The organism is Nostoc sp. DedQUE09, from assembly GCF_034530915.1.
In the GTDB taxonomy this organism is placed as follows: domain Bacteria; phylum Cyanobacteriota; class Cyanobacteriia; order Cyanobacteriales; family Nostocaceae; genus Nostoc.
Genome location: NZ_JAVRCE010000017.1, coordinates 1 through 115343 on the forward strand (window position 1 = coordinate 1; position 115343 = coordinate 115343).

The following is a 115343-nucleotide window of genomic DNA, read 5'->3' on the forward strand; positions in this document are numbered from 1 at the left end:
CTCAGCACTTAGCACTCAGCACTCAGCACTCAGCACTCAGCACTCAGCACTCAGCTATATTATGCAACGCCTTTTCAAACACGCTCTAGCTAAAACTTATCCTAACCACTCAGGATTTTTGGCTGTACTATCAAATTGGTTAGTGGTTTTAAATAGTTCATACTGACCTTTGAGAGCAGCTTGGCGAGTCCGATTCAGTAATGCTCTAACTTGTTCCTTACTCATGGGTGTAAAAGTACGTACTGCCTCGAAAGCCTGGTTTAAGATGGGCATACTTTCAATGCCTGTAATCACCGTTGAAGTTGGCAGATTCATCGCGTAATGCAGACATTCGATCGGTTTGACCACATTGCTTTTGAGAATGTTTTGGTCGCCCATTGATTTCATCCCCAGTACAGCAATTCCGTCTTTAACCAGTCTGGGTAAAACTTGCCTCTCAAAACTGCGGAAATGGGCATCCATAACATTTAACGGCATCTGCACTGCATCAAAACGGAAGTTGTTTTGATTGCCAACTTCCAACATTCTCAGGTGTACTAAAGGGTCTTTATGTCCAGTAAAGCCTATGTAGCGAATCTTGCCAGCTTTTTGTGCTTCTACAACTGCTTCCATCGCACCACCAGGGGCAAAAATCCGGTCTGGGTCTTCCATGCGAATAACTTCATGATGCTGCAATAAATCAATATGGTCTGTTTGCAAACGTTTTAAAGATTCATCAATTTGTTTAGCAGCCGCCGCCTTTGTGCGACCATCGATTTTAGTCATCAGAAAAGCTTTTTGACGATAACCATTTTGGAGAGCTTTACCCATGCGAATTTCGCTATCTCCATTATGGTAATCCCAGCTATTGTCCATAAAATTAATCCCGCGATCAAGAGCAGTACGGATCAGCTCAATACCCTCTTGTTCATCTTTTGGTCTACCAATATGATGACCACCTAGACCAATTACAGATATTTGTTCTTTAGTGCGTCCTAGTTGCCTGTAGAGCATTTCCCCTTTTTTAATCTGGAGTGGGGTAGACTGATTTTGCGCTAAAACTTGTTTGGTTAAACCTTGTAAAGCAAATACCCCAGCTCCACCTAAACCAGAAGCAGAAACTACCTTCAGTAAATTTCGTCTGCTAATATCCACAAATTTATCCTTTTGCCACAGTATGAGAACTTGCCTTCATAGCTTTGCATGGAGCGAAATTCGCTGCTTCTAACTGTTGAAGGATAAAAGCAGTGAGATAGAGATAGATTTTTGATAGAGGGAAGGTAATAGAAAAATATTCCATTGCTGTGTAAGAAGAGGAAGCTTTGGAGACGTTGGCAGCAGAGGAAGAATTTGATAATTGTATTCCTGATATTGTTTCAGTGCTTCAGATGTCAACTCAAACACAATACCTTAGTATGAAAGTCTTCTTTGAGAATTGTTTATAGGGCGTATCATCAATTGAGCCAAATAACATTGGTTTAACAATTCCAATAAATGATGCGATCGCTCTATACTTTGAGGACGGGTTCAGGAGCTTTTTGGCGGATAGGCACTTGAATTATGAAATTAGTGCCTTGCCCAAGGCTAGAAAAACATTGCAATCTACCACCATGCTTTTCCGTAATGATTTGGTAGCTGATTGCCATACCCATGCCTGTTCCTTTACCTACAGGTTTGGTAGTGAAAAATGGATCGAAGATCCGGTTTTGAACCGATTCTGGCATTCCTTGTGCGTTATCAGCGATCGCAATTTCTATTGATTGTGAATCAACTACTGAAGTGCGGATAGTAATTTGACTGGGATTTTCCTCTATCTGTTGAGAGGTACGCTTGATATCTAACTCATCAAGAGCATCCATTGCATTTACCAGAATATTCATCAATACTTGGTTGAGTTGACCAGGATAGCATTCCACTTGCGGCAAGTTGCCATAATTTTTAACAACTTCAATTGCTGGACGGTCTGGTTTATCTTTAAGGCGATGTTGCAGAATTAAAAGTGTACTTTCGATGCCTTCATGAATATCAACTGCCTTAAATTCCGCTTCATCCATACGCGAAAAATTCCGCAGCGATCGCACAATGTTACGAATCCTCTCAGTCCCCATTTTCATTGAAGGCAGTATCTTTTGTAAATCTTCAATGAGAAATTCTAGATCGATTTCCTCTGCTAAGGCTTGAATTTCTGGGTCATGACTAGAATAGCGTTCTTGGTAGAGATAAATCATCTGTAACAAGTTTTGAGTATATTCATCCAAGTGAGTAATATTGCCATGAATAAAGTTAACTGGGTTATTGATTTCATGGGCAATACCTGCTACTAGTTGGCCCAGGCTAGACATTTTTTCACTTTGGAGTACTTGTGCTTGGGTACGCTGCAATTCACTCATGGCTGTTTTGAGTTCAACAGTTCGTTCTTCAACTCGCGCTTCTAGTTCGGCATTACTGTTTTCTAAAGCAATAAAGGATTCGCGCAATTGCCCTGCCATGTGATTAAAAGAGTGAGCAAGAGTGTTAAGTTCATGGATATTCCCCTCTGGAAGTGTCTGTTCTAAATCACCAAATGCTATTGCTTGGGTAGTCTGATTCAAACGCAAGATCGGATCTGCAATCCGACGCGAGGTAAATATGCCAATCGTCGTTGCTACTATCAGTGCCCCAAAACACAGCAGAATACTAATTTGGGTGTTGGCATGGATTTGCGATATGTAAGTTTTTTCCGGAATACCAACTACTACTAACCAGTCCAAACCATTTTGGTCACGCCAAGGTACAACATGCACGTAGAAATTTTCTCCTTGAACATTAACTTTCAGTTTTTGGGTATTGGTAATGGACTGAAAATCTGGAATGTTCTGCTGAAGCTGCTTGGCAATGCTTTGTAGCATCGGATTGGGGCTGTCGATCGCTTTAAGGCGTTTAATTTCGTTATTGACTACGGTAAAAGGCTTTTCTTGAGCAGAATTGGCAACCAACATACCATCACGCTCCATAATAAAAACCTGTCCGAAACTGCTGACATTTAATTTCTGTAAAAATTCACTGAGTTTCAACAGGTGAATTTCAGCCCCTACAACACCAATCAGTTTTTTGCTGGCATCATAAATCGGACGACCTGCCGATGCCACAATATAAGGGGGATAAGCAGGATCGTAATAAGTATAAATGCGAACCCAGATAGGTTTCCCCGCTTTCACAGGTTCAGTATAGGCAAGTTCATTGACGGTATCCCAAGTACTGGTCGTCATCACTTGGGTTGGGTTGCCATCATTATCTGTTAAGTAAGTTTTCGTATTTTTTGGCCGGCTTGGCGTTTTGATTGCATTATCATCGATTGTCACCGTTTTGCCATCGTAACGGCCGGCTCCAGTTCCTTCCCCAGTTGCTAGGTTCAAGCTGATAAAGGTTAGGTCATAGACTTGCATTTGGTGCCAGAAGTACTTGCCAACCTTGAGACGCTCCCGCACATTCAGCAATCCCATGCGAATTGCATCCGCATTTAACTGGATAACTTTATGAGGAATCGACAGGTAAGCATCTAAATGTTGATTTACCTCACCACTGGTTCGTTCCATCAACTGATCCGCTAGATTGTTCACCGCTTTCTGGCCATTTTTATATGACAGATACCCGACTAGCCCCACAATGCCAAAAACTTGCAATACGAAAGGAACGACCAGAACAAGCTGTAATGAAAATGCACGGACTTTGTTAGATGGATGTATCTTCATGAGTGGTAAATCTTGATTGGCACAGGTCTTTGCTTACACCTAGATTACCCATGAGCAACTTCGGACTATCAAAACAATGTTGTGTTTAATTAAGAATGCAATAAATAATAGGTAATCTCCCTGTTTACAGTTACTCAATTAATTGGTATTGAAATTAATTGAGTAAATAGTATATTTACGATTATTTAATCATTGGAATAGTCATAATTTAGAATATTTTTGGTGAAACACTAATAGTAAATAATTTAATTATTTAGTTGTTTTCAGTATGCTTACTCAAGATTTATCAAATTACGGAAGCTATTACCAGGGCTTCATCTTTCCCAATATGATGATTAATACCGCAAAAGACAAAGTTTCAGTTTTTCGGCTGACTCCTTTATCTCCCACAAGAACTAAATTTGAGGTTTTTGTTTATCAAACAAAAGCACAGATTGAAGCATTTCCTTATAAGCAGGATGAATTTCGACCTGAATTTGAGCGGGTGTTAAATGAAGACTTTGGGGTGGTGCGATCGCTACAAGCAAGTGTTCACTCCAAAGCTTATGGTGTACTTCAGCTTGCAGACATTGAATATGGAATTTCTCACTTCCATCAAGTTTTGTCGAAGTACTACCAACCCTAATACACAGAAAGAGCGATGTCTGCAATGGGCTACGCTGACGCAGCATCACGCCTTCAGTAAATAGACTAACATGTATTTATTTACTTACTGATGTTTCTCCCTTTGATTTGTTCGATATTGCTAGCGATCGCTGGGTATGGCAAGAACATTTATAAGCATTCAATACTGTTAGCGTTTACCTCTGTGAAATCTTAGATAAACTTTTACAAAATGCCGTTTTGCAACGCTTCCAATCTGCAACAGAACTTTTACAGATACTGGAGCAACAACCAAAGAAATTGCTAAATATTTCTAATTATCGTACAGTAAATACTATTGATTATACACATTTGCGTGGTTTATTAGCAAAAGGAAAATGGCAATCAGCAGATAAAGAAACTTGGGAACTAATATGTCAAGCACTAGCAAAGCCTAAAGGTAGCTATATATTTAGTAGCGATCTTGAGAAAGTTCCCTGTCAAGATTTGCAGACTATTGACCTTTTATGGGTGAATTACAGTCATAAACGCTTTGGTTTTAGCGTACAGACACTTATCTACAAAAACGTGAATGGAGACTATGGAATTTTTTGTAATCAAGTTGGTTGGCATATATACAATTCTAGTTATGCAAATTCAGAATTCAATTTTAGTCTCAAAGTACCAATCGATCATTTACCCTCACGTATTTGGATTGGTGGTTCTCAACCGTGGCGCTACCCAGATGCTTTAGCTGTAAAACTAGCAGCTTGTGGTATTAGTAGTCTGCCAACCCAAAAATGCTAAGTGAGGACTGGGGAAAGGGGAAAGGGAAAAGGGTAAGGGATTTAAACCTTTTACCCATTCCCCCTGCCCCTTATCCCCAGAGGGGGCCCCACCTTCCCCTTTACCCCGCCAAGTCACGAAAGCGAACTATTAGTTAGTTTTGATAAAAAAATTGTTGAATAGGATTACTAATAAACTCCTAGTTTGTAGTGAGCGATTCATCGCTCAAAGCAACGATAATTAGGACTAAAGTCCTCTCTACGAGACACTATGCGAACACTACAAACTTTAATTGATTTACGTCTAGCTACTTATAACTTAACAGTGAGCTTTGTCGATCGCTCTTCATCTTTATGCCCCAGGTACCGCTCCCCCAATCGCTCTATCCACACTTACCCCTCACCGCTCTTGCGCCCATGCAGGATGTGACAAACCTCTGGTTTATGAAGGTGATTGCCCACTACGGCAGCCCTGACTACTTTTTCACCGAATATTTCCGCGTCAATGATACCTCACGGCTCAATCGTAGCATTCTGGCAGCAATCACCGAAAACGATACAGGTCGCCCCGTTTTTGCGCAAATGATTGGCGAAAGTATTCCAGACTTAGTAAGAACAGCAAAGGAACTCTGCAACTATAATATCGCTGGAGTTGACTTGAACATGGGCTGTCCCGCACCTAGAATCTATCGCAAAAATGTTGGGGGTGGATTGCTGCTCTTACCAGAAAAAGTGGATCGGATTTTGGGAGAATTGCGGCAGGCAGTCAATAATCGACCTTTGACCGTCAAGATGCGTGTAGGCTTTGAAAATACAGATAATTTTTACAAAATTCTAGATATAATCAATCGCCACAGCATTGATTTGCTCTCTTTGCATGGCCGCACGGTGAAAGATATGTACCACGGGGCAGTGAAATATGATTTGATCGCCCAAGCAGTTAGACGAGTCCATTGTCCAGTGCTTGCTAATGGCAATATTAACTCGGCGACAACTGCTGTTGAAGTGCTTTCTCAAACGGGTGCGGCGGGTGTGATGGTAGGACGCTGGGCGATCGGGAATCCTTGGCTTTTTAATCAAATTCGGCAAGCTTTGCGAAGAGAACCGATCGCGCCCGTTCCTTTAGCAGAAGTACGCAACTATATTGATCGTTTATGGCAAACCCCCACAGCAGCATCTATGCCAGAGCGATCGCGCGTAGGCTACCTGAAAATGTTCCTCAACTACATTGCTCTGAGTGTTGACACCGAAGGTGATTTTTTACGGTTGATGCGACACACTTCTACTGAGGCAGAATTGTTTAACCTCTGCGATCGCGTTCTGCTTACCGATTTGACAAAAACTTTAGCCCTAGCACCTTCTTTGAGCGTGTGATATCAGGCGTTGTTGAGTTGGCTGTGATTTATGGTAAATTCAACCGCTTGCGCGCACCAAATCGAAACAAGTTATCTGGCAATATTGCTTTTAAGCGAGGCAACCATTGTGCCTCATTGCCAACACGATAGCGTAATCGTGGCAACCGACTACGAGCAGCAAATAGAATCGCCTGTGCGACTTTTTCAGGTTCGTCGCCTTGTGCAATTGCCTGACTAACAGTTGAGCGAATCACATCGCGTACATTGTCGTAATCAGCATAATTCAATGTGGATGATAACATGGCGTGGTTGAAGTTGGTCTTAAAGTAACCAGGCTCAATTAAAGATATTTTAATATTGAAAGGGTCTAGTTCCACACTCAATGCTTCACTATAACCTTCGAGTGCAAACTTACTTGCACTGTAAAAACCTTGGCCTGGTGCGCCAATCAATCCCGCCACTGAACTGATATTAATAATATGCCCACTACGCTGCTGTCTCATAACTGGCAAAACAGCATTGCTAACCCGGACAACACCCCAAAAGTTGGTTTCAAAAACCTCCTTAGCTTGTTCTAAAGAAGTTTCTTCAATCATGCTGGCATGAATTTGTCCAGCATTGTTAATCAGTAAATCAATGCGATCAGTCTGTGCGAGCAACTGTTTGATACAGGATTGCACTGAAGACTCAGAGGTAACATCGAGTGTCAACATTTCTACATCTTGTACAGTTGGATGTTCCTTGCGACTAGTACCGAAGACCCAGTAACCCTCTTGAGCAAGCTTTTGAGCAGTTAACAGCCCAAATCCAGATGATGCTCCTGTTACTAGCACGACCTTTTTATCAGTCATCGGTTCTCCTTTTGTTTGTTAATTATTTGATACTGCGATAGATTACACCCTGCCTAATAGTCGCGTTTTTTCTAAACCTTATTCGTTCTCAATAAAAACCTAATTTTAGCGACAATCCTAATAGCTAATTTGTCAAGTGTGAAACTTCAGTGTTCAAGATACTTATCAAACAAGCGTTTCAAGATTGTTAAGAAAAATGTGACTTATGGATCAATACGGTTCAGTTAAGGCTAAAACCCTTTGTGAAATCAATTTTTTTAACGTAGACGCATTCGCGCAGCGTCTCGTAGAGAAGCGGTTTGCCGCAGGCTACCACAGAGGCGCAAAGAGCCCAAAGAGAAGGAAAAAATGCTTGACTGAACTGTATTGTACTTGAAACGAACAAAAATATCCCCGACTTTTTAAAGAAGTCGGGGATCTCAAGCTCTCAATTAAAATTACCAAAGCTATTTAATCGCACATAATATCACTCAAATTGCACAAGCGATCGCCCCGATACCACAATAAAACCTACAGAATCAAGCCTCAGAAGCGGCTGGCGAATTCCATCTAGAATGGCTGCATTTAAAGCAGTTTCTATCTTCACTTCTTCAGCTAGTGCGCTATCCCAACTTTGCTGATTTAAACGTAGGCGTAATTGTTCTACTCTATTGGCTAATTTCTTTTCGGCAACTTTAGCACAATTTTGACATAAATCAATAAAATCAGGACGATTGGCAAGTAATTCTGAAGAAGTGTTACGCATTTCATAGCAAAAATTTTGCCATTTACTAGGGTCAACAAAATCGTCAATAATTCCTAAGCGCTCTTTTGCTAGGTTGTAATCTCGTCCTTGATTATTGTTTTTATCTTTATATGGACGTTGCAGAATACTTAAAAGAGCTTTATCCTCAACAACCCGGATTGGCTGCTTGCGACCATCAACATAGATAGTTTCTATAATTGGCGGAAATAGAGCATCAACGCGGCGCTGCAAGTTTTTGAATTGAGAATTATCCAGTTTGTTATCTAGTAAAACTTGTTTAGCAGTTCTTAAATTTGCTTCGACTACATAATTGCACTGGAAACCGAACCACTCTTTCCCTTCTTTCGCGTCCCAAGATGCATCAGTGCGCCACAGAGCAAAGGCTTCACCTCGGTCATCCCAATTGATATAGTTTAAGAGTGCTTCGACAAATCCTTCGCCAACTCGAAAGAGTTTAACACCAGCATTTTGGTTTGCTACTCTGCGATTATAAGTACCAAATTGGTCTAGGGAACTCTCAGCAAAACGGTTTTGTAAATCATTTATCGGCACCAATGTCCGCGTTGTTGGTTGATAACGTCGCATCTCTGATGAATCTGGGTTATTCAGTCCTCTGAATCCCAGCGCGTCGCAAATCCAGCCTTCAATTGCTCGTTTCATTTCTAGATGACGAGCATCGTAATTATCTAGCTCTTGAAAATACTCGGTAGCAATTTCATCGTTTGCATCAATTTCATCTAGAGCATTTTGTTCACTAATTTTGGCTATTTCCGCTTCAATTTGCTCTTGAATTGGTGAAACCATCTTTAACAATCCAGGCGCACCTGATTGAAACAAAACTGTTTCTAATTCTGCAAGTTTCTCATCAACATAAAACTGGAGACTGGCAATTGATTGTTGGAAAATACCAAAACCATCTTTTAATACTTTATACCAAGCATTGTGAGGGCTATCTTCCAAGTAAGGGCCAATCAAGGCACTAGATTGGATGCCAATTTTGCTGCCAATGCGGTCAAGTCTACCAATTCTCTGCTCTAATTGATTAGGCGACCAAGGAAGGTCAAAATGAATTAACCAATCGGCAAACTGGAGATTACGTCCTTCTTCTCCAGAGCGATCGCATACTAAAATAAAGCAGTTGGGGTTATTCTTGAACCGATTTAAGCCTTCTTCAACTTTGTCTGGTGATTCTCCAAATTGATGGCTGGCTATTGTATCTGCACCAAAGGTATCAGATAAATACCGGACAATTTCGCCACAAGTTTGCACAAAACTGGTAAATACAATAAATTTGGGCAGAATATCGCCAGTAATTGGTCTCTTGATTCTCTGCTGTATTCTCGTGATGAATTCCTTCTGATTCTTCCGAACGTTTGTGGGAATTTTGAAATAAGTACCTAGCTGATTCAACAGGACTGTTTTCAAATTTTCCGTCCGTTGTCCGTCCTCTTGAGGTTGACGAACAATTTTTAGTAAGGATTGGAGAATCTCTTCTTCCCCTGAGAATTTGGGGGTTGTAGTTAATAGGCGAACATCATCTTCTTTAAACTCCTGGATGAGTTTAGCATGAGGTTTCGCAGTTAAACGCGCCGTAATTACCTGCTCTAAAATGCCTAACCAAGTGCCAGCAGCTAAGAATAACACCAGAAAAACTCGCTGATATTGCTTTTCATCAGGAGCAACACTCCGCCATTGATTGAGAAGTTCGTGGATATCAAGCGATCGCTCGTCTAAATCGTACTCTTCTTTGGGCGTAAAGTTGCGGTCAAATATCACGTCTTCCACGGCAGCGCGACGGTTGCGAAGCATTCGCCGATGTAGTCGATAGATATCGCTGACATGGACGCGAATCGCTTGGACGATTTGCTCTTGCTCAGTAGAATTTGCTTGTAAACAATTTTCTAAATCATCCGCCAGCTTCAGCAAATACTTATCTTCAGCCAAGAGGTTTCGCAATTGCTGCAAGTTGCTTTTGAGAACCTCTGGTTCTACACCTTCTTTAAAAGAAAGCAGAAGTTTACCAATTTGCTGACGACTTTCAACTTTGGCGCGGAACCCTGCGAGATCACCAATTTTATAGGTTGTTGGGTCGAGTAAGTGCAACATGGCCAGAAAATCCTGCTCGTGATTGAGAACAGGAGTGGCAGATAATAAAAGTAAGCGATCGCTTTTATGAGCAAGTTCTTTGCAAGTCTGAAAACGCTGGCGTACTGTTGCATCCTTAGAGGTTGCCATTGCTGCGATGTGATGAGCTTCATCTAAAATTAAGCAGCCTATCCTTGCTTTCAGGTTGATTTTATGAATATCTTCAACCGCCAGCACCGCTACCCGTTTACCAAAATGGGAGATGTAAAACTTGTTTTCTAACTCAGTCCGCCATTGTTTGAGCAAATATTGCGGAACTAATACCACCGCACCTTTTTTCGGTTCATCGAGGAGGAATTGACGGAGAATCGCACCCGCTTCGATGGTTTTTCCGAGTCCCACCTCATCTGCTAGCAAGTAGCGTTGAATTGGGTCTTCCAGTACCCGCCTGACTACTTCAACTTGGTGAGGATAAAGATTAATATTTGCCGAAATCAGTCCCGTCATCCCGCGACTTACAGCGCGTTGCTGAGTCAAGGATTTCACGAAAGCCAATCTTTTGTCGTGGAAGTAAGGCGTTTCGTGACCCTTCATCGCCAGAGTTTGGATGGGGTCTGTATTTGGTAGATTACAACGAACGTAAATGTCTTCAACAGATGCGATCGCAGTTTTCTTATCTGGTAAATCAATTTGATACATTTCTGTATCTTCATCCCAGATAAAAACTCTGCCAACTATCCATTTATCCTGAGTTGGGAACTTGATATAGCATCTAGCTTGGGGTTCAAGCTTGACTTCAGAGAGCGTACTTAAAGGTAAAGTTTTTTGGAGACGTTGGCCTATAGAGCAGAAATACTCAACGATCGCATTGGTATCAGATATTTCCGTAACTTTTCCGATACCCAAAGAGTTATTTTGGGACTGTACCAATAAACCCAGCTTAATCATAGATCCAGTCCCCTGAACACACTAAAAGAACTTTCCAGACTGGTTTTTAACCCATATCTGGCAGCTTTGTAGATCAACATTATAGATAATAACTGGTATTACACTTTTTGTTAGAGCGATATCTACGACTGGCTATGACGCTCTCTACGAGACGCACTCGCGATCGCGGACTCGCTAACGCTTTTCTACCAGACGCACTCGCGTTCGCTATCGGCGTCACTCCACCACAGCCAATTAATAAAATTAGCAATTTTCAGGTAAATGCACCACACAGTAGAGGTAAAGCATTGCTGTCCTTGTACAACATATACAGTTCAATTAAATGAAAACTGCTGTAAATTCACATTTCTCAGTAAAGTTTTGTGTAAAAGCGTGACTTTGTTAAATCTTTGCCAACACAGTGCCATTGCAGAGTATTGCCAAATTAAATTTGCTACGAATTAATGAAATGCGGTACTTAGCTGATTATGTGGTGTAACAGATTTACGCTTTAGCTTAAGAAGGCCACGATACAATTAAAATTATGTACCTTTATTTATTATGAAGAAAATTAGAGACAACACAATTAAGTTAAATCAATTTTTAAAGTTGATGGGTATAGTGCCAACTGGAGGTCAAGCCAAACTGATGATTCAAGGTGGTGATGTCCAAGTAAACGGGATGCTGGAAACTCGACGGGGACGGCGACTAGTACCGGGCGATAAAGTAACAATCCAAGGACAGACTTTAGAGGTGAATTTGAACAACAACGAAGACTCAGATGTAATGATAGATTTAACCGAACAAACCGAGTAAAGAAAGTTTATTCCAAAGTTACAAGTTTTTCTTTTGCCTTGTGAGTAATGCTACAAATTTCCAATAATGTTATTATCCCACAGACTGAGATTGAAATTACTGCAATTCGGTCGCAAGGAGCAGGAGGCCAAAATGTAAATAAGGTTTCTACCGCCATCCACTTGCGCTTCGATATTGCGGCTTCATCATTACCCGATTATTACAAACAACAGCTTTTAAAGCTCAACGATCGACGCATTAACCAAGAAGGAGTAGTGGTAATTAAAGCCCAGGAACACCGAAGCCAAGAGAACAATCGTGAGTCAGCCTTGAAAAGACTTCAAGAACTCATTCAAAGCGCAGTTGTGGTGACAATCAAACGTAAACCCACTAAACCAACTCGCAGTTCTCAAAGAAAGCGCCTTGACCACAAAAGTAAGCGCGCACAGATAAAATCTAACAGAGGGCAGGTGACAGATTGTTGATTTATCGATTATTTGTAGAGAATACACATATTATTCAATATCAAAAAAGATGAATAAGACATTACTAAAGATTTTGATGTTTGGGCTTTTAATCTTGTTTATCATCTCTCCCTTTGCGGGTCTTGCGAGTTTAATGCTTGTAGTATTAGTTTCGGGGTTTTTCTTTTTGCTAGGTGATGTGTTTCAAGCAATTATTGGTGGCGACACCGACGCGAAAAAATCATAAAAGCAAAATTCCAAATGAAGATAGGGATTTACCTAAAAAAGCCGTTTCCAAGGTGCGATCGCTTTAACATAGACAATTTTCAATCTGTCACAGCATAAGTTCACAGATATAATTGCTTTTTCAACCAAAAATTAAATAATTGTAATAACGATTTACTAAAAGCAAAGAGACTTTGAATCTTACTCCTCAACCTAGTAGGGGAGCTAATCCGTTGCGGGATTTGCCCTAGTTAAGCAACCAACTAGTGCTGTCTTGGATTAAACACAGAAGCTTTATATACAGAATTTTTCACATAAATGATTTACACAGGTAAGGGCACAACATTAGACTTCTTGGCATTTGTCGGGGTAAAGGGGAAGGTGGGGTCCCCTCTGGGGATAAGGGGCGGGGGAAAAGGGTAAAGAAACTCAAAATCCTTTCCCTTTAACCTTTTTCCTTTTCCCTCTCTTGCAAAAATATATTTTTGCAAGAGGTCTATTGTTGTGCCCTTACAATAATCTATACCTTACAAAGTTGCAATCTGCTGTATATGTATCTATTTGAATGAAAAATATCCCTTATGTTTTGCATAGTAATATTTGAGCAACTTGCTATTTTACAAATAAAAATACCTAAAGTTCATTTAGCTAAAGAGTAATAATTATATTTGTTAAAGATAAACACACTGAAGGCTAGTAAAGCTAAACTAAAGAAAAAGAAAAATTAAAAATTAGTAGTCACAATATAATAAGTGTTAGGAAAATAAATGGTTAATAACTTTCATCACAGCCTAAACACTTTTTTATAGTAAACATCAAGCAGAATATATAGATGCGAATAATTGGACATATCAACAACGCAAGGTACCACCCATGAGTTCCCGCGCACTGCTGTTAGTAAATCGTCATGCTCGCCAAGGGCAAAAGGGTCTGTCGGAAGCGATTCAATATCTCAAAACACTTGACTTTGATTTAATTGAAGAGTCTACAGAAGATCCTAAACATCTTGCTGAAGTTATACTTCGCTATAAGCATCAAATTGACTTGGTAATTATTGGTGGAGGAGATGGCACTCTCAATGCCGCAGTAGATGCTTTAATTGAGACTCAGTTACCTTTGGGAATTTTACCTCTGGGAACTGCCAACGATCTAGCGAGAACTTTAGGAATCCCAAATTCCTTGAACGAAGCTTGCAAAATTATTGGAAATGGACATTTACAGCGCATCGACTTGGGTTGTGTGAATGGCAAGCACTTTTTTAACGTTGCCAGTATGGGATTGAGTGTAAAAATTACCCAACGGCTTACCAAAGAAGTTAAGCGCCGTTGGGGAGTATTTGCTTATGCTGCTACTGCATTGCAAGTGATTTTGGAAGCTAGACCTTTTACAGCAGAGATTGCCATCAACGGTGAATTGATTCGCGTCAAAACAGTACAAATTGCTGTCGGTAACGGTCGCTATTACGGTGGTGGTATGGCAGTGGCTGACGATGCCACAATAGACGATCAAAGGCTAGACCTTTATAGCTTGGAGATTGAACACTGGTGGCAGGTTATATTATTACTACCCGCAATGCGACGAGGGCGACATATACATTGGCAGAGTGTACGCTCGCTTCAAGGTCAAGAAATAGAGGTACATACTCGCAAACCTCGCCCTATCAATACAGATGGTGAAATTACTACCTACACACCTGCTCATTTTCGGGTTATACCTAAAGCTATAGCTGTTTTTGTACCCCCAGAAAGCAGGAGTTAGGAGCCATTCAATTTTAGATTTTAGATTTTCCTTCAATTCAAAATCTAAAATTGGCAGGGTTTAGAAGTTATTCTCCCTCATCTTCCTTTACTGCAAAGTGGGAACTCGCATCAACTGACGCCAAATGCATCTGAGATTTTCTCAAGATATAAAGTCCCTGTTGCAACGCCTAGCTGAACAACCGCTGACTCTAGGCGATATTCTGACAGAAACCTCAGAACGGGGCTTTAGTCTGGTAATTACATTATTAGTTTTGCCTTTTTTGCTTCCTATGCCACCGGGATTAACTGGCCCATTTGGTGGTGCTTGTCTACTGTTGTCAGTGCAAATGGTTTTAGGAAGGCGATCGCCTTGGCTACCGAAAAGAATCGCTAACTACAAATTTCCTCGTTCCTTCGCCCAGTTACTTTTGCAAAATTTGGGACGGCTCACCAAAGTTTTCCAGAAAATCGCCCGTCCCCGATTAGCAAAAATAGCCCATAATCCTTTAGTTTGGCGAATTAATGGGTTTTGTATCTCTTTATTAACAGTATTGCTAATATTACCAATCCCGTTTACCAATCCTATCCCTACTATCGGTATTTTACTTTTGACTGTTGCCACCATCGAATCTGACGGTTTATTAATTTGCATCAGCTATGGCATTACTGCTCTGATTACCTTGCTGTTTGGATTTATTGGTTATGCAGTGTGGTTAGCTCCTAGTTTACTGCCATCGATATTGAAATAATAAAAGCCTCCAGCTTTTGGCTGAGGGCTGTAATTTCTTAGGGTGCATCTACCATTTATTAATCCGCTTTATTTATTGCCATATCCGGGCAAATTAGACTTTTAATAAAGTTTATTTTTTTTGCAAAAAATTATTAGCAATAAAAAAGCCTTCAACTAAAAGCTGAGGGCTGTAATTTAATTAAGGTGCATCTACCATTTATTAATCCACTTTATTAATTGCTATATCCGGGAAAATTAGACTTTTAAGCAAATTTATTTCATTAATGAATAAAAAAGTATCAGCAATAAAAAAAAGCCCTCAACTAAAAGCTGAAGGCTGTGATTTAATTAAGGTGCATCTACTATTTATATATCCGCTTTAGTTATTGCTGCATCAGGAAGAATTGAAAAAAAATGTATAGCTGTGGAATTGATTTCGTTAGCTAAAACGGTAGTACTAGCCTCAATGAGGATTACCTACGGTATTTGACTAGGTAATCATTGACCAACTTCACATTAATTTTACAATTATCCCAATTTTCCTCTGAATACACAAAGTTTCTGTTAATATCTCTGATTCGATATCCGCAATAGTACGAATTTAGTTTATTAGTTGGGTATATGACTACGAAAGTTAGACACACCCAACTTGATGAAGCGATCGCAATTTCTATTAGCCCTTGCTAGTCTTAGTATTGTCGGGGCAAGCTTTTTTCTGAGAACAACTTTTAGCAGTACTAGTGAGCCTAAAATCATAACTAATACATTACGCTATAAAGAAATTCGTAATCAACTATGGTCTGAAAATGACCAAGTCAAACATTTTCCTAATGAGATTCCCCCTGATGCTAAAGACGTTCGTATTGCTTACTCTCCCAAAGTTTTGCATGGAAGTAGTTTTTTTCAAATTAGACTGAAAGAGCCACCAAAAAAGATAGAAAAATTACTTTCACAATACAGAAATAGTGCCAAGCACAAATATATAGGCGGTAACACAAACGACCACATAAATCAACCTAACGGTGTGCCGACAACTTTCTTTTATACTAGTGACTCTCCTACAGAATCTTTTCCAGCTACTTATGAAATATTGGTATTAAATACAGATAACAAAGGTAGACCTGGCTTTAAGTGGAATCATGGAAATAGCTACGGCGTTGCAATTAATAGTTCCACGTCAGAAATTATCTATTGGTCTGAAAAATGGTAATTAGAATTCAAAATGAATTTGAATCGTCATGAGAAAATCATTATTTGTAATATCTGATATCATGTCCGTTTAATTAGTTATAATTCCTGCATCTGTGCAAAAGCCAGGAAACCCTCTTTCACCCTACCCCCTGCCGTCTTAATGATAAGTCTTTAACCGGACATGATATGACTTAATAAACTTATTACATGAATCAAAAGCCCTCCTACTAAATCCCTCTGCCAAAATTGGGAAAAGAGCTTGGGGGATGTAGCAAGATACCGCAGGTAAACTTTGCATTTGTGCAATAGTCTAATAGAACATAGCTATATGTCATACATAAAATTATCTTACTAGTACAGTTAATAATGCTGTATTATATTAAAACTACATTTAGTAATAGAGGTGTATTAAATGAGAAATATAGTAAGGAATCTCCTTGATGAACGAATCAAATCGATGGTTAGATCATCCAATGTGTATCAAGGTTTATATAATAAAACGCATTCCAGTAAGCTAGCTCTTACAGGCAAAAGGCTTGATATTTGTGCTAATGAAGTTGCTATCTATCTGCTTCAGTCTGGTAAAGAAAAATATGTATTACGTGATAAAGTTTGTCTTGAAATTGGAAGTGGATGGTTACTTACTCATTCGTTAGTATTTTACCTTCTTGGGGCAAAAAAGGTTTATGCAACAGATATTTGCCCGTTATTACAACCCGAAAATATTTTTAAAGCTGTGCGTAATTCTGTAGATTGGAGTATCTTAGATAGTCTATCTACATTTGAAGATCGGGAAATTATCCACTTACGTTTAAAAAAACTGCTTTCCTTAAAAAAATTATCCGTAGAAGTCTTACGAGACTTGGGGATAGAATACATTGCTCCAATTGATTTGTCTGAAAAACCGCCAAGTCAAGAAAAAATAGATTTTATATTCTCCAAATCTGTGTTAGAGCATGTCCCAGTTGATGATGTTGTACCACTTTTAGAAAATCTTGTAAGTAGCCTTTCTGAGAATGGCTTTATGTTTCATCTGATTGATTTACTAGATCACAGAGATAGAAAAGAAAGACCATTTGAGTTCTTTATTTATCAACAGGAAGCCTATTCGAGAGAATTACAATCAAGATGGGGAAATCGAATTCGCCGAAGCCAATGGAAGCAGATATTTTCTAACCTTAAGCATTTGGACTCTAAATTTGTATTTGAATGGTCGCGCAAGGACGCAGAATTACCAGAAAAAATCAACTTGTCTATTCAATATACAGATGAAGAAGATTTAAGAATCTCCCATATCGGTATATTGGGAGAATTAATATAGTTTCAAAAAGTCAAGTTGTAGGGAAGTAAAATTTTGAGTGGAGCAAGCCTTCACTCAGATTTCATAGTACAAAGTGCTGCTTTTACCCTTTTGGATATATCACTTTGGGTAGTTAAAACTTATATTCAGCATAGCTAAAATTTATAAGTGCTTAAAAACTATCTAAATATGTAGAATGCCAACTGCTTTAATTACTGGTGCTTCTAGTGGTATTGGTAAAGCCTTTGCTCAAGAACTAGCTGCACGCAAAACAAATCTTGTACTCGTTGCTCGTTCTGAAGACAAACTAAGCAAATTAGCTAAAGAACTACAAGAACAACACAACATTCAAGTAGACGTTGTAGTAAAAGACCTTACAGAACCTAATGCAGCTGCTAGTGTATTTGATGCCACAAAGGCAAAGGGATTAAACATTGATTTATTAATCAATAATGCTGGTTTTGGTTCCTATGGCGACTTTGCTGAAGGGGATGGAGAAAAACAAGTCAAAATCGTACAATTAAATATTTTAGCATTGGTAGATTTAACCCATAAATTTTTACCCTTGATGCGGCAACGTCGTTCTGGAAGTATTATTAACGTATCCTCTATTACGGCATTTCAACCTATACCATACCTTTCTGTTTATGCTGCTAGTAAAGCTTTTATTCTCAGCTTTAGTGAAGCATTATGGGCAGAAAATTATCAGTATGGTGTCCGGATCTTAGTCACTTGTCCAGGGCCAATAGAAACAAACTTTTTTGCAGAAGCTAATTTTCCTCCAGCGCTGGCAGGCAGTACAGATAAAGTCTATTCTTCCGAAAAAGTGGTTTGGGAATCTTTAGAGGCTTTAGAAAAAGGCTATCCAACTGTTATTAGCTCTGATAGTACCACTCAAATTAGAAGCAAATTATCTCGGCTTGTACCGCGTAAACTTCTACTGAATATGTTAGCAAAACGCTTTAAAGCCTAAGTATTAAGTATCTATTTAGGAGTTTGGAGTTTAAAGTTAAATAAACTGATGTATTTAAAACTCCTCACTCCTAACTTATTACATATACCTTGTTAATTGAACTCGGTAACGCTCTTTTTTTGTAACGGCGATTTCCCCAACTTCTAAACGTCCTTTAGAACGAATGGCGATTAAGTCGCCTGATTTGACTTGAGAACTAGCTTGGGTAACTTCCTTCCAATTGACGCGGACATCACCAGCATCGATGAAATCAACCATTTTGCTGCGGGACATGCCAAAACCAGCAGATGCGATCGCATCTAATCTTAAAGAAGCCTCCACAGTAGTTAATTCTTTTTTCTTGGGTTCCCGAACCTTTAATTCAGTTAGCTCAATCTGTTGAGTTTTCACAGGAACCGATCGCACCTGTTTGAGGCTCATTGACAAAAACTCCACCAACTCTGGTGCAACAATCGCCTGCGCCCCTCGTTCTCCTAAGACAATCACATCTCCTGTCTTTTCACGAACAATTCCCGTCCCCAACATTGCGCCTAAAAAGTCGCGGTGAGAGGCGGTATCAAACAGGAAATTACCAGCAATTTCTACGGCTACAAGGCTGACTTGAGATTGATCTAAGGGAAGTTCCGAACGAGCGATCGCTATTCTTTGGCGTTCAGCTTGCGGATATCCACCCCATGCTACCAATTGCACTTCTGTTAATCGGTTAAATACCCTTTGAATTTCTGCCAATTCTGGGGGAGATAAAAAATCTGTCAAAACCACTTCCCAAGTTTTGATTGCTTGCTCTGCTTGATCGATTGCACGAGCGACACTATCTCGATTTTCAACACCTTTTAAAAGTTCTTCTCGTGGCAACATTCTTAAAAATTATGAGTTATGAATTGAGAATTAATTTGCTATAACTATCCTAATTCTAGCTTTAATTCCTATTTCTACAGTTCTTGTCAGATTGGGTTAGCCTTTCTACTGGGGATTTGTTTGCGATCGCAGCGGCTCAGGCCATCTCCCAAGAATAGGAAAGTAACTCAAGCCGCTGTGTCGTGTTCTGTAAACTATGATTTATTCAATACACAGTATTTGTGTCGGCATAACCTTGGATATTTTCTGGATCAAACTGACGTAATATTTTGGTTGCTTGGCGAGTCAGAGTTTCAGAACCTTGAACGGCGACTAAATATTTACCTGCATCTAAGCGGTTGCGATAAGGTAAAGCATCACCACCACCTACAAGTAAACCGACTCCGCCACCGACAAAGACACCACCCATTGCACCACTAGCAGCACCCAGCAGTCCGCCAACAATGTGATTGCCAACTTCACCCGCCCAAGCAAAAGTATCTAAACCAGTAATCAGGCTGAATGTAAAACCTGCAAAAAAGCCAAATGGTATCAGCCAGGTTGCCATCTGTTTTGCTTGCTTTTTAGCCTGTTCTTTGGGGTCAATTAAGCCAAACTCGTCGGCCGTTTTATACCCCCTCCCTAAAATAGTGCTGTTAATGCCTTCTTTTTCTAAAGCTAAGTAAGCAGCTTCGGCTTGAATGCGGTCTGGTAATACGGCAACAAGGTAATTCATTGATTTTACAATTTGTCTAATAGAAGTTTTGCCTTAATTAACAGCGTATCAGTCCTGGTCTATTCAACCTCGCATGACTAGAAGTGACACATCTGGATTACTCCAAGACTTACATCAGAGTTAGCAGGCTCACATCCAATACTTTTCGGTTAAGGGGGAAAGGGGAAAGGGAAAGGGTTTGATATTTACCTTTACCCGCAAACCCATTAACCTTTACCCAGACCAAAAGAGAGATTGTTGGATTTATCCGAAAAGTATTGGGCTCACATCTTGCACCAAAGCACTAAAAGGACTACCCACTGCGTTTGTGTAGTCCGCCTGCGCGGACTAAGGTTATTAAGGGTTATGAAGCCGTTTTGCATCTATGTTCAGTAGCCGCAGTTTTAATCGTGAGATTAAAATGCGGGTCGATCATTTTAGCAAATCTAGTGGCTCACAAAAATTGTTTACGCCTTGCTTGAGGACATATAGCAAAACTGGCGTTGCCAAAATCTTAGGAAATGTCGGCGTTGTTTTTAGATGTTCCATCATCTTCACAAGAGAAGTATTAAGCAAATCTTCTCGATATTCTTGTTCGCAAATGACCACACGCCATTTTCTAGCCAAGGCATCTAACCACTCGGAATTTGCTCTTTCTGGCTGTTGTCCTGCTCGGATAGCTAGCGTCATCGCTGCATCTTCCAAATCTCCATCACAGTCTTCAATCAAATCCAGCGCTTCCATATCGCTAGGATCGTCTGCCAATTGAGAGCGAAACTGTGCAATTTCTTGAGATGTTACTTTAGTCATGAGTCTTTGACAAGGCAAGCGATCGAACACTCAGTTATGTTAGTCCAAATTTGACTATAGCGCTTCTCTGCTAAGTCCAATACAGACCTCACAAAAACAACTCCTTCTCTACGACTTCTCCCTAACCCAATACTTTTCGGATAAGCCTAACAATCTCTCTTTTTGCCTGGGAAAAGGTTAAAGGGCAAGGGGGAAAGGTGAATTCAAACCTTTTCCCTTTCCCCTTTCCCCGTTAACCGAAAAGTATTGCTCCCTAACCCTCTTTTCAGAGGAGCGGAAAAAGTTTTGTTACCGGAAGAATTAGATAAAACACGTCTACTTTGAAAACCGTAGTTTTTTCTTTTTATCCTTTAGCGATCGCTAAAGAATTTCTAAAAATCACAATTTACAATAGTGCCTTTTGGACTAAAAAGCCTCACTTATTCAGTGTATTTACTGAATAAGTGAGGCTTTTAGCTAGCTTTTTATTAGAAATGCTACTGGACTGTGTAATGTCCTGATAAACACAACAGTAGTCAAAAGTATTCATTCAATGGAGTTTCAGCTAATTAGCGGAATGCTCTGAGGGTAACAGACCGTTGTAAATCAGCTAAAGCGCGGTTGTAATCCAAAATTGCTGTGACTCGATTACCTTCAGCTTGTGTGAGGTCGTTTTCAGAGTTAATGACATCAGTTTGAGTACCTACACCAGCTTGGAATCGCAAACGCGCTAAACGTAGAGCTTCCCTAGCTTGTTCTAAAGCGGTATTAGCGGTTTGAACATTCTCCAAACTAGATTGCTGGGTAGAATAGGCTTGTTCTACCTCAAAGCGAATTTGGTTGCGCTGTTGAGCAAATTGAGTTTCTGCGATCGCAATATTAGCTTGCTGTTGAGCTGCTCTTGCTCTTGCTGCTCCGCCATCAAACAAATTTAGGGTTGCCCTAACTCCGAATGAATAACCATCAGTAACGCTGACATTATCATCGAACTGGTCTAGCAGGTTATAGCTAGCGACCAAACTAACTTGAGGCCCCAGTTCCGCAAGAGCTTGCCTACGCTGTTGCTCGCTAATATTACGTTGTGCTAACTGCTGTTGCAATTCTGGACGATTTTGATAAGCCAACACAATACTTTGTTCTAGGGTTGGGTTCCAAAGACCAGCTAATTGTACAGGGTCAGCGGCACTGATATTTATTGCTTGCGGCAAACTTATCCGAGTTGCTAATTGACGACGGGAAATTGTCTGCTGGGATCTAGCATTAGTTAAATTTTGTTGGGCATTTGCTAAATTCACCTGCGATCGCAACACATCGAACCGCGTACCAACCCCAGCTCGCTCTAAAGCTTCTGCATCACGCAAACTAGCTTCAGAGTTCAGCACAGCCGATTGGGCAATCCGTACTTGTTCATCCGCTTGTTGCAAATTGTAGTAGTCTCTGGCAACATTCAGACGGATTGTCTCAGACTGAGTTTCTACAGCCAACTCGCTAAAACGTACCTGTTCTTCAGCCGCTTTGATGCTAGCTTGCACTCTCCCAGAAGTATAAAGATTATATGAAAGTTGTGCTTCACCAGAAAAAGATGTACTGGGTTGATCTTGGTTAGGGGCAAACGGCCCGCTTAATTCGTTCTGACGTTGGCCATTAGCAGATTGACTACGAGTCAGATCGGTGCTAACTCCCAAAGTGGGCAATAAAGCAGCTTGCGCCTCTCGTAGAGCCGCTCGATTGCGTTCTAGCTCCAATAAAGACACCTGTAGATCGCGATTGTTACGCCGTGCCAACTCCAGAGCCTGTGCCAAAGTAATCGGCTGATTTCCTTGAAGTTGCACCTCCTCCGGTTTGGTGGGAAATTGTAGGGGATTTGAGTTAGGAATCAGGTTCTCCGGAATTTGCACCGGCCCTGGAGGCACAGGAGTTACGGTTCCTGGCACAGTAGAAGGTTGCACCGGCCCTGGCGGCACAGGAGTTACGGTTCCTGGCGCAGTGATAGTTGGCGTTGAACCCTCTGGTACAGGAGTTACGGTTTCTGGCACAGTAGAAGGTTGCACCGAACCCTCTGGTGCAGGAGTTACAGTTCCTGGCACAGTGATTGGCGTCGAATCTGTCGGAATCGTGGTATTACTTTGAGCCAAGCGACCAATAGCGTTTTGTCGTAAGCAGGTGCTTGAGGTTAGTAGCACAGCCAAGGAGTCAGTTTTGCTTTTGCTCAACTCCTGTGGACACCTCTGCGCTGACAACAGTTTTGCTGCTCCTGCACCTGTAGCTGAAGTTTGTAAAAATGTTTGCAACTGAGTAACAGTATTTTTCTTTTGAACCACTGGCTGCTGTGCAGAAGACAGGGACAAAATTTCTTTTTGGACAGAAAGGGGTTTTGAAGTGTAGTTGGGAACTACTCTCTTCTTTAATTTCTGCCTATCAGCGCTTGAATTACTCTGTTTTTGGTTCTTTTGAGCTAGTGAAGGATTAGAGGTAGGTGTCAAACTGAAAAATCTACCTTTATCTTTCTTAAGTAGTTGTTTTATTGGCACAACAGTATCTTCAGCCGTAAATACGGGAATACTGTTATTACTTAAAGGTTTCATACTAAGTTTAGTAAAACCCAAAGTAGGTACTAGGGTTGGAACACTAACATTTGCACTATTAGGCAGTTGCCTATTTATGGTGTCTACAACCAAGCCTTGACCATAAGTAGAAGTCAAAACACTAGGAGAAGACGCCAGTTGTACCCCAGTTAGTTTCGCAGTACCAGCCCAAGCAGGCTGAGTTGTTAAAACTGCTGCCGTTACACCAGGTAAGAAGCTATAAAATAATTGCTGTCCTTTCACCGCATCCCTCACACGAAAATCAATCTAGCGGCAGAAAACCTTTCTTCACCACAGAATATAGCACGATACTAAACTTAGGAAAGAATATACTACGATACTAAATTTAGGGTTCGGAACTCTGTTTGTCTTCAAAACGTCTAACAATGCGAGAAAGTTCCGCCTTTTCATCGATACTAACGCGAGTAGGAGCACCGCTGATAATCCGTTCGTAGTTTCGGAAAGAATCTTTGATTTCGGGCCCGTCAGCAGTAATATTATACTCACGAATCCCCTTATCATGCCAAGACCCGCGCATTTTGAATACGTTAATTGCCCGCGACATTTCTCCGCGAATTTCTACGTACTGTAACATCAGAATTGTATCGGTAATCGTGGAAATATGAGAGTCAGTAATCGAATGCGCTCCTAAAAATTGGTCGGTTGTGTTAGTAAAAAAGCCAGTGATTTCTTCTTGTTTAGCATAACCTGTCACACCAATTACAAACTGCCGAAATGCATTATTGCTCACTCCTCGAGCTAGTGCTGATAGAGAATCAATAGCAATCCGAGCGGGTTTGAAAATAGCAATTTCTGATTTAATAATTTGTAAGTGGTCTTCTAAACCAGTTGATTCAGGATAGGTACAGATTATTTTGAGTAAACCTTTATCTTCTAATTCTTCAAAATCAATTCCCCAAGAGGAAGCATTACGAGATAATTGGGCGCGTGATTCTTCATAAGCAAATAATATCGCCTGTTCTCCATTCAGGCAGCCATCTTGAATAAACTTACTTACTAACAGCGTTTTACCAGTACCTGTGGCTCCTGTTGCCAAAATAATTGAATCTTTAAAGAAACCACCACCACACATTTCATCTAAGGTTTTGACACCAGAAGATACCCTGATATTAGAAGAACGTTGAGTTAAGCGCATTGCTCCCAGTGGGAAGATGTTAACTCCTTCATTAGTAATCGTGAAGGGATACTCGCCTTTCATATGAGTTGTGCCGCGCAATTTGAGAATTTCAATTGTGCGGCGGCGGCGTTCTCCTTCTAAAGCGTTGCGAACAATTACTACATTATCGGAAACAAATTCTTCCACACCAAAAGACGCAACAGGCCCATATTCTTCACTACGTTCAGTAGTAATTAAAGTTGTGACATTCAGTAGTTTGAGACGTGCTACTAAACGAAAAATTTCGCGTCGCACTACTCCCATTGCTTCATACTGCTGAAATACTGCTGTTATTGAGTCGATGGAAACTCGTTTAGCTTTGTATTTGCGGATAGCATATTGTAAACGCTCAATGAGTGCAGAAAGGTCAAAATTTCCAACGATATCTTGGCCTTCTGGATCGGGAGATGCATCAAGAATAAATAACTTGCCTTCTTCGATTAAGCGGGGCAAGTTCCAACCAAAAATATTGGCGTTTTTAATAATATCACTTGGTGATTCTTCAAAGGTTACAAATACTCCTGGTTCATCAAAGTAGGTGATACCGTTATAAAGAAACTGAAGAGAGAATAACGTTTTACCTGTGCCGGATGTACCACTAATCAAGGTCGTTCTACCAATTGGTAAACCACCATGACTAATATCGTCAAACCCTTCGATCATTGTCCGAATTTTTTCGACACCCCTAATTATTGGTGGTTGTTTTGGGTCTACTTGCTCGTTTTGACTCATTGCTTGATAACAAAAGGGTATTAAAACCTGTTTTTTTATTACTAATTTTGGACTAAATTTTTTATGATTAAAAATTTACTCTTCAAAATCTTCTTCACTCAGTTCTTCATAGAGCAAATCCAATCCAATCAATACTCTTTCTCTATCTGAAAGATCCCCAATAATTTTGCGAACGGGTGGAGGCAGAATTTTAGATAATGTTGGCGTTGCCAAGATTTTATCTTCTTCCGCCAGTTGTGGACTTTTCAATACATCGATCACTTTTAAAGCATAAACACCTTCAAACTCCTGCTCTAAAATATCTTTGAGTGTTTTTAATGCCCGGACTGAATTCGGGGTGTTTCCTGCTACGTAAAGCTTGAGAACGTAGGTTTTTCTGGCTTTAATCATATAATATACTTAATAACTATTCATGAGCATAAAAATAACAAATGCGTTCGCGCATTGGGAGTAACTAACAGCAATAGTGTGTTCAAAGTGAAATATACACCGATAAACTTAATTTATTTAGAAATTGAACTCCTATAAACTTCGCACAAGTGAGCCAAGATATCGATTAAAGTTAGCCGATAATCAAGTAACGTTTCATTGCTCCTGCCTTCTAATTTTAGCTGGTTAGAAAATTCTTCAATTACCTCCATATGAATTTCGATGATTTGGGGCACAGGAATATTAGCATAAAATATAGTATTGATAAATTTATCAATTTTCTCTTTGAGTGTTTTGTCTGTGGTAAAATAATCTATAAGAATCAGGGTATAATCTATTTTAAGCTGTCTTAATAGTCCTTGTTTTTCTGCTGGAGTCATCTCCTGAAAATGCTGTTGGCTTTTTTGCATCTGACTGGCAAATACATAAACGTACTTGCTAGTGTATGCCTTACTTGGATTGAGTGGCGGACAATTTGGTAAATAGTTGATTTTTCCAGAGGTCGTTACAGCAACAGGTAAGTAGTAAAATTGGGCAGTAATTGCGTCCATCAATTGCCCCACCCACGTACTCAAACCTTTTAGGTTGGCTAAGTCAACTGGATTATTTAAGCATTTGTTCACATTAAATTGCGGAATCAATATCGGTAATAACATCTATTCTTGAATATATCTCCTCGATCGCCTTGACCAATAAACGCGGGCTGATAAGTTTAGCTAACGCTTTAAGGGGATACTGGGTGTGCAGTCAAATGGTGATTTAACCCCAAAATAACGCTCTATGAGAGCAGATAGTGCTACGCACCTAACAATTTAGTGCAGCAACTAACTGGTAGAACTTAGTAGGTCTTTGATGATAAGGTATCCTTCGGCATAGCAAGACACAATAATTAACTCATGATTTACATATCTATGTATATAAATAGATAGATTTTTTTATTTTGCTCCTTGATAAGATACTTAAACGAACTTAAAGGATTGTCGCATTCCAAATCATTATAATTCCTCAAGGTTCTAAAGCGAATCTTTGGGGCCATAATTGTTTTAGCCGTCGCTATCGATGAGGAGTTTAAATACCAGTAAGACACTGGAGAGGCTAGTTGCTAGAAATGAGAAACGTCGCCTCTTGGAAAAATGCACTCGTTTGCAATTCCCGTGTCCGTTAGGGGAAATTCCGTTGTTTGAAAGGCGTTGAAATAACCAGAGTTGCTTATATGAGTCTTCTTAAAGGATATGACTTCAGGCGAAAAGACCATCAACTGGCAGATGGAAATGCCGGAGGGTTCCACAGGAAGAATGACCCCCAAATCCTTATGTTAATGCTAGATTACCCGCTTTATGACTTTCAGGCAACCGTACCTAGCTGCCCCCAAACAAGTTCTCTGGCAGTGGTGTTGGAGATTTTTGAGCAAGAGCAGTGCGATCGCCTGGTAGTAGTAAATCAACAGCAATGTCCCATTGGATTGCTGTATTCTGCCCGTTTAATCCCAAAATTATTAGCACAAAGTGACGATAAAAATCTAAATTTACAACAATCGCTCTCTACCTGGGGTCAAGGTCTAATTGAGCCAATACAGACAATATCAGCTTCGGAGCGTGTAGAGCGATTAAGCTTGCGCTGGTGCGATTCACAAGCCGAAAAACCCCAAAACTTAGATTGGGCGCTGATTGACTCTGATGGTCGATATTTGGGACTGCTGGATAGTTCACGCCTGTTGCGATCGCTGGCTAAAGCACGCCTGGGTGGGTTACAAAGGTCTAGTGAGCATCGTCATGAGTATGATGGTAGACCAAATGAACCCAAGTCGCTAGGACATCAGCCGCTGGTACACTTGCTAGAAAGACTGCCTTGGCCTTTGATGTTGCAAACGGGTACAGGCGAGGTGGTAGCGCGAAATCCTGCCTGGTGGCAGCAATTAGGAACCTTAAAAGATCCAGAAGGAGTTAGGCAACAGGTGGAGGCAATACTTGCCCCGAACCGCTCCGATATAGCAGAATATGTCACCCAACCAGCCATCAAAGTTCATCCCAATGGTAGGGAGAATGAGTATGGTGGTGAAGATGAACTGACTCAACCAGAAGCATCAGGTGATGCTGCATACAGCCGATGCTATTTGGATAGTCAGGTGGGTACTTGTACCTGCGTTGTTGAAGTACAAAATGGTCAAGAGCGAATCTGGCAGTTTGCCAAAATTCCCTTAGATAGTTCTGAGTTTAAAGTGATGAGTGCGGCAGAGGAGATTGCACTCAGCACTGATTTGTGGTTGGTTTTAGCTACTGATGTCACTGAACAGCAGCAGCTTTGTAAAGAACTAGCAGCGAAGAATGCCGATTTAATTCAACTAAATCGGTTAAAAGACGAATTTTTAGCTTGTATTAGTCATGAACTCAAAACTCCCCTAACTGCCGTGTTGGGATTGTCGCGTTTGCTCGTGGATCAGCAGTTGGGAGAACTTAACGAGCGTCAAGCCCGTTATGCGGGACTGATTCATCAAAGCGGACGCCACCTGATGAGTGTGGTGAATGACATTCTGGATTTGACCCGGATGGAGACGGGACAAATGGATTTGACGCTGACACCGGTGAAAATTCAGGCTGTGTGCGATCGCGCCCTCTCGGAAGCCAAAGCTATCCACACTCAAACTACCAAAGCGACATCTGCCCCGCCACCTGCAAATGCCCGTTCATCTGCTCCGCAATTCTGTCTTTCCATTGAACTAGGTTTAGATCAGATGGTGGCAGACGAATTGCGCTTACGCCAGATGCTAGTGCACCTACTTTCCAACGCCTTTAAATTCACCGAAATATCTGGCGAAATTGGGCTGCGGGTCAGTCGTTGGGAAGGATGGATTGCCTTTACCGTTTGGGATACAGGCATTGGTATTCCCGAACACCAGCAACACTTAATCTTTCAAAAATTCCAACAACTAGAAAATCCCCTTACCCGGCAATTTGAAGGCACTGGTTTGGGGCTAGTATTAACTCGCGCCTTGGCTCGCCTCCACGGAGGAGATGTCAGTTTCTTATCGCGTGAAGGTAAAGGTAGCCAGTTTACCCTACTTCTGCCGCCCAGTCCCCCGAAAACAGGCTTTTCGGAACCAGATATGGGAATCAGAGAAGACGAGGAGACACGATATCAACCGACAAGGGAAAACTCCGCAGCCGCTCGTCAGCAAGTTAGTACGCCCATACAGCATCATCTTGCGAGTTCGCAACGGTTGGTCTTGGTAGTCGAAGCAGTAGCTCGATATATTGAAGACTTGACCGAACAACTCAAAGGTTTAGGATATCGGGTAGTGATTGCGCGATCAGGCACAGAAGCAGTCGAAAAAGCGCGACGCTTGCAACCAATAGCGATATTTTTAAATCCGTTGCTACCCCTGCTTTCAGGTTGGGATGTGCTGACTTTACTAAAATCTGACACTGCAACCCGTCATATATCTGTTATTGTCACGGCCACAGGAGCGGAAAAGGAACAAGCATTTGCTAACCGAGCCGATGGTTTCTTAAGTTTGCCTGTAGAGCATCAGGTCTTAGCACCGGTTCTCGAAAAATTATGTACTGCACAAGCAATTGGGCAGATAGGATTAAATAATAGTGCAATTATCCCAACTAAAACCCCACTGCGAATTCTCAGGTTGGTGAATCCCCAGTTAGAATCGGTCAATCCCCACCCCTCACTTCGAGAACATCGAGTGATTGAAGTAGATGACCTAGATCAGGCAGAACTTTTGGCACGGGTATGGCAGTTTGATGTCATTTTGCTAGATGTCGAAAGTACCACCGCCCAAATTTATTTGCAACAACTAATTGGACATCCACGTTTGGCAGCTATACCACTGGTGACTTGCGATGTTGCAACTACCTTAATCGCCTCTAAAATACCAGGGTTATCTGTATTTCCTTACTTAACACCATTTGCGAAAGACAACAGCAGTCGCACCGAAAAAACAGATGCTTTACTATCAGTACTAGAAATTGCTTCTGGTATTTGCTGCCCTCCCAACATCTTAGTCGTGGATCTAACAATGCTGCGGGATTTTCCCCAGGTAAGACGTAAGCCAGCTAAGGGTTATCGGACAGAAAAAAATTGCTCAATTAGTAGTGAAACTGCTGAACGTGGTTCTGAGTGGTTCCAAGCTTTAATTCAATACCTGCAAACAGCAGGCTTCAAAGCGGCGATGAGTCCTTGTTGGGCAGAAGTGTTGCAACAAATTCGTCACGAAAGCGTTGACTTACTGCTAATTTGTTTAGGAGAAACCTCTATCCACAAAGATGTACTCAAAGCACTGAAAACATTGGGAGATTCGCCTTTAAAGTTACCACCAATTTTGGTACTAAATCAGCGATTAAATCTCTCAGAAACCAGTTTCCAGGATGGAGTAGCTTATAAGGGAATTAACAAGCAGAAAAAGAATGGTTTGGAATCGATAGAAACTGTTGTTGGTGCGATCGCTACCCAAATATTACCGCGATCAATATCAATGGAAGACCTATTAAGCCAGATCAATCAAGCTTTAGCTGTCAATGGTTACAATAGCAAATGTTAACGGGGTCATCAGTTATTGGTCATTAGTTATTCTCAAAGGACAAATGACTAATGACCAATGACAATTTATGATATGTCTATTTTTTCTTTTTTCATTTTCTTAAAAGGAACTCGAACCAAGTTATAAGCACCCTTGGTCGATAAATTCTTGTAATCATCTGGCTGTAAGTCCATTTTCAAAAACTTTTTCTGTTCGGCCAACAGCAGCACTGAAGAAGGTTTTAGTCCTTTAGCAGCCTTATTTTTAATATGCTCTACAGCCTCTTGGGGAAATTTTAAATAATTTACGTGGATGTGGCTGTAAAATACCACACTAGGCTTTTTGAAGCCAAGCATGATCAATTCTTCGTTTGGTTGTTTTGCTTCTAAAATGACCGCAGACAATTCCCTTAAGGGTAATTGACGTTCCCGATCGATAAAGAACGAAGCAGGCGTTAAGACAAAAATTACAAACGCCACAAACCCGATTAAATTAATACTCATAATGTAGTTCCAGCGGCGGCTCAATAATAAACCCGCAACCAAAACAGCAGAAACTAGCCAAATTATACCCGCGATTACTGGTAAACCAGATTGTTCAATTAGTTCATGGAAGTTACTTATCGCTGGATCGGTACCTAATATATGGGTTATGTTCAGCAGTGCTGTTGCCAGAACTGATAAAAATACTACATTCACCCAACCACTTATTCGTAGCAAAGACGCAAAGATGGGGGGAGTGGGAGTGGGGGAAACAGGAATTGTTTGCCGTGTCTCTGTATCTAAAAAAAGGTCGCTCCACAACAAGGCTACGAGGATTGCTGCTGCTGGCATTAAAGGCAATACGTAGCTGGGGAGTTTAGTAACAGCAATGCTAAAAAAGCCAAAGATAATAGCAAACCAGAACCAGGCAAATAAACCAAATTGCTGAAAACGTTCAAGGGATCGCCAATGCGATCGCTGCCAAAATTTTAGTCTGATTATAGAAGCTGGTAAATACACTGAGTATGGTGCAAAACCCAACAGCACGATTAAAAAGTAAAAATACCAAGGTGCTGAGTGACCATTAACTACTTCTGTAAAGCGTTCCAGGTTGTGATAACCAAAAAAGGAGTTAATGTAATTCCAGCCATTGCGCCAAATTACTAAAGCATACCAGGGCACTGACAAAGCGAGAATTATCAGTATACCTACGAGAAGGTGCATTTCCCGCAACACCTCTCGCACTTTACCCACGTAAAACAAAAAGGCGGCAACAATTAGCCCTGGCAAAACAATTCCCACTGGCCCTTTTGTCAAAATTGCGCCAGCAATCAGCACATAAAAAGCTAAGTACCACTTATTAGGGAATAGGGCATGGGACATTGGGGATTGGACATTAGTGATTAATTCTGCTCCCCTGCTCTCCTGCTCCCCTGCTCTTCTGCTCCCTTCCTTCCCTGCGTACCCTAGAAAAAAACAGAACAAAGCCGATGCTATACATCCGGTGAGCAGCATATCAGAGACACCCGTTCTCGCCCAAATAATAGTTTCGGGATTGAGCGCCATCAGTGCTGCTGCTATAAAAGATGTTTTGTAGCGACGAGTAGGACGTGAAACTTGCTCTAATTCCTCTTGTTTAAGCAGATACCACTGGATAGTGTAAAAACCTAAACAAACTAAGCCGAATGCTGCGATCGCGGAAGGAAGGCGTACTGCCCATTCATTCACGCCAATCAGATGATATGCGATCGCCTGACACCAGTAAATTAAAGCAGGTTTATCGAAACGAGTGTCACCATTGAAAAATGGGGTAATCCAATCACCTGTGACGAACATTTGGCGGGAAGCTTCGGCAAAGAGCGGCTCTGTCTCATCAATCAAACCAATATTGCCCAAATTCCACCCAAAAGCTATCCAGCCAATCAATATCAACCACAAAATCGACACAGTTACACCAAGGGCTGGATTCTTTACTATTTTGTTGAACCACTGATCAACAGTGTGCTTAACACTCAATTTCATGCTCATTAGTCAATAGTCAACAATCACTACTCAATAGTCGTTGATTATCTATCTTTTGTTCTTTGGAGTTTTGAATTCAACAATATTACACTTTTTCCTGTTCAGTAACGCCAGTTGTTCTAAGTCGCCAAAGAAACTTCTCCAATACGCTAGTACAGCACGGCGGAAATAAACATACCCTTCGGGTTCACCAGTCGCCTGCGGAGGGAAACCCTCCCGCAGCGCTGGTTCACCATTTCAAATTACTAAATATTGACTATGGACTCAGTACTAGTTGCCATTCTTTGTTTTGGGCATTCCATTTAGGTAATTGAGTTTCGCCGACAATATAGGGGCCCCAGTAACGACGGGAACCATCTTGTGCGAAAGCAACTAAAATATCTCCCTTCTCCAACTTTAAATTATTCTGAGGTAGAGATAAAATCAGCCCTTTTTCACTACCTTCTTGGGGAGCAAAATCCCAATGTGCCGGTACATCATAGTTAGCCTGCTTAGTCCCAGAGCCTTTTGCGAGCGACTGTCGCGCCAGTAGAGCCAACCGTACAGGCTGATTTGTTTGATTGCTCATTCGCAAAGTTCCTTGATCCTTACTTTTACTAGCTGATTTATCACGCTCTGCCAAGACAGGATAAGTATTCTCTTCAATATTATTATGTTCTACTTGATTGGTTGAGGTAGTTGCTGTTGATAGACTAGCAGAAACACCCTTTTCAGGTAAAACGGGTGTAGAGGAAGCCGTCTCCCACTGAGTAGTTTCAGTCGGCGGTTGTGAAGATGTATCTGGGTTTGTGGACTCAAGGGATACGCTTACTCCAAAGCATCCCACCAGAGCAGCAAGCAGTCCCAAGCAAAAAACTGTAATACCGAGGTTACGATATACTGAGGATTTCATATTGATAGTTATTAGAAATAAATATTTTGTTTAGGCTTGACCAAATAGTAGCCTATTATCCCAAAAGGGAATCATAGAAAGTAGTCTGATATAGACTTTCCTAAAATGAATGATACTAATGTATTGTATGTATCATTCTGATTAGACAATATTCGCAGGAAATAATTTCCTGGATGTCCGACAAAAAAGGGGTAAAGATACCCATTGCTTTGTGTCTTGACCGTAGGCTTGCATAAAAACAAGAAAATTAGATACCGAGCCAGCCAATTCATTTGTATAAATAAAAATAAAACTTTCGTGAAACCACTAGTACAGGTAAGCAGAATAAACCTACCGTTTTATTACAGCCAAAAAGCCTAAAATCACAGTCTTTTGACTTTTGACTTCCTCGAACGCGAATTTATGTTGAGCAAAGTCGAAACACAAAGTCTCCAAGAGTTGGGGCGGACTTCCGCTTTGCGGTACTAGCGATCCTAACAAGGCATTTTTTGCCAAACCCTTAGATAAATTTAAGATGCATATTTCATCTTGCGTTAGAATAAGCACCCTTTTAAGGGACTAAACTTCCCTAAAGATGATATGATGTGCAAATTTGAATCAACGCTGGAAGCCCAGCAGATATTTATAATATTAACAAACAAGCTGAGGCTAAAACCAATATCCTCTTTTGAATATAAGATTTTTCAAGATATCTTGACTTTTCGCCAGAAGTCTATGTGATGCAAAACACTCGTCTCAATAACTTATTCGATGCCATTGCTACACGCTTGGGGCAATGGTTTTTTAATCCTTGGCGGCGGCTATCGTTGCTGATCATTAGTTTTTTGTTCGGTTTTTTTCTGGCAAACGTAGCTTCCACTACAGCCGGTCAACGAGCAGAATTAGACATTCTGGTTGCTGCTTTTTTAGTAGTGTTGACGGAAATTACCAGTAGGATATTTTATCATCGCAGCTTTTTGTCAAAGCGATCGCTCTTAGTAGATTCATTAAATCTCCTCAAAGTTGGTTTCATCTACGGACTGTTTCTCGAAGCCTTTAAGCTGGGATCGTAGGGTGGGAGATGAAGGAAATAAAGAAGCAGTCAGCAAGAGAAGCGGCGTTAGCAGATACATTGAGGGCAAAAGCTTTTGGAATCACGCCAGAAAATGTCGATGAAATGATCGAAAGGCGATCGCATTTACTAAAATCTGTTTTCCCAGCTTTTAGCGAATTCTGTCAAGCTACTCTCCAAGTACTACCCCAGAAAATGTTACAGGTATTGTGGGACTTGTGGCTGCCTTTGGGGATCAAACTAGCATCGCAGCGCCAACAGTTGGGACGCCCCCTGATTCAAGGAATATTGGGAGGACAAGGCACTGGTAAAACCACAATGTCCAAAATTCTCATTTTGATTCTCGATCATTTGGGATACAGGACTGTGAGTTTATCTTTGGATGACTTATACAAAACTTACAGCGATCGCTTGCTTTTAACACAGCAAGATCCCCGCTTAATTTGGCGTGGCCCACCAGGAACCCACGATATAGACTTAGGTTTAAATGTACTAGATCAAATTCGCCAGTCGCAAAGTCCAGTGATGCTTCCCCGCTTTGATAAATCAGCTTTTGCAGGTGCTGGCGATCGCACTACTTCCGAAATGGTGACGGATGTAGATATTGTACTATTTGAAGGTTGGTTTGTGGGTGTACGACCAATTAACGCAGATGTATTTGATACTGCACCGCCGCCAATTGTTACAGATGAAGATAAGGCATTTGCCCGCGATCTGAATCTTCGCCTCCATGCTTATCTACCACTGTGGGAGCGATTAGACAATTTAATTTTGCTCTATCCAACCGATTATCGCTGTTCTTTGGAGTGGCGCAAACAAGCGGAACAGCAAATGATCGCTGCGGGTAAATCGGGGATGAGCAATGCAGAGATAGAACAATTTGTCAATTATTTTTGGCGATCGCTTCACCCGGAATTATTTATCACGCCGTTGGTAAAAGATGCGACAGTGGTTGATATGGTGATTGAGATTAATGGCGATCGTAGCTTTGGTGCAGTGTATTGCGATCGGGCTTAGGGCGTTAGTTCTCAAGCAAATCAGCTAAAAACACTATATATTTGCTTAAAGCGTGATTTATCCTACTCTTTAGACCAAAAATTCCAGAGGTATCGTTAAAGTGCTTGTAGCACAATGCTAGCTTTTTGGGTGTCATAGCAATTAGCAAAGATAAATTTGCTCGCTACTTGTTCTATTTCATGGTTACTTGCTTCCCATTCATCCCAAGGTAGTCTCATACTAATTCGTAATTAGACAAGTTGTAAGAAGCTATCTCGATAATTTTAACTACTTGGGAAACCTCCAGCTTGAAAAATCTGTTCGGCGGTTAAATTCAATTCTGGAAAAGTAGGCGAAATGATGCGATCTGTACTTCTAAATTGAGTAACTTGGTATTCACCATCGATTAATTGATAAATAGACATAGTAGGCTGTTTGGGGTTGCCAGTAAACTTTTTAGCGCCTAAACCCAGATAATCTACAACCCAGTATTCAGGAATTCCAATAACCTCATACTTACCTTGTTTTGTGTAGTAGTCATCATCCCAATTGGTACTAACTACCTCAACTACTAAGGGAATTGATGCCGGATATGATACAGTTGATTCTTTTTTCCATAGCGGCTCATTCACTAAATTAGGACGATTTAATATCAACACATCTGGAGAGTAAGCTGATACTGAATTAAAAGGTTTTATCAGCGCAGTTTTGGGAATTGTATAAGGTAAATTTAATCGGTCAAATTCTACTGTTAGTTTTCTAGCTATAAAACCAACAACATCTTCATGTTCACCAGTTGGTTGAGGCATTTCAACAATCGCACCATTATGTAATTCGTATCTCCCGCCTTCGGGCCGCCACGCTGCAAAATCTTCAAAGCTTACTAGTTTGGGTATGGCTTGAGTCATAAATTGTTACCTTGACTTGTATATTGCCTTAATCACCAATGCTTTTAAAGTAGTTATAAAATGAGTCATTGTAATGTTTTTAAAAGCCAAACAGACGATGAAATTCTTCTAAAGATAAATTACGAGTATTGAGGATGTTCATATATTTTTGCTTGATTAAAATGAAAAATATTTGTCTTGTAAGCCTAATTTTACAACGTCGTGAAATTTATCTTTTGCTGACATAACATATTTGTTTGCTCTGTAGAGCATTCTATCTATATATTATCTCCCTTCTCAAGCCGGAGGACTTAATATACCAAATTAGTTAACCGAGTAATGCACTATCTTCATCTCATCTGTTCAGGTGCGTTAACCTGCGGCGTAACACACTCTACTGAAAATTATTATGTCTCGTATTTCTTTTGGCGTTTAACCGGATTCATCCACGCTTCTAAGCTATTAAACACCTGTGAAGAAAGTAACGTCAAACATAAATAAACCACCGCTACACCCGCGTATATCTCAAAAGCGCGATAGTTATCAGCGACAATTAACTGTCCCTTGCGGAACAATTCTTCAAATCCAATCACTGCAACTAAGCTAGTATCTTTCAACAAACTGATAAACTCATTACCTAAAGGTGGAATCATCCGCCGGAAAGCTTGGGGAAAAATTACATACCTCATGGTTTGCACAGAACTCAAACCTAATGATTGTGCTGCTTCTGCTTGTCCTGTTTCAATCGATTGAATCCCAGCACGGACAACTTCGGCAATATATGCAGCACTATTCAAACTTAAAGCAATTACTCCAGCAGTGAGACGATCAAAAGAAAATGTCAAACCAAATTCTTGTAAAATTGCTGGTAAACCGAAGTAAATCATAAAAATTTGCACCAGCAAAGGCGTTCCCCGAAAAAAATCTACATACGCCCTCGCCAACCAACGCACAGGTGCAATATGAGAAAGACGAACAATACCAATTAAGGAACCGCCAATTAAACCAAATACTACAGAAAGTATCGTCAATTGCAACGTTATCAATGCACCTTGCAATAGACTTGGAAAAGCCTGCAATACCACGCTAATTGAAGTTAATATTGTAGGTGCGCCAGCGTTAGTTTGATTCTCAAATGGTGATTTAGCTGGTAGTGATGGTGGCTCAACTTTAAACCATTTCTGGTATATTTGGGAATAAGTGCCATTTTTCAGCACCCTATCCAAGCCATCATTTATCAATGTCAAATTTGGCGAGTTTTTAGCTGTAGCAATTCCATAAAACTCCTCCGTCAGCAATTTCTGTACTACTTTAATTCCCTGAAGATTGCCTGTATTAATTGCATATAAAGTTACAGGTGCATCATTAATTACCGCATCTACATTACTGTTGAGCAATTCTTGCAAAGCTACGGGCGCAGAATCAAAGCTGCGAATTTGCACCCCAGGAATACTTTTAGCCTTTGCAGCCCCGGTTGTACCAATTTGTACAGCAATTTTTTTATTTTTGAGACTGTCAAAACCAGTAATATCTTGATTGTCTGCGCGAATTGCGATCGCTAACCCAGCCTTAAAATAAGGGCGGGAAAAAGAAATTGTTTTCGCCCTCTCCTCAGTAATCGTAATCGAACTAATGGCCGCATCTACGGTTTTGGCTTGCAAAGCTGGGATAATGCCATCAAAAGGCAGACTTTGAAAATCAACTTTAAAGTTAGCAGAAGAAGCAATCGCATTCATCAAATCAATGGAAAACCCTTGCAACTCGCCACCTTTTCCTTGAAACTCAAAAGGTGGAAACGCCGGTTCCGTAGCAATCCGCAAAGTTTTCCCCACGCTAGAGTTCACAGCACAGCCAGCCAGTAACAAACAGCTAAAACCTACAACCACACACCAGCGCCCAAAACCAAATTTAACCATATTATTTTCTCTCCCTCTCTGCGCCTCTGCGGTTCGTTAAAAACCTTACAATCAACTGTAGAGCAGCTTGATATAAGTAATGAACAATACCATCCCCGCCATTATTTTTGACAATATCGAAAAAAACTTTGGTTCCCTCAAAGTCCTCAAAGGAATCACCGGCGAAATCAACCGGGGAGAAGTCGTTGCAGTTATCGGTTCCTCCGGCTGTGGTAAAAGTACACTACTACGCTGCTTTAATCGGTTAGAAACCATTGACAAAGGGCGTTTAATAATCAACGGTATCAACTTATCCCGACCCACTGTCAAATATAACCAACTGCGGGAACTACGGACACAAGTAGGCATGGTTTTTCAACAGTTCAACTTGTTTCCCCATCTCAGCGTTCTAGAAAATATGACACTCGCACCGCGTAAAGTCTTGGGTAAAACACCAAAAGAAAGCGCTCAAATAGCGAGATTATATTTAGAAAAAGTTGGCTTATCTGACAAAGCCTCTGCTTATCCCGAACAACTTTCTGGCGGACAAAAGCAACGAGTAGCGATCGCTCGTAGTTTATGTATGAATCCCCAAATCATGCTATTTGACGAACCTACCAGCGCCCTAGATCCTGAACTTGTCGGTGAAGTTCTGCAAGTTATGCAACAATTAGCCACAGAAGGGATGACAATGGTAGTTGTCACCCATGAAATGCAGTTTGCCAAAGAAGTAGCCCATCAGGTGATATTTTTAGACAAAGGTATTGTGACAGAACAAGGCCCAGCCTATGAAGTGCTGACCAATCCCCAAAGCGATCGCCTACGTATTTTCCTAAGTCGCCTTCAAATAATTCGTAATTCGTAATTCGTAATTCGTAATTAAAGACTTTCTTGAAACTCCTCACTCACTACTTCCCACTCAGCACTCAGCACTCATTACTTCCTACTCAGCACTCAGCACTCAGCACTCACTACTCAGCACTCAGCACTCAGCACTCAGCACTCAGCACTAATTAAAGGTATTCGCGCAAGAAATCAAAGGGATCATCCTCCCAACAAGGTTCAGGTATTAGCCAAAATAAACTACCGCTGATGTCGGCTTCAATTTCATCACCGTCGTCTCTATCAAATAGTTCTATCAAAGCTGTCCAATCACGTTCTCTGAGAAATGTTATCGATGGGGCATATACCTGGAGATTATTTGAGTAATTCACGCGCAAAGTTGTGCTTAAAAGCAGTAAAAATTTAGTATATAAATTTAGAAATAATCAGAGTTTAGCTTTGACAACCGCAGTCATACCAATTCAAAATTTAAAAAGTCTGATTTAATTTGGTTTCTCAGGCTTGTATCTATTACATTCTTTTTTTAAATGGGTATTAAATAGTTATTTTGATAGTATTAAATATGGACTACTCTCATAAGTGTCTCACAATTTAAATAGGACTGCTATAGTATTTATTACATATTACAAGCTAAATTTACTCAGACCGGAAAAATCTTGAGGCTGAGATTCTACTAATTCCACACCAAAGACTTCTGCAAAAGATTGTGCTACATAAAAACGCACTTCTTGGCAGGTGATGCCTGGAATCCATTCGGCTAAACTGCCTACAGGTTTGTCAGAAATGCCGCAGGGTACAATGCGCTCAAAGCCTGTCATGTCTGGACAAACATTTAATGCAAAGCCGTGCATAGTAATCCAACGGCTGACTTTAATACCAATAGCTGCAACTTTTCGCCCTTGCAACCAAACGCCAGTAAAAGCCGGAATTCTTTCTCCTTGCAATCCATAAACTGCCAATACACGAATTATTACTTCTTCGAGCTGCCGTAAGTACCAATGGAGGTCTTTACGATAACGTTGCAGATTTAAAATTGGATATCCCACAAGTTGACCGGGACAATGGTAAGTAACCTCGCCGCCTCGTTCAACTCGATGCACATCATACTGACTGTTTACCCTGAGCGCAGCCGAAGGGTCAATATCAAATTTGAGAAAGTCTGAGTTGCTTCCTTGTCCCAAAGTGTAGACAGCAGGATGTTCTAGCAAAATTAACACATCATCTAGATTTGGGTCATGAATGCGCTCATTAACGAGCGATCGCTGCCATCCATGAGCTTCCAAGTAAGGCATTATTCCTTGATTATACAGCAAACAAATGTTTTTTTGTGGTTCAATACTATGGATCATGCCAAAATTCAACCGTATAAAGAACTAAATATATTTCAAGTTACAGGATTAGAATCAACAATTGTCAAGCTTTGCAAAGGATTTTAAAGGAAAGTCAAGGGAAGATGCATTAGAAAATACAAAGTGCTAGCTTGAATATATAACCTCAATAGGTTTTAGGAGGAATTCTCTGCAATAAGCATTATGCCAAGACAATAAGGACGAATGTACTGGCTGATGACTTTAATACAATTGTTTGCATTTCAAACAGAATCAAACTTCCACAAAGCCTTGTATTCTTGAACAACAGCAAGCAAACCTCAATCGAACACAGAAGGAGCAACTATCAACAGTTCTGTAAGCATTCCTTTAAAAGAAAAGGTAGTCATAGAAGCTACAATTAGATTTCCTCACTCAAGAGTGCTAATTGGATATACAATTAGACATCAGCGCAGAGATGAGGAGGTAAACCAAGGGTATACTTGACAATTCCTCAGATAGAGTAAGCTGAGAGACAGCTTAACAGGAGTAGATACAATATAGTTCACAATTTGTTTTGGCGGGAGTAATAAACCTTACCGCAATTTCTTTTCATACAAAGCAAATTCACACATCCAAAATATTCAGCGGGAGAGTATTAAATGAAGCTTGTCATCCACGGCAAAAATATTGAAATCACCGATGCGATTCGTGAGTATGTACATCAAAAAATTGAAAAAGCAGTTAGTCACTTTCAAAGCATTACAAATGAAGTGGATGTGCATCTTAGCGTCGCCCGGAATCCCCGAATTAATCCAAGACAAGCGGCTGAAGTAACTATTTATGCTAATGGTAGCGTTATTCGTGCCGAGGAAAGCAGCGAAAGCTTATATGCCAGCATTGACTTAGTTGCAGATAAAATTGCCCGTCAACTGCGGAAATATAAAGAACGGCGTCAAGACCACAAAACTCATGCTCAACCAACAGAAGTAGTTATTCCAGAGTCGATAGTAACAGATTTAATTGGCGATCGCACCGCCGAATTGCCCAACGAAGTCGTCCGCACCAAATATTTTTCTATGCCGCCGATGACCGTTGCAGAAGCCCTAGAACAACTGCAACTCGTGGGACACGACTTTTATATGTTCCACAATTCTGAAACTGGAGAGATTAATGTAATTTACGAACGTAACCACGGTGGTTATGGTGTCATCCATCCCCGCAATGGTAACGCACAGAATAACGGCAAAAATGGCAAGGCAAGCCACACTAATATAGTCATGCCGGAAAAGTCGCATTCGAGTAAATAGGGACTGGGGAATAGGGAGTAGGGCGAATAGGGAGATGAGCCAGACAAGGGGAGCAGGGGAGAAGTTGCAATAAGTCTTTCTTCTTTGCACCTCTGCCTCTTCCAATGCCCATTCCCATATTGTCACCCAGTTATCGCAGCAAATTCATCCATGACTTTCTGGCTGATATCTGCGCAAGCTAGATAATAAGGATTGACAGTTTATTTCCCTTGGAAGTAGACATCAGAGTTTTGTGTTGTACCGTGCAAAACAGAGAGGGCTTGCGCGGCTAGCGATCGCGCGGCAATATGAAAGTACACAGTTAATTTTATCTGCCTGATGTATTGCAAGTTGATTGGCAACTTCAGTAATATTCAGGCGATGAATTAAGACACTTCTAGAAAAGCTAGTTCAAACTCGTTGCCTTGATGCACTTCACAATAAGCTTGGTGACACTCTGGGCATTCATTCAATTTGCTAGTCGGGTGAAATTCAATGTTGCAATTCGAGCAATAACAAACAGCAGGAACATTCTCGACTTGTAATTTGGCATCTTCCGCTATTGTTCCTTTTTTGGCAACATCAAAGGCAGACTCCAAAGAATCTGGTACTACATCAGATGCTTCACCTACTCGCATTTGTACTAAACGAATGTGTTGAGCGCCTTCGTCTTATTCATACTTTTTAGTTATCCGACCCTATTTTTAAGTTAGATAAAAAACTTGAGGAACTTGTGAGGAAATATTTGAATTAAACAGTTTTTTCATATCTTAAAAATAAATTCTCAAAATTGAGTATTCAAAATAGGTTAAACTGCGTGTATAAGCTGGCAGAATATTAGTACCACTCGATAATAAATTTTAATACATCCTTTAAGAACAAGTGGGTTTTGTCAGCATATACTCAGATGAAATTAAGGAGGTAATTATCATGCAAAAAGAATATATGGAGATTTTAGAATCATTAATTAATAAATTGACATTATCCGCAATATTAGAAATGTTAGAGCGAATATGTCACAAAAAAGCGGAAAATTTGAGAACTCATTGGCAAGATGAAACTTCAGCAAAGCTTTGGGATAAAGCCGCTAGACAGATAGAACAGATAAATGTTGATGTTTGATGAAGAATTCAGGAATCAGAATCAATGGGTAGATGATTCAGAGTCGCCACGCATTGTCAATGAATTTTATGATCTTTTTGGTGCTGAATAATGTTCTTTATGTTGATGCCAATAACTTTGGTTACGGTTTTAGAACTTAATCAAGGGTTTATAAGTTATCTCAATACTCCAACCGTCGTTGGGGTAGTAGATCGCCACAAATGTATTAAAAAGAAGAAAGTGTTACCGCTTACCATTACCCAGGCAGACCAAGGTAAAACTTTTACAGTTCGCAGTGGCAGTGTAATTGTACTCAATCTAGCAGAAAATCCAAGCACGGGGTACACATGGGAGATCGAAAAAATTGATCCCTATGCAATCAAACTTCAGAATTCAACCTTTTCTAGCAGCCCAACAGATGGGCTCGTAGGTGTTGGTGGAAAACGAATATTTACCTTCAAAACCAAAGCTAGAGGGGTAGCTAGATTACAACTCAAGGAATGGCGATCTTGGGAAGGCGATAGCTCGATTGTCCAGCGATTTGATGTTACCCTCCAAATAAAATAGTAGTAGTCTGTTAAGGTCATCTCCGGTGATTTTCCCGGAGGGTGGGTTATGGCAAACTTCAGCAGCTTTAAATAATACTAGTTTAGTAATACTGTTTAACGATCGCACTCAAGTTAAAGTGTATTTGCACTGTTGCGACGCAAGAATTTTACTCACAGCCTCAACCCAATCTACCATTATTCGGAAGCCAAGGGTATTGCTTTATCCGCTCATTGCATGACTCTGCTATCAATTGGTAGTGAAAAATCACGGGACCATTCATTCCAAGAGCCAAAATAATTTCTAGCAGAAATTCCTGCTTCTTCAAGAGCTATTAATGTATTCGCAGCCCTTGAACCCTTAAAGCAGTAAATGTACACAATAGACTCAGAAGTAATACCTACTGACTGACAAATTTCTCGGATTTCATCTGGCGATCGGAACGTGGGGATTTCCGATTCAGAATTCATTAGATGATGCCATTCTAACCATACAGCGTTAGGAATTCTACCTTTGCGAGGACAAAAATCAGGATGGTAAGGAGAAGAACTCAACCCAAGCCATTCGTTGCGATCGCGCACATCTAATTTAATAATTGCTGAATTTTCAATTGCTTGTAACATCTCGGTGGTAGTCACCATTATGTCAGCATTGGGATGTAATCTAAATATGCTGCTTTCACGGTTCGGTACTTCATCGGTAGTAAGTAATCCTGTCTTGAGCCATGCTTCATATCCTCCGTGTAAAATAGATACCTGAGCGCAACCCAAATATTTCAGTAAGAAAGCTGCTCGACAAGATTGACCGTAACCTTTATTTAAAGCATTTTCATAAACAATTAACTGTTCTGTACCAGATATTCCTACCCTGCTCATGATTTCTGCAAAATACTCTTGCAATTCCTTTAATCCTGCTGGGGAAGAATTCTCTAAAAGATATGTGAAAAAATCTCTAATATTTATGGATTGAGGAATATGAGAAATAGCATAATCTTCTGGACTTCGCGTATCAATAATGACAGTTTGCAATAAATTTCTTGCTAACAGTGACGCGAGTTCTTGAGGAGAAATGACGAGTTTTGTATTCACGCTTTCATGCTTCTGCTATTGTACCATTAGGCATTATCACCCTTGGTAGATTTGCATTTTGAAATGCAAATTACAGAATAATGAATGTTAAATGTTATAAGAGAGCTTTTAGAGGTGCTTAACTGTCATGCGATCGCGTTTTATCCACCATAAGCAGAACACACCTAAGCCGAAGAAAAAGATCATCGAGTTGAGAATATTGCCTATCACTGGTAAGCTTGTCGGCGTTGCAGCATTTATGCAACGCCGCCGAATTAGGAAAGCGATCGCTAGCAATGCACCAATACTCAACACAACTTTGGGAAACATTTGCCTCACTTAGTGCTTGTTGAACCACACCTAATACGTTTCGGATAAGCACTTTTCATATCCGTTGTGGTTTGGGAAAAGGGGAAAGAGTAAGGGGTAAAGGTTTGAATGAATTCACCTTTTTCCCTTTTCCTAAACCGTATTGGAACCACACCCATCGTATGGGCGCAAGGCCTTGCGCCCCTTATGCCCAAACCAGACCCCGCCTTCCTCTTTTCCCGACTTTTGCAAAAAGTCTATGATTCACCGTCAATGATGCATATTGCTTTGCAAACGATGCAGTCTTGAATCAACTTTAAAACACGAGGAACATCAAGATTTTTAACACTCCTAAGTTGAAGTGTCACTAGCAAGAATATTATTACAACTAGGTATTCCATTAGTAGAAACTACCCTGAAAAAATACTGTGAGGTTGGAGTAATGGATGAGCAGCATCGGTACTTGCAAATTGCCCTTGTTGTTGTTGGAATTGCTTTTCTCCTGGTCTATCCTTTGATGAAGATATGGCCATCGGGTTGGTCATGGCAACCAGGTCAATATGAATATGAACAGATGATCGTTGGTGTTTATGCGACGCTCGGTGTCTTTTTACTATGGGCTTCTCGAAAACCAGAAGCGCATCTCAGTTTAATCTGGTTCACCGTCTGGTCGAGTTTTGTTCACGGGCTGATCATGGCGATACACGCAGTGATTGACCCTGTGGAACGTGGACACCTCTTCGGGGATGTTCCAGCATTGATTTTAGTAGCAATTGTCCTTGGTTTTCTTGCATCACGCGAAGTAGCGCCAGTGCGTGAGTGAGCGCAGCATAACAAATTAAATGCAGCGGATAGAGGAAAATTCCTAAGGCCACCATCACGCGGTTAAAATCAACCGCAGACTTCAAAGCGGCTTCTAAATCACATCTTCAACATCTAAGTCTGCAACAATCTGTCTTAGCTGCGGTTCTATTCCTGCTGCTTGCATAAAATAGCGGTAGGCTTTAGCCGTAGTAGCAAATCTCGTAGGAACTTTCACGCCTTTGTTTCAATCTTCAATCCAGTCTTCACGACCTAACAGATCGATAATCTTATCTCTGAGTAAAAAGTCGTTTTCTTCTAGCACAAGCTCAACACAAATCCAATCTCGACCAGGAATGTACTGACACAAAGCATAAATTGGCTGGTTACGTCTTACAAGTCCTTTGTAAATAAGTTGGCGCGCTTCTTCTTTAATAACTTCTAGGTCATATTTGACAGCTGTATCCATAACTCTTCTCCCAGCTATTTAAGTTCTGCAAAACCAGAACAATTCATGCTTTGGCTTTACCTTAAACTTACCAAAACAATTTGAGGAAATTGTGAAAAAGATAATAATGATACATAAGTTTATTCCTAGACAATCTTGAGTTTAAAAGTATAATTTTTTACTTAGATTCCTTAATTTATTAGTCCTATGAAACTGAAGAGATAATCTTGCACTTCCTCACAAGTACCTCAAATTTTTTGCGTTTGTCTTTATCCTGTATAGACAAAGCTATAGGAGGGGAATCAATATGGAATCTAGAAAATACACTAAATTAACAATACCTTTGCCAAAATAAGAGCCTAGAAAAATTTTGGCAAAGGTATTGTTTGCAGTAAAGCTTGCAGGTATGAAAAACTTGACTTCTAATTTGTCGGTACGGTGAAATAATTCGTTGCTCTACGTTTTTCGTGAAAGTCAATCAAAGCCAGTTCTGCAATGACTCAAACCGAGCAAATTCCGATTCTAGCTGCCATTGAATCCGCGCGCGATCGCTCTTGTTCAAAAAAGCACTGCACCCTTGAGAAACAGAGGTTTCACCAGGGGTATCGCTTGCACAAGCTGGAACCATTGTCTTAAACTCAGGCGACTTCCAGAGACTATTTCCCAAAGCGAAACTATATTCTAAGCTATTGCGAGCCAGTAGCTTGAGGTCTTTATATCCCAGCCCATATCTCGTTGTTGCTAACAGATACTCATGACTCAAATCGATGCGGGAAATGCCTTCATCATCAGAAGCAAGGGTCATTGGTACTCCAGCCTTCCAATACTCCCTAAAAGGATGGTTATCTCCCTGTACATTCAAAATGATCTCATTACTAGTCAGGCAGATTTCAACCAACACGCCGCGTCGCCGCATTTGCTCCATTAACTCAAAGGGACGCTCCTCAAAAAGAATATCAACGCCATGTCCGATGCGAGATGCCTGTGCCACTTCTACAGCTTGCCGAATATGAAAACGTAAATCCTCGGTCGGAACCAAACCCAGGGTTAACTCTCCGGAATGAAGCGCCACCTTGACATTGGGATATTGGCGTTTGAAAAATTGCAGCATTTGCATTTGCAGAGTATAGTCGCGCAGTGCAATCGGGTTGTCTTCTGGGGCGACAAGATTGATGCCAACTACCCGCGAATCCGATGAATCTAATGCAAAGGCATAAGCTAACTGAGCAAACACTTCAACGGGCGACTTTGTTCTTGTTGTTTGCTGCAAATAGCTCACTGTTACTGCACATCCAGGCTGTGCTGATGGAGTACCGCAACCGAGTGTTTTCGAGACTTCGCGCTCCAACTGTGTAAATTGCTGGCTGCCCAGTGTCACTAGCTTAGTTAATCCTCGTTTGAGCAATTGACGGTGCATCTCTTGCAAATCTTTATTCCAACCAACTTCACGCCCTAGCTGTCGAACCTCACTGCCCTGAACGGTAAGCATTAACTCTAGATAGGTAATATGCTGCGAAGCTGCCCGATTTGCTACTGACGCGACCATATCATCCCGACGGCTCATAGAGTCTGATATTGGTCCAAAACCACTAAAAGCCTCAAAAAATTGGTCGTGTCCAGATTTTCCAGCAAATTGGAGGTTACGAGTAGACCAACGATTTATTAGGGAATCATAAACAGATGTTCGGTTTAACAATTCTGAGGCTGGAAAATAGCTACTGTCCTGACCGCAAGCCTTAGGTTCAACTAAAGCCCCCATCTTTGGATTCACACAATACCCATCGATGGCAGCCCACTCCAGATATTTTTCTGCGTACACAGCCCCGCTTAGATGACTGTGTATATCTCCTCCCTTCGGCATTCGCTGTACAAATGCTCGTAAAGCGGCTGGCTGCTTGCGATGAGCTTCAAACCAACTAGCAGCTTCAGCTTCACTCCGAGTCGAAGACTGCTGCAAATTAGATGGGACTTGGGCTACTACACTGAAGATAAAACAGCTAGAACTCGTTAATACTCCTAAAAACAAAGATAAGGGAGCTCGTCTATGCATATAGATTTATTTTTTTGTAAAACATGGCCAGTATGAATGTAGTTCTCATGCTGTTCAAAACCATCAACTATCAATCTTTATAAGGTAAATAAACTATAACCTAAGATAGATACGTATTAATAAATTTTAGATATTTCAATCAGAACTTATCATTTTTTAACATTGTATTGAACTCTGCAAAGAAGATTGTTTCTAAAAATCAGGATACTGTTGGGTGTTTATTTAGGTTTGTTATTTAAATTCAAAAATATACATTAATACGATTACCGCAGACCGCATCGCATAGTCACAACGTACTAAATTAACTGGTTTGAATGTATCTGAGATAAATGGCACTAAGAAAAGCGTAAATCCCTGGTATTCCTGGATGAAAGGGTGTGGGGTGTTGGGTGTCTGACTTTTCACGGGAAGTACTGAAACCCTCATCAAGAGCGGGTGTGGGGTTGCAGGTTTGGGGTGTAGTAAGACAATATCAGTTCTCTACACCCTACCCCTAACAAGATAGCCCTCACGAGGTTTCACATGAATTTTAGTGCCATTCGTATCTGAGATAGAAACATAGAACTCAGAAGACATATAGCATTTATGTTGATGAGAGAATAGCACCTGACGACAAGCCAAAGAAACGTCTACGCATTTAATCGGGGATTTGCACAATGTGAGCGATCGCATTTCCCAAACGAGTAAATTTTCCCTTTCACCTTTACCCCGACTTTTGCAAAAAGTCTAATGGAATCGTTGTTCTCTCCTACAATACCCTGCCTACTATACGGCTGAACTTAGTGTCATTCACCTCTTCACCTTTTGCCAACTTCTGCAAGAAGTCTATTGATAACTGATTTAGCCACTGTTCCAAAATTAACTCACAACAATCTGTCGGTCAATAGACTAATAAACACACTTCCAGTTTTTCTTCGACTCAATCCAAAGAGTCCAGTTTCAAATTAACCTTTATCAATACCTTTTGGGCGATGTCTACAACAACTACGCCTATGCTTTCGCTCTTTTATTGTCAAGTCAATCTCTATGATTAATAGGCGTGAGCTTTGGCATAATCTACACCGCTTACCAATCACGCACCACAGACTTACAACTTCAAAGCTAACCTACACTTGCCACTAACCCAAACTCCTTTGCAGTAAGGCTCACCATCAAAACTTGGGATATTTTACAAAAATATTTTTCAACGGTGATTTAAGTACAACATTTGGGAACAATCTATGGAACTCAGGTTTTTGTGGGTACTTAGGTGATTTCTAAGTATCTACAAAAAGAAGATAAACCTGCTTAAAATGCAGCCTGAGTTTCCACAAAACAGAATAAATCACCTAACTTGTAATATCTATAAAAATGCTTAATTCTGAAATTCAAAAAAACCTTCGCCATAATTTTACTGTCAATGTTATTGAAAGTGGATTTTTTGGTTTTGGGAGTGGTTTTGCTTCATTTTTCACGATTCTTCCTCTATTTGTTAGTACTCTTACTGATTCTGCATTACTCATCGGTCTGATCCCAGCTATTCCACGCTTAGGCTGGCAACTACCTCAGCTATTAACAGCTAGTAAGGTAGCTCGTCTACAGTGTTACAAACCAACTGTAATGTTATTGACAATTCATCAGAAGCTTCCATTTTTGGGATTAGCACTGGTGGCTTTGTTACAACTAAAATTCAATCACCAAACTATCTTACTGTTGACATTTGCCATACTCATTTGGCAAGGGCTAGGCGGTGGGTTTAGCGCTACTGCTTGGCAAAGTATGGTTGCGAAAATTGTTCCCTCTAAAAACCTTGGTATTTTTTACGGTACTTTATCAGCATCTGGTAATTTGATGAGTGTTTGTGGTGCTGCGATCGCTGGTTTACTGCTTAAGGAAATTGCTCAACCATTTAACTTTGCTCTGTGTTTTTTGTGTGCCAGTTTGGCAATGGCTCTATCTTGGTTTTTTATGTCTAGGACGCGAGAGCCAGTAAGCATCACACCATCAGCCTTTGAAAGTAGACGTGAATTTTGGGACAGTCTGATTGTGATCCTCCGCTGTGATGAGAATTTTCGTTGCTTTGTGATCGCACGTATGATCTCACAGTTAGCACTGATGCCACTTCCCTTCTATACACTCTATGCCGTACATCAATATGAGATGGGAGAAGCATCTATTGGGTTCATTACGACTCTATTGATGGTCACACAAACTATTGCTGGATTAGTTTTGGGTTGGTTAGGCGATCGCATCGGTTGCAAGTTGATTCTACAAATTGGTTGTGTAGCCTGTGCGTTCAGTTCGGTTTTAGCTTGTTTGGCATCAAATGCTAACTGGTTTTACTTGGTATTTATAGGAGAGGGAATAGGTATGATAGCTCTGCAAAATATTGCTGCGGTAATGACCTTAGAGTTTGGAAACCTACACCAACGACCAGCCTATATTGGTCTTGGTAATACCCTTATTGCCCCTGCCAGCATCCTTGCTCCTCTACTAGGTGGATGGATAGTGGAGAATATTGACTATAGAACTACCTTCTTAGTAGCAGCTATCGGTGCATTAGTTACAGCACTGCTTTTGCACGTAGGAGTAAGCAATCCACGCTATCTTGAACAAAATTTTAGTAACGATTCAGTTAATGTTTTGCCTGAGTAGTAAGCATTTGATATTAATTCGTCATCCCTAATCCGAATGCACTAGCGTGCTGTAAACTCATACATCTGTCACTAATACACCCCTACTGAAGAGTTGTTAATTAATCAAAAGCAGGAGAAAGAAGGAATATTTTTTATTAATAGTTATTTTTGCCAATCTACATTGTTTATTAACTAACCCAGCATTTTTATCACCCTCATAACACTGTATAAATCATTCTTGAGAGTGAAAGTTGGATGATTCTAACTATGGTATGAAGCTAAAAGCAGTTAACAAAGCATTGCAAGGTTTAGGCTCATGATATTCATGCCTCATAATTTTCTACTTGTATGGCTGTTTCAACTGCTGTCTGTTGGGGTACTTGGCGGAGGAATCTACATTCTCTATGAATGGTACGAACGAGAACTTGTAGGAACGCCCTACTTGGTGGCTGGATTAGTAATGGTTCTGTGGACTTTTGGCGGTCGTTTTATCAGTTTGCCACTGCTGCGCCGTCCTGGAAACGAGGAACCCAAGTTTATGCGTAGCAAAACCGTGCAGCGCTTACCACGTCCAGATGGGAGCGTGTTGCAAGTAGAGTTTTTTGGCCCTGAAGATGGTCAACCAATTATCTTGTCACACGGTTGGGGCCCAAACAGTACTATATGGTATTATGCCAAACGACAACTAAGCGATCGCTTCCGAGTAATTGTTTGGGATCTACCAGGGTTAGGAAAATCCGCTAAACCGAAAAACAACGATCACTCTATAGAAAAATATGCCCGTGACTTGGAAGCTGTTATTGCCATAGCAGGGGATAAACCTGTTATCTTGTTGGGACACAGCATGGGCGGAATGATTAACCTGACATTCTGTCGCCTTTTTCCAGAGCAATTGAGGAGTCGAGTAGCTGGCTTAATTCTTGTAGATACTACTTACATCAATCCGGTAAAAACTTGCATCTTTAGCAATCTGGTACGGAAATTGCAGAAACCGCTACTCGAACCTGTGTTGTCCCTGACTATTGTGCTGTGGCCGGTTTTTTGGTTGATGACTTGGCTCTCGTATTTCAATGGTTCGCTGTACATCACCGTCGAACTATCTGGATTTACGGGTACTGAAACACGCGGTCAACTAAGTTTTGCAGCATTCTTATCAGCATTGGGTTCGCCTGGTGTTCTGGCTCGTGGCACACTGGCAATGTTGAAGTTCGACGAAACAGACACACTTGCAACTATTAACGTTCCTGTATTGGTAATGTGTGGGGCTTCAGATATAGCGACAAAACCTGTGGCGAGCGATCGCATGAAAGCAGAATTACCTTACTCTGAAAGAGTCACCCTAAAACCAGGTGGACACATGGCATTGATGGAGCAAAATCAGCAGTTTGCTGAAGCAGTCAGCACATTTTGCGCTGGCTGCTCATAGCTGCCTGAATCCCACATTTAGCATCCATCAAAAAATATTGCTCCAGGGTTGACGTTTCGGTGTTTCGCGCAGTCTGTAGCAACTTCCGCCTTCCCTGCAAGAACTTCCGCCTTGACGTTTCGGTGTTTCGCGCAGTCTGTAGCAACTTCCGTCTTCCCTGTAAGAACTTCCGCCTTGACGTTTCGGTGTTTCGCGCAGTCTGTAGCAACTTCCGCCTTCCCTGCAAGAACTTCCGCCTTGACGTTTCAGTGTTTTGCGCAGTCTGTAGCAACTTCCGTCTTCCCTGCAAGAACTTCTGCTTTAACCCCAGTTTTGCACTTTATTTAATCCACATTGCTTAGTACCTTTTGATTAGATCCAAAGTAGAGTTCGCTCAATTCTTCCAAAAAAACATCGGTCTGCGATTCTGGATTACGGAAGTAAGGATGGATAGGAAGGAGTTCAGGGCGAGGGCGAGTTTCCGGTGAAGACACAATTTGCTCAAGCAAAGACAGGTAGTTTTCACCAGTAGATTCCCAAGTGTACTTCTTCAGCACCCGTTGCTGACCAGCTTGGGCAAAATACTCCCACTCTTGAGCATCACATAGCAACCGCTCCAAGCCTCGTGCAATATCAGCAGGATCTTCTGGGTCAACGAGTACGCCATATTCCTTATCTCCCTGTCGCAAGCTCTCGCTAGGACCACCGTTCTTGGTTGCTACCACTGGTAAGCCTGCTACTGCTGCTTCTAAGGGAGCAAGCCCAAAGGGTTCGTAGAGTGCAGTCAGCGCAAATACTGAGCGGCGTTTAACCATAAACCTATAGGTTGCTGCCAGTGACTCTTGAGACTGATGTAACAAGCTAAATGCACTGATTTTGCCCCACAAGTCGTTTTCTTTGACCGCTTCTCGAATCGGGGCTAATACTTCTTCAGTGATTTCGTCGCTAGTCTCTTCTCGTAAAGGATTGTCCAGCGCCCCTGTAATTATCACCAAGTTAGCTCGTTCCTGAAGTGTTGGACTGATTGCGAAAGCTTGCACTAGTCCCAATATGTTTTTTTTCAGCTCTAATCGACTGGATGCTAAGATGACAGGCAAATCTCGACGGTCTTCTGCAATGTCCCGTGCCAATCGTTCCTGAATGAACTCGTAAGTAGCCTCCTCGTTTTCGGAACGCGCTTCTGCACCGAAAATCGAGAAATCTGCTCCCGGTGGAATCACTGCAAAGCGGTTGTCGTTGTCTACATCCACTGCACCACTATAGACGCGATGAGAATACTGTTCAAAACGTTCTTGTCGTGTGCTGGTGATATTAACCGCCGAGCGATTCATGCTCAGGCGTTCGGCTAAAATGCGATATCTAAAATTAAATTGCTCGTCTATCCCTGTGAGATTTTCTGGGGTGACTTCCAATTTGTCGATCTTTTGAGCGCCGAGAGAATGAGCAGTAAAAGTAAAAGGTATGCCTGTCTCCTCTTCAATTAAAACGCCACACAGTCCTCCATCGCCGTAGTGAGCAGTCATAGCATCGGGTAAGCCACCTTGCTCTTGATAAAATTTCAAGATGTTGGGTACCCAATCAGCAACAAGATGAGGCCATAACAACTCTTTAGAGAGAAATTCTTTTGGCCCAGCTGGTAAGCGGATAATGCGGACATTATCGATCTCTGGATAAGTGTCAATCGTTTCGGCAAACTCTGGCCACTCCGGGTCAATAATTTGACGGGTGATAATATCAACTTTATGACCCATTTGAGCTATGGCTATAGCGACTTGCCTAACGTAAATTAGCTGACCCCCAAAATCTGGGTGTTTCGTTATGTGACTATTGCTTGAATCAAAATTGCCTTGAGGGTTAAGAAATCCAATATGCATAGCCCACTTCCTAATACAGGTTAATTTCTATCAGAGATTTTTGCTTGAAGACGGCAGCATAATAGCTTAGTGAGCTTGTTAAAAACTCCCAAGGCTGAAAAACGCAAGCAGTGAGGCTGTAGATAAATGGCCAATTCACGCATTTATCCTAATGTTTAAGTTAATCGCTACTGCGGCTGGCGCATATATACCCGATGACATAAATAGCATGGTAACTTTCAAGAAACAAGGCAGGATGTGAATAGCAAGTGGTACGCCATCGGCTGCGCTGCTCTTAGAAAATACAAGGTAAAATTACTTAATCTACCTGGCAACACTACGGTTTAAGGCTTAAAATCAGATAAATTAACTATTGTTTCCAAAAATGGAATTGAGTGTAGTGTATCTAATCGGATTTTTGATTGCTGTCTTTTAATTTTTATCATCAATCGATAACAAATAATCTTGAGTCATGTCAAAGACAGACCATGAATCTTGCACTGTAGAAAAGGCAATCTTAAAAAGCTGTAAAAAAAGCAAAAACTTGTAAGACTAGATAAGAGTGCAATGTGTAATAGACCTCTGACAAAAGTGCTTTTTGCAAGAGGGAGAAAAGGGTAAAGGTTAAAGGGAAAGGGGACAATACAGAACCTTTCCTCTTTCCCGACAAATGCCAAGAAGTGTAATGAATAAACCCGCGTCCTAGCAAAGCTGTCTTGAAAAGTTGTTCTTGGGGGAGACCCCAACGATCAAACTTTTCGCTTCCAAGGAGAGATATTTTTATGGCAACAAAATTTACTGGCGGTTGTCTATGCGGCTCTGTCCGCTACGAATGTTTAGCCGAACCCATTAGAATGGTGAATTGCCACTGTCGTGATTGTCAACGGGCCACAGGAGGTGCCTATGCATCTGGACTTCTTGTACCGCAGAGTGCAGTCACCGTCACCGGAGATATTAAATACTATGACGTGATTGGTGATAGTGGAAGCCTTGTTGGTCGAGGTTTTTGCCCAAAGTGTGGTTCCCGATTATTTAGCAAGCCCCCGATCGCTGAGCTTCTTGGCATTATGGCAGGGAGTCTTGATGACCCAAGCTGGTTCCAACCTGCGATGGATATTTACACAGCCAGTGCCCAGCCGTGGGATTACATGAACCCAGACCTGCCCAAGTTCGCTAAGATGCCACCCAGGCAGTAGTAGGATGCATTATGAAAAGCTGAAATCAGCCAGCTTGGAATTTGAAGTGTCAAGATAAATCTGACTCGCTAGGATGGCATTAGAAATTTATCGCATTTGAGTATGACTAAGCAAGATACTCCACTTACAGGAGACGCGCTGATTAAAGAAGTCTGTCGGCGGATTCGAGTAGCCCGCAGCTATTGGGATGCTCACAACAATGCAGCTTGTCGGGGCGAACGCGATCGCGCCTTAGCCCTTTACAATACTCTGACTAAAGAACAAAAAGACCAGATTCCGCAAGTGTTGCGGGTGTGGTTGCGTTACCGGAGTGAGAAATATTTTGGCGCACACCGAACGCCGCCAAAGTCAGCACGAAAATCAAAACATATCTAATGCTATAGTCACTCACCTGAAGACCAGCGTATAGGCAACAGTCTACCCACGCTAAAAACCACAGCTAACCCACCCATCCCAAACATTCCCCAAGGTACTAAACCTTCTAGCGGATTCACGACACGCGCAGTAGTTATGGGTTGTTGAGGATTGTAACGTATCACCACCATCTGACCGTTGCTGGAACGGTAGGACTCATAATTGCCTGTAAAGCGAGTGCGTTTACCGTTGGCTAGAAACTCGATAACTGGCGCATAGGTTTCTTTTTGCTCATTGTTGTTTGTACTGCTGCGATCGCGACGACTGATGCTGTCTACCACCGTACCGCGTGTTTCGTTTAGCGTTGCACTTTCGTAAGCGATTATGTTACGTACCCAAAAACCACCCCCAATGAATAGTAATCCAATGGCCAGCCCAATACTTGCGCTTAATTTGTCCTCAAAAGTGTTTTGGTGAGGTTGGAAATTCATGGGTTTGACGATCGCACAACAATAAATTTCATCACAGCATCTCGATTACAGCTTACATTTGAAACATTTCTATTTGGCACCACTAAGCTTATAACTGCGTCAACTATCTTGCAGCTAAATTACTGCATCAGTTTTCTGATGTAGTAATTTAACGTTTATATGGTATTAAATATAACCAATTAACCTCGTTTAGTAAGCAGAAGTAATGACAACTCAGTTTTGGGAAAAAAGTAGAAAAATTAACGCAATTCTAACTAACTTACTATTTAAGCCTGTACACAGACGAGTACTAGTAGGCCTCAGTAAGCTACAGGTAACGAGTCAACAGACAGCGCCGTGGCTTTTGAAAAAGCGTCTGCTGCCATTATTATGTCTGATCTCATTCTTTCTGGTATTGCTACTCAACAGCTTTGCCCCTACCGTTGCCCAACTACCTCCTCAACCTCGTCAGGAAATTCGGGGAGTGTGGCTAAGTGGTAACGATTTTAGCGTTTTTAGAAATCGTTCACAGGTGCAAGCAGCCATGAGTCAACTGCGGCAGTTAAACTTTAATACTGTTTATCCCGTAGTTTGGAATGATGGTTATACACAATACCCCAGTGCCATCATGCAGAAAAAGGGGATACCTTTTTTCTTCAAGGGAGCAGAGGGACAAGATGTAATTGCAGACATTATTACTCAAGCCCGCAGCCAAGGGTTACTAGCAATACCCTGGTTTGAATTTGGTTTTATGGTTCCTCTAACTTCGGAACTTGCATCGCAGCATCCAGATTGGCTAACACAAAAAGGGGATGGGACTCAAACTTCAATTAGTGCTGCGGGTGAAGTAGCGTGGTTGAATCCCTTTCACCCAGAAGTGCAAGAGCTTATCCGCGAACTCGTGATCGAAGTTATCACTAAATACAATGCTGATGGCGTTCAATTTGACGACCACATGAGTTTACCTGTAGATTTTGGTTACGATCAGTACACGATTAGTCTATATACTCAAGAAACTGGGAATCCTCCACCACCTAATCCCCAAGCCCAAGCATGGATAAAATGGCGGGCAGATAAAATGACTGCATTCATGGTAGACCTTTATCAAACAGTGAAAGCCAGAAAACCGAATGCCATTTTTTCAGTTGCTCCTAATTACTATAATTTCGCTTATAAAATGCAACTGCAAGATTGGCTAAACTGGGTACGGTTGGGTATTGTTGATGAGTTGGTCATGCAGGTGTATCGTAATGATTTGGAAAGTTTTATCGCTCAAATTACCCGCCCAGAAATTTTAGAAACCCAACAAATCATTCCAACTGGTATCGGTATTATGGCGGGTTTACGAAATCGTCCAGTTGGCATCCCACAAATCAAATCCCAGGTAGAAGCAGCGCAACAACGCGGTTTAGGTATTGGCTTTTTCTACTACGAAAGTCTTTGGGATATTGCCCCTGAACCAGCAGCGCAACGCCAGTCAGCATTTGCGGCTCTTTTCCCAAATTCAGCGTTGCGCGATATTTCGCAAAATACACCCCGCAAGTCAACTTATAACACCGTAAGCTTACCTCTATATCCAAAACCTTCCCTTGGGCAACGTATTCGCGGCTATTTTTTGGAAGTTGCGATCGCAAATGGTCAACCAAAACGTATTTTATTAGATACGGGGTCAGCAGGGCTAAGAGTTCCCAAAGAGTTTTTAGGTAATTCTCCTATTCAAAGAACAGGTCAAAATATCAAGGAGGTATTAAGTGATGGTACTATCCTGGAAGGAGAATTAGTTTACGCTAATGTCCGGTTTGGTTTGATTCCCACCGCCGAACCTGTTCCCGTACAACTTGTTACTAGCCGCCAATGTAGCGCCAACAAACCTAAATGTTCAGCAAATAGTGGTGTACCATTTTCGGGAATTGTCGGTGTTAACTATTTTGAAAAATCACTTCCCTATAATCCGTTGAGAAAATTATCGGGCAATCTGAGTAACGGATTTATCGTCGCTGGCAATGGTGGTAGTAACAAAAATGGCAGCCTTATTCTCGGTTTAACTGCTGAGAATCAAGCAGGTTTCAAAATGGCTTCTTGGAGTCAACAGCCCGAAATTAATGATGTACCCGGTAAAAGATGGGATTCTCGACTAACCAAAGTTTGTTTAACTCTTGCTGGGAGTTCTGCGAAAAATTTGTGTAATAGCAGAGCGATCGCTGATACTGGAACTATTAATGGTTTGACTGAATTCAAGTCAGCTTCTACAGCAGGTAAACTCAAACCCGGAGTATTAGGGTCAGCAAATGCTGTGAAAGTAGGAATTAATGGCATTTTTGATTATAGTTTGACACCAGGAACCCGTGACGGATTTAATCGCTGGAATTTGAGTATCTCGCCACAATCAGAACTGACTATATTTGTAAATCCTGGAATCGCCTTGTTTGATAAATACGATGTACTCTTTGACCAAGTTAATGGTAAACAGGGTTTTCGCAGTCGGCGGTGAGAATAAAGTAAAGACTTGCTGACTCAGATAGCGTTCAATTAACCCAGGATTTACCCAAACAATGGCCAAACACTCAGGTAGGCATCACTTGGTTGGAAGTCCTTGCAGCACGTTCTTTACGGGGAGGTCAGTCGGGATACATGCAGCGCGATCGCGTACAAAATCGCCCCAAGACGTATTATACTTTCGGCAATCGTATAAATTGCTGTATTAATAATATGTATTGTACTTAATACAACTAAGTAACTTTAGCTAAATTTTAGAGTAATTCAAATGAATTACTCTATTTTTCTAGAAAAGCCTTATGTCATAAATAGGTTAAATAGCTTCCTGATAGATTGCTATTTAATTCAAACATGTATTAAAGGTAACAATGATATGAAAGAAAAGAAGGGAGCAGTTGTTGCAGGTGGTCTTGGTGCTGCCGCAGGTACAGTAGGTGGTGCCGCTGGAGTAGTTGGTGCAATTTCAGCATCTGGTAGTGTTGCTGGTCTGAGTGCAGCTGGAATGACTTCTGGATTAGCGGCGATCGGAGGGGGAACCATGCTAGGAGGTATTGCTGTAACAGTTGCCGCTCCAGCAACATTAGCAGTAGTAGCTGGATATGGTGCTTACAGACTTTGGAAGAAGTTCATGTAATAAACAAGGAAGCTGATTAACATTGGTTCTCGAAAACCCCGTGTGTAAACAATTATACGACTGTTTACACACGGGGTTACTTTACTAGTGAGCTATCGCAAAAGTTTTGAAGGGTTATAAAAGTTTGTAGTAAGCACTTCAGTGCTTAAAATTGAGCGATAAATCGCTCACTACAAACCCATCAAAATTAATGGGACAGACCACTAGGCTGAACATTGAAACACTACTGAAAGATTATTAGCTGGCATTTGGTAAATCTGTTGCAAGATCAGATTTTGGGCGCTAGCTACTGCTACAACATCATCCAAGTTACGCACACCCCACTCTGGGTTTTCAGTGCGTAAATATTCGTCAAAAGCTACATTACTTGCCGCTGTATGTTCCCCACCTTGTTTGAAGGGACCATACAAATAGAGGATACCTCCTGCTTTTAGGATACGACCTGCCCCTGCCATTAACCCCAGACAGGCTGACCAAGGTGAAATGTGAATCATATTGATGTTGACGATGGCAACAATTGGCTTCGTATTTAGCCAATCAAATCCACCATTTTCCACAGCCCAAACTGGTTTTCTGACATCTAGTTCAAGCGGTGCATAAACGTTATCACATACATTGTGTTCAGTCCAAGAAATAATGCTGGCTCTTGATTGTGGATTTACATCGGTTGGGAGCCACAGATAATCTCTGAGCTTGGATGCAAAAAAGACTGCGTGTTCACCAGTACCACTTGCTATTTCTAAAATAGTGCCGCTCTCCGGCAACACTTGTAAAAGTACTTCTAGAATTGCTTTACGGTTACGCTCGGTTGCTGGTGCGTATTTTCGTGCGTCTTGTGGTGTCATCTGGATCGTTATATTTATAATTAATCTGAACAAATATCAAACGAAGAATTCTATTTAATCTTGATAAAATATTTGCACAAGTTTGAGCAAGTCACTTTTTGCAGGCTCACCGCCATACAACCATTTTATTAAATCGTCAGGAGATAACCAAAAACTTTCAATAAAATCATTTTTATTGTACTCTGGGCTACAATCTAATTTAATTTCATAAATTTTCATAAAAGCAGATACTTGATATTGATGTGGTGCTAAATATCCCAAAAGTCGAACATTAAGTATGTTTAATTCTAAGTTCAACTCTTCTTTAAGTTCACGTTGTAGAGCATATTCATAGGTTTCTCTGGTTTCAACATGACCCCCCATACTGACATCAAGACAAAGGGGAAAGATACTTTTGTGTGTAGAACGCCGAGGTATCCACAGTTGACCTAATGAATTAACAATAAAAGCATTGACAACTCGAAAATTGCATAGTCTTTGACTATATATTTCCGAACGTTTCTTCTGCCCAATTATGCAATCATTCTCATCTACAATGTCGAGTATTTCATCATTTTGTATCATAATTAAATTTCTCTTAAATTGAAATTTACTGATTAAAATATACGCCAATGTTAATAACTCTATGCAATCTTAAATGTTGGAGTGCATTCAATACTTCTCGATTTGTGAATTTTTGATTGGGAATCGGGCTTTGGGAAAAGGAAAAAGGGGAAGGGTTAAAGGTTTTTCCTTTCCCTTTTCCCTTCCCCTTTTCCCCAAAACCCGAGAAGTCTTGGGAGTGTATTACTTTGGAGTGAAATGCCCAACAAAGTCAAATCGAACAGTCGCCAGGAGACGAAGATAAATAACTTTTGACTACAATCGTTAGTCCACTTTTAGCGAGAGCCTTTCATTAATTTGGCTCTCTAGCTCAAGAAAAATTTTCCAGAGATTGGATCTTGCTTGAGGGATTGAATAAAATCCTTTAAAGTCATCATGCTGCCTGTTAAAGTGAATTTAGGAGTGCCATTTTGAGCAACAATTCTCACTTCACTGTCTTGGATCTGAATCTTATTTTTAATACTATCCCATAGAGTATCAAAGCTCTCATCATCCTTACAACCATTGGCTTCAAGGAATTTTTGTCGTACTTCTGTTTTTAGTGCTAGTGCTTCTGCTGCTTGAGTACGCGCCTCAAAGTGCTTAACTACATCTTCATAAGTACTTTCTCTCAGAGTTTTGTTTTCAGCCAGAACTTGTTCTAACTCAGTTTTGATGGCTTTCAGTTGGGATGCTAAAGCGGCTGATTTTTGATATTCAACTTTTAAGGCTTGCTTTGCATTGGCTAACAAGGTTTTATAATCTAGCTGATCTTGATTTTTTTCGGATTGCATCTTTATCTCTCGATCAACACATTTTCGGCGATCAGCTCTCGTCAGTTATATAACAAAACTGGCGAGAGCTTAGTAAATATTGTCTGTGTTATCTGAGTTTCAGCTATTGCACCAATAATGGTGATTCAGAGTGAGGATTCTCCTGAATACTACTCAAACTAGAACTAATGTGGGAGCGGATAGCTCGTTCATAAACACTAGTTTGCTGAGTGCGTACCCCTACAGGCTGATATATTAAGTTAACTTCTGGAAACTCAGACCAATACATTAAAAAGATGTCTTTAGCTGGAGTAATAATTTCATAATTATTCTCTTGTCTTTTCTTTCTAAGTTTACAATTATTTAATTGTAATTTTTGTCTGAATAGTTTTTCAAATTCTGGAATTAAATCTGAAGTAGTTTTCATGGTTAATACACGTTAAAACGTGTTAAGGATGCAAAGACGATCTGATGATATTACTAAGTATGACACTTCAAATACCTCTTACAATATAGTGTATCAGTTATCGGGTATTTGAAAAGGGGATTTAGAGGCAGAGTCACTCGTTAGGGTACTCTCTGATGGAGAAGCTGGCTGTGCGATCGCTGGAACCTTTTAATCAGGATTTTTTAGTACAAATATACTATTTACTAACTTATACTTACCAAAAGTTTGCTCGCTTGCAATGTTATGTCAGTATAGCTAGTACAGCCGGAAGTTTGACTACCTTTAACCAGTTGTTCAGAACAACTTGTCTGCCTATTGTCTGCTCAATTGAGATAGTAGTTGGATTTACGCGTTTGCTGTACTAGTTAGCAGAAACACCCTGTATAATTACACCACTAAATCATTTTTGGGGTAAAACTTTGCCAGGTATTCATTACCTAATACTGTTCGGTTCAGGCAATGGACGCGATGAATCGCCGTCTCTACAATCTACCTACAGGCTACAGCCTGGCCCTTCAAGACCCTCTGCAAAACTGATTAATTCCAAGTACTCTGGATTTTCCACCAGCTTTTTAGCAGCTAACAATCCAGCAATGCTCCAAGTTTGATAAATTCGGGCTTCTTTGCCAATTAAACGACCATTGTTGCCATCGTAGTATTCCGGGAATTTATCTCTAAATAAACGCCTTTCGGCAATAGCGATCGCTGCTTGAGCAAGTTCTGTTCGCTCTGCTTTCAGTGCCGCAGCAGTAAATAACCACAGTAAAACGGGCCAGTTACCGCCGTTGTGATAAGACCAAGCCCTGTTTTTAGAGTCACATCCTGTAACAATCCTCCACTCTAAACCATCCATTGCGGGAAAGCAAATTTTAACAGGCATATAGCCGATTAAGTCTTGCCAACGCTGGGCGAATAAATTCATAATGCTTTGAAATTCTTTAACGCTGGCTAAGGAAGTTAAAATTGCCATCAGATTTCCCAGAGCAAAAAAGCGAAAATCTATCCGTCCCGGCCCCAGATTTCCGGCTAAATATCCTCCAGTTTCGGGCAACCACTCGGTCAACCAACTAGGAATTGATTCTGAGTTGATGTTGAATTTATTAACAATTTCTTTACCAAATTCGTTATCTTTGTAACGATAGATTTCCCCCAATCGCTTTAGGTCTAGCCAATAATAGTTGCGGATATGATATTTCAAAGATCCCAATCGCCTATTGACTTTGCCAAGGTAGCTATCGCCATCCCCATCTGGTAAAAGCAATTCACCAGCAGCCCTCAAAGACGCGTAGAATAACACCTGAATTTCTAAAGGATGTTCGTAAACTCCCATACGACGATCAATCATAAACGCGCCATCGGGAACTAACATTGTTGGGTACATGGAAAACCGATGTACTAAGCAAAGATCCAAAATTAGTTTGATCCCGGCTTGAAAATCTGGCTGACGCGCTAGTGACAAATCGCCTGTAGCTTTTTCATAAGCTCGTAGCAGGAGAATCCACCACATACAAGAATCAACTGGGGGAACACGAGCGATCGCTAGTTCACCAAAATCAGCGACCAAAAATTCCTCATTCCCATTAGAGTGTACTTTGAAACTGGCGGGCATTAATCCTGCTCCTGGTTCAAAGCAGTCTATCTGCTTTTCATGACTTTGTAGTTTCAGTGTTTCTACTAAGAAATTACGCACAATCTCTGCTTTGCCGTGCATGAGAAACACTAAGGCAGAAGGGACAAAATCGCGAAGAAAGCACTGGTCATAATTGAGTGCATCTGCCTCCGCATCTTTGGCAGCTACAGTCCCAATGGGTTTTCCTTGGTAATAAATTACGGAATCTTCCAATAATTCCCAGGCTTCTGCTTCCATCTGACTGTTCTTATCGATCGCGCTAGTCATGGGCGTTTAATTCCACTAATGGTATGTATCGGCTTAATTGTGGAAAGTACGCCAGCCTAACCTCAAGCTGACCAAGATTCCCGGAAGTCAGCATATAGAGTCAGTCCACCATCTACAAATAGCGTTTGTCCGGTGATGTAGGCGGCTTCATCCGAAGCTAAAAAAGCTACTGCGGCTGCCATCTCCTCTGAGGAGCCAGCACGCCCCATTGGGATGTGACTTTCCACGATCGCCTTTTTTTCGGGGTCATCTATCCAGGCTTGATTTATTGGCGTGACTGTTGCTCCGGGGGCAATGGCGTTGACACGAATACCTTGCTTGGCATATTCCAATGCTAAAGTTTTGGTGAGGTTTCCCATCCCACCTTTGCTAATGGAATAACTGATATACATCGGTCGCGGAATAATTTCGTGAACGCTAGAAATATTAATAATCACCCCCGGACGATTAACAGACAGGAGGTGTTTAATAGTTTCACGGGCGCAGAGATAAGCACCCCGGAGATTGACTGCAATTACCCGGTCAAAGTCTGCTGTGCTAACTTCGTGGGATGGACTTTCTATTTGAATGCCAGCATTGTTAACTAGAATATCTAAACTACCAAATTCCTTTACTACGGTGTTGACCATTTCAACAATGTCTGATTCTTGAGAGACATCTCCGTGAACCAGCAGCGACTTCACACCACAATTTTCGATATTTCCGCAGGATTTTTGCAATGCCATCTCTTCCGTGTCTGCTGCGGCATCAGGGTCTTTGCGGTAATTGATGGCGATGTTGCACCCTTCTTCGGCGAGTCTGATAGCGATCGCCTGACCGATACCTGAAGTTGCACCTGTAATTAAAGCATTCTTCCCTTTTAAGCCTATCATATTTCCTCTCTAAGCTGCCCTGATTTGAATTTGCACTAGTCGAACAATTTTGGATTTTAGATTTTTAACGACATTTAATGCTTGTATTGTCAACTCCTATTGGAGGTAATTTAAAGTAAAAAAATAAATATTTGATAATTTTGAATTTCTGAAAACAATTCTCAAAAATCAGGCTACAGATTCAAGAGATGGAACCTTAACTTGAATCTGACGCCTCTTAATTACGAATTGGTATTAATCCCTATCGCAAATTCGCTGGCACTTGTTCAGGGACTACCCAATAGTAAACAGTTTTGCCCTCTACATTGAGAGTCTGCTGTGGTTTCCAATCGCCCATATCGAAGGCGTGGGAAACAATGCGAGTCCCAGGTTTAAGGTCTTTCAACAGCTTGGGACGGAGTTTGGCGTTGATCTCTGGCAGTAAATAAAGTGTAACTACTGTTGCTTCGCTAAAATCAGTGTTGAATAAATCTTGTTGGACAAACTTGACGCGATCGGTTACTCCTGCCTTTTTAGCATTCTCATTAGCTTCTTTGATGCGATCGGGGTCAATATCTATACCGATGCCGCGTGTACCAAACTTTTGTGCCGCAGTATTCACAATTCTGCCATCACCACTACCAAGGTCGTACAACACATCATTTTTACCCACTTTTGCCACTTGTAACATTGCATCTACCACTGGCTGTGGTGTCGGTACATAGGGAACATCTCCAGGACGTTCTTGGACTTGAGTTGTGGGAGTTGTCGCCGATGGTGTTTCGGTTTCGGTCTGACCTGTTAAAGTAGAAGGTTGTTGTGTTCCGGCTTCCAAATCTTGTTGTTGCGGCGTACACCCAGCAATTCCTAAACTGGTAATACTAACGCCTGTAACCAGTAAAAACAGAATTTTTTTGAAGTCCATGAATTTTCTCCTTTGTCAATAGTTATTGGGTATTTGGGTATGGGGGCATTGGAACAGGCAGAGGGGAAAGAACTTAGTGCTATTTCTCCTCTTCTCCCCTGCTCCTCTGCTCCTCTGCTCCTCTGCTCACTCATCTCACGTCCTATCCTTGCTTGACGTAGTCATTCCAGAACAACACGGGAATACCTGCTGCCACCACTAAAACACCTGTGATCGCTCCCACGCCTGTATAAACCAAGCTGGAGTAAAGCAAGTAGCCGCAGACGGCACAAAATAGTAATGGTGTGAAAGGATAAAATGGCACGCTGAATGATCGTGCTATGTGGGGTTCACGGATTCGCAACACTAGCAGTGATATGCCGGAAAGCAAGAAGAAAAACCAAAATATTGGGGCAGTGTAATCCACCATTGTTTCAAAACCTTTGCGGGTGAACGTGCCCAAAAAAACCAGTATTAAGGCGAGCGTTGCTTGCAAAAATAAAGCATAGGTAGGGCTACTTGGACGTTGTTTCCAGTGTCCCATAAAACCAAATAGCGAAAAATCCTGTCCCAGTGCGAAATTGGTACGCGCTCCGGTAAAGATCGTGGCGTTGGTTGCTCCTAAAGTAGCGATCGCAATCAGTACACTAATAAATAAGGCTCCCGGTGCGCCCCAAAGAGAACGCATTAAATCTGCGGCTACTGCTTCCGATTGGGCCATGTTTGCTAATCCTAGCCCCCGCAGATAAGCCAGATTGATTAGCAGATAAATGGCAGTGATGATCCCAATACTCCACATTAGCGATCGCACAATGTTGCGTCGTCCGTCTTGAATTTCTGCGGAGATGTAAGCCGCTTCATTCCAACCGCCATAAGATAGCAACACAAACACCATTGCCAGTCCCCAGGTTCCCGATGATGCAGATTCTACAGGGGTGGCAGAATTAGGAATGGCGGTAAGCCCAAGAATCACTACCAGCAACAAACCTAGAACTTTTGCTGCACTTAGCAAGTTTTGTGTCCACTTCCCCTGCTGCAAACCGATGATGTTTAAAGCAGTTAAAAGTGCGATCGCTATGGCTGCATAAATAGAAGACGAAAACCTTCCCAGCCGCCATATCTGAGAAACATAATCGCCGAAAACAAATGCCAACAGAGCAATAGAACCAGTTTGAATCACCATCATCCGCGCCCAGGCAAATAAAAAGGCAACTCCCCGCCCGAATGCACGTTTCAAATAATAGTAAGTACCACCAACATCGGGATAGACAGTTGCCAACTCTGCATAGCACAGCGCTCCTACCAGAGATACTACACCGCCAATTAGCCAAAAAAGCAGTACCGCAATATTACTACCTGCTTGATTTGCCACTAGAGCCGGGGTTTCAAAAATTCCCGCTCCGATGACAATACCGACAATTAGAGCCACTGCGTCTGGTAATGTCAGGGATGGTTTAGGTGTTGCTGCTTCAGTTGATGTTGTTTGATCGAGCAAATTGTAGTTTTTACGTCTACTCACATTACTTCCTTATTAGTGTTGAGTTGGGACTTTTGGCTTTGTTTTATAGTCTTTGTTCAACAGAGGAATCATCTATGTACTCCAGATTCGGGAACTCACGATTCAATAAAACCTTTGAGATTGGGGATACCAGCCCAAAATTTAACTTTTGAGAAAGTATCTATACTTTTATGATTAACAATAAATATGACGAGAAAGTGACAGCCACCAGTGATATATCTTCAACCCGTAATCTCCATAAATCCAGATTAAGATTAATCTCTGTGCATAGCTTGCCGCCGTAGCTATCGCTCTAACTTCTTTTGCTAGACAACATTATTCCCCAAGTAGCATAGAAAATTTTAATTGGTAAAACGTCTTCCCATAGTGAGATTTATATTAATCTAAAGAAAGATTGACTAATGATGCATAATCATGCATTTTTTAAGAAAAACCTATTAACGCTATGCATAATTTTTATAGCAGAAACGTTTTATTGATTTATAATCGATGCTTGCTTGATTTACACCCTGCTGTACTACAGACAGCGATCGCTCCACAGTTTCGATTAAGTATGGATGCACATTTGTGCACTGTTAATTAATAAATAATATATCAGATTTTTATCCCTAGTTCTTTAGTATCTGCTACTGGGAAAAAGTAAAATATCTATTGCTTCACCTACTGCCAAACCCAATATAGCTAAAACAGTTATAATCCAAAATGAATCTAGTTTATTGCAGCCAGAAAAGCGCATTTCCAAATCAGCTAACAGCGTAGTAGCCAAGGGGATAATAAAGAGCCTTAATAAAATCGACCAAGTTGCTACTAAAGCAATTGATATACTTAAAAACAAGATGACAACTAAAGTTTTCGAACCAAACTCAACTAAACGCTCTAACCAAGAAAAGCTCTTTCGTACTACAGCTATAACCATAGCAACAACAAAAGCTCCTACTAACCAAATAATATGATTAGCAGCGAGATACCATCCCAGGAGAATGTAAGCCAATAAGAGTAATACTAAAGGCATCAAAGGAATCCTGTTAAAAAATTCCATATTCATACTGCCAAGGCTTATAAAAATACCAGGTCAATCTCTTAATTCTATTCAAAAAATGTTACTACTAAAAGTTTTAAATATACCAGCTTCGCTCAGGATGTTTCTCTATCTATAGATCCAATTGAAGCAAATACTCTTTCATCATGACAATATACAGCAGAATTCAGGAGGAAAACACGCTTTCTACTTGGGTAACAGACTTAGCTTGTGTACCTCACCAAATTGAAAAACGCCTTGTTTCTCGACAATTAAAAAATCTTGTATTCTGACCCCTGAATTCTGTTTTGATAACCTAGTTAAATCTTGCGTTCAATTAACGCCTGTTTTCCCACCACGATGCTAGTAATCACAATACCAGAAACTAGCAGCATCAATGGCGTAATTTGTTCACCTAATAATAGCCCAGAAAATATAATCGTTAAAAACGGTTGTAGTAACTGTATCTGACTAACCCTTGCAACACCACCGATACTCATCCCGTGATACCAAGCAAAGAAAGCCAGGAACTGACTGAAAATACTGACATAACTAAAACCCAACCAAGCAGTTGGTGAAGCAACTAATCCGTGCTGAAACACTGTGTATGTTACGGGTATAAGCAAAATCGGAAATGCTATAACTAAAGCCCAACAAATAACTTGCCATCCTCCCAAAATCTGAGCTAAATATCCTCCTTCTGCATAGCCAATAGCAGCTGCGCCTACTGCGCCCAACAAAAGTAAATCTGCTCCCTGAATTTGTCCCGCGCTAGAGGTAAAAGCAAATAAAACAACGGTTGTACTACCGAAAATACTAGCGAACCAAAACTTTCGGGAAGGACGCTCTCTACCTTTAAGTGTGGCAGCAATGGCAGTTACCAAAGGAACAAGCCCTATAATTACTGCACCATCTGTCGCTGGTAATTGCTGCATTGCCCAAGCTGATAGTAATGGAAACCCCAAAACCACTCCGGCTGTAATAATTAGTAAGCTCCCCCAGTGTTTGCTTAGTGGTAAAGGCTGACGAGTTACCCACAAAACAATCATTGCCAGAACGCCAGCAACTACTGCACGTCCCAACCCGACAAAAGTCGGATCGAAGTCAGCAACGGCAGCACGAGTTGCTGGTAAGGTAAGGCTAAATCCCAGCACACCCAAAAAGCCACAACCGAGTCCCAGTGTTTCTGGATTAATATTTCGGATCATGCTAACTTACTTGGTATAATACTGGGTTTCAATCCACATTCGCATTTCAGCTTCAGAGCCAAAACAAGCAGAACGTCCTGTCATCGGGTCATAGGCGTGCCAAGAACAATCCCCATTGGCAAGGTGATTTTGCCAAACTTGCAACTGAGAACTGCTTGCCATTACTGTAATTAAGCTATGCCAAAATTCTTGAAGTTTTGATTTTAGTAACAACCATTGATCAACTATCTTCATAGAAAAGTCCTTTTGGCTCAATTGAGCATCAGATACTTTCTAGATTCGCTTGGAAAAATACCAGTGAGAAGGTACAGATTTGTCCAATTTTGACTGGTACAGTCACAGTATTTACAACTGTTCTAGTCAAACTGCACTCAACTGTACCAGTTCAAATACAAAAAAATCCCTTATATTGCCTATAATCCCTACTATCATCCCGAAGGAAGGGTTTCACAGTGAATATTCCTTTAGATCGGCACTCATCAACCCCGATATATCTACAGATTCGCAACTATCTCAGTCGTCTGATTCAATCTGGCAAAATACCAGATGGGCAAAAACTTCCCTCTATTCGGGTGATGTCTACGAGTATTCAAGTTAATAAGTTGACTGTAATTGAGGCTTACAGTCTCTTAGAAGCTGATGGTCTCATCCATGCTCGTCAGGGTTCAGGCTATTTTGTAAACCGTACAATCACAGTATTACCTAGCCTGACTTTGCGTTCAACTTTTGCCCCGTCTCAAGAGGTGATAATTTCACAAGGTGGAGGGTCATTTTTTGAGCAATACACAGCTTCAATTCAAGCTCGACGGCAGCAAAACATTATTGAGTTCAGTTCCGGTTTTCCTTCTACTTGCATTTCAGATAACCTGCAACGGGTTGCAAAACGAGCATTGGCTAATGCAGGAGATATCCTTTTTAGAGAAGACTTTCCTCAAGGACAACTTATGCTGCGGCAACTGATTGCTCAGATGTTAGTTCAACAAGGATTAGAAGTTACTGCTGAAGACATAATTATTACTACTGGCTCACAGCAAGCTTTATTTTTAGCTATGCAATATTACCTGCAAAAAGATGACTGGGTGATTGTAGAAACACCAACCTATCATGGAGCATTGGGAATTCTCGAAAATTTACAGGCCAAAGTTATAGGAATTCCCATGACAGCAGAGGGAATGAATTTAGAATTGTTGGAGCAGTATCTCAAAAGTCACCGACCAAAATTAATTTACACCATTAGTACTTTACATAATCCAACAGGTATTACAACCTCCCAAACTCATCGGCAAGATTTATTAAAATTGGCACAACAATACGAGTGTTTTATTTTGGAAGATAATGCTTACGAAGGGTTAAACTTTCAACCTGTTCCTCCTCCTATCAAGGCACTAGATCGTCATGATTTGGTCACTTATATTAGTACATTTTCAAAAACCTTAATGCCTGGACTACGAGTTGGTTACATGGTGGTGACAGGTGAGCATCATCAATCTCTGGTAAAGCATAAATTACTCAATGACTTGCATGTTTCTACAGTATCCCAGATAATTTTGAGCGAATTTTTAGCATCGGGACATTACCGCCGTCACTTGAATCGTTTACGTATTAATAACTTGCAAAGTCGGAATGTGATGTTGCAAGCTTTGGAAAACTACTTTCCGGAAGCTATCACCTGGACAATTCCGAAAGGTGGCTTATTTCTGTGGACTCATCTGCCATACTATTTACCTATTCAAGCAATTTGCTCTGAAGCCTTATCTCACAATGTCCTTGTTGCTAGTGGTGCTGCATTTTTTCTAGGGCAAGGGTATCCAGCCATGCGCTTGAACTTTTGCCAAACACCAGAGGATATTGAACATGGAATTAAGATTCTTGGTCAGCTAATTAAAAATTATTTAACTAAAAGTTTTATCAGTATAGGTTTGTCATCTCAACGCGTAAGTGTATCGTCTATTCACTTATAGTCATGTTCAGTTATATATCATTTATTAAGTGGTGAAACGCCGAGCGCGCCAATACTAACCTATCAATTAAAGTCACTATTTCGCAGACATTAGTTCAATTGGAGTGCGAAGGTACTTCCAAAAAATAAAATCAGCAATAAATAGAATAATAATCAATTAAAAACATGGGAGAGAGGAGCAGCCAATGGCTGCTCCTCTCTCCCACAAGTTTCTAACAATATTTCTTTGTCGCTGCTAAATTCAAAACATTTATTTGCTTGTTTGCTTTAACCCAATATTGAGTCTGAATCAAGTTCCCATTGATGTTTGAGCAATTCTTGGTAAGTCGTTTCTCGAATTATCATCTGCTTATAGAGCATAAGCAAAAACTCTTGAGCTTGTTCACACGACATCTGCTGCACTTGGTCCGCAAAAGTTCTAAGGCTAAATTCTTGTTCTAAAGATAATGTAATGGGTTGATTCATCGCAGGATTAATCGCCCAACTAGGCGAAAACTAAAGGGTCAATGTTGGCAATCTTGAGAAGAAGCATTCATATCTAGCTGCCGTTAGCAGTAATACACTCATCAAGCGGCCTACTGGGTATTCCCTTACTTAGCGGTGTCAAACCTAAATATGAACTTCTGTTAACTAGTATAACAAAATATTTACAAAATTGAGATGATGGCATATTAATGCTTTAGTACATCCTGTGTCACTGATCCCCCAAATATCCGAGTCATCATTTGTCATGAATCCTTACACTATCCTTAATCAGACTAGACTTCAGCGTGTTAGTGATGCCATGACTCGCCCCCTACTAGAAAATTGCGAGACTGCCTCATATATCCTTGTTTTAGTCTGGCCCCAACTTGGGGATTTTGATAGTCTTGAATATGCGTGGTGGTTACAGCGCGAAGCTAAAAAATTGTCGGATGAAAAACTAGCTATTCGTGCAGTGGGAATTGGTAATCGCGCCTCTGGAACAAGATTTTGTGAATATACAGGATTTCCACCTGAAAATTTATTTGTTGAACCTAATGGAGAACTACATCACCAACTCAAACTTTATTCAGGTCTCAATCTTCCTCTCCCTGGACTTTCCCCTGCTCAGAAAGCTTGGCTAAATCTAGTGTTAATGTGTGCAGGGTTTGGAAGTCCTGGAACGCTAAGAGAAGTTTTTCGCGGATATAAGGGAGATCGTCAAGCCCCTCAACTGATTGAAGATGATGAAATTATTCAAGCTACTCCTTTACCTGCTTTTCAAGGCTCGTTTTTCCAATTAGCTGGTGGAAGTGGGTTTCAACGTCCGTTTGAATTAGCTACTCTACGGCTACGGAATATGGTGGAAGTTTTAAGCAATTGGCATACTTATGTACCTAATTCTGCCTACTTAACTCAGCGTGGTGGAACTTTTCTGTTTGATACCAAAGGCCAGTTACTTTACGAACATCGAGATCCAGGAATTCTGGGCTTTGCTGCTAATATGAGTCAGCCCCTATCATTTTTATCCTCGATCGAAACGGAATTAGCTGGGCTTGGGAATTAATTTTAATCTCTGCTGTATTTTTACAGTATCAGCATATTTGAAAACCTCTTCAATAATCACTAGCAACGAAAAACAAAAAAGTCTTCAATAATAATATTGTTGGCTTTTTTTGTTTGTATACTTAAATAAATTGTTCTATCCTTATCAATCGTAACCTCACTATTTTATCCTGCGCTTGCATCTATTACTCAATATGATTTTCCTGACAATAGTTACAGATCCAAAGAAAAACTGATAAACCAGTTAGTTTTAGTTACTGGCGTAAGACATCCATTTGTTGCCATTTCTAAACGCTTTGTGCAATGGTCTGAATATGCCGGAGACAAAGATAAATCGGTTTCTCCTAATCGCTGGATCTGGGAGGTTACAATAGTAGGATGCAAGGCATCGCAAAATCAAACAAGGAAATATTATTATCAGGCAATTGATGCTGAATTGAGAAGACTGATAACCCAATCTTTGGTTAAAGAAGACAAGCAGTTTGCTGGGGTACAAACCGACTGTTGTATAGGGTATCAGTGAGAGTTTAAGGTAAAAGGCATTTTGTCAATCAGTATTCAGAATGAATTTTGACTCCTGACTCCTGACTCCTGAATTCTGAATTATGTTGAAAATTGAGATAGGTGAGGACTTTCTAATAACGCTTGAATTTCATTTGTGCGAAGTGGTCTTACAGTAGGAAAATAGATGAAGGAGTAGTGACCATCAAGCTATATGTTTGAAATTATGGTGTTAAATCATTTCTTGTTAAAAGAGCCTGCTTCGGTATCTCATCAGCACTCCCAGCACATCAATTTACTTTTGTGAATCCCAAATCTGCTCTAAAGGGTGTAAAAGTCATAATAATTCGTAATTGATAATGACGCTTGCGGACTCGCTAACGTAATTCGTAGTTGTAATCACTGCTTGCTCTGTACTCTCTTAATTACGAATTACGAATATAGCAAGCAAGGATAAATCAAATGTCATTTATTATGCAAACTTCTGGAACTCTTACTGGTTTAGATATCTTGGTAGTTGAGGATGATGATGATACTCGCTTTTTTATCACTACTGTCTTGGAAATGGATGGAGCAACAGTTATAGCAGTGATATCAGCAGCAGATGCACGTAATGTATTGTCCGAATTGCAACCTGATGTTTTAATTAGTGATATCGGGTTGCCTGGGGAGGATGGCTACACTTTTATCACCAAATTCCGTGCGCTTAAAGCAAATAAATGTGGACGAGTCCCGGCTATTGCTTTAACAGCATTTGCTGATAGTGAGGCTCGTATCCGTGCCTTGGAAGCTGGCTTTGACACTCATGTATCTAAACCGGTTGCTCCAGAAGAACTAGTCGAGATAGTGGCTAATTTAGTTGCTTCTTGTAATTGGTAATTATTCTCCTCGGTCTTGATAATCTTCAGAAGACTTTGGATCTAACTCCCAACGATCGCCATCACGATCCTCTAAAATATCGTTGGTATGGAGAAACTCAGAATCAGCCATTTCTAGCCCTACTGCGGCTTCTAAGTCCTCTGTTACATTTTTATCGGGAGTGGAAGTACTGCCACCAACAGCTTCATCTCCAACTGCATCTGCATCTTGCCAATAAGCATCAACATCCCCACCAGTCAGTTCAGGACTAGTTTCTGTGTACTCGTCTCTTTCTGCTTTTATTGAGCGTCCGCCAATATTGTATCCTGGCAAGTCTTTCACACCAGTACCGTAGGATTCGGTAATCTCTTGTGGCAAATCATTGGTTTTAATTTTGTCAGGATGATTTTTTTCTGCCATGATACTAGCCCTTTTCTGCATTCTCACAATAACGTTTTCTTTTTACAAATTTGTCTAACTAGAGGTGTATAGCTGATAAAATAATCTATCCCCTGGGAACGACGCTAAACTAGCGATCGCACCATAATATTGTAACTATGAATTCATGGTCAAGGAACTTGTAGTTGAAGTTATGAGTTAGAAGTTATCAAACCGAAATTATTTATTGGCGAGCTTTTCACTCATAACTATTTTCTGATTGGATAAAAGAGAAAAACAAAAAATTAAGTTTAGCATTTTAACTCGGAATTTGAATTTGTAACTAAACTAAATGCTAAATAATTAAATAAGTTTAAGTAGCAGATGCTCCTAATGAATAGATAATTCAAAATTATTTATTCAAAATAAATCTGACTATTTAACTGTCTTAATCGATAAACATTGTTGTAGTTAGTTAAAAACTAAAAGTAAAAACGTAAGAGCATCTATGACTGAACAGAACAATCACTCCGGTAAGAAAAAAGTTGCTATCCTCATTGAACAAGCAGTAGAGGATGCAGAATTTACCGTTCCTTATAATGGATTCAAACAAGCGGGAATGGAGGTAGTAGTCCTTGGTTCCCGAATGAATGAAAAATATAAGGGTAAACGCGGCAAACTTAACATACAAGCCGATGGGACTACAACAGAGGCGATCGCAGCAGAATTCGACGCTGTAATAATTCCCGGTGGGATGGCTCCCGACAGAATGCGGCGGAACACCAACACAGTACGCTTTGTCCAAGAAGCTATACAACAAGGAAAACTAGTCGCTGCTGTTTGTCATGGGCCACAAGTTTTGATTGAAGGCGACTTGCTCAAAGGTAAACAAGCCACTGGTTTTGTCGCTATTGCCAAGGACATGATTAACGCTGGCGCAAAATATCTAGATGAGCCGGTGGTAGTTGACGGAAATTTGATTACATCTCGTGAACCTGGAGACTTGCCAATTTTTACCACAGCTATTTTGAGCCGTTTGGGTTATGGTGGCAAAGATGCTGCATTACCAAATGAAAAAGACACAAGTGCTGAATGGTGGAAGCTGGCTGATGCTTGGGGTGGCTCAACTAAAGGTGAGATCACCAAAGGTTTAAATAATGCCCTTGCTGGTGAACGTTATTCGCTAGAAGCATTTGAAAACTACTTGCAAAAGGAATCAGATAACGAAGTTAACTCAGTCTTTCAAGAAATAATTGCTAATAAACAGCGCCACATTGAAAAACTGGAAACTTATCTTCAGCTATTGGGCGAAAAACCCTCTTTAAGCGCAAATATTGCCAATCAGTATGCCAAGGTCAAAACTGCCATGACCGGAAGTGATGACATATATCAGTTACGTTCTGCTTTAGGTGATGTGCAAACTGGTATCGGCGATATTGGCAATTTGTCTGCAATGTTCACTGACCCAGTAGCAACTGCTATTTTCAAAGAATTTTACCAAGATTTATTGAAATACGAACAGCGATTGGCACAGTTGTATCGGGCGCGAATAGGCGGTCAGATTCAGCCTCCTAAGCCGACTACAGGGGCTGCTGTATCAATGTAAGGTTTTTTGAACGTAGACGGCTACCGAAGAGGCGCAAATAATGCACAAGAAAGAAGAGGGTATTCGCGCCTCTGTGGTGAATTTACAGTAATGGAGATATAAAAAGTGACTTCAACATCAGGGGATAAATCAAGTACAAATCAGCCAGAAGCTAGTGAAGTAGAGCGTTGGGCATCCCTTATTGGTGGCGGTGCAATGGTGCTGATGGGTTTAAGGCAAGGTTCATTGCGAGGAGCGCTGACGGCTTTAGCAGGTGGTGGTTTGGTTTATCAAGGTGCAACCAAGCAAAGCACAATCCAGAAAGCGCAGGAAGCAATAGGTCTAAACCAACCCATCAAAGTTGAAAAGACGGTAACAATTAGGAAATCAGCAGAAGAATTGTATCGCTTTTGGCACGACTTTGAGAATTTGCCTACATTTATGAAGCATCTCAAATCTGTCAAGGTGTACGACGAAAAACGTTCTCATTGGATTGCCAATGCACCTTTGGATAATACCGTAGAATGGGATGCAGATATTCTCGAAGACCGAGAAAATGAATTTATTTCTTGGGCTTCTGTAGAAGGTGCAGACGTAGATAATTCTGGTTTTGTTCGCTTCACAAAAGCACCAGGCGATCGCGGCACGGAAGTGAAGGTTGTTTTGGAGTATAACCCCCCTGGTGGAGCATTGGCAGCTACCGTAGCTAAACTTTTTGGTGAAGAACCAGAACAGCAAATTGGCGATGAATTACGCCGCTTCAAGATGCTAATGGAAGCAGGCGAAATTGCCACAACCGAAGGTCAACCTTCTGGACGCAGCTAGTTATTTCCCCAATGCCCAATGCCCCATGCCCAATAATTAATTATGAAAGCAGTTTGCTGGAACGGTGCTAATGATGTGCGGGTACAGTCGGTACCAGATCCGACAATTCTCAATCCGCGTGATGCAATTATTAAAATTACTTCCACGGCGATTTGTGGCTCCGATCTACATATATATGGTGGCTATATTCCCACAGTGCAACAGGGTGACATTATTGGTCACGAATTCATGGGGGAAGTCGTGGAAGTTGGTAAGGGAGTCAACAATTTAAAAATAGGCGATCGCGTAGTTGTTCCTTCCACAATTGGCTGTGGTAATTGCCATTATTGCCAAGGTGATATGTGGTCATTGTGCGATAATTCCAATCCCAACGGTTGGATTCAAGAAAAATTATTTGGCAATATCACCTCAGCCATTTATGGCTACTCCCACATGCTAGGTGGTTATGCAGGCGCACAAGCAGAATATATCCGTGTACCTTTTGCCGATGTGGGTGTCGTCAAAGTTCCGCCAGATTTGCCGGATGAGATGTTGTTATTCATCTCCGACGCTATCCCCACTGGTTATATGGGTGCAGAATTATGCGATATCCAACCGGGTGATACTGTAGCCGTTTGGGGTTGCGGTGCTGTTGGACAATTTGCCATGATTAGCGCCTACATGATGGGAGCCGAAAAAGTGATCGCGATCGATCGCTTTCCCGAACGCCTGGAAATGGCGAAAAAGTTTGCCAAAGCAGAAGTGATTAACTACGAAGAAGTTAATGCTGGCGAAGCGTTGAAAGAGATGACTGGTGGTCGTGGCCCCGATGCTTGCATCGATGCTGTGGGTTTAGAAGCACATGGTGTTGGTTTAGAAGACTTCTACGACCAGACAAAACAAAAGCTCAGATTGGAAACTGACCGTCCCCACGTTCTGCGGGAAATGATGGTTGCCTGTCGTAAAGGTGGGACTCTTTCAATCATGGGTGTTTATGGTGGTTTTGTAGACAAAATACCATTAGGTGCAGCTTTTAATAAAGGTCTAACCTTTAGGATGGGACAAATGCATGGACAAAAATATATGCATTTGTTGTTGCAGATGATTTTGGATGGAAAACTTGATCCATCTTTTGTTGTCACCCATCAATTGCCTTTAGAACAAGCACCCCACGGCTACAACATCTTTCAACAAAAAAAGGATAACTGCATCAAAGTTGTTCTTAAACCCTAAATGGCAAATAGTCATTTAGAGTTTTGAATTGTACACCCAACATAATGTAATTGAGGTTTTTTATGAATCGAGTAACTTCTTGGCTACGAAATATTCGCATTTCCCAAATCGTTGTAGTTTTCCTAGTAGGATTTATGTTTTTACTGGGTCAAGCTTTTACCTACGTTAATGTAGCACAAGCTGATGTTAAAACTCCAGAGGGTACTTATTATAAAGGAATACCAGACGAGCTAAATAATTCCCAAGGAGATACTGGGCATGGATTAAAAAGCGCTGCTGATAATATCCGCGAGAAGCTAAATTTGGATGAAGAGACTCCTCGCTCTACAAAAGAATTTCTTAAGTCTGCAAAAAATAAAGTCGAAGAAACACTTCAGCCATCAAGTGGACAAAAAGAAGGTTATTACCAAAATCCTCCTAGCAAGCAACTAAGAAATAGAGTCTAGACTGGTAGCAACTTTTGAGTCTAACATTTTGACTCATACACTGCAAAACAACCTTTGATAATTTACTGAGACGCGATAAATATCGCGTCTCAAAGTCAGGCTAAATCGAGTGTTTATCTTGATATTAACGAGCCAGAAATAATAATTAAGGACTAAATAATTATGAAAGCAGTTTGCTGGCACGGAGCAAACGATGTGCGGGTAGATACAGTTCCCGACCCCAAGATTATCAACCCACGCGATGCCATCGTTAAAATTACTTCGACGGCAATTTGTGGTTCTGATTTGCATATTTACGACGGCTACATTCCCACCATGCAAAAGGGCGATATCCTTGGTCATGAATTCATGGGGGAAGTTGTAGAACTTGGAAGTGCAGTTAAAAATGTGAAGGTAGGCGATCGCGTCGTTGTTCCTTTCACTATATCTTGCGGTAGCTGCTTTTTCTGCAATCGGGATTTGTGGTCATTGTGCGATAACTCTAACCCCAATGCTTGGTTAGTAGAAAAGCAAATGGGACATTCGCCAGCAGGTCTATTTGGCTACTCTCATTTATTCGGCGGTTATGCCGGTGGTCAAGCAGAGTATGCACGAGTACCCTTTGCCGATGTAGGCTTGTTCAAAATTCCCGATGGTTTAACGGATGAGCAAGTACTATTTCTAACAGATATTTTCCCCACAGGCTACATGGCAGCCGAAAACTGTAACATCAAACCCGGTGATATTGTTGCCGTTTGGGGTTGTGGCCCAGTCGGACAATTCGCCATCAGAAGCGCATATATGCTAGGTGCAGAACGTGTAATTGCCTTTGACCGCGTTCCTGAACGTCTGCAAATGGCTAAAGAATACGGCAAAGCTGAAGTTCTCAACTACGAAGAAGTGAATATTGGCGAAGCACTCAAAGAAATGACTGGCGGTCGTGGCCCCGATGCTTGCATAGATGCAGTGGGAATGGAAGCACACGGCACAGACTTTATGGCGATGTACGACCAGGTAAAGCAAGCAGTACGTCTAGAAACAGACCGTCCGACCGCATTACGGCAAGTAATAGTATCTGCTGCTAAAGGTGGTCACGTATCACTTGCGGGTGTGTACGGTGGCTTTTTAGATAAAATTCCGATGGGCGCTGCCATGAACAAGGGATTAACCTTCAAAATGGGACAAACGCACGTCCACAAGTATCTAAAACCCTTGCTAGAACACATCCAAAACGGTGATATTGATCCAACCTTTATAATCACTCACAGCTTACCTTTAGAACAAGCGCCCCACGGCTACGAAATTTTTAAGCACAAGAAAGATAACTGCATCAAAGTGGTACTCAAACCATAGTGGGGAATGGGGAAGAAGCAAGGAGAAGGGGGCAAGGGGAAGAATACAAAATTACCTTCTTTCCCCTCTGTAAACTTCACCCTGCCCCTGTGCCTCTTGCCAATGCCCAGTGCCCCAACACTTAATACCTAACCTTCCATGTTTGATTTACTAAAATCACAATTTACGCGTCGTACTATATTACACAAAGCAGGTTTTGGGTTAATTACACTCAGTACTTTTGGGGTAGCAGGTACTATTTTTAAACCTAATCGTACCTTAGCCCAAGCTGGGCCAGCACCAAGCAAAGAACCATCTATGCCTCCTGAAAAAAAGTTAGGATGGGCTATTGTTGGCTTGGGAAAATTTGCTACGCAACAGATTATTCCGTCGTTTGGTGAATGTAAGCGTTCAAAGCTGGTAGCGTTAGTCAGTGGCGATCGCGCCAAAGCTGAAGGCATAGCCCAGCAATACGGCGTTAACTCGAAAAATATCTACAATTACCAGAACTACGATACCATCCGCAATAACCCGGAGGTTGATGTTATTTATATCATTTTACCTAATGGGTTACACGCCGAATACAGTATTCGTGGTGCCCAAGCTGGTAAGCATATCATGTGCGAAAAGCCAATGGCTATTACTGTCGAGGAATGCCAAGCAATGATTGATGCTGCCAAAAAAGGCGATCGCAAGTTGATGATTGCTTACCGCGCTCAATATGAACCGTACAACCTCGCTGCGATCGAACTTGCACAAAGCGGCAAACTCGGTAAACTCAAAACCATCACCTCTGACCACGGACGCAACCTCGACCCCAAAGATCCCGCAGATCGTTGGCGGGCACAAAAAAAACTAGCTGGCGGCGGTTCTCTTTATGACATAGGCATCTACAGCTTGAATGCTGCTAGATACATTACAGGCGAAGAACCACAAGAAATTAGCGCCATGATGTACAGCACCCCTGGCGATCCCCGCTTTCGGGAAGTTGAGGAAAATGTCAACTTCGTTTTGCGTTTTCCTAGTGGTGTGCTTGCTAACTGCACGTCAAGCTACGGCTATGCAGATACCAAGCGTATCCAAGTTTTTGGTTCAGATGCAGCCTTAGAGTTAGATCCAGCTACCGACTACTACCAACATCGCTTGACAATCAAACGCAAAAACAGCACTGAAGAACAGAATATTCAGGAAAAGAACCAATTCGCTCTAGAGATGGATCATTTGTCCGAGTCCATCATGGCGAATAAACAGCCCAAAACTCCTGGTGAAGAAGGCTTGCAAGATGTCAGGCTGATGCAACTAATTTACCAGGCAGCTCGCACTGGCAAAACAATCAAAGTTTAAAAGTAAAAGAGGCAAAAAATATGTCTGATACAACCGTTATCAAAGTAGACTCTAGCCATTCTCCTAAAGGCCAACTTGGTCAGAAATACCTTGCATCTGGCAAAAGCCTTTCCATGCGTCTGTGGGAAAATGAGGAACCAAACGAACCTAAAGAGCCAACAGCAAGAGAATATGAAACTGTTGGTTATGTAATCAATGGTCGTGCAGAATTACATATTGAAGGGCAAACAATTTTACTAGAACCTGGCAGTTCTTGGATAGTACCGAAAGGAGCCAGCCACACCTATAAAATTCTTGAATCATTTACTGCTGTTGAAGCAACCAGTCCACCCGCTCAAGTTCACGGGCGAGATGAAAACTGATTTGCGATCGCTAAAAATTTATAGCCGCTTTCAATGGCATGGAATATAAAGCATTCGTAGGGGAACAATCTTTTTGTTCTCCTTTTTACTGTGCTTTGCAGCTTAGAAAGTATTGCAATAAATTTTTTTGCTGACTTATTTAAAGTAGCAAAAAACCCCACACTAAATCAAGCATATTTAGTGTGGTGTTTCATTTTTTATTTATCCGTTAGTCGAACTCAAATTCATGGCTTTATTCTGGCAACTCACGACTTAATTTGGTTTTGATAATTATAGATAATACTTATGGCATAAACCTTCTGATAGAGAGACATAACAAGATGAAATTGTATTCTATTAACAATGTCTTTTTAAAGAAAATGCTTGTAAAAAAGTATGGGTTTCTATCAATAATTTAAGTATAGATAATTACTCAATATTATTATCAAAAACAGAATGGAATGAACAAATGAAGTTTGTCTTAAGACGCCGCAAGTTAGGTCAATTGATGGTCTTCAGCACAGTAGCAGCTACCATCACTAATTTTGTAGAGAAAGCTGTAGCACAAACTCAAGTAAAAAAAACTACTCCAATGCTGGCAACTTCGACACCTGAAACTGTGAAAGTGACCCTGCAAGTTAACGGAACAGCACATAATTTACAGATTGAACCGCGTGTTACCTTACTTGATGCACTTCGAGAATATATAGGACTAATTGGTACTAAAAAAGGTTGCGATCATGGTCAGTGTGGTGCTTGCACGGTGCTGGTTGATGGGCAACGGATTAATTCGTGCCTGACATTTGCAATTATGCACACCGATGCAAAAATCACAACTATTGAAGGGTTGGAACAAGGAAACAATCTTCACCCGATGCAAGCCGCGTTTCTGTCTCACGATGCGTTTCAGTGCGGCTACTGCACGCCAGGACAGATTTGTTCGGCGGTGGGTTTGGTGAACGAGGGACACGCGAAATCGGATGCCGACATCCGCGAACTAATGAGCGGCAATATCTGCCGTTGCGGTGCTTATCCAAATATCGTGGCTGCTGTCCGCGATGTCTTAGAGGAAAAAAAAGATGCAGCCGTTTAGCTATAAAAAAGCCGGACAAGCAGAGAATGCCGTGGCTTTGGTTACTCCAGAAATGGAAGCTGCTTACTTGGCAGGAGGTACAAGCTTAATTGATTTAATGAAGCTGAATGTACAAACACCAAAACAGTTAGTTGACATTAACCCACTGCCACTGAGCAAGATAGAAGTACAGGGTAACGGCGTGCGGATTGGAGCAATGGCAAGCAATAGCGACGTTGCTTATAATCCGATAATTCAGGAGCGTTACCCGGTGCTGTCAGAGGCTTTGCTATCTGGGGCATCACCGCAACTGCGAAATATGGCAAGTGTAGGCGGAAATTTGCTGCAACGTACCCGCTGTTACTATTTTCGCGATACCGCCTTCCCCTGCAATAAACGCGTTCCGGGTTCAGGTTGTCCGGCAATTGAGGGTTATAACCGCATCCATGCGATTCTTGGCGGTAGCGATCGCTGTATTGCCACCCATCCTTCTGATATGGCGGTGGCAATGATCGCACTCGATGCCGTTGTACAAACACGCGGGCCGAGAGGAGAGCGCAGTATTCCGCTGGTAGATTTTCATCTGGTACCGGGTAATACGCCAGAAAAAGAGACGGTTCTAGAACACGGAGAGTTAATTGTAGCCGTTGACTTACCTGCTTTAAACTTCGCAAAGCGATCGCACTATTTAAAAGTCCGCGATCGCGCCTCTTATGCCTTTGCGATGACATCGGTTGCGGCAGCATTAGATATTCAAAATGGGATTATTCGCTCGGCACGCATTGCCCTTGGTGGCGTTGGCACAAAGCCTTGGCGTGCCTTTGAAGCGGAAAAAGCACTTTTGAACAAGCCGGCAAATCAGGCAACATTTCAAGCAGCAGCATTGGCTGCGATCGCCGGAGCTAAACCTCAAAAATATAACGGCTTTAAGATCGAACTGGCTAAACGCACAATTGTTAAGGCGCTGACAACGGTGGGAGGGATGGCATGAATACTGGGGATAAAAATATAGTTGTCGGCAAACCGTTAAATCGAGTCGATGGACGACTCAAGGTAACTGGCGGCGCACGTTACGCGGCTGAGTTTCCGGTAGCAAAAATGACTTATGGCGTAACAATTCAAAGTGCGATCGCCAAAGGTAAAATAGCCCAAATCGATACCAAAGCGGCGGAACAAGTACCGGGTGTATTAGCAGTAATTACCCACCTCAACGCGCCCAAAGCATCTGGAGAAAAGGGCGGCGGTCGCAAGCTGCAAGTCCTGCAAGATAACGTTATCCTGTATAGCGGTCAGCATATTGGTGTGGTCGTTGCCGATACCTTTGAACGAGCGATGTATGCTGCTTCGCTGGTGCAAGTTCGCTATGACGAAGAGAAACCAACCATTAATATGCGGGACAATCTCACTAAGGCATACTTACCTAAAGGTAAAATCCCTGGAGATGAGCCGCCCGATTTAGCCCACGGCAATGTCAACCAGGGATTTGCGGCGGCGACTGTCCGCGTCGAGCAAACCTATACCACCCCAGTAGAAAATCACAATCCAATGGAGCCTCATGCCACAACAGCAGTTTGGCAAGGCGATGAACTGCTGCTGTATGACGCAACTCAGGGAATTTTTTCAACTCAAAAAAAAGTTGCGGAGGTATTAGGAATTGAGCCTGAGAAAGTCCGCATTATGTCTTACTTTGTGGGCGGTGGCTTCGGTTGCAAAGGAGCGGCTTGGTCGCACGTACCGCTAGCGGCGATCGCCGCACGGCAAGTTAATCGCCCAGTGAAATTAGTTCTGGGACGCATCCAGATGTATGGGCCTGTGGGCTTTCGACCAGAGACAATTCAACAGGTTTCTCTCGGTGCAACCCGCGATGGCAAATTGACTGCTTTGCGACACGCCGGAATTTCGCAAACTTCAACTTTCGATGAATTTATCGAACCTGTTGGTAAAAGCGCCCGGATGCTTTACGCTAGCCCGAATATCGAAACTAGCCATCATCTGGTTCAGGTCGATCAAGGAACACCAACCTATATGCGGGCCCCAGGCGAAGCTTCTGGGTCGTTTGCCCTAGAATCGGCAATGGACGAACTGGCTTATGCACTCAATATCGATCCGGTAGAACTTCGTCTGCGTAACTATGCTGAAGTCGATCCTAGTAAAGAAATACCTTGGTCGAGCAAGTCACTGAGAGAATGTTACAAATTGGGGGCAGAAAAGTTTGGCTGGCAAAAGCGCAATCCCAAGCCTCGTTCAATGCGCGACGGTAATTATTTGATTGGTTGGGGTATGGCGACAGCTACTTATCCTACCAATCGTTCCCCAGCATCAGCGATCGCTAAAATTATGGCAGATGGTACAGCTGTTGTACAAAGCGGTTCGCAAGATATTGGCACGGGAACTTATACTGTCATGACTCAAGTCGCAGCTGAGGCACTCGGTTTACCAGTTAACAAAGTCCGGTTTGAATTAGGCGATACCAAGATGCCACAAACCCCTATTTCTGGTGGTTCCCAAACCGCCGCCAGTGTCAGTTCAGCCGTGCATTTAGCGGGAAATCAAGCGCGCAGTCAGCTTTTGCAACTAGCACTTGCCGATCAAAAATCGCCCCTTTATAGTTCAAAGGCTGAAGATGTGATTGCCGAAAATGGCAGCTTTTTCTTAAAAAATAAATCCTCCGCCAGCGAAACATATCAGGCAATCTTGGCACGACATGGGATGAAAATGCTCGAAGCGCGTGCAGATGCTAAACCTGGAGAGGAACAAAAGAAGTTTTCAATGCACTCATTTGGAGCGCAGTTTGCCGAAGTGCGCGTTGAGCCTGATTTGGGCGAAGTGCGAATAACGCGCTGGGTGGGAACTTTTGGCGTGGGACGCATCCTCAATGCTAAAACAGCCAACAGTCAGATGATCGGTGGGATTGTTTATGGCATTGGCATGGCGTTAATGGAACATACGCTAACAGACCCGAACCGAGGACGCGTTGTTAATGCCGATTTAGCTGAGTATCACGTACCAGTGAATGCAGACGTTCCTGATATTGAGGTGTTTTTTGTAGATGAACAAGATCCCCATATCAACCCGCTTGGTGTCAAAGGAATTGGTGAAATTGGCATTACCGGCACTGCGGCAGCGATCGCTAATGCTGTCTATCATGCCACAGGTAAGCGTGTGCGAGATTTACCAATTACCTTAGACAAGCTGCTGTAGCAACACTTGTCAGGTTTTGCAGAAAAGGGGAAGGTGGGGCCCCCTCTGGGGATAAGGGGCGGGGGAAAGAAAAAACCTTTAACCCTTACCCTTTAACCTTTACCCCAAAACTAATTTCGAGTTGAAAATGCACAAAGCGAGCAGTATCAATCTTGTAGTTTCTTTTACCAATCAGTAGAAGTCTCAAGATTGATGACCAGTCAAGTAAAATTTGGTACTCTTAGCTCGGAATCACTGTAATTGCCTCCGTGACCGAGATGAGTAGTCCAACAGCCCGATCCTACGCTTTCTTATCGATTGCAGCAGCAATCATCACTATTGCCCTAAAATTTGGCGCTTACCTGCTAACGGGATCAGTAGGTTTGCTTTCAGATGCTATTGAATCAATTGTAAATCTCCTCGCTGCATTAGTTGCTCTATGGGCATTGACCTATGCTGATAAACCAGCCGATGCCGAACACGCTTTTGGGCATTCTAAAGCCGAATACTTTTCCAGTGGTGCAGAAGGTGCGTTGATTATAGTGGCAGCCATTAGCATTGCTGTTGAAGCTTGGGGACGCTTGTTGCATCCAGAACCATTAACACAGCTAGGATTAGGGTTGGCACTCTCCCTCTTTGCAACCGCAATCAACGGCGTTGTTGCCTTTATCTTGCTACGAGCAGGGCGACGGTTGCGTTCCATTACACTGAGGGCTGATGCTCACCACCTGTTTACCGATGTGGTGACTTCGGGTGGTGTGGTAGTTGGAATCTTACTCGTCAAGCTAACAGGCACTCTCGTCCTTGATCCAATTGTTGCGCTGATAGTAGCAGCAAATATTACTTGGACAGGATTTCGTATACTGCGGGAAACCAGTAGCGCTTTACTGGATGCAGCTTTACCTAAAAAAGAAATTGACTCAATCAAGAGCATCCTTAACGAGTACAAACGTCCAGACATCCAGTTTCATGCCTTGCGAACCCGCGCTGCTGGAACCCGTCGCTTTGTTTCCTTTCATGTTCTTGTGCCTGGATCTTGGACAGTGCAACAAGGGCATGATTTGTGCGAGGCAATTGAGCTTGCTATTATTCGGGTGCTACCTTCAACCCACGTTACAACTCATTTAGAACCTGTAGAAGATCCAGTTTCTTGGGACGATTTGGAGTTAGAGCGTCCGAGCAATCAGCAAATGCAAGATATGAAATAAGAGATTAATTGCTGGCGTTGAGCTTTCAGGAATTGGGCAATTAGGAGGCAGGAGGCAGGGCAATACGGTTCGGATAAGCATTTTTCACTTTCCTTATGATCTGGGGAAAGGGTAAGGCGTAAAGGGGAAAGGATGTATTCAAAACCTTTGCCCTTTCCCCTTTACCCTTTAACCGAACCGTATTGGGAGGGAGGGAAGAAGTTGCAGTAATTTTACCCCTGCACCTCTGCCTTTCTCGATCAATTTAATTAACTTGCGATCGCTTTTAGCAGGCGGTTATATCATGTCCAGTTAAAGACTTATCAAAATTTAGACATCTCCAGAAAAGAAAAAAGACCCCACTTCCATTCCTCTCCCCGAAACGGAGAGAGGCTTTAAAACCCCCTTCCCTCGTAGGGAAGGGCAGGGTGGTTTCATACAAGCAGAGAATAAATTAAAACTGGGTTTCAAAGCCTCTCCCCCCGTGGGGGAGAGGTTTGGAGAGAGGGAAAAAGGTTGGACACAAAACGAGAAATCAAGACTTATGTATTTTTCTTTTTTCGTATGAAACCACCCTGCTTCCCTCGTAGGGAAGGGGGGTTAGGTCTGGGTGCAAATTTGTGTTATCTAAATCTTTTTCGGAGATGTCTATTAAGACGGCAGGGAGAAAGAGGGTTTCCTGGCTTTTGCACAGATGCGGGAATTATAACTAATTAGGCGGACATAATATTACGCGATCGCAACTTGTTTTTTGCGGGAAGGACGCTTGCGGTCTGATTTTTTCTTCAGTCCCACAGCTTGAGCCTGATCGCTATCTGAGCCATATTGCCCGCGTACAACTTCTTTCATTGCTAATACAGCATTATGAAATTCCCACTCTGCTAATCGGGCAGCATCAGCCGCCGCACGGTATAAAGCTAGTTTCTCGGTTTCGGTTTGCTGAGAAATCAACATTGCCTGATAAGCTTCCTGTAAGTTTGCAGCTGAGGCATCAGCACGAGTTGTGTTGTAGGTGCTGACGGTTTGTAAACCGTGGAATGAGTCAATATCTTGACTAATCAGTTGAGGGCGCAAACGGTTTGTTGTATTTTGGGGAGGCATATATGCATACTTAGTAAGTTGTATATTTAATGTACCCATTACAACACAAAAATTACCAGTAAGATGAAATTTTCAGATAGGGCAAGGTTAGAAAGGATAGTTTAAGATAACAGACCGATGTATTGGCATAACAGACCGATGTATTAACATAACAGACCGATGTATTGGCATAACAGACCGATGTATTAACATAACAGGTCGATGTATTGGCATAACAGACCGATGTATTGGCATAACAGACCGATGTATTGGCATAACAGACCGATGTATTAACATAACAGGTCGATGTATTGGCATAACAGACCGATGTATTGGCATAACAGACCAATGCAATTACAAGGGTAATTCGACTTGTGTGTACACCAAGGTAAGTTTTTACAATACATTGGCTTGCATTGGGAATACATCAACTTGCACCGTGATGCATCTTGCGAAGTATATTTAAAAACAGACCTTAGTTAGAGTCTCTGTGCTAGAGAGCCGTGATAATATACGGCTCATTCCTGTTGTTGCTTGTAGGAGACAATTATAGAAATCAGTAGACGCAGCTTGTGAAAAACTGCTTCTGCTTTGAGATTCGTTGCTCCGTAGTGCCATCAATCATCTTTAACCAGTTTTATTTATGAAAACAGCGATGTCTACCACGGACTACGCTTACAAAATTGCGTAGGTGGTAGGTGTGACTTACATCTATTGCTGAGTCTGTCGATTGGAAGATGTATTTATCTTCAAAGCCTTGAAAAGTTAATAGGAAGGTACAACTGTGCGATCGCGCTTAGTTTTTCATTCAACTTTGCAAGATATAGCTTTATTCAAGGAGAACAATTATGCCCAACTTCAAAATATATTCTACTGGTATAGTGGCGATCGCTTTGTCTCTGGCAACTGGTTGCACACCAACTACGCCCCATGACGATAATATATCTGAAGTTCCACCTGCTCAATCTGTGCGAACGACAGAGAGTCCATCTCCATCCCCAAGTGCATCACCAGCTACATCAGGGCAAAATAACCTCAGTTCTGTAGACAAACAGTTTATGACTGAAGCTGCTCAAGGTGGTTTAGCAGAAGTCCAACTAGGACAACTAGCATCACAACGTGGAGCTAGCGATGCAGTAAAACAGCATGGACAGCATATGGTTCAAGATCATACCCTGGTAAACAATCAACTCAAACAGTTGGCGACTCAAAAAGGTGTAACACTGCCAACTAGTCTCGACAGCAAAAATAAGCAAATCCAGCAAAGATTATCCAAACTTTCTGGTGCTACGTTTGATCGCCAATATTTGAATCAGATGCTTCAAAATCATGAAAAAGATGTCTCTCTATTTCAAACTGAAGCTGAACAGGGACAAGATTCAGATGTGAAAGCATTTGCGGCTCAAACTCTACCAGTCCTCCAAGAACACTTACAACAGGTTCGTTCCCTTGTTAATCCTGGAAGTTCACCTAGCACCCCAACTCCAACGAGTACCCCAACTCCAACGAGTACTCCAACTACTACTCCGTAAGGCAATACAGTTGAGTTAAGTATTTCTTCTTTCCCTTTGTATCCGCTACGCGTACTTTTGCAAAGAAGCAAGCTAGGCGTAGCGGATACAACATTGGGGGTTGGATGGAGCATACAGAAGGAGATTGGTTAATAACTTCTCTCACCATATCTCCTCTCTTTCCTCAACTTTACAATCGAGTTCTTGTCTTACCCAAGATTTCTATAACTGACACTAAATGCTTTATTTTCTTCTTATCGGATTTTAAACAATTTGAATATCTAGATTTGCTTGAAAACCAATAGGCTTATTTTCAACAATGGCGAATCTAGATTCTTGGAAGAACAAAGAACCTGTTAGGGCATCATAACTGAAATCACTGATTGAAATCGCGCCAAACCCTGCTTGAGAAATCTGGATTTTGTCACCTTCAGTAACCTTTAAGTCTTTAATAATGTCAACACCCTCTAATACGTTGGTAAAAACAAATTTATCTGCACCTACTCCACCAGTGAGAGTATCGTTACCATTTCCACCAGTGAGTATATCATTGCCACTTTTGCCAGAAAGTGTATCGTCACCACCATTACCAAATAACAGATTATTTTGCTTATCTCCAAGAATGGTGTCACTTTGATTTGTACCTTTGATATTATCAAAGTTTATAAATGTGAATTTAGCTGTGCTTCCGCCAGGAAGATTATTCACTACAAAACTTTGAGTTTCAAGGTTGGCGTTGACTGATAGATCGGATAAAAATGAAAAGGGTATTGAAGGAGCCATTGAGGCGTCTATAGTGTTATTTACAGCACTAGCATCACCAACAAGATTTTCAAAATTGCCAAGTATATCTGTACCTAATCCACCACTTTTTTTAAGAGTTCCATCAATGAATATGGTAGAGCTTTGACCCAATTTACTGTAATCAGCCGTATCAACACCATCTCCACCATTTAAGGTATCGTTGCCTGCGCTGCCTCTAATAATGTCATTGCCGCCACTGCCAGATAATTCATTATCTCTAGCGTCACCAATAATTGCGTCATTTTGATTTGTACCAATTACATTTACAAAATTCTTCAAATTGACTACTATCGGCGACGAACCTACAACTCTGATTTCTAGTCTTTCGTTAGCTAAATCAGCTATTATTGATACATTTGTTCTGTCAGTAGTAGCATTAATAATGTTAGTCTGTCCTGTAGCACCAATCACGGTTTCAAAAAAATCTTTAAACGTGTCATTTCCAATTGCACTTTTTTGAATAGCTACTGGCTGGAGTATTACAGGTTGTTCTAAGCCACTATAATCAACGATATCGTTACCTTTTCCACCGGTAATGGTATCATTACCAGCACTGCCAATAAATCTGTCATCTCCATCAGTTCCAACTAAAATGTCGTCTGCATCAGTGCCTATAATTAGTGCCATAATCTTGTTTGACTTGTTTGTGGTTAACCGCTGTATAGTAACGTGTTATCAACCACAAAATACTAAAAAAAGATGAAACCGAGTTAACTTGCCCAAGCAGCAGCGTCTCAGTGTTCATCTCAATGGTGATTGCATTTGTCGTCTAAAATAACACATAGTTTTTGTGCACCACCTAACATAAAATTCTCTAATCTTGCGGGTGGTTGAGAGTATTCACTGTAAGTTACAGAAAATCAGTATTTCGTGCTAATTCTCAGCGATAGATAAATGACTCAACTTGACAACTATCTTGTGGCGCATGATTTCAGCGGTATTTTCGCTTATCTTGAGTAGTACAATACTGCGATGCTTGCGGCGGTTAATCACGCACCTCAGTCTAATAGACCTTTTGCAAAAAACACTTTTGCAAGAGGGGGAAAAGGGTAAAGGTTAAAGGGGAAGGGGACAATACAGAACTTTTTCCGACTTATGCAAGAAGTCTAATGCATATAATGCAATCGTTAATGGGCAGCAAAGAGACTTGTGTTTGACGCTAGCAGCGATAGACAATCGCACAGGATGGCACAGTCATCACTCACATTGTTTTCATTGGCACTACTTGCTCAAGCTGACAAACTGCTAAAAACAGAAAAATAAACAATAAAATGAACGAATTACAAGCAATTTTAGAAGGCTTCGAGTCAAGTCAAAAAAGTGGTGAAATGACTTTTCTTGCGACTGTAGTTAAGACTCAAGGTTCAACCTATCGTCGAGCGGGTGCTAAAATGCTGATGACAAATACAGGTCGGACAATCGGAACAATCAGTGCTGGTTGTTTGGAGAACGATGTATTTGAGCATACTCAACAACGAATGTCAGACGGCGAACCAATTGTTGTTACTTACGATAGCACTGCCTCTGAGGATATTCTTTGGGGCTTTGGTTTGGGGTGCAATGGGATAGTGCAAGTTCTCATCGAACGTCTTGAGAGAGAAAGCACACCAAATGCGATCGCTTTTTTACAGGAGTGTTTTTATAAAAAACATTTGGGTATTATTGCTACAGTCTTTGCTTTTGAAGGTGCAGTAAAAGTCAAACTTGGGTCGCGTCTCCTGCTGTATCCTGATGGTAAAGTTATCACTGACATCAAAGATGCAAATTTAATTCAATCTCTGCTTGCAGATAGTCAAGCAGCCTTTGCTAATCAAAAGTCAAGGGTAAATAATTATCAGTTACCTTTAGGCAGTGCCGAAGTTTTCATCGAAGTCATCCAACCACCTACAGCTTTAATAATATTTGGTGCAGGTTATGATGCTGTACCCGTAGCCCAGTTTGCTCAAGCATTAGGTTGGGACGTTACTGTAGTCGATTGTCGAGCTAATGAGGCAACTAAAGCACGATTTCCTATGCCTTGTGATGTTATTCTTAGTCGCCGAGAAATTATACATAAACAGGTATTTATAAATGCTCACACAGTTGCTGTAGTGATGACGCATAATTATCTTGACGACTTGGAGATTTTAAAAATGTTGCTGCCATCTCCTACACGCTACATAGGGGTTTTAGGCCCAAAGCTGCGTACTGAAAGATTGCTGGAAGATATACGTTTGCAAGGAGTAGATTATACTACTGAACAATTAAAAAGATTGCATGGCCCAATTGGGATTGACATTGGAGCAGATACACCACAAGAAATAGCGATCGCTATTATTGCGGAAATTCAAGCAGTGCTAACAAACCGCAATGGTAATTTTTTAAGAAATCGCAATCAACCGATTCACCAATGTTATGAAAGCAATTCAAACTTGCTACTTACCACATAGTTTTTATGACTGCTATAGACAATGAGAAATCAACCATAGCCATTATGATTCTTGCTGCTGGTGCATCTACACGGATGGGTACACCGAAACAACTATTGCTTTACCAAGGACGTAGCTTTTTAAAATATATTACAGAAATAGCGATCGCTTCAGTTTGTCAACCTGTGGTAGTAGTACTTGGAGCCAATGCAGAACAGCTTCATCCCCAAATTCAACAACTTCCCGTTAAAGTAGTTAATAACTTGGATTGGGCTTGTGGAATGAGTACTTCAATCAAAAGTGGTATTGAATTGTTAAATAATCTTCCGCAAAAAATAGAAGCAGTAGTTATTACACTGTGCGACCAGCCATTTGTTTCTCCCAAAATTATCAATCAACTTGTTGATACATATTATTTGACAAAAAAACCAATTATTGCGTGTGAATATGGAGATACATTAGGTGTACCTGCTCTATTTAGTCAGATATTTTTTTCAGAACTTGCCACTTTAAAAGAAACTTCAGGAGCAAAAAAAGTTATTAATAATAACCTCAATGAAGTTTTTTCTATTCCGTTTCCATTAGGGGATATTGATATTGATACACCAAAAGATTACGAGCAATTGCTATCAAGTACTAAAGAGATTTTTGAAGTATCTTGAAGAAGATAGCTAAAAGCAAACAAGTCATATCATGTCCCCTTGATTGCTTATTAAACCCGAAGAACCCCACCCCCGCCAAAGCTACGCTTTGTCTCCCCTCCCGAAGAGCGGGGAGGGGATTAAGGGGAGCCAGCGCGGTCTTGGGGTCTCCCCAAGTGGAGCATCTGGCGTGTGGGGTGCAATGATTGTGGAAATCATAACTAATTATGCGAACATGATATAACCCACTTTAAAAGGGGGAAACCGGAATCAAAGTCCCCAATTTATCGCTGTCAAGACATGATAAATTTTTTTCAAAGCAGGGATTATTGCAGCAAAATGATGTGTTGCCAGCGTGCATAATACACTAAAAATACTCTTGTAAGGCGGGCAAGACTTCGGCTACGTTCAGTTGAACGCTGCCTACCCCACAAGAAGTAATTGAATGTTTCTTATTATTTGTAAGTCCCTCTGAGAACAGTTAAACCAGTGCTGCTGTTGCTTTTAATGTGAAAATCTTCTCAATTACATCTTCTACCACCTTATCTGGTGTAGAAGCACCAGAAGTAATTCCCACAACAATTTCTCCATCAGGCAACCAGTTATCTGTAGTTATTAACTGCCCATTTAATTGCCGATGTTCAATAGAATATGCTGATTTAAGGCGTTCAACAGTATCAATATGATAAGAAGGAATTCCTCGCTCAAAGGCAATTTGTTGCAACTGAGTAGTATTCGAGGAATTAAACCCACCAATTACTACCATCAAATCTAAATTATGTTCCACTAATTCCAACATGGCATCTTGACGTTCTTGGGTAGCGTCACAAATGGTGTTGAAGCTTTGGAAATGCTGATTTAACTCAGTGGGACCATACTTGTGTAACATAGTCCGCTCAAAAAGCTTGCCGATTTGCTCAGTTTCGCCTTTAAGCATGGTAGTTTGGTTAGCAATGCCAACTCTTTCTAAATCGCGATCGGGGTCAAACCCTGCTGAACAAGCTTTCGCAAATTTTGTCATAAATTCTTCACGGTTGCCACCATTGATAATATAGTCAGCAACATATTCTGCTTCTTGCAAATTCAACACTATTAAATACTTGCCAGCAAAGGAACTAGTCGCAACTGTTTCTTCGTGCTTATATTTGCCGTGAATTATTGATGTATAATCAATTTTTTTGTGCTTTTCTACTGTATTCCAAACTTTAGATACCCAAGGACAAGTTGTATCAACAATTTTGCAGCCTTTCTCGTGAAGTATCTGCATTTCTTGAACGCTAGCCCCAAAAGCGGGTAATATGACTACATCACCAATTCCCACAACAGAAAAGTCTTTATTCTTTCCTTCAATGGGGATAAATTCTACTTCCATCTCCTGCATCCGCTGATTTACAGAAGGGTTGTGGATAATCTCGTTAGTAATCCAGATGTGTTCTGTGGGGAAATGCTGACGAGTTTCGTAGGCCATAGCTACAGCCCGTTCTACGCCCCAGCAAAAGCCAAAGGCTTGTGCTAGTCGGATTGTCACATCACCCCGTTGCAGAGTGTAATTGCGATCGCGAATTTCTTGAATCAAGTTACTCTGATACTCAGATTGCAACTGAGTGGCAACCTCTGCTTGATGACCAAAGCCCTTACGATTGTAATTTTCTGAATGTTGGAGGTTGCGCTTAAAAGCTTTTGTATCCATTAGATTTGTCTACTTAAACTCACTATTTCTTATTTTCTCGCGCCTAGACGCAATTAATACAGAGTTGTATTCAAAGATATTATCAGAGAGGGGCAAAGGGAAAAGGATTTAATGCCTTTACCCTTAACCCTTTAACCTTTTCCCCTCTTGTTCTTGCTGAGGTTTTAATTCAATCTCGCTATAAATCTGCAATGCAGAACGCCAAACCACATAGCCTTCAGGACTTAAGTGTAAGCCATCAGTAGTAAATTCGCGGCGGAGATTTCCTTGCTTGTTGGTAAACAAGGGATGTAAATCGAGATATTTGACACCTTTTTTGGTAGATATGCTTTGCAGTTGCTGATTTAACTGGCGAATGCGACTATTGGCAACAGCCAGAAGTTTATCTCGTCCTTTCCAAGTTGCTTCTTCTGCGCCATGTGGCAAAATCGATTGGACAACAATTTGCGCTGTGGGATGAGTCTTTCGTAGGTAATTAATAATTTGCCGCTGATTATCTAAAATTTCTCCATTGCTCATCCCCCGAATTAGGTCATTAATGCCAATCATCACAAAAATCACCTCTGGCTGGGTGCGGTCAAATATTTTTAATCTTTTTAAGAGTCCATTGCTGGTTTCACCAGAAATTCCTTGGTTCAGCCAATTTTTATCTTCGGGTAATAACTCAGGAGGAAACCACAAACTTAGAGAATCTCCCGCCAGGATAGTTAAATGCGGAGGATGTTGGTCAGCGGCGACCTTAGCTTCTTGGTTGAGGATATCTAACCACTCTTGATAAGTGAGTTGGTGACGGCGACCTAAATCAGGTGTAGCAATTTGCGGTGAATTATTCAGGTTGATTGGCTCTGGGGGTGCGATTATCCCAAAAAAAGCGGCCAATCTCTGCTGTTGCCAAATTAGCAGAATGACCGCCAACATTAGGATGCCGTTGGTTAACAGCGAGAAAAATGCCCAGATAGGAAAGGTTTTTGCAGATGTAGACACGACTAGCGAAATTTACCAATTATTTGAATCAAATTTTAACGCTAGCGATCGCAAATTACACAATCTTAAATTGGGCATTGGGGAACAACTCTAACTCCTAACTCAGCACTCATTACTGAGTAGGACGATCGCCAAACTCGGAGTTATAACCTTCTTCGCCGTGTTCGTTGATATCCATACCTTGCAATTCAGCTTCTTCTTTGACTCGCAGCCCGACTGTAGCATCGATAACTTTGAGAATAATCCACGTTCCAACACCTGCGATTACATAGGCAATGGCAATTGCTAGTAGTTCAACTCCCAATTCACCAAAATTACCGCGTAACACTCCCTCTTTACCTGCTCCGTTGACTTGAGTAGTGGCAAAGATAGCCGTTAAAATGGCTCCCACTGTACCACCAACACCATGCACAGGAAAGGTATCTAAAGCATCGTCAATTTCTAGCTTGTGCTTGAAGCTGATCGCATAGAAGCAAACAAAGGCGGTAATGAAACCAATTAAAATCGCTGATAGCGGTGTGACAAATCCGGCGGCGGGAGTGATGCCCACCAAACCAGCAACGGCTCCTGTCGCTGCTCCCACGGCGGTTGGTTTACCCCGTAAAACAGCTTCCAAAATTAGCCACATTAAAGTTGCTGCCGCCGCCGACGTATTGGTGGCGACAAAGGCTGTTGTTGCCACATTGGTGACTAAGTTACCAGAAGTTCCACTAGCAACCGATAGGGCACTGCCAGCGTTGAAACCGAACCAACCAAACCACAGCAAACCAGCACCAAGCAAAATGAAGGGGACATTGTGCGGCGGACTAAGGCGATCGGGATGGGTTTTCCGAGGACCAAGGACGATCGCAGCTACCAGGGCTGAAACGCCAGAACTAATATGAACGACTGTGCCACCTGCAAAGTCGAGGGCACCCAAACCACCATACAAACCTAAAAATCCGCCTTTCGCCCATACCATGTGGGCCAGAGGTGCGTAAATAAAGGTTGACCAGAGTAAAACAAACAACGAATAGGCGCGGAAACTCATTCGTTCTGCGATCGCCCCAGAAATTAAGGCTGGGGTGATAATCGCAAACATGGCTTGGTAGATCGTGAATGCCTGGTGGGGTATTGTTCCGGCATAAGAAACAACTTCCGCCGGGTTTGACCCTTTGAGATAATCTGTTGTTTCTAACCCCACACCATTCAACCCGAACCATTGCAATCCACCGATAAACGGTAAACCTGGCGCAAAGGAAAGACTGTAGCCCCACAGAATCCAGGTAACTCCCACGATCGCCATCAACACAAAGCTCATCATCAATGTGTTTAGGATATTGCGCGATCGCACAAATCCACCATAAAAGAACGCCAATCCTGGTGTCATTAACAGCACAAGTGCTGCTGAAATCAGCATAAATGCTGTATCTCCAGTATCAGCGGTAGGCGGGGCAACAGTTGGGGTTTGGGCAAAAGCATTGCCCATCAACGGCCCTCCTAAAAACAGTAGGGTGATAGCTCCAATCATCACAACTTTCTTCAACACTTTTTTTTCTTCCTAAGCACCAACAATTTGTATCCTTAACTACATTTGATTACTTTTATTGACACATTTTTGTCTTGAAAGTTACTGAACCTGAATTTTCTTGAGATGTTAACAAAAATATAATCCAGATTGTAGTTGCCAAGATTTAAATTATCGTATAAACACGCAATCATTACATTGCATCTTTTTTTTTGAAGAATAGAAGAATAGTATTTTATTCAAGCTGGGCAAAATTACGAATTTTTAGTTACCTACTGTTACAAACCAAAATAATTGTGATATGTGACGAAGATTGTAAATTATTGTCAGTATTTTTCGATAATTTGCACAAATATGCAGCAGATTTAAACTTCTCGTGCGATCGCGAACAGGGCGTCGAAGACAGAGGCTACGCCAATATGAGGTACAGAAATACCCTACTTGTGCGATCGCGATCGTCTCTTAAAGAAGAGAGAAGCAAATTGCGTGAGCGTTGGGGAGGACGATACCTCATGTAGTTGCAAAATGCTACATCATGAGTTCTCTTTATATCTCCCGCATAAACACGTAGACATGTAGATGCCTACTTTTGACAGGTTAGTTGCTAAAAAACTTTTGCAATTTTGCGTGAGATTATTATCTGTCTCAAAGGGAACACAATAAAGGTTATTAGTTGCCAATAATATAGAAATTTTACTTAAGTTCTGGGAGCAAACATGATAATTAAAACACTTATTAAAGCTAAACATCCTCCGATTAAGTCGTAGCGGTCTGGAGTTACCCCGTCTACTTTCCAACCCCAAAGCATTGCCATGGCGATAAACACGCCGCCATAAGCCGCGTACACTCTGCCAAAATTTGTTGGTTGGAGAGTTGCAATAACCCCATAGAAAGCTAAAGCAATTCCCCCCAATATGCCCAACCAGGACGGCTTACCTTCGCGCAACCACAACCAGATTAAGTAGCCGCCCCCAATTTCCAATAAACCAGCCCACAAAAAATACAGCAGGGACTTAATCATTTGATCGATTATTTAACAACATATAACTCAGTAAAATTACGCTAACGCTTTTAAGTAAACTCTTGTCATTAATTAAAGGTAAGTTTGTTGACCAAATTGGGCATGGGGCACAAAAGGCAGAGGTGCAAAAGGGCAGAGGGGCAGAGGGGCAACTTACGGCAACTTCTCCTCTCCTCCCCTGCTCCCTTATCCCTCCACTCCCCACTCCCCAGAATGTAGATAAGGCTCAAGGATGAAAGCACTATTACCTGACAACGAAGCCCAGAGAATCGAGGCAATTTTGCAGTACAAGATTCTCGATACGCCATCGGAAGCCACCTTTGATGATCTGACTCGTTTAGCCTCGTATATTTGTCAGACTCCTATAGCCTTAATTAGCTTAATTGATACAAATCGCCAATGGTTCAAGTCAAAAGTCGGTTTGGATGCCTCAGAAACGCACCGAGATTTCGCATTCTGTGCCCATGCCATTCTCCAGCCTGATATTTTTATCGTCCCTGATGCAAAAGATGACGAACGGTTTGCAAGAAATCCACTGGTGACATCTGACCCAAATATTCGGTTTTATGCTGGTGTACCTTTAACTAACCCTGAAGGATACGCCCTCGGAACCCTGTGTGTAATTGACTACGTACCACGAGAACTTAATCCAGAACAAATAGAGGCTTTACGAACTTTAGCTCGTCAAGTCATCAAGCAACTGGAATTGCGCCGAAATTTAGCAAGTTTGGCACTTGTTACTAAGAAAAGCAACCAGCCACAGATGGTACGCAAGCAATTTTTTAAAAAGATTGCAGCAAGTTTTGGTTTGTCGTCGGTAATTTTAGTTCTGATTGGGGTGTTTTCTTATCAAAATACAAGAGTATTTACTAATTTTGATCGCAGTATAGTAAAACATACTTATAAAAAACTTAACAGCCTAGAGAAAATACTGTTCCAGGTCAAGGATGCTGAGATTGGACAACGTAGTTACATCTTCACTGGAGAAAAACTTTATCTAAAATCGTATCAAACAGCACTTGGTAATGTCGATCAAGAAATTGCCAATTTAAAGAATTTAACAGCAACTCAACCGAATCAACAAAAGCAGATTGCAACGCTTGAATTTCTGATAACGGCTAAACTTACTGAACTAAAACAGACTATCGACTTGCGGCAGAACAAGGGATTAGAGGCGGCGTTGCAAGTACTACTGAAAAATGATCGACAAAATCTCATGGATGATATCCGTAAGGCAATCAATGAGATGGAAAACGAGAATAGGGGACGAATTAGACAGCAGTCACAAGCAGCAAAGACTTGGACTCGGAACACAATTCTGACACTGGCGATCGCTATTTGCCTAAGTTTTATCGTTCTTGCTGTAGTCTACTACTTGATCTATCGTGAGGTTATTGAGCGGAAGAGGACAGAAGAAACCTTAAATCAAGAACGCAACTTTATCTCAGCAGTCCTTGATACAGTCGGAGCCTTGGTAATAGTTCTCGATTCTCAAGGACAAATTGTTCGTTTCAATCAAGCCTGTGAGCAAATAACGGGTTACTCCTTTGATGAGGTGAGGGGTAGGTATAGCTGGAACTTGTTACTACTTCCTGAAGAGGTGGAGGCAGTTAAAACAGTTTTTGACCAGTTACGATCTGGTCAACTTTCCAATAATTATGAAAATTATTGGGTAATGAAAGATGGTAGTCGGCGGCTGATTGCCTGGTCGAATACCATCTTAAAAGACTATCAGGGCTGTGTTGAATACATAGTTGCTACTGGCATTGACATTACCGATGCTAAACGCACACAAAAGCATCTGACAGCACAATATGCTGCAACCCGCGTTCTAGCAGAGTCCGCCACAATTAGCGAAGCTACTCACCAAATATTGCAAGGAATCTGTGAGAGTTTGGCATGGGATTTGGGTGAAATTTGGATGGTTGATGAGCAAGCAAATGTGCTGCATTTTCTCGATATCTGGCATAAAGCATCCATTGAGATGCAAGAGTTTGAAATACTGAAGCGGCAAACCACCTTTGCACCCGGAATTGGATTACCTGGAAGGGTTTGGGCTAGTTCTGAATCGGTTTGGATTGCTGATATCGCTAAAGATATTAATTTCCCTAACTTCAAAATAGCTGCTCAAGTAGGACTACACGCAGCTTTTGGTTTTCCGATCCGCAGCGGTAACAAAATCCTCGGTGTCATTACCTGCTTCAACCGTGAAATCCAGCCCCTTGACGAAGATTTAGTAAAAACGATGAATTCTATCGGCGAGCAAGTGGGGCAATTTATCCAGCGTAAACAGGTTGAAGAAGAAATACAACGCCAAAATTTGCGATCGCAACTATTTACCGAAATCACCCTGAAGATTCGTCAGTCTTTGGACATCGAAGAAATTCTCCAAATCACTGTCGAAGAGGTACAAAAGATTCTCCAGACTGACCGAGTTTTAATCTATCAGCTGATGCCAGATCAGTCTGCAAATAACGTTATTGAAGCAGTAGTTTCTGGCTTACCAGCAATCAAAGAGCAAAACAACGCCGCCCCCTACTTTGAAGCAGAATATCTGCAACAGTACTATCTACACCAGTACCGTCAAGGCAAGATTTTCGGACTGGATAACTTGGATCTCCTGGAAGTTGAACAAAGCCATCTGGAATTAATGCAACAGTTTGGGGTCAAAGTCAATTTGGTTGTGCCTATTCTTGTTAAAGAAGAACTTCGCGGTTTGCTCATAGTTCATCAATGTGACGATTCCCACCACTGGTCTAACTTTGAAACCGATCTTTTGCGGCAAATAGCCGACCAAGTAGGTATTGCTTTAACCCAAGCCCAACTATTAGCAGCAGAAACTCATCAGCGACAAGAACTTGAAATTGCCCGTCGCCAAGCCGAATTAGCTTCTCAGACGAAAAGTGCCTTTTTGGCAAATATCAGTCATGAAATTCGCACTCCGATGAATGCTGTATTGGGGATGACCAGTTTGGTATTAGATACTCCCTTAGACGAAGAACAGCGAGATTTTATTGAAATAATTCGCAGTAGTGGAGACGCTCTTTTAAGTTTGATCAACGAGATTTTGGATCTTTCCAAACTTGAGGCTGGAGAGATGGCTCTCGAAACTCTCGATTTTGACCTATCCACTTGTGTAGAAGACGTGGTGGAATTATTGGCTCCTTCAGCCCATAACAAGGGATTAGAAATTGCTGCAATAATCGATCGCAACGTCCCCACTCAACTCAAAGGAGATACTGGTAGGTTGCGGCAAATTTTGATGAACTTAATCAGCAACGCCATCAAGTTTACCAGCGCTGGCGAGGTATTAGTGCAAGCCGAATTGCGTACGCTTTCTCCGACTACAGCCACTATCCATTTTGCGATTACAGATACAGGTCTTGGCATTAGCCCTGAAGACCAACGCAAACTCTTTACACCATTTACCCAAGTGGATGCTTCGACCACTCGCAAGTATGGTGGTACAGGTTTAGGATTAGCCATCTGTAAACAACTTGTAACCTTGATGGGAGGAGCGATCGGGGTAGAAAGTCAGATGGACAAAGGATCTAAGTTTTGGTTTGAGTTGCTTTTTACCAAACAAGTTGAGCCTGTTGAGCCAAAATGCGAGCGCGGACTTTTGCAAAATCGCCGCTTATTGGTAGTGGATAACTACACTACTAATTATAAAATCATCGCCGATCAAGCTACTCATTGGGGAATGGAGGTAGATCGAGTTGACAGTATTGCTGCGGCCGTTAAAGTTATTCAGCAAGCTAGCGAGCAGGCTAAATCATATCATGTTGCCTTGGTTGATATGCAAATACCCCAAACAAATGGCATGACAATAAAAGAACAAATTCCAGCCAATTCTGCAATTGCTAAGATCCCTTTGATTATGCTCGCCTCTACTAATCAACGAGATGAAGTGCAACAGGCGCTCAAAATCGGATTTGCGACTTATTTATTCAAACCCATTAAGCCATCACGGCTCCTTGATGCCATCATAAATATTTTAGAAACTCAGCCGGAATCAGAAGAAGGGTGTAGAGGCAGGAAGTTAGAGGCTACAGAAGAAATTTCGAGTACAGAAACTTTAGGGATTCTGACTTCTTCCCCTAACCCCTCTCCTAAATCCAAGTTAAGAATTCTGTTAGCCGAAGATAATTTGGTGAATCAAAAAGTAGCGCTGAAGCAACTCCAGAGTTTGGGCTACAAAGCCGATGTCGTTGCTAATGGAAAGGAAGTTTTGCAGCTCTTAGAAAAAATTCCTTACGATTTGATTTTAATGGATTGCCAAATGCCAATTCTCGACGGTTTGGAAACCACAAAAGAAATTCATCGTTGGCAAGAAGATGCTTTTGCATTGGGTCATCGTCCTGTGGTGATTGCGATGACAGCTAATGTGATGAAAGAAGACGAACAAACTTGTCTAAATGCCGGAATGGACGACTATTTGAGTAAGCCAGTATTTAAAGAAAAATTGGCACAGACTTTAGAGCATTGGACAGGTGTGATCGTTTCACAGCAAGAGGCAGGTGTATATGAACAGACAGTTTCCACTGACTTAGCAATTGATTGGGAACACTTGCATCAGATATCGGGCAATGATGAAGAATTTGAATTAAATTTATTGCAAATATGCGTTGAAGATATTAAACCCCGTTTAGAGATAATTAAAGCAGCGATCGCAGCTGATGACTTTGGGCAAATAGCGCGAGAAACTCATCACCTTAAAGGTGCTAGTGCCAACATTGGAGCCACAGCTATGTACTTAGCAACTGACAAACTAGAACAACTAGCTAGCGATCGAAACCTTAAAGGTACTACTAATTTAATTTTAGAATTAGAAGAATTTGTCAACTGCATTCAATATTTTTTAATTAAAAACAAAGTCGTGAAGAAGGCAGGGAGCAGCCGATCACTGAGTGACTTGCCTTGACTTGTGGCGAGCATCTCGACTTACTTCGACTACGCTCAGTACAAGTCGCTTGATGGAGCCGGAGCCGAGGTAGCGAAGTCGAAAGGAATCGAAGTGAGGCAAGAGGTTGCTAATGCTGTCGGGCGATGGCTTTCATTAACACTACATCAAGGACAATTGCCCGATCCATCCCGACACTTGACATTATGTATTTTGTATATTACATTTGTAATATGAATAAAAACCTCCTCAAAAGCATTGCAATAATGCTTTCCTTGGGTCTGTAGCTCTAACGGTAGAGTTCCCAGATGTCACTTGTGCCCTGACAGAAAAAGCTTACATACTTGCTCAATGGTAGAGCGATCGTCTCTAAAACGATAAGTTGCAGGTTCAATTCCTGCGGTGTAACCACAGCTTTTTCAACTTGCATGAGGTGTGAGTGTAACTCTCACAGGGAGGGTATCGGTTCAATCCCGATCAGATCCACTAATACGAATTCGTAATACTTCGGCTACGCTCAGTACAAGTTCGTAATTCGTAATTAAAACAGGAGGTGATTGGAATGGTTCATATTCGATTTGAAGGACGTTCTGTTGATGTGCCAAAAACACAATTGGGAATTGCAGCAGGGATGAACGATCTGGCGGTGAAAGAGCGCGTTGCTCGACATTTAGATGTGAATAGCGATCGCCTTTCTGCTTACGTAATCGATCGCCGTCCTAGTGGCGATCTGATCGTTCGCCCTGAAGCTGTCTATGGTTAAATTTCCGAGTCATCCGTGCCCCAACACAAGAAGCATACATACACATTCATAACGGACCTAAGGTAGTAAAGTTCGAGCGATCGAATAAGCGAAGCATGATTTCTAAGTCTCTCGCAGATTTAGCGTGCGTGCCCACTGCCAATATTTGGTAAGAGCGACCGTAGCTGTAAAAAGCTTCTTGAACTTGCATGGAGTAATTTAAGACTTAATTCCGCGCCCTAACTTGTGAAGTCTACACACACTCCGGCAACGGAATGCAGGTTCAAATCCTGTCGCTCCCTTTGATGGGAGCGTAGCCAAATTGGTAAAGGCAATCGTGAAAACTGCTTTGCTAACTTGCGCGGAATTTCAATTATTTAAATCGTATTTATCTATAACCTTTACTCAATACGGAGGTGAGTTCAATGATGTTAGCTAACTCATGTTTAATAACAACTCAATTAGCACAACTGCATTTAAAGAACGTGAGATATGAGCGAACATCGTTTGAGCGAGATTGTGATTGAGCGTCCTCGCGGTGGGAGGAGAATTAGCCTCAAAAAGGTGACTGGCTTTAAGAAGCAATTATACAAAATCACCCAGGATGCCATTCAGGATGGATTGTTGAATCCCTACCTGATTAAACCAATAAATAAATCTAAGTATCTTTCAGACCATCTCGGCCCTCTGCGTCGGTTTTTGCGATCGCAAGTTGGACAGCCTTGGAATGACGTTTACAGCCAACTGTGTCAACGATTAGATCCCAGCACAATGACAGGACAGCATGTTATAGATCATGTGTGGGACTATGTTGAACGGTATGTAGAAATAATTGATGGTGGTTTTTATAGCAAGCCTTACCAAGGGTATCGAAATCAGCTAGATGGAAGCCATCGCGATCGCTTCTATATCCATCCTGAAACCGGAATTCTTTGTGCAGCCGAGAAAATACCTCGAAAGCAGAAGCTAAAGCAGGAACAAACTGATATTGTCATCATTGATAATTATCATCAATACCAGAAGCTAAACGAGATTTGGTATTTAATTACCTTTGAAGATTTTCCACCACCACCAACTGATTATGTGACGGATATTGTCAAAGGTATAATTCATCGTTCTGCCGCAATGTATAGAGGTCAAATGATTTACGCTGTTAGGAAACAGCAGTGTAACAAGAAAGAAATTCGATTTATTTTAAATCAACTTTCTAAAATCTAAAATTTTCACTTCGTGCCCTAACTGGAGAAGCTTACATACTAGCCAAATTGGAATAGGCACTTGATTTGAGATCAAGCAACTACGGGTTCAAATCCCGTGTGTGAATCAACAGCTTTTTCGACTTGCACGAGGTGATCTTATTTCATTTAAATATGGAGGTGAGAACGATGAAGAAGATTAATTCTTTCAACATCGAGCCTGAAGATTTCGACGATTTCTGCTTTTGAACCATCGAGCAAACGTCGTCGTGGCTACCCATCTGAAAAAGCTGTTAAACGTGGCGATCGCCTTGTTCATGGCGACAAGGAACTACAAGAAAAGCTTGGTAACAATGACCTTTGTCTTTGTGGTTCTGGTCGCTGCTTTCAAAAAGTGCTGTCGCAATAGCGGCAGATATGATGGCAGCTTACGCAGCTACTACTTTTAGGGAGTAGTGCCAACGATTTCGATACATTACATCAAAACTGGCAGTTGTTGCCGCGCCCTGATCGCAGAAGCTTACATAACTCTGCACAAGTTATACACAATGCTTCTACAACTTGCGCGGTGATATCACCTCGCGTGCAACATCTGCCTCCTCATCCATCACAACTAGAGGAGGTTCATAATGAATACCGCAGAACGTGACCTGCGTTTGGAAATGCTCAACAGTTTGCTCACAACTCCTCACCGCAAACTTGAGCAAGTCACAGAAATTCATCAGTTAATTGTTGAACTCGATCCGATTTTCTATGGACACCTGGCAGTTTGGTATCAGCTTCATGGTGATGTCCGCGACCACAAGGAGGTGTTTGTTGCTCATTTGTTAACTAGCAATTTGACTGAACACCGAGATGCTGGATTTATGATGTTGCAAGAGTTTCCACCTTATCAGGTAGCTCGTGTGGTGGACTTCATGAAGCAGCAGCAGAATAAACTGCCTCGTTCGGCTCGGACTGCGGTACGGCGTTATCTAAAGGTACGAGAGAGCAATCCGGCTCTGTTTGATCGCGCCGCTTTGCGAGGTCGTAAGGCAATGAAGCACTTATATGCTTCGCTGCACATCAAGCCAAATGAACGGGCAAATGCGATTCTATTCCGCGATACTCCTCCAGAGGGTTCCTTAGCAAATGTGCTGAAGCAGCTTGCTAAGGCAACAAATGCGGCAGAACAGGCACGGCTGATTGTGGAGTTCAAAATTCCATACACGATCGCAGTTGGTGCGATCAAGCAACTTACACCAGTTGTCTTAGTGGCGTTAATCAACAGCATGTCTCCTCAAGAAGCGATCAACAACCTCAAGTCTCTCCAGACTAGAGGCGCAATGGATCATCCAGAAGTTAAGAAGCTGATTGATTCCAAGCTGGAAGCAGCGTCTAAAAGTGGGCGTGTCTCAGCATTTAAAGCACAGATTGCAACAGACGCAGGAGATTTTGACGCAGACACCGTTGCTCGACTGGAAAAGGTGACAAACGAGCAGGTGAAGCGGCGTGGTGCGATCGCTCGTCCAACTGCTTTATTGGTGGACAAGTCTGGTTCAATGGAAAATGCGATCGCGATCGGTAAACAACTCGCTGCCCTAATTTCTGGTATCACTAAGGCAGAACTGTTTGTCTACGCCTTCGACACCATTCCTTACGCTGTTACGGCAAAAGGCAAGGAGTTGACCGACTGGGAGCGTGCTTTCCAGCATATCAATGCAGGCGGTGGTACTAGTATCGGTTGTGCATTGGAAGCCATGCGGAAGAAGAAGCAGGTAGTTGACCAGATAATTTTGGTGACGGATGAGGGCGAAAATGCGGCTCCTTACTTCGGTGAAGTTTACAAGAACTACTGCCGGGAGTTAGCGATAATGCCCAATGTGGTGATTGTCCGTGTGGGTAATCATTACAACTGGGTGGAGAGCCAACTGAAGCAGCAGCAAGCACCTGTAGATACGTTTACTTTCGCGGGTGACTACTACAGTTTGCCGAACATCGTCCCACTGCTAACGCGTCCCTCTCGTCTGGATTTGCTGATGGAGATTCTGGATATGCCGTTGCTTGTGCGATCGGATAAGTAAGTTCTAAAGTGTGGCAATGTTTATTATTACAAATAGTAAGCATTGCTTACTTTGGAAATTTTAATCAGACTGTCAGTACATCAAAAAGTTTTTCTCAAAAGAAAGGTTGCTACTACTAAAATTTCACCTTGTTGCAGCAACGTTTCATCTGTGCTTGGCAAAGTAAATAGTAGCCAGTTTACCAATACCATTGGATGTTCCAGTAACGAGAACTGTTTTAGGCATTGGTATTAAAATGACGTTTTGATTCATTTATTCTTTTTCGTAGTTGAGTAATCGTAAAATAAGCCAACAATATCCCTAAAGGTGCAACAGTCGATGCCGATTCAGGAACACGTTTACTCTTTACTGTCACATTGGAGTCAGCAGCATCACCTGTGTAATAAATGTAATTAAAAGCGTCTTTATCATTAAGAATACTTGCACGTAAAAACAAACCACTCCACCGGGCAATTGTTTTAATAGCTACATCTTGATTAAGTGTAGAATTTATCGGGTCAGGAATTGCACCAGCAGGATTATTTGTATTTGTGATACTAAAATGATTAGCACCTTTGATATTAATCAGTGCAGCAGGTGGATTTTTGATTTTGTCATAAGTTAAACTAGCCCGGAAAGGCAGCGCTCTGCCATCACGATCCCCTTGCAGGATTGCAACTGGTATTTCATCATTGTTAATAGGAAGATAAACATCATTCTCATTGCGAAGACCACCACCATAGAATCCTCCTGCTACAATTTGTTTGGGTCGAGAGAAAGAACCCGGACAAAGTGTTGGTGTCAAGCATAAATTTCCAATTGCAGATAATCCTACGGCGCTGCCTAACGAATGACCCAATAATCCTACTTTCTCTGTATCCAGCAAGCCTACAATAGGTGAACTAACATTCTTATTTTCAACTACAATTTGTTGTAAAGCTGTATCAATTTGGCTAGTTTGGGGTAATAATGCTTCGCCAAATATTGGAGCTATACGCTTGCTGTTTGGCACCACTACTACAAATCCATAGCGTGCAACTTGTTGAGCGTAATTAGAGTAATTTGATTTGTCAACTAGTGCGCCTTGTAATAATAGTGCTACTGGAAAAGAATAATTGCTTGTTTTTAAGTCTGTAGGATTAGGATAGTAAATATCAGCTAGATTATTATCTCCAGTAATAGTAGTAGTGTAGCTAGCAACGTTGTCAAACACAGGTGTCAGATTAAAGGAAGAAGCAGACACTATTTCATTAATACCCAATACAAGTAACGACGTGCTTGTACAAACTATTGACAAAGATTTGATATTCAACAAAATAGCTACTCCATTTCTAAGCAACAAAAGGTATTTATTCTAATACTTCTGTTTAAACTACCATAGTATTTGTACCCTTAGTTTTTTTACTGTAGGTAGATGCTAGGGTGTTAACCAAGAGGTTTTGGAAACTCAAACCCTGTACTTTACCAATCATTAAAATAACGTTGATACCATTACTGCACTGCGATCGCTGTAGATTTTTAGTAAGGCAACCTGTACTATCTTGTGCTAATTAGTTACAGTGACAATAGTTATATTTAGTTATGCATAGCGAGTGCGATCGCCTATATGAAGGATGCTTCCGTACCATTGCCCTTACGCATGGCAGGTGCAAATGAGCGATCGCTGACGCAGTAGATAATTCAATCATCTTCATCTAGCTTTATCTCTTGTCTTGTAATCGGGAAAGTAGCAATTATTTGTAGTACATTGTATTATATTAATATCCTGCGTGCCCCAACTCGTGGAGCCTACATACTAGTACGAGAGGAAAAGTAACACTGTCAAATACAGTGGGCGTGTGTGAACGGGGAGTACAAAGAACCTGGGAGGTAGGCTTAAAAGTAGCCATCCTTGAAAGAGTGTGCAACAACTCACCAGCGGAGTCCCTCTAGTAACTGAGAACACGCAATGCTCCACCAACTTGCACGCAGAATTTTATTAATTCGTAATTCGTAATCAAGAAAATCAGATTTTATAGGGTTGCATTGGTAGCATTGGTAGCCTTATTTTTGAAAATTGGTATTAGTTATGACTAACATATTTAAGCTAATCAACCAAATTGCGATCGCACAAGCACAATTGTCTACAACCCAATTCCTCGCGCCCTGTGTCAAAGGTGGACGAGTTCGCACACGGGTAGCTGGGATGATCTACACCTTCAGTCCAAAGCCTAGTAAATTTGAAGGTTGGGGCATCTTTAAGGCTGTGGATGAAAAAACAGCAACGGTTGTAGAAGAAGCAGACTTGCCCCAGATTACAGAATATCTGCAACACTTTCCCCAAATACGACTGCGGTTAGCACATCAACTGCAAAAACAAACTTGGTTAGCATACCCTGTGGATGAAGTAGATATGCGTCAACGGTTGAAGGTAGTTAAGCCGATCGCAGTCCATTTAGTTACCGAGGGCGTTACCTTTGAGCAAATTATTGCCCGTTGGAATGGACAGTCTTGCTGGTTTGAGGAAGTTGATCGCCGAACCGATCCGGCAATTGTTGAAACTCTGCAATCTGCCGTTAAGCAACTCATTCCTGCTGAAGAATTACAGTTTAAGGGCATTACTCCAGAAATCCGCACAGTGTATGAATTAGCAACGCGGCGCATTGAGGGCTTTACTCAACCCCAACAGGATGAAAAGCGACTGAAAAAGGCATTGCGGATGGGTGGCGGTGAATTAAATCAATTCCACGATCGCGGCGATTATTGGACAGTCGATTGGACAACTGCTGATGGTGTTCGCCATAGTAGTGCGATCGCTAAAGATGACTTGACTGTTGTCAGTTCTGGCATTTGTCTGAGTGGACGCGATCGCGATTTTGACTTGCAATCCTTAGTAGGTGTCATGGAAAAACGAGAGTGGTGAGGACAATGAGTATCTTTTTTCACGAACAGCTTTACCGCAGCAATACTGTGATGGCAAAGCTAAAAAATTATCCTGTAACCATTTGTGGCGCTGGAGCATTAGGAGCTAACATTGCGGAAAACTTAGCTCGGTCTGGTTTTGATAAACTTACAGTAATAGATCGCGATCGCATTGAGGAGCGTAACCTTTCGACTCAGCCTTACTACCGTTCTGATGTGGGAGCGTTCAAAGCTAAGATTTTGGCGAACAATTTATATCGAGCAATTGGTACTAAAGTTGATGCCAAAACAAAGGAGTTGACACCAGCAAATACAAATCAATTACTTCAAGACAGCCAGCTAATTATTGATGTCTTTGACAATAGCGTGGCACGTCAAGCAGTGAAAGATTATGCTGAGAAATTAAGCGTACCCTGCCTTCATGCTGGACTATCAGCAGATTATGCAGAAGTGATTTGGAATGACGTTTATCGCGTTCCTTCCGAGGTTAATGATGATGTCTGTGATTATCCCCTGACACGAAACCTAGTAATGTTAACCGTAGCTGTGGCGTGTGAAGCGATCGTTTCATTCGTTGCCACAGGAGAACAGCGTAACTTCAGTATCACGCAGAAGGATCTGACTGTTCAATCTCTGTTTTTGTAGAAGATACTTGTCCCGCCGCCACGCTCGTGGCTGAAAATGAAAAATGTTTAAGTTTAGCGATCGCCATCTCCCAATTGCTGATACAAATCACTTCCTCTGCTTTCTATGCTCCCCTGCTCCTCTGCTCCTCTGCTCCCCTGCTCCCCTGCTCCCCTGCTCCTCTGCTCCCCTGCTCCCCTGCTCCTTTACTCCCTACTCCCCTATATTCAGCAATTTCGCCATCGCCAACCGTTGCAGTTTACCGGTAGCACCACGAGGTAGTCGATCTAAAATGTGAATTTGCCTGGGAACTTTGAAGTCTGCCAGCATAGTTGCACAGTGAGCTAAAAGTTCTTTTTCGCCAGCTTCTGCTTTCAGAACCACAGCCGCGTGGATATCTTCTCCTAAAGATTTGTGGGGGACGGCAAAGGCTAAGGCTTCGGCGACGGCGGGATGGCGTAGCAAGACATCATCCACTTCTAAAGGAGAAATTTTTTCCCCGCCCCGGTTAATCAATTCTTTAATCCGTCCAGTCAAGCGGAGGTAGCCGTCTGCATCCACAGTTCCTTGATCCCCTGTACGGAACCAACCGTTCACAAAAGCAGTGGCGTTAGCTTCTGGATTGTTTTCGTAGCCATCTATAACATTGGGTGCTTTTACCACCACCTCGCCCAAGCTTTCCTTAGATAACAAGTTGCCTTCAGAGTCCATAATGCCCACTTCTACACCGAAGCCATAACCTACAGTACCTGGTTTCCTAACTTTTGGTGGTAGGGGATTGGTGGTCATTAAATGAGATGCTTCAGTCATACTGTAAGATTCCACTACAGGAACATTAAGAGTTGCCTCTAGCTGTTCAATGATAATCGGCGGCAAGGAAGCGCTACTAGAGCGAATGAAACGAAAGCGGTTAGCTTTGACAATTTCTATGTTGCGGTTTGCACGCGCCAAAATTGTCTGGTGCATGGTTGGCGCTGCGGAGTACCAGGTAGGTTTGTAGATATTTACCAGTTTCCAAAACTCCAAGGCATTAAAACCATTGGGACAAACTAATGTACCACCCGAAGCCAGAGTTGCCAGCAAACAGCCCACCAATCCGTGAACATGGAACAAGGGCATTAGGCAAAGTGTAGTATCAGCTGCTGTGAGTGAGTAAGCACTAATCAGGTTGCCGGCTGAAGCGATTAAGTTGCGATGACGAATGGGCACACGCTTGGGACGACTGGTAGTGCCGCTAGTGTGGAGAATCATCGCTATATCATCAGCGTTAGGGGCTATGGGATTCGCAGATTCTGCTGGTTCTGAGCCTTTTTTAACTAATTCAAAGCTTAATGTGCCGTCAGTATTTATCTTGGCATTAATCAGTATCATGTCAGGTGTGACACTAGCAATGGCTGCTTCTGACCCCTCAGACAACGTAATCAGTGCTTTTGCTTGGGTATCTTGATAGTAAAAGGCAAATTCTTCTTGTTTGTATTTGGGATTTAAGGGTGCAGCAGTGCCACATAGGGCAGCAGCCAAAAAGCTAATCGCCATTGGTGAACCGTTAGTCATGGCAATGGCAATGCGTTCTCCCCGTTTCAATCCAAAGCTGTTGAGTTGAGATACCAGTCCAATAACATTCTCGCGTAATTGCTTATAGGTTAGCGATCGCCCTTCAGGGGTAACTAAAGCTGGATGATTGTCTTCCCCTACTAAAAGCTCAAATAAATTCATTAGTTTTTCTTACTTGTAAATACATGATTTAGCTTAAACAAAAAATTGTTACTTAGCTTTGAGTTATGAAAGAATGCTAAAATGCTGTTATTAACAACAATGTTTTAAATATCTTCATAACAATCCCTATGGCAGAATTTTGTTATGGAGATCATCCTGTAAAATCATAAAAGTGTACATTGAATAAATTTGTGGATCTGCGATCAAGCATTTTGAAAGTTAGTACCATTAACTTTCAAAATGCTCTTTGAGTAAACCTTTGAATATAAACTAAAAGAAATTCGTTCAATAGTTTATATAAATAGCCATGTACTCAATTTCCAAAACATATTAATAGCAATTATGAGTTCCATAAAAATTACTATGTTGGGCGAAAGCTTGGAGCGCCAAGGTGGAATAGTTTCTGTGGAAAAGCTCATTCTTGAAGAAACTAGCTCTGATATTCAAATTAAACACATTATTACTTTACCGAATGGTTCTACTGTCCATAAAGTGTTAGTGTTTTTGCAGGCAATAAGTAAGTTGTTTTGGAATTTATTAAACCAAAAACCTGACCTAATTCACATCCATGTTTCAGATAGAGGTAGCGCTTTTCGTCATTCAATCACTACTCTGATTGGTTGGCTATTTCAAAAACCAGTAATAATTCATACTCATAGTGCTGATTTTCATTTGTTTTACTCTAAACTACCTCAATTGCTTAAGCAGTGGTTAAGTTGGTCGTTTTGTAAATGTACCCGTTTCATTGTTTTATCAGATAGCTGGAAAAATTTTTACATTGAGAATCTTGGCTTGAAATCAGAACAAGTTATTGTTCTGCCTAACCCAGTAAAAATTCCTGCACAAGTTCCACAGCGGATAGATTCCAAACAGATATTTTTCTTATTTTTAGGACGCATTGGTGAGCGCAAAGGTACTTTTGATTTAATTCAAGCATTTGCTTCTATGTCTGTTGCTCAACAAAGCCAAGCCAAGTTAGTTATAGCGGGGGATGGAAATGTAGAACAAGCTCGTAGTTTGCTCCCAACTCTAAATCTTATTGACTATATCACTATTCTTGATTGGGTAGATAAAGAAAAACGCGACGAGCTTTTAACTAAAGCTGATGTCTTTGTGTTACCTTCCTACAACGAAGGTCTGCCTATGGCACTACTAGAAGCAATGAGTTGGGGTTTGGCAGTTATCACGACCCCAGTAGGAGGAATACCCGAAATAGTTACTCAAAATCAGAATGGTTTATTAGTTAATCCGGGGAATATTCAACAATTGTCAGAGGCAATGCAATCCTTAATTGCAGACGAAAATCTGAGAATATCTTTGGGAAATAATGCACGAGTCAGAGTTAAACACTTGGACATAAACAATTATCTTACATCTTTAAGATGCATTTATACAGCAGCTATCAATTTAGAATCATCTTGACAAAAATAGGTTGAACTAACCTACGCTATATATTAAATACCAATCTTAAAAACGACGTACTTCTTTCTGCATAAGGATAATAGGCGTTGAAAAGGTATGGATTTAATATTAGTAAAATTCAAGGTAATGATAAATGATAAAGGTATTATTCTTTTGTCGTTGGTAATTATTCTAAACTTGGTATACTGGCTAATAAGTGAGGTAGGTGCAGAAATGAAAACTTTTCCTGAAGTGAAATTATTTGATACAAGATTCCATAAAGTTAAAGTACAAGAATTAGTTGATTATTTAATAGAAGCAGCAAAAAGCCAAAAAAAGACAGTTGTAGGACATGTGAATATTAGAGCAATGAATTTCGCTTATGAAAAGTCTTGGTATCGAGATTTTTTGAATAAGGCTGATTTAGTATTTTGTGATGGATTTGGTGTAATGGTAGGAGCTAGATTCAACGGTTATTCAATGCAATCTGCACATCGAATGACAGCACCAGATTACATAGAAGATTTAGCATTAAAATGTGATAAAGAAAACCTTTCTTTATTTTTGTTAGCTGGAAAACCTGGCGTAGTAGATAAGGCAATTACTAAGTTAAGATCAATTGCGCCTAATTTACGCGTACAGGGACATCATGGTTATTTTGATAAATCAGGAAAAGAGAATGATTTGGTAATAAAAAAAATTAATAAATTCCAACCAGATATTTTATATATTGGTTTTGGTATGCCATTACAGGAACGCTGGATTTTAGATAACTTCAATAAAATTGAAACTACTGTATTTTTACCTTTAGGTGCTTGTTTAGATTTTTATACTGACTCTATATATCGCGGCCCGCGTTGGTTGACTGATAATGGTCTGGAGTGGTTAACACGCTTAATTACTGAACCTACTCGTCTAGCAGACCGTTATATTGTAGGCATTCCATTATTCTTTTATCGTGTAGTTAAACAGCGAATCACTCAAGGAATGATAACAAATCGCTAAATAAATTTTGAAAAAATTTTGCATTTGTTATGACCATGACTGTTCAAAAGTGGCCAATTGTTTCCCCTATCTCTGCTGCCAAGACTAGAATTAGAATTGATGTGACATTCTCCTAGTAGCCAAAGTGCCAGACTCTCTGCCATTAAGCGATCGCTATCTTGCCTTAATCGATGAAATTGTCGAAACCACCCTCAAGGGCAAAATTAGCTCTGTAGAACAGGTGTACCAAATGCTGCTTAAAGGAATTACTTCCGGTACAGGGGAAGTCTTTGAGCTAGCTTTGAGCGATCGCCTGAATTCCCTCCAAAGTCAAGTAGATAGCGAAAAAGACGAACTCAAGAAAGCCAAGGCAACTCGCAGTTTGAGAGCCATTAAGACGATTCAAAGTCAATGGCAACGCTGGCAAGAGCAAAACAAAGCCACAGAAGCGATCGCCTTTGCAGCTACAGAAATTACCACAGCCCCTGCTGCCGAGCGTCTAGCAACATTTATCCGGGTTACTGACCCGAATCAGAAGTATCCGCTAAATTTACAACAGTTACAGCAGTTATCAAAGGCATTGCAGCAATTTGCTCAAGCAGATGCTGATTTACAACAATTTTCCGAAGGGATTACCCGTGGTTTAGCTTCTTGGCAGC

Annotated in this window: 105 protein-coding genes, 1 tRNA gene and 1 pseudogene (1 of these 107 running past the window's edge); 58 read left to right on the forward strand and 49 right to left on the reverse strand. The window is 41.5% G+C overall.

The annotated features are described in order from the left end of the window. Positions 1–96: 96 nt before the first annotated feature. Both RMY27_RS13300 and RMY27_RS13305 read right to left on the reverse strand, forming a co-directional pair. Positions 97–1134: an aldo/keto reductase gene (locus RMY27_RS13300; protein ID WP_322663855.1), complete on the reverse strand. Its 1038-nt coding sequence runs from the start codon at positions 1132–1134 to the stop codon at positions 97–99. A 353-nt stretch (positions 1135–1487) separates the two neighbouring features. Continuing rightward, complete coding sequence (locus tag RMY27_RS13305) at positions 1488–3710, reverse strand: sensor histidine kinase (RefSeq protein WP_322663857.1); 2223 nt, start codon at positions 3708–3710, stop codon at positions 1488–1490. A gap of 268 nt (positions 3711–3978) precedes the next feature. On the opposite strand from RMY27_RS13305, the gene RMY27_RS13310 reads away from it, so the two are divergent. From RMY27_RS13310 to RMY27_RS13320, 3 genes are all read left to right on the forward strand, one after another. Then, positions 3979–4335, forward strand: coding sequence for an RHO alpha subunit C-terminal catalytic domain-containing protein (locus RMY27_RS13310; protein ID WP_322663859.1), 357 nt, complete (start codon positions 3979–3981; stop codon positions 4333–4335). Positions 4336–4553: 218 nt separating this feature from the next. Then, on the forward strand, positions 4554–5099 hold the full coding sequence (locus RMY27_RS13315) for a GUN4 domain-containing protein (protein WP_322663861.1): 546 nt from the start codon (positions 4554–4556) through the stop codon (positions 5097–5099). 332 nt (positions 5100–5431) lie between these two features. Then, entirely contained in the window at positions 5432–6451 is a 1020-nt protein-coding gene (locus tag RMY27_RS13320) for a tRNA-dihydrouridine synthase family protein (RefSeq protein ID WP_322663863.1), read from the forward strand. Positions 6452–6479: 28 nt separating this feature from the next. On the opposite strand, the gene RMY27_RS13325 is transcribed toward RMY27_RS13320, so the two are convergent. Together RMY27_RS13325 and dpdE are read right to left on the reverse strand one after the other, a co-directional pair. Beyond that, entirely contained in the window at positions 6480–7283 is an 804-nt protein-coding gene (locus RMY27_RS13325) for an SDR family NAD(P)-dependent oxidoreductase (RefSeq protein WP_322663865.1), read from the reverse strand. Positions 7284–7749: 466 nt separating this feature from the next. Continuing rightward, positions 7750–11061, reverse strand: a complete 3312-nt coding sequence (gene dpdE / locus RMY27_RS13330; RefSeq protein ID WP_322663867.1) for a protein DpdE — start codon at positions 11059–11061, stop codon at positions 7750–7752. Between the two features lie 134 nt (positions 11062–11195). Here dpdE and RMY27_RS13335 point away from each other — a divergent pair, with 134 nt between their 5' ends. The 9 genes from RMY27_RS13335 to RMY27_RS13375 all read left to right on the forward strand — a co-directional run bounded on the left by RMY27_RS13335 (position 11196) and on the right by RMY27_RS13375 (position 18457). Further along, a complete protein-coding gene (locus RMY27_RS13335) occupies positions 11196–11387 on the forward strand; it encodes a hypothetical protein (protein WP_322663869.1) in 192 nt (63 codons plus the stop codon). Positions 11388–11601: 214 nt separating this feature from the next. Further along, positions 11602–11856, forward strand: a complete 255-nt coding sequence (locus RMY27_RS13340; protein ID WP_322663870.1) for an RNA-binding S4 domain-containing protein — start codon at positions 11602–11604, stop codon at positions 11854–11856. A gap of 47 nt (positions 11857–11903) precedes the next feature. Continuing rightward, the gene (gene arfB / locus RMY27_RS13345; protein WP_292732951.1) at positions 11904–12320 is read left to right on the forward strand and encodes an alternative ribosome rescue aminoacyl-tRNA hydrolase ArfB; all 417 of its coding nucleotides are present in this window, start codon (positions 11904–11906) and stop codon (positions 12318–12320) included. Positions 12321–12369: 49 nt separating this feature from the next. Further along, positions 12370–12546: a hypothetical protein gene (locus RMY27_RS13350; RefSeq protein WP_322663873.1), complete on the forward strand. Its 177-nt coding sequence runs from the start codon at positions 12370–12372 to the stop codon at positions 12544–12546. Positions 12547–13397: 851 nt separating this feature from the next. Next, positions 13398–14282: a lipid kinase gene (locus RMY27_RS13355; RefSeq protein ID WP_322663875.1), complete on the forward strand. Its 885-nt coding sequence runs from the start codon at positions 13398–13400 to the stop codon at positions 14280–14282. A 124-nt stretch (positions 14283–14406) separates the two neighbouring features. Further along, positions 14407–15012, forward strand: a complete 606-nt coding sequence (locus tag RMY27_RS13360; protein ID WP_322663877.1) for an exopolysaccharide biosynthesis protein — start codon at positions 14407–14409, stop codon at positions 15010–15012. Between the two features lie 633 nt (positions 15013–15645). Beyond that, a complete protein-coding gene (locus RMY27_RS13365) occupies positions 15646–16203 on the forward strand; it encodes a hypothetical protein (RefSeq protein ID WP_322663879.1) in 558 nt (185 codons plus the stop codon). A 393-nt stretch (positions 16204–16596) separates the two neighbouring features. Beyond that, positions 16597–17505 (forward strand): hypothetical protein, encoded by a 909-nt coding sequence (locus tag RMY27_RS13370; protein ID WP_322663880.1) that lies wholly within the window; start codon positions 16597–16599, stop codon positions 17503–17505. A 175-nt stretch (positions 17506–17680) separates the two neighbouring features. Beyond that, positions 17681–18457, forward strand: a complete 777-nt coding sequence (locus RMY27_RS13375) for an SDR family oxidoreductase (RefSeq protein WP_322663881.1) — start codon at positions 17681–17683, stop codon at positions 18455–18457. A 78-nt stretch (positions 18458–18535) separates the two neighbouring features. Here the strand turns inward: RMY27_RS13375 and RMY27_RS13380 are convergent, their stop codons facing one another. From RMY27_RS13380 to RMY27_RS13410, 7 genes are all read right to left on the reverse strand, one after another. Further along, positions 18536–19315 carry a photosystem II S4 domain protein gene (locus tag RMY27_RS13380; RefSeq protein WP_104909074.1) on the reverse strand — a complete coding sequence of 260 codons (780 nt, stop codon included), beginning with the start codon at positions 19313–19315 and terminating at the stop codon, positions 18536–18538. Between the two features lie 205 nt (positions 19316–19520). Continuing rightward, entirely contained in the window at positions 19521–20030 is a 510-nt protein-coding gene (locus RMY27_RS13385; RefSeq protein ID WP_322663882.1) for a hypothetical protein, read from the reverse strand. Between the two features lie 411 nt (positions 20031–20441). Further along, complete coding sequence (locus tag RMY27_RS13390; protein WP_292775463.1) at positions 20442–20819, reverse strand: hypothetical protein; 378 nt, start codon at positions 20817–20819, stop codon at positions 20442–20444. Between the two features lie 548 nt (positions 20820–21367). Continuing rightward, positions 21368–23626: a TolC family protein gene (locus tag RMY27_RS13395; RefSeq protein ID WP_322663884.1), complete on the reverse strand. Its 2259-nt coding sequence runs from the start codon at positions 23624–23626 to the stop codon at positions 21368–21370. 103 nt (positions 23627–23729) lie between these two features. Then, complete coding sequence (gene kaiC, locus RMY27_RS13400; RefSeq protein WP_322663886.1) at positions 23730–25292, reverse strand: circadian clock protein KaiC; 1563 nt, start codon at positions 25290–25292, stop codon at positions 23730–23732. A gap of 75 nt (positions 25293–25367) precedes the next feature. Continuing rightward, positions 25368–25682: a circadian clock protein KaiB gene (gene kaiB, locus RMY27_RS13405; RefSeq protein WP_069069132.1), complete on the reverse strand. Its 315-nt coding sequence runs from the start codon at positions 25680–25682 to the stop codon at positions 25368–25370. A gap of 113 nt (positions 25683–25795) precedes the next feature. Further along, positions 25796–26377: a KaiA family protein gene (locus RMY27_RS13410; RefSeq protein WP_322663889.1), complete on the reverse strand. Its 582-nt coding sequence runs from the start codon at positions 26375–26377 to the stop codon at positions 25796–25798. A 656-nt stretch (positions 26378–27033) separates the two neighbouring features. Here RMY27_RS13410 and RMY27_RS13415 point away from each other — a divergent pair. Further along, positions 27034–30270, forward strand: coding sequence for a hybrid sensor histidine kinase/response regulator (locus tag RMY27_RS13415; RefSeq protein ID WP_322664066.1), 3237 nt, complete (start codon positions 27034–27036; stop codon positions 30268–30270). A 65-nt stretch (positions 30271–30335) separates the two neighbouring features. On the opposite strand, the gene RMY27_RS13420 is transcribed toward RMY27_RS13415, so the two are convergent. Together RMY27_RS13420 and RMY27_RS13425 are read right to left on the reverse strand one after the other, a co-directional pair. Beyond that, positions 30336–32258: a glycosyltransferase family 39 protein gene (locus RMY27_RS13420; protein ID WP_322663891.1), complete on the reverse strand. Its 1923-nt coding sequence runs from the start codon at positions 32256–32258 to the stop codon at positions 30336–30338. Positions 32259–32508: 250 nt separating this feature from the next. After that, complete coding sequence (locus tag RMY27_RS13425; protein WP_322663893.1) at positions 32509–33144, reverse strand: hypothetical protein; 636 nt, start codon at positions 33142–33144, stop codon at positions 32509–32511. A 719-nt stretch (positions 33145–33863) separates the two neighbouring features. Here RMY27_RS13425 and RMY27_RS13430 point away from each other — a divergent pair. Beyond that, entirely contained in the window at positions 33864–34196 is a 333-nt protein-coding gene (locus tag RMY27_RS13430; RefSeq protein WP_322663895.1) for a DUF565 domain-containing protein, read from the forward strand. Between the two features lie 8 nt (positions 34197–34204). Next, the gene (locus RMY27_RS13435) at positions 34205–35212 is read left to right on the forward strand and encodes a glycerate kinase (protein WP_322663897.1); all 1008 of its coding nucleotides are present in this window, start codon (positions 34205–34207) and stop codon (positions 35210–35212) included. A gap of 95 nt (positions 35213–35307) precedes the next feature. On the opposite strand, the gene RMY27_RS13440 is transcribed toward RMY27_RS13435, so the two are convergent. The 3 genes from RMY27_RS13440 to RMY27_RS13450 form a co-directional block, all read right to left on the reverse strand. Further along, positions 35308–35430 carry a hypothetical protein gene (locus RMY27_RS13440; protein WP_322663899.1) on the reverse strand — a complete coding sequence of 41 codons (123 nt, stop codon included), beginning with the start codon at positions 35428–35430 and terminating at the stop codon, positions 35308–35310. Between the two features lie 45 nt (positions 35431–35475). Next, positions 35476–36099: a Uma2 family endonuclease gene (locus RMY27_RS13445; RefSeq protein ID WP_322663901.1), complete on the reverse strand. Its 624-nt coding sequence runs from the start codon at positions 36097–36099 to the stop codon at positions 35476–35478. Positions 36100–36485: 386 nt separating this feature from the next. Beyond that, a complete protein-coding gene (locus tag RMY27_RS13450) occupies positions 36486–37994 on the reverse strand; it encodes an ABC transporter permease subunit (protein ID WP_322663904.1) in 1509 nt (502 codons plus the stop codon). Between the two features lie 79 nt (positions 37995–38073). On the opposite strand from RMY27_RS13450, the gene RMY27_RS13455 reads away from it, so the two are divergent. Together RMY27_RS13455 and RMY27_RS13460 are read left to right on the forward strand one after the other, a co-directional pair. Then, positions 38074–38838, forward strand: a complete 765-nt coding sequence (locus tag RMY27_RS13455; protein WP_322663906.1) for an amino acid ABC transporter ATP-binding protein — start codon at positions 38074–38076, stop codon at positions 38836–38838. Between the two features lie 26 nt (positions 38839–38864). Next, positions 38865–38990: a hypothetical protein gene (locus RMY27_RS13460; RefSeq protein WP_322663908.1), complete on the forward strand. Its 126-nt coding sequence runs from the start codon at positions 38865–38867 to the stop codon at positions 38988–38990. Here the strand turns inward: RMY27_RS13460 and RMY27_RS13465 are convergent. Then, positions 38987–39187 carry a hypothetical protein gene (locus RMY27_RS13465; protein WP_322663910.1) on the reverse strand — a complete coding sequence of 67 codons (201 nt, stop codon included), beginning with the start codon at positions 39185–39187 and terminating at the stop codon, positions 38987–38989. The genes RMY27_RS13460 and RMY27_RS13465 overlap by 4 nt on opposite strands. Positions 39188–39439: 252 nt before the next feature. Continuing rightward, complete coding sequence (gene lipB, locus RMY27_RS13470) at positions 39440–40165, reverse strand: lipoyl(octanoyl) transferase LipB (protein ID WP_322663912.1); 726 nt, start codon at positions 40163–40165, stop codon at positions 39440–39442. Positions 40166–40785: 620 nt separating this feature from the next. Here lipB and hpf point away from each other — a divergent pair. Then, on the forward strand, positions 40786–41433 hold the full coding sequence (hpf, locus tag RMY27_RS13475; protein WP_322663914.1) for a ribosome hibernation-promoting factor, HPF/YfiA family: 648 nt from the start codon (positions 40786–40788) through the stop codon (positions 41431–41433). 365 nt (positions 41434–41798) lie between these two features. Here hpf and RMY27_RS13480 read toward each other — a convergent pair whose 3' ends face one another. Beyond that, positions 41799–42065 (reverse strand): hydrogenase maturation nickel metallochaperone HypA, encoded by a 267-nt coding sequence (locus RMY27_RS13480; RefSeq protein ID WP_322664067.1) that lies wholly within the window; start codon positions 42063–42065, stop codon positions 41799–41801. 277 nt (positions 42066–42342) lie between these two features. Between RMY27_RS13480 and RMY27_RS13485 the strand changes: the two genes are divergently transcribed. Continuing rightward, the gene (locus tag RMY27_RS13485; RefSeq protein WP_099099305.1) at positions 42343–42534 is read left to right on the forward strand and encodes a hypothetical protein; all 192 of its coding nucleotides are present in this window, start codon (positions 42343–42345) and stop codon (positions 42532–42534) included. 105 nt (positions 42535–42639) lie between these two features. Further along, a complete protein-coding gene (locus tag RMY27_RS13490; RefSeq protein WP_322663916.1) occupies positions 42640–43080 on the forward strand; it encodes a protease inhibitor I42 family protein in 441 nt (146 codons plus the stop codon). 209 nt (positions 43081–43289) lie between these two features. On the opposite strand, the gene RMY27_RS13495 is transcribed toward RMY27_RS13490, so the two are convergent. Next, entirely contained in the window at positions 43290–44147 is an 858-nt protein-coding gene (locus tag RMY27_RS13495; RefSeq protein ID WP_322663918.1) for a sulfurtransferase, read from the reverse strand. A 108-nt stretch (positions 44148–44255) separates the two neighbouring features. Then, positions 44256–44456 carry a hypothetical protein gene (locus RMY27_RS13500; protein ID WP_322663920.1) on the reverse strand — a complete coding sequence of 67 codons (201 nt, stop codon included), beginning with the start codon at positions 44454–44456 and terminating at the stop codon, positions 44256–44258. 340 nt (positions 44457–44796) lie between these two features. Here RMY27_RS13500 and RMY27_RS13505 point away from each other — a divergent pair, with 340 nt between their 5' ends. Next, positions 44797–45258, forward strand: a complete 462-nt coding sequence (locus RMY27_RS13505; protein WP_322663922.1) for a DUF6632 domain-containing protein — start codon at positions 44797–44799, stop codon at positions 45256–45258. 99 nt (positions 45259–45357) lie between these two features. On the opposite strand, the pseudogene RMY27_RS13510 reads toward RMY27_RS13505, so the two are convergent. From RMY27_RS13510 to RMY27_RS13520, 3 genes and pseudogenes are all read right to left on the reverse strand, one after another. After that, positions 45358–45480: pseudogene (locus tag RMY27_RS13510) on the reverse strand (PEP/pyruvate-binding domain-containing protein); the annotation flags it as partial. A 3-nt stretch (positions 45481–45483) separates the two neighbouring features. After that, entirely contained in the window at positions 45484–45705 is a 222-nt protein-coding gene (locus RMY27_RS13515; protein WP_322663924.1) for a DUF4327 family protein, read from the reverse strand. A 457-nt stretch (positions 45706–46162) separates the two neighbouring features. Beyond that, the gene (locus RMY27_RS13520; RefSeq protein ID WP_322663926.1) at positions 46163–47734 is read right to left on the reverse strand and encodes an adenosine deaminase; all 1572 of its coding nucleotides are present in this window, start codon (positions 47732–47734) and stop codon (positions 46163–46165) included. Positions 47735–49084: 1350 nt separating this feature from the next. Here RMY27_RS13520 and RMY27_RS13525 point away from each other — a divergent pair. Together RMY27_RS13525 and RMY27_RS13530 are read left to right on the forward strand one after the other, a co-directional pair. Further along, the gene (locus tag RMY27_RS13525) at positions 49085–50368 is read left to right on the forward strand and encodes an MFS transporter (RefSeq protein ID WP_322663928.1); all 1284 of its coding nucleotides are present in this window, start codon (positions 49085–49087) and stop codon (positions 50366–50368) included. Positions 50369–50674: 306 nt separating this feature from the next. Then, complete coding sequence (locus RMY27_RS13530; RefSeq protein WP_322663930.1) at positions 50675–51775, forward strand: alpha/beta hydrolase; 1101 nt, start codon at positions 50675–50677, stop codon at positions 51773–51775. A gap of 323 nt (positions 51776–52098) precedes the next feature. On the opposite strand, the gene RMY27_RS13535 is transcribed toward RMY27_RS13530, so the two are convergent. Further along, complete coding sequence (locus RMY27_RS13535) at positions 52099–53628, reverse strand: glycosyltransferase (RefSeq protein WP_322663932.1); 1530 nt, start codon at positions 53626–53628, stop codon at positions 52099–52101. A gap of 761 nt (positions 53629–54389) precedes the next feature. Here RMY27_RS13535 and RMY27_RS13540 point away from each other — a divergent pair. Further along, on the forward strand, positions 54390–54803 hold the full coding sequence (locus RMY27_RS13540) for a GFA family protein (protein ID WP_322663935.1): 414 nt from the start codon (positions 54390–54392) through the stop codon (positions 54801–54803). Between the two features lie 102 nt (positions 54804–54905). Next, positions 54906–55178: a Precorrin-3B methylase gene (locus RMY27_RS13545; RefSeq protein WP_099102095.1), complete on the forward strand. Its 273-nt coding sequence runs from the start codon at positions 54906–54908 to the stop codon at positions 55176–55178. Between the two features lie 8 nt (positions 55179–55186). Here RMY27_RS13545 and RMY27_RS13550 read toward each other — a convergent pair whose 3' ends face one another. Further along, positions 55187–55648 carry a DUF3592 domain-containing protein gene (locus tag RMY27_RS13550; RefSeq protein WP_322663937.1) on the reverse strand — a complete coding sequence of 154 codons (462 nt, stop codon included), beginning with the start codon at positions 55646–55648 and terminating at the stop codon, positions 55187–55189. 205 nt (positions 55649–55853) lie between these two features. On the opposite strand from RMY27_RS13550, the gene RMY27_RS13555 reads away from it, so the two are divergent. Together RMY27_RS13555 and RMY27_RS13560 are read left to right on the forward strand one after the other, a co-directional pair. Further along, positions 55854–58118, forward strand: a complete 2265-nt coding sequence (locus RMY27_RS13555; RefSeq protein ID WP_322663939.1) for a glycoside hydrolase family 10 protein — start codon at positions 55854–55856, stop codon at positions 58116–58118. Positions 58119–58496: 378 nt separating this feature from the next. Continuing rightward, positions 58497–58757 carry a hypothetical protein gene (locus tag RMY27_RS13560; protein WP_322663941.1) on the forward strand — a complete coding sequence of 87 codons (261 nt, stop codon included), beginning with the start codon at positions 58497–58499 and terminating at the stop codon, positions 58755–58757. Positions 58758–58960: 203 nt separating this feature from the next. Here RMY27_RS13560 and RMY27_RS13565 read toward each other — a convergent pair whose 3' ends face one another. The 4 genes from RMY27_RS13565 to RMY27_RS13580 all read right to left on the reverse strand — a co-directional run bounded on the left by RMY27_RS13565 (position 58961) and on the right by RMY27_RS13580 (position 61384). Beyond that, a complete protein-coding gene (locus RMY27_RS13565) occupies positions 58961–59602 on the reverse strand; it encodes a DUF938 domain-containing protein (protein WP_322663943.1) in 642 nt (213 codons plus the stop codon). Positions 59603–59656: 54 nt separating this feature from the next. Continuing rightward, positions 59657–60166 (reverse strand): NUDIX hydrolase, encoded by a 510-nt coding sequence (locus RMY27_RS13570; protein ID WP_322663945.1) that lies wholly within the window; start codon positions 60164–60166, stop codon positions 59657–59659. A gap of 344 nt (positions 60167–60510) precedes the next feature. Next, complete coding sequence (locus RMY27_RS13575) at positions 60511–60978, reverse strand: hypothetical protein (protein ID WP_322663947.1); 468 nt, start codon at positions 60976–60978, stop codon at positions 60511–60513. A 103-nt stretch (positions 60979–61081) separates the two neighbouring features. After that, positions 61082–61384, reverse strand: coding sequence for a hypothetical protein (locus RMY27_RS13580; protein ID WP_322663949.1), 303 nt, complete (start codon positions 61382–61384; stop codon positions 61082–61084). Positions 61385–61539: 155 nt separating this feature from the next. Between RMY27_RS13580 and RMY27_RS13585 the strand changes: the two genes are divergently transcribed. After that, positions 61540–61770, forward strand: a complete 231-nt coding sequence (locus RMY27_RS13585; protein ID WP_322663951.1) for a hypothetical protein — start codon at positions 61540–61542, stop codon at positions 61768–61770. 128 nt (positions 61771–61898) lie between these two features. Here RMY27_RS13585 and RMY27_RS13590 read toward each other — a convergent pair whose 3' ends face one another. The 7 genes from RMY27_RS13590 to RMY27_RS13620 all read right to left on the reverse strand — a co-directional run bounded on the left by RMY27_RS13590 (position 61899) and on the right by RMY27_RS13620 (position 69036). Continuing rightward, on the reverse strand, positions 61899–63302 hold the full coding sequence (locus tag RMY27_RS13590; RefSeq protein WP_322663953.1) for a glycoside hydrolase 100 family protein: 1404 nt from the start codon (positions 63300–63302) through the stop codon (positions 61899–61901). Between the two features lie 62 nt (positions 63303–63364). Next, positions 63365–64174 carry a glucose 1-dehydrogenase gene (locus RMY27_RS13595; RefSeq protein WP_322663955.1) on the reverse strand — a complete coding sequence of 270 codons (810 nt, stop codon included), beginning with the start codon at positions 64172–64174 and terminating at the stop codon, positions 63365–63367. 241 nt (positions 64175–64415) lie between these two features. After that, on the reverse strand, positions 64416–65078 hold the full coding sequence (locus tag RMY27_RS13600; protein WP_322663958.1) for a methyltransferase domain-containing protein: 663 nt from the start codon (positions 65076–65078) through the stop codon (positions 64416–64418). 142 nt (positions 65079–65220) lie between these two features. Beyond that, positions 65221–66576: an APC family permease gene (locus RMY27_RS13605; RefSeq protein ID WP_322663960.1), complete on the reverse strand. Its 1356-nt coding sequence runs from the start codon at positions 66574–66576 to the stop codon at positions 65221–65223. A gap of 616 nt (positions 66577–67192) precedes the next feature. Then, positions 67193–67621: a hypothetical protein gene (locus RMY27_RS13610; RefSeq protein WP_322663962.1), complete on the reverse strand. Its 429-nt coding sequence runs from the start codon at positions 67619–67621 to the stop codon at positions 67193–67195. A gap of 293 nt (positions 67622–67914) precedes the next feature. After that, positions 67915–68802 (reverse strand): DMT family transporter, encoded by an 888-nt coding sequence (locus RMY27_RS13615; RefSeq protein WP_322663964.1) that lies wholly within the window; start codon positions 68800–68802, stop codon positions 67915–67917. 6 nt (positions 68803–68808) lie between these two features. Continuing rightward, complete coding sequence (locus RMY27_RS13620) at positions 68809–69036, reverse strand: hypothetical protein (RefSeq protein ID WP_322663966.1); 228 nt, start codon at positions 69034–69036, stop codon at positions 68809–68811. A 218-nt stretch (positions 69037–69254) separates the two neighbouring features. On the opposite strand from RMY27_RS13620, the gene RMY27_RS13625 reads away from it, so the two are divergent. After that, positions 69255–70763 carry a PLP-dependent aminotransferase family protein gene (locus tag RMY27_RS13625; protein ID WP_322663968.1) on the forward strand — a complete coding sequence of 503 codons (1509 nt, stop codon included), beginning with the start codon at positions 69255–69257 and terminating at the stop codon, positions 70761–70763. Between the two features lie 266 nt (positions 70764–71029). On the opposite strand, the gene RMY27_RS13630 is transcribed toward RMY27_RS13625, so the two are convergent. Continuing rightward, entirely contained in the window at positions 71030–71227 is a 198-nt protein-coding gene (locus tag RMY27_RS13630) for an NblA/ycf18 family protein (RefSeq protein ID WP_322663970.1), read from the reverse strand. A 265-nt stretch (positions 71228–71492) separates the two neighbouring features. On the opposite strand from RMY27_RS13630, the gene RMY27_RS13635 reads away from it, so the two are divergent. Together RMY27_RS13635 and RMY27_RS13640 are read left to right on the forward strand one after the other, a co-directional pair. Further along, on the forward strand, positions 71493–72290 hold the full coding sequence (locus tag RMY27_RS13635) for a peroxiredoxin-like family protein (RefSeq protein ID WP_322663972.1): 798 nt from the start codon (positions 71493–71495) through the stop codon (positions 72288–72290). Between the two features lie 962 nt (positions 72291–73252). Continuing rightward, positions 73253–73669 (forward strand): response regulator, encoded by a 417-nt coding sequence (locus RMY27_RS13640; protein ID WP_322663974.1) that lies wholly within the window; start codon positions 73253–73255, stop codon positions 73667–73669. Here RMY27_RS13640 and RMY27_RS13645 read toward each other — a convergent pair whose 3' ends face one another. Continuing rightward, complete coding sequence (locus RMY27_RS13645) at positions 73670–74068, reverse strand: DUF6335 family protein (RefSeq protein WP_322663976.1); 399 nt, start codon at positions 74066–74068, stop codon at positions 73670–73672. It abuts the gene before it with no gap. A 466-nt stretch (positions 74069–74534) separates the two neighbouring features. On the opposite strand from RMY27_RS13645, the gene RMY27_RS13650 reads away from it, so the two are divergent. The 11 genes from RMY27_RS13650 (at position 74535) to RMY27_RS13700 (ending at position 86550) form a co-directional block, all read left to right on the forward strand. Then, positions 74535–75632 carry a DJ-1/PfpI/YhbO family deglycase/protease gene (locus RMY27_RS13650; RefSeq protein ID WP_322663978.1) on the forward strand — a complete coding sequence of 366 codons (1098 nt, stop codon included), beginning with the start codon at positions 74535–74537 and terminating at the stop codon, positions 75630–75632. A gap of 105 nt (positions 75633–75737) precedes the next feature. Next, positions 75738–76436, forward strand: a complete 699-nt coding sequence (locus tag RMY27_RS13655; RefSeq protein WP_322663979.1) for an SRPBCC family protein — start codon at positions 75738–75740, stop codon at positions 76434–76436. 42 nt (positions 76437–76478) lie between these two features. Next, positions 76479–77648, forward strand: a complete 1170-nt coding sequence (locus RMY27_RS13660; RefSeq protein WP_322663981.1) for a zinc-dependent alcohol dehydrogenase — start codon at positions 76479–76481, stop codon at positions 77646–77648. 62 nt (positions 77649–77710) lie between these two features. Beyond that, positions 77711–78094 (forward strand): hypothetical protein, encoded by a 384-nt coding sequence (locus RMY27_RS13665; RefSeq protein ID WP_322663983.1) that lies wholly within the window; start codon positions 77711–77713, stop codon positions 78092–78094. 162 nt (positions 78095–78256) lie between these two features. Beyond that, positions 78257–79426, forward strand: a complete 1170-nt coding sequence (locus RMY27_RS13670) for a zinc-dependent alcohol dehydrogenase (protein WP_322663985.1) — start codon at positions 78257–78259, stop codon at positions 79424–79426. Between the two features lie 138 nt (positions 79427–79564). Then, on the forward strand, positions 79565–80749 hold the full coding sequence (locus tag RMY27_RS13675; RefSeq protein WP_322663987.1) for a Gfo/Idh/MocA family oxidoreductase: 1185 nt from the start codon (positions 79565–79567) through the stop codon (positions 80747–80749). A gap of 20 nt (positions 80750–80769) precedes the next feature. Then, complete coding sequence (locus tag RMY27_RS13680; protein ID WP_322663989.1) at positions 80770–81111, forward strand: cupin domain-containing protein; 342 nt, start codon at positions 80770–80772, stop codon at positions 81109–81111. A gap of 448 nt (positions 81112–81559) precedes the next feature. Continuing rightward, positions 81560–82183 (forward strand): (2Fe-2S)-binding protein, encoded by a 624-nt coding sequence (locus RMY27_RS13685; protein WP_322663991.1) that lies wholly within the window; start codon positions 81560–81562, stop codon positions 82181–82183. Further along, positions 82170–83153 (forward strand): xanthine dehydrogenase family protein subunit M, encoded by a 984-nt coding sequence (locus tag RMY27_RS13690; protein ID WP_322663993.1) that lies wholly within the window; start codon positions 82170–82172, stop codon positions 83151–83153. The genes RMY27_RS13685 and RMY27_RS13690 overlap by 14 nt, the downstream gene beginning before the upstream one ends. Further along, on the forward strand, positions 83150–85363 hold the full coding sequence (locus tag RMY27_RS13695; RefSeq protein ID WP_322663995.1) for a xanthine dehydrogenase family protein molybdopterin-binding subunit: 2214 nt from the start codon (positions 83150–83152) through the stop codon (positions 85361–85363). Before RMY27_RS13690 ends, RMY27_RS13695 begins: the two co-directional genes overlap by 4 nt. Positions 85364–85620: 257 nt before the next feature. Then, complete coding sequence (locus RMY27_RS13700) at positions 85621–86550, forward strand: cation diffusion facilitator family transporter (RefSeq protein WP_322663997.1); 930 nt, start codon at positions 85621–85623, stop codon at positions 86548–86550. A gap of 708 nt (positions 86551–87258) precedes the next feature. Here RMY27_RS13700 and RMY27_RS13705 read toward each other — a convergent pair. Then, positions 87259–87630, reverse strand: a complete 372-nt coding sequence (locus tag RMY27_RS13705) for a hypothetical protein (RefSeq protein WP_322664069.1) — start codon at positions 87628–87630, stop codon at positions 87259–87261. 827 nt (positions 87631–88457) lie between these two features. On the opposite strand from RMY27_RS13705, the gene RMY27_RS13710 reads away from it, so the two are divergent. Continuing rightward, a complete protein-coding gene (locus RMY27_RS13710) occupies positions 88458–89141 on the forward strand; it encodes a DUF4142 domain-containing protein (RefSeq protein WP_322663998.1) in 684 nt (227 codons plus the stop codon). 243 nt (positions 89142–89384) lie between these two features. On the opposite strand, the gene RMY27_RS13715 is transcribed toward RMY27_RS13710, so the two are convergent. After that, complete coding sequence (locus tag RMY27_RS13715) at positions 89385–90551, reverse strand: calcium-binding protein (RefSeq protein ID WP_322663999.1); 1167 nt, start codon at positions 90549–90551, stop codon at positions 89385–89387. Between the two features lie 644 nt (positions 90552–91195). Here RMY27_RS13715 and RMY27_RS13720 point away from each other — a divergent pair. Next, entirely contained in the window at positions 91196–92353 is a 1158-nt protein-coding gene (locus RMY27_RS13720) for an XdhC family protein (protein ID WP_322664000.1), read from the forward strand. Between the two features lie 5 nt (positions 92354–92358). Continuing rightward, a complete protein-coding gene (locus RMY27_RS13725; RefSeq protein ID WP_322664001.1) occupies positions 92359–92994 on the forward strand; it encodes a nucleotidyltransferase family protein in 636 nt (211 codons plus the stop codon). 460 nt (positions 92995–93454) lie between these two features. Here RMY27_RS13725 and RMY27_RS13730 read toward each other — a convergent pair whose 3' ends face one another. The 3 genes from RMY27_RS13730 to RMY27_RS13740 form a co-directional block, all read right to left on the reverse strand. Continuing rightward, the gene (locus RMY27_RS13730; protein ID WP_322664003.1) at positions 93455–94663 is read right to left on the reverse strand and encodes a 4-hydroxy-3-methylbut-2-enyl diphosphate reductase; all 1209 of its coding nucleotides are present in this window, start codon (positions 94661–94663) and stop codon (positions 93455–93457) included. A 123-nt stretch (positions 94664–94786) separates the two neighbouring features. Further along, positions 94787–95647 (reverse strand): SGNH/GDSL hydrolase family protein, encoded by an 861-nt coding sequence (locus RMY27_RS13735; protein ID WP_322664005.1) that lies wholly within the window; start codon positions 95645–95647, stop codon positions 94787–94789. 112 nt (positions 95648–95759) lie between these two features. Next, the gene (locus RMY27_RS13740; protein ID WP_416212341.1) at positions 95760–97115 is read right to left on the reverse strand and encodes an ammonium transporter; all 1356 of its coding nucleotides are present in this window, start codon (positions 97113–97115) and stop codon (positions 95760–95762) included. 335 nt (positions 97116–97450) lie between these two features. Here RMY27_RS13740 and RMY27_RS13745 point away from each other — a divergent pair, with 335 nt between their 5' ends. Next, complete coding sequence (locus tag RMY27_RS13745; protein ID WP_322664010.1) at positions 97451–97672, forward strand: hypothetical protein; 222 nt, start codon at positions 97451–97453, stop codon at positions 97670–97672. 179 nt (positions 97673–97851) lie between these two features. Here RMY27_RS13745 and RMY27_RS13750 read toward each other — a convergent pair whose 3' ends face one another. Continuing rightward, the gene (locus RMY27_RS13750) at positions 97852–98175 is read right to left on the reverse strand and encodes a YnfA family protein (RefSeq protein WP_322664012.1); all 324 of its coding nucleotides are present in this window, start codon (positions 98173–98175) and stop codon (positions 97852–97854) included. Between the two features lie 232 nt (positions 98176–98407). On the opposite strand from RMY27_RS13750, the gene RMY27_RS13755 reads away from it, so the two are divergent. Continuing rightward, positions 98408–103099, forward strand: a complete 4692-nt coding sequence (locus RMY27_RS13755; protein WP_322664014.1) for a GAF domain-containing protein — start codon at positions 98408–98410, stop codon at positions 103097–103099. Between the two features lie 3 nt (positions 103100–103102). Then, positions 103103–103315, forward strand: coding sequence for a hypothetical protein (locus RMY27_RS13760; RefSeq protein WP_322664016.1), 213 nt, complete (start codon positions 103103–103105; stop codon positions 103313–103315). A 52-nt stretch (positions 103316–103367) separates the two neighbouring features. Here the strand turns inward: RMY27_RS13760 and RMY27_RS13765 are convergent, their stop codons facing one another. After that, positions 103368–103508: a hypothetical protein gene (locus RMY27_RS13765; RefSeq protein WP_180277454.1), complete on the reverse strand. Its 141-nt coding sequence runs from the start codon at positions 103506–103508 to the stop codon at positions 103368–103370. Positions 103509–103640: 132 nt separating this feature from the next. Between RMY27_RS13765 and RMY27_RS13770 the strand changes: the two genes are divergently transcribed. Then, positions 103641–103841, forward strand: a complete 201-nt coding sequence (locus RMY27_RS13770; protein WP_099100993.1) for a hypothetical protein — start codon at positions 103641–103643, stop codon at positions 103839–103841. A gap of 46 nt (positions 103842–103887) precedes the next feature. Here RMY27_RS13770 and RMY27_RS13775 read toward each other — a convergent pair whose 3' ends face one another. Then, positions 103888–104031 (reverse strand): hypothetical protein, encoded by a 144-nt coding sequence (locus tag RMY27_RS13775; protein ID WP_322664019.1) that lies wholly within the window; start codon positions 104029–104031, stop codon positions 103888–103890. Positions 104032–104312: 281 nt separating this feature from the next. Between RMY27_RS13775 and RMY27_RS13780 the strand changes: the two genes are divergently transcribed. The 4 genes from RMY27_RS13780 (at position 104313) to RMY27_RS13795 (ending at position 107079) form a co-directional block, all read left to right on the forward strand. Further along, positions 104313–105038, forward strand: a complete 726-nt coding sequence (locus RMY27_RS13780) for a hypothetical protein (RefSeq protein WP_322664021.1) — start codon at positions 104313–104315, stop codon at positions 105036–105038. 32 nt (positions 105039–105070) lie between these two features. Continuing rightward, a tRNA-Ser gene (locus RMY27_RS13785) sits at positions 105071–105141 on the forward strand. Between the two features lie 120 nt (positions 105142–105261). Then, positions 105262–105465 (forward strand): hypothetical protein, encoded by a 204-nt coding sequence (locus RMY27_RS13790; protein ID WP_322664023.1) that lies wholly within the window; start codon positions 105262–105264, stop codon positions 105463–105465. A 180-nt stretch (positions 105466–105645) separates the two neighbouring features. Next, on the forward strand, positions 105646–107079 hold the full coding sequence (locus RMY27_RS13795; RefSeq protein WP_322664025.1) for a vWA domain-containing protein: 1434 nt from the start codon (positions 105646–105648) through the stop codon (positions 107077–107079). A gap of 217 nt (positions 107080–107296) precedes the next feature. On the opposite strand, the gene RMY27_RS13800 is transcribed toward RMY27_RS13795, so the two are convergent. Beyond that, positions 107297–108301, reverse strand: coding sequence for an alpha/beta hydrolase (locus RMY27_RS13800; RefSeq protein WP_322664027.1), 1005 nt, complete (start codon positions 108299–108301; stop codon positions 107297–107299). An 825-nt stretch (positions 108302–109126) separates the two neighbouring features. Here RMY27_RS13800 and RMY27_RS13805 point away from each other — a divergent pair. After that, the gene (locus tag RMY27_RS13805) at positions 109127–109960 is read left to right on the forward strand and encodes a hypothetical protein (RefSeq protein WP_322664029.1); all 834 of its coding nucleotides are present in this window, start codon (positions 109127–109129) and stop codon (positions 109958–109960) included. 5 nt (positions 109961–109965) lie between these two features. Beyond that, positions 109966–110604, forward strand: a complete 639-nt coding sequence (locus tag RMY27_RS13810; protein WP_322664031.1) for a ThiF family adenylyltransferase — start codon at positions 109966–109968, stop codon at positions 110602–110604. 192 nt (positions 110605–110796) lie between these two features. Here RMY27_RS13810 and RMY27_RS13815 read toward each other — a convergent pair whose 3' ends face one another. After that, a complete protein-coding gene (locus tag RMY27_RS13815) occupies positions 110797–112299 on the reverse strand; it encodes an acyl--CoA ligase (protein WP_322664033.1) in 1503 nt (500 codons plus the stop codon). 342 nt (positions 112300–112641) lie between these two features. Here RMY27_RS13815 and RMY27_RS13820 point away from each other — a divergent pair, with 342 nt between their 5' ends. From RMY27_RS13820 to RMY27_RS13830, 3 genes are all read left to right on the forward strand, one after another. Beyond that, the gene (locus RMY27_RS13820) at positions 112642–113721 is read left to right on the forward strand and encodes a glycosyltransferase family 4 protein (RefSeq protein ID WP_322664035.1); all 1080 of its coding nucleotides are present in this window, start codon (positions 112642–112644) and stop codon (positions 113719–113721) included. Positions 113722–113817: 96 nt separating this feature from the next. Then, on the forward strand, positions 113818–114705 hold the full coding sequence (locus tag RMY27_RS13825) for a WecB/TagA/CpsF family glycosyltransferase (RefSeq protein ID WP_322664037.1): 888 nt from the start codon (positions 113818–113820) through the stop codon (positions 114703–114705). A gap of 124 nt (positions 114706–114829) precedes the next feature. Further along, a protein-coding gene (locus tag RMY27_RS13830) for a tetratricopeptide repeat protein (RefSeq protein WP_322664039.1) crosses the window boundary here: on the forward strand, positions 114830–115343 show its 5' portion. It continues 1331 nt past the right edge of the window; 514 of the gene's 1845 nt are visible here — the first part of the coding sequence; the start codon lies at positions 114830–114832; the stop codon falls past the right edge of the window.

What these genes read in the sequence shown, in the direction of transcription:
- RMY27_RS13305 (WP_322663857.1), bottom strand. Translation starts at nt 3,710, where the DNA reads ATGAAGATACATCCATCTAACAAAGTCCGTGCATTTTCATTACAGCTT.
- RMY27_RS13310 (WP_322663859.1), top strand. Translation starts at nt 3,979, where the DNA reads ATGCTTACTCAAGATTTATCAAATTACGGAAGCTATTACCAGGGCTTC.
- RMY27_RS13320 (WP_322663863.1), top strand. Translation starts at nt 5,432, where the DNA reads ATGCCCCAGGTACCGCTCCCCCAATCGCTCTATCCACACTTACCCCTC.
- RMY27_RS13325 (WP_322663865.1), bottom strand. Translation starts at nt 7,283, where the DNA reads ATGACTGATAAAAAGGTCGTGCTAGTAACAGGAGCATCATCTGGATTT.
- dpdE (WP_322663867.1), bottom strand. Translation starts at nt 11,061, where the DNA reads ATGATTAAGCTGGGTTTATTGGTACAGTCCCAAAATAACTCTTTGGGT.
- RMY27_RS13335 (WP_322663869.1), top strand. Translation starts at nt 11,196, where the DNA reads ATGACGCTCTCTACGAGACGCACTCGCGATCGCGGACTCGCTAACGCT.
- RMY27_RS13340 (WP_322663870.1), top strand. Translation starts at nt 11,602, where the DNA reads ATGAAGAAAATTAGAGACAACACAATTAAGTTAAATCAATTTTTAAAG.
- arfB (WP_292732951.1), top strand. Translation starts at nt 11,904, where the DNA reads ATGCTACAAATTTCCAATAATGTTATTATCCCACAGACTGAGATTGAA.
- RMY27_RS13350 (WP_322663873.1), top strand. Translation starts at nt 12,370, where the DNA reads ATGAATAAGACATTACTAAAGATTTTGATGTTTGGGCTTTTAATCTTG.
- RMY27_RS13355 (WP_322663875.1), top strand. Translation starts at nt 13,398, where the DNA reads ATGAGTTCCCGCGCACTGCTGTTAGTAAATCGTCATGCTCGCCAAGGG.
- RMY27_RS13360 (WP_322663877.1), top strand. Translation starts at nt 14,407, where the DNA reads ATGCATCTGAGATTTTCTCAAGATATAAAGTCCCTGTTGCAACGCCTA.
- RMY27_RS13365 (WP_322663879.1), top strand. Translation starts at nt 15,646, where the DNA reads ATGAAGCGATCGCAATTTCTATTAGCCCTTGCTAGTCTTAGTATTGTC.
- RMY27_RS13370 (WP_322663880.1), top strand. Translation starts at nt 16,597, where the DNA reads ATGAGAAATATAGTAAGGAATCTCCTTGATGAACGAATCAAATCGATG.
- RMY27_RS13375 (WP_322663881.1), top strand. Translation starts at nt 17,681, where the DNA reads ATGCCAACTGCTTTAATTACTGGTGCTTCTAGTGGTATTGGTAAAGCC.
- RMY27_RS13380 (WP_104909074.1), bottom strand. Translation starts at nt 19,315, where the DNA reads ATGTTGCCACGAGAAGAACTTTTAAAAGGTGTTGAAAATCGAGATAGT.
- RMY27_RS13385 (WP_322663882.1), bottom strand. Translation starts at nt 20,030, where the DNA reads ATGAATTACCTTGTTGCCGTATTACCAGACCGCATTCAAGCCGAAGCT.
- RMY27_RS13390 (WP_292775463.1), bottom strand. Translation starts at nt 20,819, where the DNA reads ATGACTAAAGTAACATCTCAAGAAATTGCACAGTTTCGCTCTCAATTG.
- kaiC (WP_322663886.1), bottom strand. Translation starts at nt 25,292, where the DNA reads ATGAGTCAAAACGAGCAAGTAGACCCAAAACAACCACCAATAATTAGG.
- kaiB (WP_069069132.1), bottom strand. Translation starts at nt 25,682, where the DNA reads ATGATTAAAGCCAGAAAAACCTACGTTCTCAAGCTTTACGTAGCAGGA.
- RMY27_RS13410 (WP_322663889.1), bottom strand. Translation starts at nt 26,377, where the DNA reads ATGTTATTACCGATATTGATTCCGCAATTTAATGTGAACAAATGCTTA.
- RMY27_RS13415 (WP_322664066.1), top strand. Translation starts at nt 27,034, where the DNA reads ATGTTAATGCTAGATTACCCGCTTTATGACTTTCAGGCAACCGTACCT.
- RMY27_RS13420 (WP_322663891.1), bottom strand. Translation starts at nt 32,258, where the DNA reads ATGAGCATGAAATTGAGTGTTAAGCACACTGTTGATCAGTGGTTCAAC.
- RMY27_RS13425 (WP_322663893.1), bottom strand. Translation starts at nt 33,144, where the DNA reads ATGAAATCCTCAGTATATCGTAACCTCGGTATTACAGTTTTTTGCTTG.
- RMY27_RS13430 (WP_322663895.1), top strand. Translation starts at nt 33,864, where the DNA reads ATGCAAAACACTCGTCTCAATAACTTATTCGATGCCATTGCTACACGC.
- RMY27_RS13435 (WP_322663897.1), top strand. Translation starts at nt 34,205, where the DNA reads ATGAAGGAAATAAAGAAGCAGTCAGCAAGAGAAGCGGCGTTAGCAGAT.
- RMY27_RS13440 (WP_322663899.1), bottom strand. Translation starts at nt 35,430, where the DNA reads ATGAGACTACCTTGGGATGAATGGGAAGCAAGTAACCATGAAATAGAA.
- RMY27_RS13445 (WP_322663901.1), bottom strand. Translation starts at nt 36,099, where the DNA reads ATGACTCAAGCCATACCCAAACTAGTAAGCTTTGAAGATTTTGCAGCG.
- RMY27_RS13450 (WP_322663904.1), bottom strand. Translation starts at nt 37,994, where the DNA reads ATGGTTAAATTTGGTTTTGGGCGCTGGTGTGTGGTTGTAGGTTTTAGC.
- RMY27_RS13455 (WP_322663906.1), top strand. Translation starts at nt 38,074, where the DNA reads ATGAACAATACCATCCCCGCCATTATTTTTGACAATATCGAAAAAAAC.
- lipB (WP_322663912.1), bottom strand. Translation starts at nt 40,165, where the DNA reads ATGATCCATAGTATTGAACCACAAAAAAACATTTGTTTGCTGTATAAT.
- hpf (WP_322663914.1), top strand. Translation starts at nt 40,786, where the DNA reads ATGAAGCTTGTCATCCACGGCAAAAATATTGAAATCACCGATGCGATT.
- RMY27_RS13485 (WP_099099305.1), top strand. Translation starts at nt 42,343, where the DNA reads ATGCAAAAAGAATATATGGAGATTTTAGAATCATTAATTAATAAATTG.
- RMY27_RS13490 (WP_322663916.1), top strand. Translation starts at nt 42,640, where the DNA reads ATGCCAATAACTTTGGTTACGGTTTTAGAACTTAATCAAGGGTTTATA.
- RMY27_RS13500 (WP_322663920.1), bottom strand. Translation starts at nt 44,456, where the DNA reads ATGTTTCCCAAAGTTGTGTTGAGTATTGGTGCATTGCTAGCGATCGCT.
- RMY27_RS13515 (WP_322663924.1), bottom strand. Translation starts at nt 45,705, where the DNA reads ATGGATACAGCTGTCAAATATGACCTAGAAGTTATTAAAGAAGAAGCG.
- RMY27_RS13520 (WP_322663926.1), bottom strand. Translation starts at nt 47,734, where the DNA reads ATGCATAGACGAGCTCCCTTATCTTTGTTTTTAGGAGTATTAACGAGT.
- RMY27_RS13525 (WP_322663928.1), top strand. Translation starts at nt 49,085, where the DNA reads ATGCTTAATTCTGAAATTCAAAAAAACCTTCGCCATAATTTTACTGTC.
- RMY27_RS13530 (WP_322663930.1), top strand. Translation starts at nt 50,675, where the DNA reads ATGCCTCATAATTTTCTACTTGTATGGCTGTTTCAACTGCTGTCTGTT.
- RMY27_RS13535 (WP_322663932.1), bottom strand. Translation starts at nt 53,628, where the DNA reads ATGCATATTGGATTTCTTAACCCTCAAGGCAATTTTGATTCAAGCAAT.
- RMY27_RS13540 (WP_322663935.1), top strand. Translation starts at nt 54,390, where the DNA reads ATGGCAACAAAATTTACTGGCGGTTGTCTATGCGGCTCTGTCCGCTAC.
- RMY27_RS13545 (WP_099102095.1), top strand. Translation starts at nt 54,906, where the DNA reads ATGACTAAGCAAGATACTCCACTTACAGGAGACGCGCTGATTAAAGAA.
- RMY27_RS13550 (WP_322663937.1), bottom strand. Translation starts at nt 55,648, where the DNA reads ATGAATTTCCAACCTCACCAAAACACTTTTGAGGACAAATTAAGCGCA.
- RMY27_RS13555 (WP_322663939.1), top strand. Translation starts at nt 55,854, where the DNA reads ATGACAACTCAGTTTTGGGAAAAAAGTAGAAAAATTAACGCAATTCTA.
- RMY27_RS13560 (WP_322663941.1), top strand. Translation starts at nt 58,497, where the DNA reads ATGAAAGAAAAGAAGGGAGCAGTTGTTGCAGGTGGTCTTGGTGCTGCC.
- RMY27_RS13565 (WP_322663943.1), bottom strand. Translation starts at nt 59,602, where the DNA reads ATGACACCACAAGACGCACGAAAATACGCACCAGCAACCGAGCGTAAC.
- RMY27_RS13570 (WP_322663945.1), bottom strand. Translation starts at nt 60,166, where the DNA reads ATGATACAAAATGATGAAATACTCGACATTGTAGATGAGAATGATTGC.
- RMY27_RS13575 (WP_322663947.1), bottom strand. Translation starts at nt 60,978, where the DNA reads ATGCAATCCGAAAAAAATCAAGATCAGCTAGATTATAAAACCTTGTTA.
- RMY27_RS13580 (WP_322663949.1), bottom strand. Translation starts at nt 61,384, where the DNA reads ATGAAAACTACTTCAGATTTAATTCCAGAATTTGAAAAACTATTCAGA.
- RMY27_RS13585 (WP_322663951.1), top strand. Translation starts at nt 61,540, where the DNA reads ATGGAGAAGCTGGCTGTGCGATCGCTGGAACCTTTTAATCAGGATTTT.
- RMY27_RS13590 (WP_322663953.1), bottom strand. Translation starts at nt 63,302, where the DNA reads ATGACTAGCGCGATCGATAAGAACAGTCAGATGGAAGCAGAAGCCTGG.
- RMY27_RS13595 (WP_322663955.1), bottom strand. Translation starts at nt 64,174, where the DNA reads ATGATAGGCTTAAAAGGGAAGAATGCTTTAATTACAGGTGCAACTTCA.
- RMY27_RS13600 (WP_322663958.1), bottom strand. Translation starts at nt 65,078, where the DNA reads ATGGACTTCAAAAAAATTCTGTTTTTACTGGTTACAGGCGTTAGTATT.
- RMY27_RS13610 (WP_322663962.1), bottom strand. Translation starts at nt 67,621, where the DNA reads ATGAATATGGAATTTTTTAACAGGATTCCTTTGATGCCTTTAGTATTA.
- RMY27_RS13615 (WP_322663964.1), bottom strand. Translation starts at nt 68,802, where the DNA reads ATGATCCGAAATATTAATCCAGAAACACTGGGACTCGGTTGTGGCTTT.
- RMY27_RS13620 (WP_322663966.1), bottom strand. Translation starts at nt 69,036, where the DNA reads ATGAAGATAGTTGATCAATGGTTGTTACTAAAATCAAAACTTCAAGAA.
- RMY27_RS13630 (WP_322663970.1), bottom strand. Translation starts at nt 71,227, where the DNA reads ATGAATCAACCCATTACATTATCTTTAGAACAAGAATTTAGCCTTAGA.
- RMY27_RS13635 (WP_322663972.1), top strand. Translation starts at nt 71,493, where the DNA reads ATGAATCCTTACACTATCCTTAATCAGACTAGACTTCAGCGTGTTAGT.
- RMY27_RS13640 (WP_322663974.1), top strand. Translation starts at nt 73,253, where the DNA reads ATGTCATTTATTATGCAAACTTCTGGAACTCTTACTGGTTTAGATATC.
- RMY27_RS13645 (WP_322663976.1), bottom strand. Translation starts at nt 74,068, where the DNA reads ATGGCAGAAAAAAATCATCCTGACAAAATTAAAACCAATGATTTGCCA.
- RMY27_RS13650 (WP_322663978.1), top strand. Translation starts at nt 74,535, where the DNA reads ATGACTGAACAGAACAATCACTCCGGTAAGAAAAAAGTTGCTATCCTC.
- RMY27_RS13660 (WP_322663981.1), top strand. Translation starts at nt 76,479, where the DNA reads ATGAAAGCAGTTTGCTGGAACGGTGCTAATGATGTGCGGGTACAGTCG.
- RMY27_RS13665 (WP_322663983.1), top strand. Translation starts at nt 77,711, where the DNA reads ATGAATCGAGTAACTTCTTGGCTACGAAATATTCGCATTTCCCAAATC.
- RMY27_RS13670 (WP_322663985.1), top strand. Translation starts at nt 78,257, where the DNA reads ATGAAAGCAGTTTGCTGGCACGGAGCAAACGATGTGCGGGTAGATACA.
- RMY27_RS13675 (WP_322663987.1), top strand. Translation starts at nt 79,565, where the DNA reads ATGTTTGATTTACTAAAATCACAATTTACGCGTCGTACTATATTACAC.
- RMY27_RS13680 (WP_322663989.1), top strand. Translation starts at nt 80,770, where the DNA reads ATGTCTGATACAACCGTTATCAAAGTAGACTCTAGCCATTCTCCTAAA.
- RMY27_RS13685 (WP_322663991.1), top strand. Translation starts at nt 81,560, where the DNA reads ATGAAGTTTGTCTTAAGACGCCGCAAGTTAGGTCAATTGATGGTCTTC.
- RMY27_RS13690 (WP_322663993.1), top strand. Translation starts at nt 82,170, where the DNA reads ATGCAGCCGTTTAGCTATAAAAAAGCCGGACAAGCAGAGAATGCCGTG.
- RMY27_RS13695 (WP_322663995.1), top strand. Translation starts at nt 83,150, where the DNA reads ATGAATACTGGGGATAAAAATATAGTTGTCGGCAAACCGTTAAATCGA.
- RMY27_RS13700 (WP_322663997.1), top strand. Translation starts at nt 85,621, where the DNA reads ATGAGTAGTCCAACAGCCCGATCCTACGCTTTCTTATCGATTGCAGCA.
- RMY27_RS13705 (WP_322664069.1), bottom strand. Translation starts at nt 87,630, where the DNA reads ATGCCTCCCCAAAATACAACAAACCGTTTGCGCCCTCAACTGATTAGT.
- RMY27_RS13710 (WP_322663998.1), top strand. Translation starts at nt 88,458, where the DNA reads ATGCCCAACTTCAAAATATATTCTACTGGTATAGTGGCGATCGCTTTG.
- RMY27_RS13715 (WP_322663999.1), bottom strand. Translation starts at nt 90,551, where the DNA reads ATGGCACTAATTATAGGCACTGATGCAGACGACATTTTAGTTGGAACT.
- RMY27_RS13720 (WP_322664000.1), top strand. Translation starts at nt 91,196, where the DNA reads ATGAACGAATTACAAGCAATTTTAGAAGGCTTCGAGTCAAGTCAAAAA.
- RMY27_RS13725 (WP_322664001.1), top strand. Translation starts at nt 92,359, where the DNA reads ATGACTGCTATAGACAATGAGAAATCAACCATAGCCATTATGATTCTT.
- RMY27_RS13730 (WP_322664003.1), bottom strand. Translation starts at nt 94,663, where the DNA reads ATGGATACAAAAGCTTTTAAGCGCAACCTCCAACATTCAGAAAATTAC.
- RMY27_RS13740 (WP_416212341.1), bottom strand. Translation starts at nt 97,115, where the DNA reads ATGGGCAATGCTTTTGCCCAAACCCCAACTGTTGCCCCGCCTACCGCT.
- RMY27_RS13750 (WP_322664012.1), bottom strand. Translation starts at nt 98,175, where the DNA reads ATGATTAAGTCCCTGCTGTATTTTTTGTGGGCTGGTTTATTGGAAATT.
- RMY27_RS13755 (WP_322664014.1), top strand. Translation starts at nt 98,408, where the DNA reads ATGAAAGCACTATTACCTGACAACGAAGCCCAGAGAATCGAGGCAATT.
- RMY27_RS13765 (WP_180277454.1), bottom strand. Translation starts at nt 103,508, where the DNA reads ATGCAAGTTGAAAAAGCTGTGGTTACACCGCAGGAATTGAACCTGCAA.
- RMY27_RS13770 (WP_099100993.1), top strand. Translation starts at nt 103,641, where the DNA reads ATGGTTCATATTCGATTTGAAGGACGTTCTGTTGATGTGCCAAAAACA.
- RMY27_RS13775 (WP_322664019.1), bottom strand. Translation starts at nt 104,031, where the DNA reads ATGCAAGTTCAAGAAGCTTTTTACAGCTACGGTCGCTCTTACCAAATA.
- RMY27_RS13780 (WP_322664021.1), top strand. Translation starts at nt 104,313, where the DNA reads ATGAGCGAACATCGTTTGAGCGAGATTGTGATTGAGCGTCCTCGCGGT.
- RMY27_RS13795 (WP_322664025.1), top strand. Translation starts at nt 105,646, where the DNA reads ATGAATACCGCAGAACGTGACCTGCGTTTGGAAATGCTCAACAGTTTG.
- RMY27_RS13805 (WP_322664029.1), top strand. Translation starts at nt 109,127, where the DNA reads ATGACTAACATATTTAAGCTAATCAACCAAATTGCGATCGCACAAGCA.
- RMY27_RS13810 (WP_322664031.1), top strand. Translation starts at nt 109,966, where the DNA reads ATGAGTATCTTTTTTCACGAACAGCTTTACCGCAGCAATACTGTGATG.
- RMY27_RS13815 (WP_322664033.1), bottom strand. Translation starts at nt 112,299, where the DNA reads ATGAATTTATTTGAGCTTTTAGTAGGGGAAGACAATCATCCAGCTTTA.
- RMY27_RS13820 (WP_322664035.1), top strand. Translation starts at nt 112,642, where the DNA reads ATGAGTTCCATAAAAATTACTATGTTGGGCGAAAGCTTGGAGCGCCAA.
- RMY27_RS13825 (WP_322664037.1), top strand. Translation starts at nt 113,818, where the DNA reads ATGGATTTAATATTAGTAAAATTCAAGGTAATGATAAATGATAAAGGT.